Source organism: Streptomyces sp. NPDC000229 (assembly GCF_040300825.1).
Lineage (GTDB): Bacteria > Actinomycetota > Actinomycetes > Streptomycetales > Streptomycetaceae > Streptomyces.
Genome location: NZ_JBEPEL010000006.1, coordinates 57,672 through 171,234, shown reverse-complemented (window position 1 = coordinate 171,234; position 113,563 = coordinate 57,672). Strand labels below are relative to the sequence as shown.

Here is a 113,563-nt window from a genome sequence, read left to right as displayed (position 1 = left end):
GGCGAGGTCGTGGTCGTAGAGGCCGACGTTGATGCGGTGGGGCCGGCTGCCGGTGCGGGTGACGGTGAGGGTGCCGGTGGCCCGGTCGTACGCCGGGGTGAGGGTGTCGACGCCGGTGGTGCGCAGCCATGTTTCGGCCCAGCCGTGGACGTCCCGGTCGGTCGCGGAGGCGAGGTTGTCGATGAAGTCGGCGAGGGTGGCGTTGGCGAACTTGTGGCGGGCGAAGTGGGTGTTGATGCCGGCGAGGAAGTCCTTCTCCCCCATCCAGGCGACGAGCTGGCGGAGGGCGGAGGCGCCCTTGGCGTAGGAGATGCCGTCGAAGTTGAGCAGCGCGGAGGCGGTGTCGGGGACGGCGCCGGGGGCGGGGGCGACGGGGTGGGTGGAGGGGCGCTGGTCGGCGTCGTATCCCCAGGACTTGCGGGCGACGCCGAAGTCGACCCAGGTGTCGGGGTAGCGGCTGGTGGCCTCGTTGATGATCTGGTAGCCCATGTACTCGGCGAAGGACTCGTTGAGCCAGATGTCGTCCCACCACTTGAGGGTGACGAGGTCGCCGAACCACATGTGGGCCATCTCGTGGGCGATGACCATGGCGCGGGTCTGGCGTTCGGTGATGGTGACGGCGGAGCGGTAGACGAACTCGTCGCGGAAGGTGACGAGGCCGGGGTTCTCCATGGCGCCCGAGTTGAACTCGGGGACGAAGGCCTGGTCGTAGGAGTCGAAGGGGTAAGGCTCGTCGAACTTCTCGTGGTAGCGGTCGAAGCACTGCCGGGTGACGTCGAGGATCTCGTCGGCGTCGGCGTCGAGGTGGGGGGCGAGGGAGCGGCGGCAGTGGATGCCGAAGGGCAGTCCGGCGTGTTGGGTGCGGATGGAGTGCCAGGGGCCGGCGGCGACGGCGACGAGGTAGGTGGAGATGAGCGGGGTGGGGGCGGCCTGCCAGCGGCCGTCGCCCTGGTGGGTGGTGACGCCGTTGGCGAGGACGGTCCAGCCGTGGGGGGCGGTGACGGCGACCTCGAAGACGGCCTTGAGGTCGGGCTGGTCGAAGGCGGCGAAGACGCGCTGGACGTCCTCCATGAACAGCTGGGTGTAGGCGTAGGTCTCGCCGTCGGTGGGGTCGGTGAAACGGTGCATGCCCTCACCGGTGCGGGAGTACCGCATGGTGGCGTCGACGCGGAGGGTGTGCTCGCCCTCGGTGAGGGTGAGCGGGAGCCGGTTGTCGCTGAGCGTTTCGGGGTCGAGGGGCTGCCCGTCGAGGGTGACGGAGCGCAGCGTGGCCGGCTTGAGCTCGACGAAGGTGTTCCCGGCGGTGCGGGCGGTGAAGTGGACGAGGGTGGTGGAGTCGAAGGTCTCTTCGCCGGTCGTCAGGTCGAGGTCGACCGTGTACCGGTGGACGTCGAGGAGCTGGGCTCGGGTCTGCGCTTCGTCGCGCGTCAGTACGGGCATGGGGCCATGCTGCCCGATGGGGCGGGGCCGGGGCACGGGGGTTCATCTCAGGGCTGATCCGGTGGCGGGGCGTACCCTCCTGGCCATGGAAGGGGATCACCGGGGTGGGCGGGCGGGATCCGGTGCGGCTGCGGAGCGTCGTCGCGGAGCTGTGCGCCGGTGGGACGCGGGAGGACGCCGAGTGCGCCGCGCGGTTCGCGGAGCGGGTGGAGGGCGTGGAGGGGCCCGGTGGTGGGCGGGCGCTGGTGCGGTGGATCGCCTGGCGGCTGATGCAGCGGCCCAGCAGGGTGGCGCTCGAGCCGCTGTTCGCCACGTTGCCGGGGCGGCTGGACCGTGCGGCGGAGTTCCGTGCGCGTCTGTTGCAGGAGATGGCGTTGTGGTTCGGACTGGACGGCGGTCCGTACGCGGCGTACCGGGAGCGGCTGGCGGAGCTGGGGCATCCGCTGGCGTGGCTGCCGCTCGCCTCGCTGAATTTCGAGCGGCGGCTGCGTGGCGGGGGGTGGTCGCCGGGCAGCATGCTCGGCTCGCTGAGCCCGGCGCAGCTGCGGGCCCGGTACCCGGAGGTGCCGCCGACGGCTGCGGAGGCCGCTGCCGGGCGTGGGGCCCGGGAGGTGCGGGAGGCGGCGCGGGGGCGGCGGCGCCGTTCGGGGACGAGGGGGCTTGGGACGTGCGGTTCTACGAGCTGCCGCGGCCGCTGGATCCGGTCGGCTGGAACGCGGCGCTGCTCGCCGAGCTGCCGGCGTCGTGCCTGGCGTGGACGTCCACGCGGGAGATGGCTGCGGTGCACACGACGGCGGACGACGTGTTGTGCGATCTGTTCGTGGCCGCGTTCGCGGGGTGGTGTGTGGGGTGAGCCGGGTATGGGGCGTACGGCAGGCTGCTGGCGTGGCGCGGGTTGTACGCGCTGGTGGGGCTGGGCGGGGAGGTGTCACCGTACGACGCGGTGCGGCTGGCGGCCGAGCACCGCTGGTTGCGGTTCGCGTGGGAGCGCGGCGGCGGGAACGACTGGTTCGTCGGTGACCTGACGGACATCGCGTTCGCGGTGCTCGATCCGGGGCGGAGGCGGATCGCGGTGCTGGCCCACACGGAGGCGGACTGGGCCCAGGCCTCGTCGGATCGCCCGGGCTGGACCGGGTGCGGTCGGGAGGTGGCCCGACCGCGTACACGGGGGGTGGCGGACCCGGGGCGCTCTCCGGTACTGCTCGTCCAGCGCTCCCCACGCCGCAACGTGAGGTCCGCTCATGCGCGATTCATGCGCGGTCCATGCGGCTCCCTGTGAGCATCTGAGCCCTGGCGCCAAGATCGTCCACTAGAAAGGGACATGACATGCGCATTCAGCTTCTGGGCTCGATAGGAATTTCGATGCGATCCAGCACAGCCAGCCCGCTTCGCTCCGAGCGCACCGCACATCTTCTGGCGCTGCTCGCATGGCAGCCCAATGCCTTCGTCCCGGATCGCTATGCGGTCGAACACATCTGGGAGGACAACGAGCCGGAGCGCCCCCGTGCCGCTCTCTACACCTGCGCGAGCCGGCTCCGCCAGTCACTGGCCGACCCCGGAGTTACGGGCGCGAGCTGCGTACTCTCCCGGCAACGTGGCGGTTACGTCCTGAGGATCGACCCCGTCTGCGTCGACCTGCACCTGTTCCGCACGCTGACGCAGTCCGCCCGGGTGGCGCTCCAGGCCGGGCACCACCTGGTGGCGCTGGAGCGGTTCGACCAAGCCCTCGCGCTCGAGAGAGGGGCCCCAATTCCCGAGCTGCGTTCCAGCTGGTCCGACCGTGCTCGTTACTCCGTGGTGCAGGAAATCCTGGCGGCCCGCATCGAGCACGCTCGGCTCGCGCTGGCCCTGGGCCGCCACACGGAAGTGGTACCCGTCTTCTTCCGGCTTGCCGATGAACATCCTCTGGACGAGGCCATCGCTGAGATCCTGATCAGGGCCCTCTACCTCAGCGGCCGCCAGTGGGACGCCATCGCCCGGTTCGGGATCCTTCGCAAGCATCTGGTCGAGCACCTGGGGCAGGAACCCGCGTCCTCCCTGAGCCGATTGCACGAGCTCGTCCTGCGGCGCGATCCCTCCCTGGAAACACAGGTGGCTTGAGTTCCCCTCAGATCCGGCAGCAGACCGTGCCGAGGAGCTGCCGGGTCGAGAAGAGCCCCAGGTGCCGCGAGTCCATGCTCCGGGCCCGGTTGTCGCCGAGAAGGTAGAGCATTCCGGTGGGAACCGTAGCGGCAGCAGCCCCACCCCGCGCGGCCGGAAGTGGTAGGGGGTCACCGGCGATGGCGTCCACCCTCTTGATGAGCCAGCGGTCCGTGCTGGTCTCGGACCACGGCCCCGGCGGTGGTTCGATCACGACGACCTTGCCGCGGCCCGGGCGCTGTGTCCGCCACACCAGCAGTCGGTCTCCGGGCGAGTACGTCGGTGCCATGCTCACCCCGTTGACCGTGACCAGGACCAGCCGGCGGGTGAGCAGGCCGAACGTCGTCGTCGCAGTCACGGTGATCACTGCGATCCACATCAGTGTCGTCGCCATGACTCACCCGCCCGCGAGTTCCGGTTGTGCAGGATCCACGGCATAACCGGACGCCTGGAGGGAGAAGAGTCTCGCGTACTCGCCCTTGTCCGCCATGAGCGTCCGGTGGTCGCCTTCCTCCATGATCCGGCCGTCCGACAGGACGACGATCCTGTCCGCGTCCCGTACGGAGCCGAGCCGGTGGGAGATCAGCAAGCTGGTCCGGTCGGCGCGGTGACGTTTGAGCGAGGAGTGGATCTCGTGCTCCGCCTCCGCGTCCAGGCCGGAGGACGGCTCGTCCAGGATCATGAAGTCGCGGTCGCCTCGTACGAAGCCGCGTGCCAAGGCGATCCGCTGTCCCTGGCCGCCCGACAGCATGACACCGGTTTCGGGATTGTCCGCCTCCGCCGCCGAGAAGAAGAATCTCGTCAGCAGCGTCTCGTAGCCGTGTGGAAGGTCCGACACCGTCCTGTCGACACCGGCCAGCCGCGCCGCCCTCTCGATTCTCTGCTGGTCGTCCATGGCGGAGAGCTCGCCCAGACCGATGTTCTCCCTGACCGTCAGGTCGTACTGCATATAGTCCTGGAAAACAGCGGCCATGCGTTGCCTCAGGGCCGTGGGGTCTACCTCTCGGATATCCACGCCGTCCCAGCGGACGGATCCGCGGGTGGGGTCGTAGAAGCGGCACAGCAGTTTCACGAGCGTGGACTTACCGGACCCGTTCAAGCCGACCACCGCCAGGGATTCCCCCTGCCGGATCTTCAGGTTGACGCCGCGCAGGATCCACGGGTGTGAGTCGGAGTAGCGGAACCAGACGTCCCGCAGCTCGATGGAGTCTCGCAGCCGGGGCAGCGTCCGCGGGTTCTTCGACACCGCCAACTCGGGCCCAGCACCGCTGATCTCCATGTAGTGCCGGTAGAGCGTCAGCGCCTGGTGCATACCCCCGACTTCGGCGGCCAGTTGGGTCAGCGCCATCTGCACCCCGGCCGCAGCAGCCACGAAGATGGAGATGTCGCCCACCGACAACTCGCCTCGTTGCGCTTGCACAATGGCCCATACCAGGCCGATTCCCACGGCGACCGCCGCCGTGCCGACCAGGCAGGTCTGTACCAGCAGTTGCCGTCGGTCCATGCTCCGCTTCGCATGGTCGGCGGCGGACCGCTCGCGTTGCATGCGACTCAGCAGGAAGCCACCCGTTCCGAAAAGCCGCACCTCCTTCGCGGCCTCCGCGCTCGAAAGTAGCTGATGGTAGAAGTGCTCGCGTCGCTCCGTCGGACTGACGGCCCACAGCATGGCCCCTCTGCGCCGGGACAACAGCACTTCCGCGGCGACCACCGGGATGGCGAAGAGGAGTACGCACACGCCCATCACGGGACCGAGGAACATGAGCGAGCCCAGGAAACCGACCACCGTGATGACCGCTCGGCAGGTGCCGACCATGCTGGTGACAGCGCGCTTGGGGCCCTCGGAACCCGACCGCTGGGCGAGCCGCAACCGGTCGAGGAAGGCAGGGTCTTCGAAGGGGCCCATGCCCACGAATCGGTTGATCGATGAGAAGAGCTCCTTCTGCGCCAGCCTGCCGACCCGGCGGTCGAACTCGGTCCGCACGTACTGCTCGGCGTGCGGCAGCGCGGCCTGTAGCACTCCCAGTACGGCCAGGGGGACCGCCAAGGGCAGGACGTGCGACTGAGCCTCGCCGAGCGTCAACCGGTCGAGCAGGCTCTTCATCAACCAGCCGGCTGCCACCGGGAGCGCGCCACTCACCGCGGCGAGGCCGCCGGCCAGGAGGATGAGCACGCGTGAACAGCGCCATGCCAGTGACATGGCCGAAGACGCCTGCCGCGCGAGAGAGCCGAGCTCATGGAATTTCATCGTTGACACGACTCCACCTCCTTGAACAAAAGCAGGACGTTTTCGTCAGACTCCGGCGCCCAATCGCAGGCCGGACTCGGCCAGCCGCGCGGAGCTGTAACCGGAATGAAGGACCCGCCCGTCACCCGAGACGACCAGGTAGGTCGGCCAGACAGCGACCCCCAGATCTTGTGTGAACTGCTCCAAAGCCGCGTCCGCGTGGACGATGTGACTGACCTCGTCCAGCTCACTTCGGTAGAGGGCGACTCCCGAGGCGTCACCCGTGATGACGGAGAAGACCCGGTCGCGGTTCATGCCCAGCGTCTTCAGGTATTTGCGGTAGCCCGGCAGCTGTTCCTTGCAGCCACTGCATCCGACGGACTGGAAGGTGAGGATCCAGGGTTCCCCATCGCCGGAGGGGAAGGACACCGCATCACCGTGGACATCAGTCATGACGCCCATCTCCGGAAGGGTTGTGCCAGCCGGCACCACGTCGGGGCGGCCACGAGAGGAGAAGCGTCCCTCTTCCACCAGAGGGTCAACGAGCTTCTTCACCCGCCGGGCGACCGCCCAGGACAGGGCACAACTCGCCGACGCGAGTATTAGCGCGACGATGGAAATCAAAGTGCTCATCAATTGGCCTTTCCGCTTCACACGGAGCGAAAGAAGGAAACCGCTTGGTCAAGGTTCAGCAGGGAGGCACCGATCAGCAGGCCGGGGAGTGCGAAAATCGCATAGTCCAGCAAGGTCGCGTCGACTGGCTGGTCCGCAACGAACCACAGCCCCACCGCGACAGACATCATGAGCACGTTGCGGACAACGTGCACCAGAGATGTCGGCTCGCCCGCCCCCCCGGCGCACCCGCACGGTGCGCCACGATGCGCCGTGATAAGCCACAGCAAGTACAGCGTGAAGCAGCTCAGGAGAATCAGTGCCGGGACGAGCGCCCATCTTCCGTCCCGGCTCAGTGGAATCAGCGCACCCGAGCCGATTTCGGCCGCGATGACAGCAGCGGCGGTTGGTCCGCTGATTCTCCCGGCACCGGGAACAGTGGCCATGACGTGGCCACGAAAGGAAGGGAAGTCCCGAATTTTCGAGATCGACGACAGAGCGAACACAGTCACCAGAACTATGTGCCCGAACGCCGTCAGGCTGCCCGGGAGAGTGCTCACCACGCATCCTCATTTTCCGTTCGGGGAGGCCGGCGCCCGCAGTGCCGTGACGCCGGCCTTGTCACCGATTCGTCAGCCGTTGCAGTAGTGCACACACTGGGGCGTGTAGCAGCAGCGGACGCACCCAGCACCGTTGGGCACGCCGGGAATGCCCACCGTCCCGCAGTTCATGTAGCAGTCCGGAGCACAGCCCGCGGAAGCCTGAGTCGCGGGAAGTACGTGCTCGGCCAGCCTGCCCAGCAGGCCACGAATAGCCTTCGTCATGGAGAAATCCCTTCAGATATCCGGTGCGTGCCGCACCGCTGTTACCTACCGAAGGATTCTCAGCCTCCTACCTGTCCCGGATCTTTCACGGTCCACTCACCAAGCTGCCTGCGAGGGTCAGTCCCCCTCGACGGCCCCGATGAGCGAGAAGAGGGTGTCCGCCCGCTCGCGCTCCGCCTGTGCGGCTTCCATGTCACCCATCGCCGAGTGACACCGCTCCAGCACCCTCATGGCACGCGCCTGTACCAGCCGCTGGCCCGAAGCAGCCGCGACACGGCATGCCTCCCGTGCGCGGACGGCCGCCGTGCCGTTCCTCCCCAGATCAAGGAGGACGAGCGCCTCCGTACGCAGCACTCGGGGAAGGGTGAGGGGAGCCCCCTCCGCAGCGATCCGCGCAGCTCGCGCGAGGAGGGCCAAGGCCTCCTTCGGCCGACCCCTCAGACGGTCCGCCGTCGCCTGTGCCAGAAGGACCTCCGCCAGGCTGACACTGGTCCCGATCTCCTCCGCGACGACGCGGGCGACGGCGAGGTGCTCCACCGCTTCCTCAACACGGTGAAGCTTCATCCTCGCCGTGGCCAGCCCCACCAGGCACGCCACTTGGCAGTTGCGGTTCTCGACGCGCTCCGCGATTTCCATGGCGTGCTCGAAAGCCGCGACGGCTTCCTCATACCGGGTCGCGTCGAGGTGCACGAGGCCGGCGGTCTCCAGCGTGACCGCCTTCGCATAGCTCGAACCGGTCTGCTCAGAGACCTCCAAAGACTCGTCGAGGGCGGTCATGGCTTCGGCCAGACGGCCCTGCTTCTGTCGGACGAGCCCGAGGTTGACGAGGCCAAGGGCATGGAGATGCAGGTTTCTTCCGCGTGTGAGAGGGAGAGCGCCCGCCAGAGCGTCGTCGGCCTGAGCCAGGTCACCCAGGACGAGGTGGGCGGACGCCATGTTGCTGAGAATGGACCCCTCCCCCCACGAGTACCCGGTCTCCCGGTAGAGGGACAACGCACTGTGGTAGTGCGAGAGCGCCAGCGCGGGGTTGCCCAACTGCTTCACCGCGGTGCCCATGGCATGCAGCGCCCGGGCCTCCCCCTGCGGCCAGACTGCGCGACGGGCAAGGCGGCACGCGCTCTCGTACTGGGAGAGTGCGGCCTTGAGATCGGCAACTCTCCACAGCGCGTAGCCGAGGGACAGGTGCATGGCCGCCTGGCCCATCGGATCGTCGTCCTGCTGTGCGGCGGAGAGGGCCAGCTGGGCCAGACGCATCCAGTCGGACATCGGCCGGCGGTGGTGCAGGAAGTCCTGCATCGCATCGACGAGGTACCAGGCGTAACGGCGAGGCCCGTGCTCTGCCACATGGCCGATCGCCGACGCGATGTCCCCCCATTCGGCATCGAACCATGCGAAGGCGTCCTCCGGCCCGGTGAAGGACAGCGGGGCCGAGCCGGCCAGGGGGGCGCCGAGGGGAAGCTGGAGCACATACAGCCCGGCAGCCCGTGCGGCGTTCACCATGCCGTGCAGGTAGTGGTCGAGGAGTCGCCGGCCGGCAGCGTCCCGTTCCGCTGGGGTGTCCTCCTGTATCAGGCGCTGCTGGGCGTACTCGTGCACCAGGTCATGCCAGGTGTAGCGTCCCGCACCGGCTGTCGCCACCAGGTGCACACGCGCCACTGTCCGCATGGCGTCGTCGACCTCGGCCTCCCCCAGCCCGGCGGCAGCGGCAGCGGCGCTCGCGGAACGCCCCGTGCCGGGGAGCAGGCCCAGGAGGCGGAAGACACGCCTACCGATCGCGGGCAGTGTGTCGTACGACAGGTCCAGCGCTGTACGTACGGCAAGACGCTCGTCGCCGTCCACATGGAGCCGGGCGAGCCGGCCACGCTCGACCAGGTCGTGTACGTAGCGGCTGATGCTTCCCGGGCTGTCGTCGCAGATCCACGACGCGGCGACGCACAGGGCCAGCGGAAGGTGGCCGCACAGATGCGCGAGCTGGGCCGCCGCTTCGGGCTCGGCCGAGACACGCTCGGCGCCCGCGGCGTTGCCGATGAGCTCGATGGAGTCGGTCGCGTCCAGCACGTCGCAGGTAACGCTTCGTGCTCCGTCCAGCGTCACCAGCCCGCTCAAGCGGCTCCGGCTGGTCACCACGGTCAGCGAGCGCGTGGTACCGGGCAGAAGCCGGCGGACCTGGGAGCGGTCGGCCACGTCGTCGAGGACGACCAGCACGGCGCGGTCGGCGAGCAGGGTGCGGTACAGGGCGACTTGGGCGTCGAGGGTGACCGGGATGTCGCCCGGCTCCCGTCCCAGACCCTGGAGGAGCAGCGGCAGGGCCTCCTCCGGTGTCATCGGCTCGCCCGTGTCGAAGCCGCGCATGTCGAGAACCAGCTGGCCATCGGGAAAGTGGTGTGCCACCTGGTGCGCCCAGTGCAGCGCGAGCGTCGTCTTGCCCGCGCCGGCGGGGCCGACGATCAGCATCAGGCGCCCGCCCTCGCGCCGCCATGCTTCGAGGCGCCGCAGATGCGTTCTTCTTCCTACGAAATGGGGTGTCACCGGCGGGAGTTGCCGGGGGGCAGGTGCTTCCTCCGCGAGCGCGTTCAGTTGCTTGGGCTGTCTCTTCCGGCCTTTACCGACCAGCAACTGCCGCTGCAGTTCACCGATCTCGGCGGAGGGTTCCACTCCCAGTTCGCCGACGAGTCGTCGCCGCAGGCGCGCGTACACCTCCAGCGCTTCAGCGGTGCGGCCTTCTTCGTGCAGTGCCCGCATGAGCAGCTCGTGCGGCCGTTCCCGCAACGGGTACTCCTGCGTCAGCCGTGCCAGTTCGGCGATGGCCGGCCCATGGCTGCCCAGTTCCATGTGCGCTTCCACACAGCCTTCCAGGGCAGCGGTTCGTAGCTCGACGAAGCGCCTTCCCTCCGCCAAGGCGGGGAGATCGGGAAAGGGCTCGCCACGCCACAGCGACAGCGCGCGTTCGTGATGGTGGAGAGCCTCGGTCCAGTTGCCACGCGAGGCGGCCTCGGAACCGAGATTCAGCGCATCCTCGAACTCGAACAGATCGAGCTGTGCGCGTTCGGCGCGCATCAGATAGCCGGGACTCCGGGTCAGCACGACATCAGGGCCTGCGGGCCCCAACGCGCGGCGTATCTCCGCGACGAGCGAGCGAACGCGGGCTTCCCCCGCCGCGGGAGGGCGTTCGTGCCACAGCCGCCGTACGAGCCCTTCGATGGGGACGACGCGGTTCGCGTTGAGCAGCAGGACGGTGCAGAGGGCGCGCTGCCGTCCGCTGAGGGGGACGATGTCGCCGTCCCTCTCGATTTCCAAGGGGCCCAGCAGCCGGAAGCGAAGGCGTGAAAGTGTCACCCACCGACCGTAACCCGGTCGCTGAGCTGAGGTGATGGCCGTTCAGGCGCGACGGTCGGTGTCGGGTTCGGTACGCCGTTACGCCAAGGGCTCTGCTCTCCTCTCGCTCACCGGTGGGTCGTTGGGCGCGGCCGGACGGGTGCTCCGGCGGATCCGGAGGGCCGTTCCTCCGTGCCGTCGCCACCACAGGCGCGCCCATAGGATCTGCACACCGCAGAGCACCAGGATCGTCGCCAGCGCATCGAGTCGCACCAGTACGCCCTGTTCGGTCGCCAGCGCGGTCACCGCCCGGGTCAGCAAGGGCCACGTGACGTAGCGGAAGAGCAACGCCCCCATGGCGAGGCATCCCAGTGTTCCCGACACCATCACCGCCGTGAAGGTGCGCAGCGCACGCCGCTCCGCCCGGGACCGTTCTGCGAGCGGGTTCGCTGAGGGCCTTCTCAGCAGGCATGCCCCGAGGTGACGCAGATACGCCGTCGAGTCTCCGTACAAATTGCGGCAGCCGCTCAGGTCCTGCACGACGAAGTAGACATCTGTACGCATGAAGACAAGGCACTGGACGGCCGCCGAGGTGACAAGGGTGAGCACGACGATCGAGAGGAGTGGACTCTCAGCGCCGGCCGCGATCGCCATCAGGCAGATACTCGCTATGGCTCCGTCCAGCACCAGCCCGGACAGATACACCGTGAGCCGGTCGCGTCGGGGCCTGAGCCATATGCCCGATACCTCCGTCTGTGCCACAAGGAACTGCAGCCGGGTGCCCAAGCTGAGCCGACCCGCCACGCCCGCCGCGCGAGCAGTCAGCAGATGCGCCATCTCATGGACGAGGATCAATATCCAGGCCACCACGGAATGCAGGAGGAGCGTGAAGGTGCCGTACGGGCTCCACAACAGGTCTCCCCACGAGGGGACAGCCTCCGGGTGCGCCAGCGCGACGACCGGCCCCATCAGAGCCACGGCCATGACGAGGCAGTGCAATGCCGGGCTCATCATCCATCGAACATGGCGTGGCCGCACGGCGGGAAGCGTCATCCTCACAGGCTGCGCCTCGAAGGAGCGGTCACCAATGGCCGTGACCAGCCCGGCGCGGGCGAGTCCTTCGGCGAATGCCTGAACGTCGAGGTCCTGGCCGGTCCTCTCCCGCAGACACGTGCGGGCTTCTTCCGTCGAGCATCCGGCGGTGAGGAGGCGAAGCGCCTCCATTCCCGCCTGGGGAACGGCCACCACCTGGCCCGTGTCCTGGCGGCCGACGATCCATTCGTCACCGTCCGGCCGGACTTCGAGCGCCGGGAAGGTCACCCGGGCCGCCCTCCCGCGATCCCCGGCATTCCGAGGTTCCGCGATGCCCGCCGTCACGGGTTGCACCGGTCGCAGTCCTGACGGGCAGGGTGCCGTACGTAGACGTGGTGGTCGGGGGCGATCATGTTCACTCCGCGCACGTATCCGAGTGGTGTCCTGTTGATCCCCGTGATCAGCGCTACCACCTCGTAGGCGATCAGCTGCCCTGACAGTCCGGCCAGTGGGGCGATGACGCCGACCCCTCCCATGCGGGGATTCGACCCGGGCTTGAGTTTCCTTTCCTCGCCGGCAGCGACACACTCGAAACAGGGTCCGCCGGGCCCGTACACGCCCACGGCCACCAGCGGGCCGTTGTAGCCGGCGTACGCCCAGGGAATTCCGAGTGCGGCACACACCCGGTTCGTCATTTTCACGATGACATCGTTGCGTGGTTCGTCCGCGCACAGGACGAAGACATCGAAACCGGTCACCAGGGCGGCGAGGTCGGCCTCTGTGTCAACCCTGCGTCGTTCATGAGTGAAAGATCCCGAAGAATTCACCGCGCCCAGCCGCTCGGCGGCGACCTCGGCCTTCGGCTTGCCGATGTCCCCTTCCGCGTAGAGGACCTGACGCGTGAGGTTCGACTCCTCCACCACGTCGGGGTCCACACAGTGCAGAGAGCCGACACCGGAGGCGGCCAGCGCCCAGGCGGCGTGACTTCCGGTTCCGCCCAGCCCCAGCACCAGCACGCGCGCCTGCCGCAGCTTGCGCTGTGCCTCCCAGGGATCGCTACCGGGGCGCAGGTCCACCCGCCTGAAGTAGGCGTGGTTCCGGCTGTAGCGCTCACGATCGGAAGGTCCGAAGTCGGCGGGTGCGGGGGCGGCGGCATCCTCGACGTACCCTGAGCCCAGGAGGCCCGCCACCACGTGGCGCGCTCCCGAAGCGCCGAGCCCCGGGTGCCGGGAGACAAGTCGCTCCTCGATGAGGGCGGACGGGGTGTTCCCGTCCATCAGGACGAGCGCGTCCCACACCCACCCATGCGGATCCGATATCTCGGCAGCGGTTCCGTATATCGCTCCGCCGATGCGGATCGTTCCGTCATCGAATCGCTGCGGCTCGTGCTCCGTTTTCACTCGCGGCAACTTCACGGTCAGAGACCCTCCCCACGACGGTGCCGCGGTGATGGCGGAGGAATACATCCCCCGCCATCACCGGACATCCCTGGAACGGAAAACTAGCCACACATGCACTTGTTCTCGATTGTCTCGATCTTGTCCAGCATTCGGATCTCTATCGTGCCCGGAGCCTCGTCTTCGGTGGCCCTGCTCTCGAGGTTGATTTCGTAGCCCGCCATCTGGTCCATGGTTTTCCTCTCATCGGTGTACGAGGACGGAGCGCGGCACGGCCGGTCGCTCAGCCGCAGTCTGCGGGGCACGTCTTTCACGGGTCTTCCCGTGGCCTGTCACCGCGTCTCGCCCGGGGGTCGTCAAGCGCGGCCGCTCGGCTGTGGCGCGTATGGTCCGGCCGCCGTGCTGCTCGATGCCGAGCCGGTCCTGGAGGGTGTCGCTGACCCGGGACGGTCGTCGGCCACATGCGGCTCGGTGTCGATCAGAGCGTCAGGCGCTGCGGTTCGTCGGTCTTCGGGCCGGCGGCCAGGGCACAGCTGACCGGCAGGCCGGCCGGGGTGCACACCGGGTGCGGCTTCAGACCCGAGGAGAAGCGTGAGTGGAGCGGCAGTGGCCATAGTCTGCCCATCCGGCCAGGTCGGACCGGGCCCGGCGCGGCGTGGGCGATCGGTCGGGGCGGCAGGCCACTCCACCCTGAGGTCTTCAAGCGGTCGTCAATGTGGACGTACAGCGCGGTCAAAGGTGTCCAACTCGGTCGCCACCGCCCGGTGTCGGACACCCTCCCTCCGTCTGAGCGCCCCGTATGGGGAACTGCTCCTCTTAGTCTTCGGTGGGGGTTGCGCCGCCGGCGATCGTCTCGTGGTGGCGGATCACCTCGGCGATGATGAAGTTCAGGAGCTTCTCCGCGAACGCCGGGTCGAGGTTGGCGCTCTCGGCGAGCTGTCGCAGCCGGGCGATCTGGCGGGCCTCGCGGGCCGGATCGGCCGGGGGCAGGTGGTGGCGGGCCTTGAGGTGGCCGACCTGCTGGGTGCACTTGAAGCGCTCGGCCAGCATGTGGACGACCGCCGCGTCGATGTTGTCGATGCTTTCGCGCAGCCGGTTCAGCTCGGCGCGTACGGTGTCGTCGGTGTCGCTGGTGCTCATGGTGAGCGAGCTTAGACGTGTCCCGTGATGATCGTCGGGGGGTGTTCGGCATCCGGGACCCGGGTGCTCCAGCCCCCCGGTACGGTGCGGCCCTGCTGCTCGCGGAAGCGGACCGGGGCGGTGCCCACGCGGCGGGTGAACAGGCGGGAGAAGTAGGCGGGGTCGTCGTAGCCGACGCGGCGCGCGATGGCGGCGACGGGCAGCTCGGTGCCGGCGAGGAGCTCCTTGGCGCGGCCCAGCCGGATACCGAGCAGGTAGTCCTTGGGGCTGCAGCCCGCGCCGCGGCGTACCGCGGTGCGCAGCTCGGCGGGGGTCATGCCGTGCCGGGCGGCGTGTTCGGCGACCGACAGGGGCTGGAAGGCGTCGCGGGCGAGGGCCTCCAGGACGAGGTCGCCGTCGGCGTTGGTGTCGGCGCGGGCGCGGCGCAGGGTGACGAGCAGTTCGTGGACGGCGGCGGAGGTCTCGACTTCGAGGAGCGGGTTGCCGCGCCGGGCGGCTCGTGCGATGCGGCCGATGGCGGAGCGGGCGGGGCCGGCGTCGGCGAGGGGGACGACGGGGCGGTCGGGTTCGATGTAGCCGAGCTCGGTGTACGTGGCGGTGACCGGTCCGGTGAAGTCGACGAAGCCCTCGTCCCAGCCGGTGGCGGGGTCGGGCGCGTAGTGGTGCGGCACGCCGGGGGTGAGCCAGAGCAGGGCGGGTGCGGTGATGGTGGTGCGCCGCCCGTCGGGGTGCCGGTACCAGCCGCCGCCCGCGTTGATCACGACGGCGACGTGGTGGTCGAGGGTGCGGGGGCCGACGGTGGGCAGGGTGCCGTGCTGGAGTCCGACGCCCAGGCAGACGAGGCCGAGCCGCTGGTGCAGGGGGCTGGGCGTGAAGAAGCGCATCCAGGTGTGGTACATCCCTCGGCCTCCCCGGTGAATCGTTTCCGCGCTCGTGCGTCCAAACAGCGCTGATCTTTGTCCATGGACCCGCCGACCGCCAGAGGGCGACAGTTGGTCGCAGTACGTGACCAGGAGATGGGTGGGTTCGTGGGCGAGTTCACGGTGGGTGATCAGGATTTTCTGCTGGACGGCAGGCCGGTGCGGCTGCTGTCGGGGGCGTTGCACTACTTCCGGGTGCACGAGGAGCAGTGGGACCACCGGCTGGCGATGCTGCGCGCGATGGGCCTGAACTGTGTGGAGACGTACGTCCCGTGGAATCTGCACGAGCCGGAGGCGGGCCGATACCGGGACGTGGCGGCGCTGGGGCGGTTCCTGGACGCGGTGCACGCGGCCGGGTTGTGGGCGATCGTGCGGCCGGGTCCGTACATCTGTGCCGAGTGGGAGAACGGGGGGCTGCCGCACTGGCTGACGGGGCGGGTGGGGCGTCGGGTGCGGACGGAGGACGCCGCGTACCTGGTGCATGTGAACCGGTGGTTCCGCACGCTGTTGCCGCAGGTGGTGGAGCGGCAGGTGGACCGCGGCGGTCCGGTGATCATGGTGCAGGCGGAGAACGAGTACGGGAGTTACGGCTCGGACGCGGGCTATCTGCGGCACATCGCGGACCTGCTGGCGGCGTGCGGGGTGAGCGTGCCGCTGTTCACGTCGGACGGGCCCGAGGACCACATGCTGACGGGCGGGTCGATTCCGGGTGTGCTGGCCACGGTGAACTTCGGGTCGGGGGCGCGGGCGGCGTTCGAGGTGTTGCGGCGGCACCAGCCCCGGGGGCCGCTGATGTGCATGGAGTTCTGGTGCGGCTGGTTCGATCACTGGGGCGACGCGCATGCGGTGCGGGACGCCGGGGACGCGGCGGCGGCGCTGGCGGAGGTCCTGGAGTGCGGGGCGTCGGTGAACGTCTACATGGCGCACGGGGGGACGAACTTCGGTGGGTGGGCGGGTGCGAACCGGGCCGGTGCGCTGCATGACGGTCCGCTGGAGGCAACGGTGACGTCGTACGACTACGACGCCCCGATCGACGAGGCGGGCCTGCCGACGGCGAAGTTCTGGGCGTTCCGGGCGGTGCTGGAGAGGTACGCGGAGGGCCCGCTGCCGCCGGTTCCCGCGCCGCCCGCGCGGCTGGCCGCGCCCGTGGCCGTCCCGCTCGTGGAGTGGGCGCCCCTGGACGGTGTACTGGAGGCGCTGGGGGACGAGGAGTGGGACGGGCCGGTGCCGCCGTCCTTCGAGGAGCTGGGGGTGGACCGGGGCGTGGTCCGCTACCGGCTGGAGGTTCCGGGGCCGCGGCAGCCGTATCCGCTGTCGGTGACGGGGCTCAGGGACCGGGCGGTGGTGTACGTGGACGGGGTCCGGGTGGGGGTGCTCGACTCCGAGGACGCGGTGCTGGCGGCGCCGGTCGCGGGCCCCGCGGTCGTGGAGCTGTGGGTCGAGTCCCTGGGCCGGGTGAACTACGGGCCGCGGCTCGCGGAGGGCAAGGGCGTCACGGGCGGGGTGCTGCACGAGCGGCAGTACGTGCACGGGGTGCGGGCGCGGGGGCTGCGGGTGGACGCGTTCGCGGCGGACGGGGTGGCGAAGGTGCCGTTCACGCCGGTGGCGCGGGAGGGTGCGCCGGGGCTGTACCGGGGGGTGGGGGTGGTGGCCGGTGCGGGGGACGCGGCGCTGGAACTGCCGGGCTGGACGCGGGGGTTCGTGTGGGTGAACGGGTTCTGCCTGGGGCGGTACTGGGGGGTGGGGCCGCAGCAGTCACTGTTCGTCCCGGGGCCGGTGCTGCGGGAGGGGGTGAACGAGGCGTGGGTGCTGGAGCTGGAGGGCGCCGGGAGGTCCGTACGCCTGGCACAGCGGGAAGGGGCAGGCCCCGCCGGGCCTGCCCCACCGTGGTGCTAGAGGGTCGCCGCCGCGGACTTGATGGCGGAGGCGAAGGTGGACACCTCGGTGTAGACGCCGGGGTAGTCGGGCCGTGCGCAGCCCTGGCCCCAGCTGACGATGCCGACCTGGATCCACGCGCCGGCGTTGTCACGGCGGAACATCGGGCCGCCGGAGTCGCCCTGGCAGGTGTCGACGCCGCCCTGGGCGTAGCCGGCGCAGATCTCCTCGGCGGGGACGAGGTCGGAGCCGTACGACTGCTGGCAGCTGGCGTCGGAGACGAACGGCACGGTGGCCTTGCGCATGTAGCGCTGCTGGCCGCCGCCTTCACGGGTGGCTCCCCAGCCGGCGACGGTGAAGGTGCCGCTGTTGTACGCGGTGTTCGTCGCGATGTTCAGGGTGGGCAGGTTGATCGGCTGGGCGAGCTTGATCAGGGCCCAGTCCTTGCCCTTGCCGTTGTAGCCGGGAGCCTGGAGGACCTTGGTGGAGCGGACCTTGATGGCGCTGGAGCTCTGCAGGTCCACGACACCGGCGGTGGCGGTGATGCTGGTGTTGTTGCCGGAGCCGCTGACGCAGTGGGCGGCGGTCAGCACGATCTGCTGGGTGAGCAGGGAGCCGCCGCAGCCCATGGAGAGCCGGACCATCCACGGGAACTCGCCCTGCGCGGCCTGGGTGCCCCCGACGACCGGCTGGGGGGCCGCGGAGGCGGTGGTGGGCTGGAGGCTGACCGCGGCGAGGGCCACGGCGCCGGCCGCCGCACATCTCTTGAGGGTACGAAGGAGATTCAATTGTCTGCCTTTCGTGGGGGGTTGGGCCGTGCGCACACGACGGGGCCCATGCCGTGAGGCAGCTCTATGACATGGTCCCGTCAAGGCATGTCCCGGATTATCCGGAGGTGATCAGCGGGACCACAAGGCCACGTTTTCGGCCATTTCCCCGGAGCCACCGAGGCCCTCGCCCGGCTGCCCCGGCAGCCCCCGTCCGGCCGCCGCGGAGGCCCTCGCCCGGTCGCCCCGGCCGCATCCACCGGTGCCCCGGCGGCCCTCTGCGCCCGTGCTCGGGCCCTTACAGTGGAGGAAGGTCGACGTCGCACATGGGGGTAGGGACGTGGCGAACGGCAGTGAGGTCGTGCACGGCTACCCGCACCTCGACACCGTGCGGGCGGCGATCACGGCCCTGTACCGGCGGCTGACCCAGGAAGGGCTGTACGCGTACGCCAGCAGCGTCGCCCCCGCCGACGTGGCCTTCGCCGAGGACGACGACCTCCACCTGGGCGCACAGCGGGTGGCCCACGCGCTGGTGCAGCAGCTGCGGCTGCCGGACGCGCGGATGATCGTCGGTTTCCGGGAGATGACACACGCGGCGAGCGTCGAACTGGCGGCGGGCCCGGAGTACTTCATCGAGCTGAACGACCGGTTCCGTACGCACCGCCGGGACATCGGGGCGGCCCTCGCCCATGAGATCACCCATGTGCTGCTGCACCGGCTCGGCCTGGCCTTTCCCGGTACGCGGGACAACGAGATCCTGACGGACACCGTGACGACGTACCTCGGGGCCGGCTGGCTGCTGCTGGACGCGTACCGCGAGGACGGCGTGTCGAGCCAGAAGCTCGGGTATCTGACGCCGGAGGAGTTCGGGTACGTGCTGGCCAAGCGGGCGCTGGTGTTCGGGGAGGACCCCTCCCCGTGGTTCACCAGCCCCCAGGCGTACGTCGCGTACACCGACGGCCGGGCCCATGCGCTGCGCGACGGACAACAGCCCCCGCTGACCGCGGCGGGCTGGGCGGGCCGCCACCGCTACGCGAAGGACCGCCGCTACGCACGGGACCACCCCGGGGCCGCCACCGGGCTGCCGTACGCCTTCGAGAGCGACGGGCAGGACGCCGGGCTGCGCGTCTCGTTCCCGTGCCCCACCTGCCAGCAGCGCATCCGGGTCCCGGTACGGGGACGGGTGCGGGCCCGCTGCGGGCTGTGCCGGACGGTCCTGGAATGCGACACATAAGGCGCCCGGGACGATATCGACTTGGCGTGCGGGGCGCGGGCGGGTGAAGGTCGGACCATGACCAGCAAGGTGGAGGACCTTTTCGAAGCCGTCCACGGCGGGGACGAGGACGCGGTGGTACGGCTGTTGCGGGCGGGCGTCCCGGCCGAGGCGGCCGACGGGCTGGGCGCGACCGCCCTGTATCTGGCCTCGGTGAGCGATCACGTGGGGATCGTCCGGCTGCTGCTCGCCGCCGGCGCCGATCCCGGGCGGGGCAGCGGGGAGCGCGGCGGTGACCTGCCGTTGTGCGGCGCCGCGTGCGGTGGGCACACCGGCGTGGTGCGGGCGCTGCTCGCCGCCGGGGCGCGGCCGGACCAGCGCGAGGAGTTCGGGTTCACCGCGCTGGCGTGGGCGGTGCGGCAGGGGTTCGCCGACACCGTGGAGGCCCTGCTGGAGTACGGGGCCGACCCCGGCCTGCCCGGCCCGGCGCCCGGCGAGGAGGTGCCGCTGGTCGCCGCCGCCCGGCGCGGCTCGCCCTCGGTGGTGCGGGCGCTGCTGGCGCGTGGCGCGCCGGGCCTGGAGGACGCGCTGGGCGAGGCCCTGCGATGGGCCGGGGCGGATGTGGCGGAGGCGCTGCGGCGGGACCTGGCGGAGGCGTACGGGCCGGACGGGTACGAGGTCGTGACCCGGCGCGTGCCGGAGGACGGCGGGGTGACCGTCGTCGTGGAGCTGCTGCGCGACGGGGTGCCCGGCCCGGGCGCCGAACAGCAGACCGGCCACGCGGCGATCGCGACCCTCCTGGAGGCCGCGCTGGGCATCCGTACCGGCCACGAGGAGCTGGCCGGGCGGGCCCTGCGCTGCGGCGACCCCCGGCAGGACGACTGGACCGAGGCGGTGCGGGCGCTGTGCCTGCGCGCCGACGAGGAGACGTTCGGGGCGGCGGTCGCCTGGGCGGCGAGCGACGACCCGCTGCGGCGGGCCTTCGCGGCGGACGTCCTCGGCGGGCTCGGCTCCGACGGGGCGCGGGCGGTGCCGGTGTTGCGGGAGATGGCGCGGGAGGCGCGGGACGCGGAGCTGGTGACGGCCGTCGTGGGCGCGCTCGGGCGGCGCGGTGACCCGGCCGCGCTGCCGGAGGTCCTCCGGCACGCCGCGCACCCCGACGCCGGCGTGCGGCGCGGGGTCGCGGTCGCGCTCACCGGGCTGGTGCCCGCCGGCCACCGCGAGGGCGTGGAGGTGCTGATCGGACTGAGCCGCGACGCGGATCCCGGGGTGCGCGACTGGGCGACCCTGGCGCTCGCCGAGGTGCCGGACGACTCCCCCGCCCTCCGCGAGGCCCTGGCCGCCCGGTTGGACGACGCCGACGCCGACACGGCCGCCGAGGCCGCCCGCGGCCTGGCGAGGCGTCAGGACGACCGTGCCCTGGAGGCATTGGCGCGGATCCTGGGCAGCGAGGCGCCGGGGAGTTCGGCGCGCGACATCGCCGAGGGCGCCCTGGCACACGTACGGGACGAGCGCAACAGGCGGCGCCTGGAGCACACCCTGCCGCGCCGCCGCTGACCGCCCGGCCGCCCCGGGCGGGAGGTCAGCGCAGCCGGAGCGCGCCCGGCGCCCGTTCCTCCATGATCTCCACGAGCTCGTCGAAGAGCTCCGGCCCGAGGGCGCGGCGGGAGACGTCGTGGTCGCGCCACTCGATGGCGAAGTCGCCGCCCTCCGGCGTACCGAAACCGCCGCTCAGGCAGTCCGCGAACGCGTCGCGGTTGTGGCCGAAGTAGCCGCCGGGGCCGTTGACGGCTTCGCCGACGACCCGCCAGAAACCGGCCAGGGTGGTGACCCGGCGGCCCTCGATGACGTACACGCTCAGCAGTCGTGGTCGACGAGGTCGAAGGACTCGTAGTGGTCGGCGGTGTAGTAGTCCTCCCGGGCGGTGTCGCCGGTGACGATGCGGCGGGCGCCGCGGGTCTCGGAGCCGGGGGTGACGACCGTGTACTCGTGGTAGTACCCGGTGGTCCGGCTCGGCAGGATGCCTTCGCGGTTCTGGAAGACGGTGCCGTCCTGGGGGAAGGGATAGGGGCCGCCGGCCTCGATGAGGTCGAGGGTGTCGTGGGCCTGGGCGGGCAGCCGGGAGTAACAGATGTCCCCGACCGCCGTGATGGCGGTGGGTGCGGTCGGGGCCGCCGCGGCCGGTCCGGTGAAGAGCGTGGACAGCAGCGTGGCGGCAGCGCCGAGCAGGGTGAGGCGTGGGGGGATTCGCATACGCCGATGATGACGCGTGTAGATGTGAGCACGTCAACGCCAAGTGGCGCGAATTTCCCGGATGTTGACGTGCCCGACACTTACGGGGTGAGACGGTGAACGTCTCCCTCGTACGCCGTCTCCGTCACGCCCCCGTACACCGCACCGCCGCGGCCCGCTCCGTCGCCGCCTCGCGGATGAGGGCGGGCCCCACATGGGTGACCGGCAGGCGCCGTGCACCCGCGTCGCGGGCCGGCCGCCCGGTGTCCTCGGGTGCGGACACGTCACGCCGACCCGGAACGCTGTGTGCGCTGCCGCACGAGCAGGCCGCCCAGTGCGGTGCGCCGGTGCCGTACGGACTTCCCCTCGCGGACCGTGGTGATCAGGCCCGCGCCGCGCAGCGCGGCCGTGTGGGCGGACGCGGTGGCGTCGCTGACGCCTAGCCGCCGGGCGAGCCCGCCGGTGGTGTGCTGCTCCGCGAGGAGGAGCAGGATGTCGAGGCGGGTGCGGCCGAGGACCGCGGCCAGGGCGTCGTGCGTGCCGTCGGTGCCGGAGGGCAGGGGCGGCAGGCCCGGGCCGGCCGGGTAGGTCAGGCCGAGCGGGCCGCCGGGCGGATCCGCCAGGAGGGGGCGGCCGGTCCAGTGGAAGGTCGGCAGCAGGAGGAGGCCGCGGCCGTCCAGCTCGACGTCCCGCCCCCCCGGCGCCTCCCATTCCCACACCGCGTCATGCATCCGGCTGCCGGGAACGAGCTCGGTGAGTGCGGCGCCGAGGCCCCGCTCGGCCACGGTCAGCGCGTGGCGGGTGAACTCCGCCCGGTGCAGGTCCTGCACCGCGTTCCACACCGGGCGCAGCACGGTCTCGAACGCCGCGTGCTGGGCGCGGCACAGGAGCCACCAGGCACCGGCCTCGCCCCGGTGCAGGTCGCGGATCCATGGCGGGGCCGGCGCGGTGTGGTGGGCGTACACGCGCTCCAGCTCGGAGCGGACCAGGTCCGGGCGGGTCGTCCGGACGGTGTCCAGTGCGTCCTTCAGGCCGTCGTCGAACACGTCGAGGAAACGGGGCGCCACGGCCGCGGGGACCAGCTCCCCCAGCGGCCCGGCCGCCGCCGGCAGGGCGTGGAGCAGCCGCCGTCTCCAGCGGCCGAAGAGCAGGGCGCCGTCGGGGCGGGGCGCGGGGTGGAACATCGTCAGGAAGGCCGCGTTGAGCTCCTGGAGCGGGGCGGGCCGGGCGGAGAACCGCACACGGGAGAAGTCGGCGGCGGTGAAGTGGATCCGGATCACTACGCTCCCCGGCGGCGACGCGCCATCGTTTCGGGCAGAGCCTCAACGATCGCCCGGGTTCCCCGCCCGGCGCCAGCATGCGGGCACAGCTCACAGCGGACCACGCGCAAGGGGAGAGTCATGTTCGATGCCGGAATGGACCGGCGGACCGTCGCCAGGTCGGCCGCCGTGATGGCGGCCTCACTGCTGCTCGGGGGTACGGCACGGGCGACGGCGAGAGGCGATGTCACCATGAGGCTGCCCGCGCCGACCGGGCCGTACCGGATCGGTGTCACCACGCTGTACCTGGTCGACCGTGACCGGCGTGACCCGTGGGACCCCACGATTCCCGTACGGGAGCTGATGGTCACCGTCCTCTATCCGGCCCGTACGGTCCGGGGATGTCCGCGCGCACCACAGATGACCGAGCGCGCCGCGGAGTCGTTCGCCGGGCTCGTCCCCTTCCGTGTGCACCCGGAGTTGCCCAAGGCGGGCGTGGACTGGGCGGCCACCATGACGCACGCGCATGTGGGTGCGCCCGCGCAGCCCGTGCGGCGGCCGGTCGTGCTCTACAGCCCGGGCGGCGGCGACGCCCGCACCGTGGGCACCGGGGTCGCCGAGGAACTGGCGAGCCGGGGCCATGTGGTGGTGACCGTCGATCACCCGGGGGACGCCAGCGAGGTCGAGTTCCCCGTGACGACGGCGTACCGGGACAAGCCCCTCCTCTCGACCGTCTTCCGGGGCACCCCCCGGACGGACCCGGAGTTCTTCCGCGCCGTGATCGGCACTCGGGTCGCGGACATCCGGTTCGTCCTCGGCCAGTTGGCGGTCCTGGCGGCCGGGGGCAATCCCGATGCCGCGCGGCGCCCGCTGCCGGAGCACCTCGACCGGGCGCTGGACCTGCGCCGGGTGGGCGTCTACGGCCACTCGGCGGGCGGCACCACCGCGGCCCAGGCGCTGTACGAGGACCGCCGTATCGCCGCCGCGGTCGACCTGGAGGGCTACCTCGACCACCCGCCCGAGGTGCCCGGCCGGGCGGGCGAGCTGTTCCCGGTCGCCCGGTACGGGGTGGACCGGCCGCTGCTCCTGGTGCACACCGACGGCTTCTCCGACCGGCGGGGCCTGGAGTCCTCCTGGTCGGCCCTGCTCGCCCGCCCGGGCGGGCGGGTGCGGCGCCGGCGGCTCGACGACACCGGCCACGCCGTCTTCACCGACTACGCCGCCATGGCGCCCCAGTTGCAGGCAGCCGGACTGATGACCGCCGAGGAACGGGTCGGGCTGGTGGGTGCGCTGGACCCGGCCGAGTCGGTACCCGCCGTACGGGGCCTGGTGTGCGCGTTCTTCGCCCGGCACCTGCCCGTACGGGCCGACGGGGCCGACCCGGCCGACGGGCGGCGCTAGGGCGGGTCCGGGGCCGTCCCGTGCACCGGGAGAGGGGCCGTCGCCGAAGCAAGCAGCGCGCGGGCGGCCTCCCCCGCTTCGGCCGGGTTCCGGCGGGCGGGCTTCTCGGCGGTGGGGCCGGGGCGCCAGCCCTCCATGACGGTGATCCGGCCCGCCTCCGCCTCGAAGACCCGGCCGGTGACGCCCTCGCAGGCCGGGGAGCCGAGCCAGACGACGAGCGGGGAGACGTTCTCGGGGGCCATGGCGTCGAAGCCGTCGTCACGGGGGGCCGCCATGGTGGCGGCGAAGGTGCGCTCGGTCATCCGGGTACGGGCGGCCGGGGCGAGGGCGTTGACCTGGACGCCGTAGCGGGCGAGTTCGGCGGCCGCCACTAGGGTGAGGGCGAGGATGCCCGCCTTGGCAGCGGCGTAGTTGGCCTGGCCGACGCTGCCCAGCAGCCCCGCTCCGGAGCTGGTGTTGACGACCCGGGCCCTGGGCGGGCGGCCCGCCTTGGTCTCGGCGCGCCAGTGGCCGGCGGCGTATCTGAGGGGCAGGAAGTGGCCCTTGAGGTGGACGCGTACGACGGCGTCCCAGTCGTCCTCGTCCAGGTTGACGAGCATCCGGTCGCGCAGGAAGCCCGCGTTGTTGACGAGGGTGTCCAGCCGGCCGAAGGCGTCGAGGGCGGTGGCGACGAGGGAGGCGGCGCCCTCGGAGGTGGCGATGTCGCCGGCGTGCGCGACGGCTTCGCCGCCCGCGCCACGGATCTCCTCGGCCACCCGCTCGGCGGGGCTGTCGGCGGCGGGGGTGCCGTCGAGGCCGACGCCCAGGTCGTTGACGACGACGCGGGCGCCCTCGGCGGCGAAGGCGAGGGCGTGGGCGCGGCCGAGGCCCCGGCCGGCGCCGGTGACGGCGACGACGCGGCCCGCGCAGATTCCGGTGCCTTCTGCGGCCATGTCAAACCTCCTTGTTGGCGGTTGCGGCGTCCAGGAAGGCGGGGCGTTCGCCGCCGCCGTGGACGAGGAGCGACGCGCCGGTGATGTACGCGGCGCGGTCGGAGGCGAGGAAGACCGCAGCGTCGCCGAGGTCGGACGGCTCGGCGAGCCGCCCCAGCGGGACGGTGCGCGCGACCGCCGCGACGCCCGCGTCGTCGCCGTAGTGGCGGTGGGCCGACTCGGTGCGGACCATGCCGGGGACCAGTGTGTTCACCCGTACCTCCGGCGCCCACTCCACGGCCATCGACCGGGCGAGGTTGTCCAGGCCCGCCTTGGCCGCGCCGTACGCCGCCGTGCCGGGCGAGGGCCGCGTACCGCTCACGCTGCCGACCATGACGACCGAGCCGCGGGCGGCACGCAGGTGCTCGTACGCGGCGAGGGAAGCCGTCAGCGGGGCGAGCAGGTTGAGCTCCAGCACGCGCGCGTGCCGCTCGGCGGTCCCTTCCGCCAGGGGGCGGTACGGTGTGCCGCCCGCGTTGCTGACCAGGACGTCGAGGCGGCCGTGCGCGGCCACCACGTCCGTGAAGAGGCTCCGGACGGCGGCCGGTTCACGCAGGTCGACGGCGTGGTACCCGGCGCGCCGGCCGGCCGCTTCGACGGGTTCCGGCGGCGGGCGGCGGGCGCAGACCACGACGTGCGCGCCCGCCGCGAGGAACGCCCGGGCGATGCCCGCGCCGACGCCTCGGGTGCCACCGGTGACGACCGCGACTCTCCCGTCCAGCTCCATCCGCTGCTACCTTCCCGGGGGACAAGCACCTAACAAATGTTTGGTGGAAAGGTAGCTGATCCGCTCATGGGTGTCTCCACCACGAGCCCCGGCAAGGGCATCGCACTCGTCACCGTCGACTTCCCGCCCGTCAACGCCCTGCCCGTCCGCGGCTGGTACGAGCTCGCCGACGCCGTGCGCGCCGCCGGGCGCGATCCGGACGTCCGCTGCGTGGTGCTGGCGGCGGCCGGGCGGGGCTTCAACGCGGGAGTCGACATCAAGGAGTTGCAGCGCGACGCCCCCGACCGCCGAGCGCTGATCGGGGTGAACCGGGGCTGCGCGGAGGCGTTCTCGGCGGTGTACGAGTGCGAGGTGCCGGTCGTCGCGGCGGTGCACGGCTTCTGCCTCGGCGGCGGCATCGGGCTCGTCGGCAGCGCGGACGCGATCGTCGCCTGTGACGACGCGGCCTTCGGGTTGCCGGAGCTCGACCGGGGCGCGCTCGGCGCCGCCACCCACCTGGCCCGGCTGGTCCCCCAGCACCTGATGCGGGCGCTGTACTACACCTCGCGCACGGCCACCGCCGCCGAGCTGCACGCCCATGGGTCGGTGTGGCGGGTCGTGCCGTGCGACGGGCTGGCGGACGCCGCCCTGGAACTGGCGCGGGAGATCGCCCGCAAGGACGGCGGCCTGCTGCGGCTCGCCAAGGCCGCCATCAACGGCATCGACCCCGTCGACGTACGCCGCAGCTACCGCTTCGAGCAGGGCTTCACCTTCGAGGCGAGCCTGAGCGGGACCGCCGACCGCGTGCGCGGCACCTTCGGGAAGGAGGCGAGGCCGTGACCGACAAGACCATGACGCCCGACGAGGCCGTCGCGCGGCTGCGCAGCGGCATGACGATCGGGATCGGCGGCTGGGGCTCGCGACGCAAGCCCATGGCCCTGGTGAGAGCACTGCTCCGGTCCGGGATCACCGATCTCACGGTGATCTCGTACGGCGGCCCCGACGTCGGCCTCCTCGCCGCCGCCGGCCGCATCCGCCGGCTCGTCGCCGCGTTCGCCACCCTCGACTCGATCCCGCTGGAGCCGCACTTCCGGGCGGCCCGCGAACGCGGCGCCCTCGAACTGACGGAGCTCGACGAGGCGATGTTCATGTGGGGCCTGCACGCCGCCGCCCACCGGCTTCCCTTCCTGCCCGTCCGCGCGGGTCTCGGCTCCGACGTCATGAGGGTCAACCCCGCCCTCCGTACGGTGAGGTCCCCCTACGAGGACGGCGAGGAGTTCGCCGCCGTCCCCGCGCTGCGCATGGACGCCGCGCTCGTCCACGTCAACCGCGCCGACCGCCTGGGCAACGGCCAGTACCTGGGACCCGACCCCTACTTCGACGACCTGTTCTGCCAGGCCGCCGACACGGCGTACCTCTCGTGCGAGCGGCTCGTGGAGACGTCCGAGCTCACCAAGGGCGCCGCACCGCAGACGCTGCTCGTCCAGCGCCAGTACGTCACCGGCGTCGTCGAGACCCCCAACGGCGCCCACTTCACCTCCTGCGCCCCCGACCACGCGCGCGACGAGGCGTTCCAGAAGCTGTACGCGACGACCCCCTGGCCCGAGTTCGCCGACCGCTTCCTGTCGGGCGGCGACGAGCGCGCGTACCAGGCGGCCGTCCGGACATGGCGGGAGGAGGAGAAGTGACCGCGACCCGCGCGGAGTACTGCGTGATCGCGTGCGCCGAGGCCTGGCGGGGCGACGGTGAGGTCCTCGCCAGTCCCATGGGCCTGATCCCCTCCCTCGGCGCGCGCCTCGCCCGGCTCACCTTCTCCCCCGACCTGCTGCTCACCGACGGTGAGGCGATGCTCGTCCGCCCCGACGGCACGGTCGAGGGCTGGCTGCCCTACCGCCGCCACCTCGCCCTGGTCACCGGCGGCAGACGGCACGTGATGATGGGCGCGAGCCAGCTCGACCGGTACGGCAACCAGAACATCTCCTGCGTCGGCGACTGGGCCCGGCCCACCCGCCAGCTCCTGGGGGTGCGCGGCGCACCCGTCAACACCTTGAACAACCCGACCAGTTACTGGATCCCGCGTCACTCCCCCCGCGTCCTCGTCGAGCGCGTCGACATGGTGTGCGGGGTCGGCCACGACCGGGTCCCGCCCGGCGCCGCCCGTTACCACCGCGTCCCGCGCGTCGTCAGCGACCTCGGCGTCTTCGACTTCGCCACCCCCGACCGCTCCATGCGCCTGGCGTCCCTGCACCCGGGCGTCACCGTCGAGCAGGTCGTGGCGGCCACGGGTTTCGCGCTCACCGCCCCCGACGACGTCCCCTACACCCGCGAACCCACCGCCGACGAGCTCACGCTCATCCGCGAGGTCCTCGACCCGCACGGCACCCGCGACCGCGAGGTCAGCGCCTGATGGAAACGGCCCTCACCCGGCTCACCGGCGTCCGGTACCCCCTCGTCCAGACCGGCATGGGCTGGGTCGCCGGGCCGCGCCTGGTCACCGCCACCGCCCGCGCGGGCGCCCTCGGGATCCTCGCCTCCGCGACGATGACGACCGACGAGCTGCGGGCGGCGGTCCGGAAGGTGAAGTCCCGTACGGAGGCGCCGTTCGGCGTCAATCTGCGGGCGGACGCGGCCGATGCCCGCGAGCGGGTGCGGATCATCGTCGAGGAGGGGGTACGGGTCGCCTCGTTCGCCCTCGCGCCCTCGCGGGAGCTGATCGCCGAGCTGAAGGACGCGGGCGTGGTGGTCGTCCCGTCCGTCGGCGCCCGCCGCCACGCGGAGAAGGTCGCGGCGTGGGGCGCGGACGCGGTGGTCGTGCAGGGCGCGGAGGGCGGCGGGCACACCGGCGAGGTGGCGACTTCCGTCCTGCTGCCGCAGGTCGTGGACGCGGTGGACATCCCGGTCGTCGCGGCGGGCGGGTTCCACGACGGGCGCGGGCTGGTGGCGGCTCTCGCGTACGGCGCGGCGGGCATCGCCATGGGCACCCGGTTCCTGCTCACCTCCGACTCGCCCGTCCCCGATCCGGTGAAGGCCGCCTATCTGGCGGCGACGGTCAAGGACGTCGCGGTGACGAGAGCCGTCGACGGTCTGCCGCACCGCATGCTCCGTACCGACCTGGTGGCCTCCCTCGAACGGGCGGGCCGTGTCCGGGCGTTGGCGGAGGCGGTCCGGCGGGCGGCACGGTTCCGGAAGCTGTCGGGACTGTCGTGGGCGCGGCTGGTCCGGGACGGACGCGCCATGAAGCACGGCAGGGACCTGTCCTGGAGCCAGGTCCTGCTCGCCGCCAACACACCGGTGCTCCTGCGCGCGTCCATGGTCGAGGGCCGCACCGATCTGGGCGTGATGGCCTCGGGGCAGGTGGCCGGGGTGATCGAGGACCTCCCGAGCTGCGAGGCCCTCGTCCTGCGCGTCATGTCCGAGGCACAGCACGTGCTCCGTTCCCTGCCCCCACCCGAAGGAGTCGGGCCATGACCATCTGGACGCCTCGCCGACGGCTTGGTCGAGGTGCCGGAGGTGTACGGGGTCCGTCCCGGTGGGTGACCGCCGGGCCGGGCCCGGACCACCGCACACCGGCGGCGCTCCGGGCCCAGCCCGCGGGCTGAGGCAGGGACCGAGCCGCTAGGCGGCGGTGCGGCGTCCGCCGCGGCCGGCGGGGCGGCCCGTGCCGCCGCCCTGACCGCTGCCCGTGGCGGGGCGGCCGCGGCGGCGGGAGGCTCCGGCCTGGGTGCTCGCGGCTCCGGCCGTGGCGGCGGTGCCGGAGCCGGCGCCCTGGCCGCTGCGGCGGGGACGGCGGCGCCGGCCGGGCTTGCCCGAGGTCTGCGAGGCGGGCTGGGCCTGCTGCGGGACCTCGATGGTGACCGGTGTGCCGGACGGCTCGCGGGCGCCGGTGAGCCGGGCCAGCTCCTCGTCGGACGACTTCACGCGGGCGGTGTGCGGCGTGATGCCCGCGTGGGACATCAGGCGGCTCATCTCACGCTTCTGCTCGGGCAGGACGAGCGTGACGACGCTGCCGGACTCGCCGGCGCGGGCGGTGCGGCCGCCGCGGTGCAGGTAGTCCTTGTGGTCGGTGGGCGGGTCGACGTTGACGACGAGGTCGAGGTCGTCGACGTGGATGCCGCGGGCCGCCACATTGGTCGCCACGAGCGCGGTGACCTGGCCGTTCTTGAACTGGTCCAGGGTCCGGTTGCGCTGCGGCTGCGAGCGGCCGCCGTGCAGGCCCGCGGCGCGTACGCCGCTGGCGAGGAGCCGCTTGACCAGCCGGTCCACCGAGCGCTTGGTGTCCAGGAACATGATCACCCGGCCGTCGCGGGCCGCGATGCGGGCGGTGACGGCCTTCTTGTCGGTCTCGTCGGCGACGTACAGGAGGTGGTGCTCCATCGTGGAGACCGCGCCCGCCGACGGGTCGACCGAGTGCACGACGGGGTCGGTGAGGAACATCCGCACCAGCCGGTCGATGTTCTTGTCGAGCGTGGCGGAGAACAGCATGCGCTGGCCGTCGGTCTCGACCTGCTTCAGCAGCGCGGTGACCTGCGGGAGAAAGCCCATGTCGGCCATCTGGTCGGCCTCGTCCAGGACGGTGACCGACACCTGGTCGAGCCGGCAGTCGCCGCGTTCGATCAGGTCCTTGAGGCGCCCGGGGGTGGCGACCAGGATCTCGGCGCCGCGGCGCAGCGCGCCCGCCTGCCGGCTGATCGACATGCCGCCGACGACGGTGGCGATCCGCAGCTGCACGGAGGTCGCGTACGGGGTGAGGGCGTCGGTCACCTGCTGCGCGAGCTCGCGCGTGGGGACCAGGACCATCCCGAGGGGGGCCTTCGGCTCGGCGCGCCGGCCGGCCGTGCGGGCGAGCAGGGCGAGACCGAAGGCGAGGGTCTTGCCGGAGCCGGTGCGGCCGCGGCCGAGTATGTCGCGGCCTGCGAGGGAGTTCGGCAGGGTCGCGGCCTGGATCGGGAACGGCTCGGTGACGCCCTGGGCGGTGAGCGTCTTGAGGAGGGCGGCCGGCATGTCGAGGTCGTCGAAGGCCGCGACCGGGGGCAGCGCGGGGGTGGCGGTCTCCGGCAGGGTGAATTCGCGCGGGGGCGCGAGGGGGGCGCGGTTGCCCGTGCTGCGGGCGGGCGCCTTGCCGTTTCCGGCCGTCCTGCCGCTTCCGGAGCCGTTTCCGGAGCGCGCGGCATTCACGTTGCCGGCCTTCGCGGGGCGCTTACGGGCGGGGCGTTCGGGTCGAGTCGTCGTCATACATTGCCTTCCTTGGGCCTGAGCACAGCGCAAGCCGGGACCCGCACCAGCGAGTGCATGGTGCGGGTCCCGGCTGCGAGATACCGGTGATGCGTAACCGGTGATCAGGCGGGGAGGATGTTCTCCGCCTGCGGGCCCTTCTGGCCCTGCGTGACGTCGAAGGTCACCTTCTGGCCTTCCTGGAGCTCACGGAAGCCCGAGGTGGCGATGTTGGAGTAGTGGGCGAAGACGTCGGCGCCGCCGCCGTCCTGCTCGATGAAGCCGAAGCCCTTTTCCGAGTTGAACCACTTCACGGTACCGGTGGCCATAATTATCTCCTGATGGTGTCGGGGCCCCATCCGGAGAAAGCCGGTAAAACAATAATGCGCCTGAGGAACATTCCCGTCAGGCGCACATAAAGTTCATGGGTACCAAAACTGCAACGTGAACAACCGTAGCACACCATCCCGGCGGCCCGATCGCAACAGGGCACGCCCTGGTCCGCTACAGCCTTTCGATGATCGTCACGTTCGCCTGGCCGCCGCCCTCGCACATGGTCTGGAGCCCGAACCGGCCGCCGGTGCGCTCCAGTTCGTGCAGGAGCGTGGTCATCAGGCGGACGCCCGTGGCGCCGAGAGGGTGGCCGAGCGCGATGGCGCCGCCGTTGACGTTCACACGGTCGGGGTCGGCGCCGGTCTCGGCCAGCCAGGCGAGGACGACGGGGGCGAAGGCCTCGTTGATCTCGACGAGGTCGAGGTCGTCGATGGTCATGGCCGTCTTCTTCAGGGCGTGCGCGGTGGCCGGTATGGGGGCCGTCAGCATGCGGATGGGGTCCTCGCCGCGTACCGACAGGTGGTGGATACGGGCCCGGGGCGTCAGGCCGTGCGCGGCGACGGCCCGCTCGCTCGCCAGCAGCATGGCCGCCGCGCCGTCGGAGACCTGGGAGGAGCAGGCGGCGGTGATGGTGCCGCCCTCCAGGACGGGCTTCAGCCCGGCCATCTTCTCCCGGCTCGTGTCCCGACGCGGGCCCTCGTCCGCCTCGACCGTGCCGTACGCCACCGTCTCGCGGGCGAAACGCCCTTCGTCGAGGGCGCGGACCGCCCGCCGATGCGACGTGAGGGCGTACTCCTCCTGGTCGGCCCGGGTGATGCCCCACTGCCGGGCGATCGTCTCGGCACCCGCGAACTGGTTGACCGGGGCGTCGCCGTACCGGGCCCGCCAGCCCTCCGAGCCGGCGAAGGGGCCCTGGTCGAGGCCCAGTGGCACGGCGGCCTGCCGGGAGGCGTAGGCGATCGGGACCATGGTCATGTTCTGCGTGCCGCCCGCCACGACCAGGTCCTGGGTGCCGGACATGACCGCCTGGGCGGCGAAGTGCACGGCCTGCTGGGAGGAGCCGCACTGCCGGTCGACGGTGACGCCCGGCACCTCCTCCGGCAGCCCGGCCGCCAGCCATGCCGTGCGGGCGATGTCGCCGGCCTGCGGGCCGACGGTGTCCAGGCAGCCGAACACGACGTCGTCGACGGCGGCCGGGTCGACGCCCGCGCGGTCGACCAGCGCCTTCAGGACGTGGGCGCCCAGGTCGGCGGGGTGGGCGGTGCCGAGCCCGCCTCCGCGCCGGCCGACGGGGGTGCGTACCGCTTCGACGATGTAGGCCTCGGCCATCACATCTCCTTCAGGTTCGTACGGCGATCCCGTCCAGCACCATCGACAGGTACTGGCGGGCGATCTCCTCCGGGCTGTGCAGGCCGCCGGGCCGGTACCAGGACGCCGCCACCCACACGGTGTCGCGCACGAACCGGTAGGTGAGGCGGACGTCCAGGTCGGCGCGGAAGGCCTTGGCGGCGACGCCGCGCTCCAGCGTCCCGAGCCACGCCTTCTCGAACTTCACCTGGGAGTCGGAGAGGTACTGGAAGCGCGGCTGGGTGGCGAGCTGGCGCCATTCCTTCTGGTAGATCGCGACGGCGGCGCGGTGGCGGTCGATCTCGCGGAACGATTCGGTGACGAGCGCCTCGATGGTCTCGCGCGGCCCGAGCCCGGCGGCGAGGACGGTGTCGTACCCGGTCCACAGTTCGTCGAGGAAGTCGGAGAGGATCTCGTCGACCATCGATTCCTTGGAATCGAAGTGGTAGTAGAGGCTGCCGGCGAGCATGCCGGCCTCGTCGGCGATCTTCCGTACGGTGGTGGCGTTGTACCCGTGCGCGGCGAACACCTCGGCCGCGGTGGCGAGGAGTTCGGCGCGCCGCTCGGGGGCGGGGGTGGTCACCTGGGGCTTCTTCTGGTTCGGCTTCGGCACGGGGACATTGTGGGCCTAGGCGTGCTGGCTGCTGACGGAGACGGTCTCGCCGGTCATGTAGGAGGCGTAGCCGCTGGCGAGGAAGACGATGACGTTGGCGACCTCCCAGGGCTCGGCGTACCGCCCGAAGGCCTCGCGCGCGGTCAGTTCCTCCAGCAGTTCGGCGGAGGTGACCTTCACCAGGTGCGGGTGCATCGCGAGGCTCGGCGCGACGGCGTTGACGCGGACGCCGTACGGGGCGGCTTCGAGCGCCGCGCAGCGGGTGAGGGCCATCACGCCCGCCTTGGCGGCGGCGTAGTGGGCCTGCCCGGCCTGGGCGCGCCAGCCGACGACGGAGGCGTTGTTGACGACGACGCCGCCGCCCCGCTGGTCGCGCAGCAGCCCGAGCGCCGCCCTGGTGCAGCGGAAGGTGCCGGTGAGGGTCACGTCGAGGACGCGGCTCCACTGCTCGTCGGTCATGTCGGCGAGGTGCGCGGTGCCGCCGAGACCGGCGTTGTTGACGACCACGTCGAGGCCGCCGTGGAGCCGTACCGCTTCCCTGAACAGGGCCTGGACCTGGCTCTCCTCGGTGACGTCGCAGGGCAGGGCGGCGACGGCCGGGGTCCCGAACTCTTCCGCGAGCGCCCGCTCGGTCTCCTTCAGGCGGCGGGTGTGGGCGTCGCTGATGAGCACCCGTGCGCCTTCCTCCAGGAAGCGGCGTGCGGTGGCGCCGCCGATCCCGGCTCCCGCGGCGGCGGTGATCACGGCGGTACGTCCGGCCAGCAGGCCGTGAGCAGGGACGTACTCGACGCTCTTCATGGCCGTACGCTAACCTGCCAAACGCTTGTTAGGGAAGGGAGCGCCATGGACGAGTCCCTCGAAGCCTTCCGGGCCGGGGCCCGCGCCTGGCTGGCCGCCCACGTACCGCCCGAGCCGCTGCCGTCCCTGGAGACGGCGGAGGGCTTCGAGGCGCACCGCGCCTGGGAGGCGGAGCTGCACGCGGGCGGCTGGTCGGTGGTCGACTGGCCCGAGCGGTACGGCGGGCGGGGCGTGGACCTGTTCCACTGGCTGGCGTTCGAGGAGGAGTACTGGGCGGCGGGCGCGCCCGGCCGGGTCTCGCAGAACGGCATCAGCCTCCTCGCCCCGACCCTCTTCGACCATGGCACCGAGGAGCAGCGGACCCGGGTCCTGCCGCCCATGGCGAGTGGGGGGACCGTGTGGGCGCAGGCCTGGTCCGAGCCGGAGGCCGGTTCCGACCTGGCCTCCCTGCGTTCCCGGGCGGAGCGCACGGACGGCGGCTGGCTGCTGTACGGGCTGAAGACGTGGTCGTCACGGGCCGCGTTCGCCGACCGCGCGTTCGGGATCTTCCGTACGGATCCGGCGGCGGCCCGGCCGCACCAGGGCCTGACGTACCTGATGTTCGGGCTGCGCGGGCCGGGGGTGACCGTGCGGCCGATTCCGCGGCTGGACGGCAGACCGGCGTTCGCCGAGTTGTTCCTGGACGGGGTGTTCGTGCCGGACGAGGACGTGATCGGCGCCCCCGGCGACGGCTGGCGGATCGCGATGGCGGCGACCGGCAACGAGCGGGGCCTGATGCTGCGCTCCCCCGGCCGCTTCCTGGCGGCCGCCGACCGGCTGGTGCGGCTGTGGCGGGAGCGTGGGCGGGACCCTGCCGTACGCGACCGGGTGGCGGACGCGGTGATCGGGGCGCGGGCGTACCAGCTGTTCACGGAGCTCGCCGCGTCCGCCGGCCCCGGGACGGGCGCCGCGTCCAGCCTGAACAAGGTGTTCTGGTCCGAGTACGACATCGCCGTGCACGAGACGGCGCTCGAACTGCTCGGGCCGGAGGGCGAGTTCGACGGGGCGTGGTCGGAGGGGTACACCTTCGCGCTGGCCGGGCCGATCTACGCGGGGACGAACGAGATCCAGCGGGACATCATCGCCGAGCGGCTGCTCGGACTGCCGAAGGGCCGCCGCTGATGCGCCTGTGCCTGACGGACGAGCAGCGGGACTTCGCCCGGTCGCTGGACGCGATGCTGACCGCGTCGGACACCCCGTCGGTGGTGCGGGCGTGGGCGGCCGGGGAACACCAAGGGTGCCTCCTCGTTCGGGCTGCGGCCGCGGGGCTGCGGGCCGGCTGCTGCTGGTGGGCGCGGTCATGGCGATCAGGAGGCTGCCCGAGGGGGTCGCCCTGGGTCGTGTCAGCGGGCTGTCACCGGTTCGGTGGGCCGTCCGGCCGACGCGTACTCGGCGCGCTCGCGGGCCGTCGGGGAGAGCGCGACGAACGCGGAGGTGAGGAAGAGGTACGACCCGAGGCCGACGGCGAGCGGGAAGATGAACTGCATCGCCGTGGCCCCGGACAGCTCGCCCGCCGAGGGCACGACATCGACCCGGACGGCCAGCATGCCGGTGTAGTGCATGCTGCTGACGGCGGCTCCCATGACCAGGGAGGCGACCGTGACCGCGAGGGGCGAGGTGATGTTGAGGGCCGCCCACAGGGCGGCGGTGGCGGCCACGACCGCGATGAGGACGGACAGCACGACGAGGGGCGGGTCGTAGCGGATCGTGCCGTTCAGGCGCAGGGCGGCCATGCCGAGGTAGTGCATGCTGGCGACGCCGAGGCCGGTGGTGAGCCCGCCGAGCAGCAGGCCCCGGACGCGGTCGCGGGCGTATCCGACGGCGAAGACACCGCCGCCCACGACGAGCATCGCGACGACCAGGCTGAAGACGGTCAGCGGCACGTCGTAGCGGATGTCGGTACCGGTCACCGCGAAGCCGAGCATGGCGACGAAGTGCATGGTCCAGATGCCGGTGCCGATGGCGGACGCGGCGGTGAGCAGCCAGTTGCGGCGGGAGGGTCCGGTCGCTTCGAGCGCGCGTACGGTGCAGCGCAGACCGAGGGCGGCGCCGATGCAGGCCATCGCGTACGACAGCACGGGGGTCAGCCAGCCGAAGGCGGCGTGGTCCAGGTGTCCCATGGCCCAGGGACGCTAGACCGGTCGGGGGCGCACGTGCGGTGCGCATTTCGAAAGCAGACGGAATATGACAGAGAGAGGTGCTTGAACGATCGTGTCAGGCTCGAACGAGTGCACCGTACGGCAGGTGGCGGTGTGAGGGATCATGTCCGTATGGCCGACGACCACGCACAGGTGCAGGAGTTCTTCACGGCCCGCGCGGCGGACTGGGACGCGCGGTTCCCCGATGACGGTCCGGCGTACGCCGCCGCCGTCGCGGAGATCGGGCTGAGCCCCGGCGATGCGGTGCTCGACGCGGGCTGCGGCACCGGCCGGGCCCTACCGCCCCTGCGCGAGGCCGTGGGCCCTGAGGGCACGGTGATCGGCCTGGATCTCACGCCCGCCATGCTGGCAGCCGCGGCACGGGCCGGACGGGACGGCAGCGGGGCCTTGATGCTCGCCGACGTGGGGCGGCTGCCGTTGCGTGACGGCGTGCTCGACGCGGTGTTCGGGGCGGGGCTCGTCTCGCACCTGCCCCGGCCGGCCGAGGATCTGCGGGAGCTGGCCCGGGTCGTACGACCGGGTGGGCGGCTGGCTCTCTTCCACCCGGTCGGCCGCGCGGCGCTGGCCGCCCGCCAGGGGCGGCAGATCACCGGTGACGATCTGCGCGCCGAGCGGAACCTGCGCCCGCTGCTGGCCGATTCGGGCTGGCACTTGGCCACGTACGTGGACGAGGACGATCGTTTCCTTGCCCTCGCGGTACGTCAGGACTGACGGCCCGAGCGCAGGTGTGCGGCCCGATCCGGCTCCTCGGCGGCGACCGCCCGTACGAACGCGGCCGTGTTGTCGAACATGACGTTGTGCCCGGCGCCCGGGAGGTCACGACGCGCACGCCCGCCGCCACCAGCTCGTCCCGGCCCGGCAGTGCACCGCTGTGCCCCCCTGGAGGTAGACCCGGTCCACGCGCGTGTCGATGAGAACCCGCGATACCGCTGCTGCCGACGGTCGGTGGAGGGTTCGGGTCGAGGTTGCCCTCGGTGATCACCAGCCGGCTCACCAGCTCGGGGCGGCGGTGGGTCAGCACGATGGCCACCGCGCCGCCCGTGCAAAGAGCGACCAGCGGCCGGCCAGGTCCGGGTGGGCGGCCGCATGGGCGTGGTAGACGCTGCTCAGGGCCCCGAGCCCGTGCACGTACACCCGCGCCGGCCCCTCCCCTGCCGCCTCCGTCCAGCGGATCATGCTGCCCTTGCCGTCGAATCGGGCCTGTCGCACCCTCGCCCTCCCCTTCTGCGGTCGGCCGTCCGACTCTACGTTGGAGGTTCAGAGTCGGAAGACCGGCGGTGAACACCGCCACGCAGCGGGAAGGTGGGCCCGGTGTCCAACAGACTCCGCACGTTCTTCAACTTCTTCAGGTCGTCCTTCGGGTCCGCCGGGGGCCCCGCGTCGGGGAGGGAGAGCGCGGGCGGGTCAGGACGGCCCAGCACTCGTCAGCACAACATCTTCGAGGCCGCCGCGGCCTATGTGGCCGCGTGTGCGGACGACGACCAGGACAGGATCGACGAGGCGGCGGGCTGGGTGTCGCCCGAAGCCCTCTCGTTCGGGGTGAGCGAACTGGCGTGCCGGGCGGTCATCGCCCTCGCCCGCGAGCGCGACGAGTCCCCGCAGACCGTGGCCCGGAGCCTGCTGGGCCTGCCGGCCGCCTGAACATTCATAAGCGTCGTCCTCGGGCCGTTATCGGGTCGTCACAGCGCCGTCATCGTCCGGGACGACGGGACCCTCGACGTCAGGGTTACTCGCTGGTTAAGGTGCGCCGACGAACTTCGGGAGGGAGACGGCCATGGCCGGGACGGAACCGGTGGACGTCGGCGACGTGGAGGACGACGCACTGTACGTGCTGACCGCCGTGCTGCTGACGCCCGCGCAGTTCCCGAGCCTGCTCGGCGACGACTATCCCGAGGCGTGCGCGGCGCTCGGGCTGGAACCGTACGCGGAGGGGTACGGGCTGGTGCTCGGCCAGGACGGCGAAGGGGCCAGGTGGACCGTCGTCGTGGACGACGTTTCGCTGGTCGCGGTGGCGATCGCCTCATGGGACTGCGGCATGGAGTACGACCTGTCTCCCGACGAACGCAGTGTCGTCGTGGCCCTGCCGGGCTGGCCCCTCTCCCTCGCGGTCGCCGCACCGCACGTGCCCCCGCCGCACGACCCGGAGACCGCACCCGGGGAGCGCCGGCCGCTGACGCCGCCGGACCCCAGGCAGTGGGGGCCGGCGCAACGCCGGATGGGCGCGGACGAGGTCGCCCTCCAGTGGGCGGCCTGGCGGGAGCAACTCGGTGAGGACGACTTCGCCAGGCCCGCGGACGCCGGTCCCGCCCGTGCGGAGCGGCAGTCGGCGGACGAACGGACAGCGGCCGGACACGCGCCCGCTGGGCGGTCGCCGGACGAGCAGCCGTCCGGGGCATCCGGGGAGCAGGCGGACGACGGGCACGGCCCCCTGCGGCGTGTTCTGGCCGAGCTCCGGGCGTACCTGGAGGAGCCGCCCCCGCCGGGTCGGGTCCGGTCGGCATTCGCTCCGGGCGGGGCACGGACCCTGCGGGCGGACGGGCCCGGCTGGTCGGTGGTGGCCAGGACGGACGACATCGCCTTCGTCCTCCTGGACGAGATCCCCCGCGAGGTACTGCCGATCGGCCGCGGGCCGAACCTGCCCGCTCTGCTGGCCGCCCTCGACTCCATGGCGGTCCGTCCGGCCTGACGAGGCGGCCGGCGATACGTCAGCCGCTGGGTTCCTCGGGGGCGCCGTCCTCCGCCGCGTTCTCCGGCGCATCCTCCGCGGGCGTCCGCTCCCGGTCGTCGGCGTCCTCCGTCTCGGACAGGTCCGCGTCCCAGTGGTCCGGTCCGCTGCCCGCCTGTTCGTCGGGCAGGTCCCTCGGCACGCCGGGGCCGCCTTCGCCCGCGCCCTCGAGCCGCTTGTCGTCCATGGTGTCTCCCTCCGGCCTTCCCGGCCTTCCGGCCGAGCGGGTACCCAGGGAAGCGCTGCTCAGACCCGCTCGAGCGGGCGGTGCGGACCGTCCGGGAGTTCGATCGTGACCGTATCGCCCGGTCGTACCGGTCCCCCGGTCCTCACGATGCCCATGACCCCGGCCTTGCGGACGACGGCGCCCGTCTCGTCGCGCCCGACGACCTGCTTGAGGAGGCCGTCCTGGAAGGCGTCGATCTGCGCGCAGGGATTGCGCAGGCCGGTGACTTCGACGACCGCTTCCGTGCCTATGTGCAGCAGCGCGCCGGTGGGCAGTCCCAGCAGGTCGACACCCCGTGTGGTGATGTTCTCGCCAAGGTCGCCGGGCCGGACGGTGAAGCCCTTCTCGGCCACTTCCTCGAACAGTTCCTCGTGGATGAGGTGCACCTGCCGGAGGTTGGGTTGCGTCGGGTCCTGCGCCACGCGGGAGCGGTGTTTGACCGTGACGCCCGCGTGCACGTCCCCCTCCACTCCGAGCCCGGCCAGCAGGGTGATATCCGGCCGGTTCGGCTTGGTGAACGAATATTCCCCGTTGCTGCTGACCGCTGTGACCGTTCCGCCCATGGTGCGAGGCCCCCCCTCACTGTCGTGGCGGCGCCAGTGCCGGTCCGCCCTGCCAGTGCCAGTCTGTCGTGGCAGTGCCAGTCGATCTGCCGCGCCGACCAGCAATGATCCCTGCGTCCCGGCCGTCCGGAACGCCGGGCACCCCGCGGCCGGTCAGCGGTCTGTCAGCGGCCGAGCTCCTTGCGGCTGACCCGGCGCAGCCGGCGCCGCTGGCCCGGGTCCAGTGCCAGGTACGCGACGGCGGGGACGCCGATCAGCACCAGCAGGGACATCCAGAATCCGATCAGCGGCCAGAGGAGAAGGCCCACGGCCACTCCCCCGATGACGATCTTCGTCCTTGTCGACATGTTCGACGCCTCCTTCACGGCCGGCGAAACGGCCGCTTCCTGATCTGTGAACGCGTGATCGAGCGTGCCGGTTCCGGGATCCGCCGCTCAGGCCGTGCGGAGCGGGCTGCCGACCTGGTGCAGATGGCCCAGCGCCTGGCGGTAGGAGTCGACCAGCCCCGTCTCCGTGTACCGGATACCCAGCGAGCGGCAGTGGGCACGCACCGCGGGCTGCGCGAGCCGCAGGTGGGGGCGCGGCATGCTGGGGAAGAGGTGGTGCTCGACCTGGTAGTTCAGGCCGCCCAGGAGCCAGTCGGTGAGCACGGCACCGCGGATGTTGCGGGAAGTGAGCACCTGGCGGCGCAGGTGGCCCCAGGGCTCGCCGTCCGGGTCGGGCACTTCCATGCCCTTGTGGTTGGGCGCGAAGGCCATACCCAGGTGGAGACCGAGCAGCATCTGGTGGATCAGCGCGAAGACGACGGCCTGGCCCACCGGCATGGTGGTCAGCAGCAGGGTCGCATAACCGGCGACATGGGCGAACAGCAGACCGCCCTCGAGCGCGCGCTCGCGCGGCGTCTGGAGCGGTCCGTCCTTGGAGAACAGCGCCTGGAAGCCGTACACCTTGAGGGCGAGGCCTTCGAGAGTGGTGAGCGGAAAGAACAGCCACGCCTGGTGGCGGGCCAGCCAGCCGCGGAACCCGGTGCGTCCCACCGCCTGGTGCTGGTTGAAGACGAGGACGTCCGGAGCGACGTCCGGATCCTTCTCCTCGTGGTTCGGGTTGGCATGGTGCCGGTTGTGCTTGTCGTTCCACCACTCCTGGCTCATCCCGAGCAGCAGATTGGCGTGCAGCAACTGGATGAGCCGGTTCCTGCCCCTGTCGGCGCTGATCTGCGAGTGACCGGCGTCGTGCCCGAAGAAGGCCGCCCGGGCGGAGAACACCGCCAGGGGGACGGCCAGCAGCAGAGACCACCAGGAATGCCCGAACAGCACCAGGCCGACGGCGACCGCCGTCAGGGCGAGCAGGTTCACTGCGATACCGGACGCATACCAGCCGGCACGCCGCTCCAGAAGCCCCTGGTCCTTGATCGTACGGAGCAGGGGGGCGAACTCGCTTCGGGAGCCGTGTCCCTTCCGCTCCGCCGTGCCACCGAGGACTGCGGGGGGGCCGGCAGGGGCGGGGAGGGTCAAGGCAGAGGTGGCCTGGGGCATGGCTTCTCCGAGTCTGATGAGGTCTCGTGCGCAGACGTGCGCCGACCTGATGAACGTACGGATGAGCAGTAGCCCAGAGCCATGGCACCACCACCCCGAAGCGGGGTGGGGCTTCCCAGGGTACTGGGGTGGTGCTGGCTGCACCCTGGGCGCGAAGTGGGCTATGTCACGGCACATTCGCTCTCGCCAGGTGGGGATGCTCAGGTACCCTCGGCGCTTCGACTCCCCGCTAGTCAAATTTGAGGAATGCGTCAGCGCTGTGCACAAGCTTCCCGAAGCAACGCCCTACGTGACTCCGGCCCTGCCCGAACTCGCCCGCTGCTCCACCGTCTTCCTGCCCGCCGATCCGCCTCGCACGGGACGCGTCGCGTTCTGGCTCCCCGGCGAGGCCGGACCACCGTTCCAGGACGGTCGCGATGACGACTCCCCCGGCTCCGTCGAGGAGTTGTCCGTCGTCGCCCCGGACGCGCGTCCGACCGCCGTGCCCGCGCTGGTGATGCCGGTGGGGAACGCATTGCCCTTACTCACCCGGGCCGGGCGGGCCGTGGACGCCTCCCCCGCGACCTCGTTCTGGGGCGCCGCCGCCCTGCTGGCACTCCAACTCGCGGCCCGGGGGCTCCTGTTGCCGGGCCTCAGCGGTACCGATCACGACGCGTGGCGGGCCGGACCACTCACCGCCGAGGACCTGGAGCGGGTGCGTACGCTCGCCGCCTCCATGCCGCCGAGCGCCCACGCGGTCGCGGTGGGGAGGGCGGCGGACGGCATGGTGCTGCTGGCCGAACCGGAGCGGCTGTTGCGGTCCTTCCTGGACGCGGTGGCCGACGCACTGCCGCGCACACCCGCGGCGCCGCTCGCGGCGGGCGGCCCGGCGTTCGCCGCGTACGAGCCGCAGCACGTACCGGAGCAGCGGACCTGGGCGGCCGACGTCGCCGCAGGCCACGACGCGGGCGTACGACTGTCGTTGCGCATCGAGGCACAGGGGCTGGACACGGCTCGGGGCCCCGCCTTCCGCGCCGTGCTCCAGATGCGCAGCGTCAGCGACCCGGCCCTCGTCGCCGACGCCGCCGACGTGTGGTCGGGCTCGGCCGGTGACGGGTTCGGGTCCCGTGCCCGGATGGACGCGCTCCTCGCCCTGCGCCGCGCCGCCCGCGCGTGGCCGCCGCTGGCCCCGCTGCTGTCCGCCTCCGTACCGGACGCCATCGACCTGGCCGACGAGATCACCGAGCTGCTGGGCGAGGCGGCGCGAGCACTGGCCGCCACCGGCGTACAGGTGCACTGGCCCCGTCAGTTGGCACGCTCGCTGACCACGCGCGCCGTCATCGGGCCACCGGACGAGAACCGTCACGGCGAGAACCACCGCCTCGACGACGCACGCCGAGAAGACCGGCACGAAGAAAACCCGTACGGAGAAGGCACGTACGGAGAAGAGCGGTCCGGGGAAGACCTGAACGGGCGCAGCCGCCGTGGCAAGGGGCAGTCCGGCCTGCCGTCGTTCCTGTCGGCCGACGCGCTCCTCGCCTTCAACTGGCGTTTCGCGGTGGGTGACCAGGAGCTGACCCGCGCCGAGCTGGACCGGCTCGCCGAGGCCGGGCGGCCCGTGGTGCGGTTGCGCGACCAGTGGGTGCTGATCGACCCGGAGGACGCCCGGCGCGCCCGGGATCACCAGGACCGCAAGGTCACCCCGATCGACGCGCTCGGCGCCGTACTGACCGGCACCACCGAGGTCGACGGCCGCCAGGTCGACGTACAGCCGTCCGGGTGGCTCCAGGCGTTGCGTGACCGGCTCGCCGACCCGGAGGGCGGGCAGCCGGGGACCGGCCGTCACGAGATCGGGCAGCCCGCCGCCCTCGCGGCGACCCTGCGCGACTATCAACTGCGCGGCCTGAACTGGCTGCATCGCATGACCTCGCTCGGTCTCGGGGCCTGTCTCGCCGACGACATGGGCCTGGGCAAGACGATCACGCTCATCTCCCTGCACCTGCACCGGCAGGCCGACCCGTCCGCGGCCGGCCCCACCCTGGTCGTCTGCCCGACCTCCTTGATGGGCAACTGGCAGCGGGAGGTGGAGAGGTTCGCCCCGGGCACGCCCGTGCGCCGCTTCCACGGCTCCGGGCGGAACCTCGAGGGGCTGGCCGAAGGGGAGTTCGTCCTGACCACGTACGGCACGATGCGGCTCGACGCGGCCCGGCTCGCGCGGGTGGGCTGGGGCATGGTGGTCGCCGACGAGGCGCAGCACGTCAAGAACCCGTACTCGGCGACCGCCAGGCAACTGCGCACGATCGGTGGCAAGGCGCGGGTCGCACTGACCGGCACACCGGTGGAGAACAACCTGTCCGAGCTGTGGGCCATCCTCGACTGGACGACACCCGGGCTACTGGGCCGCCTGGGGACCTTCCGCAGCCGGTACGCGCGGGCAGTGGAGGGAGGCGCCGATCCGGCAGCCGCACAGCGTCTGGCGGCGCTGGTACGGCCGTTCCTGCTGCGCCGCCGCAAGTCCGACCCCGGGATCGCCCCGGAGCTGCCGCCGAAGACGGAGACCGACCGTTCGGTGTCGCTCACCGTCGAACAGGCGGGCCTGTACGAGGCGGTCGTACGCGAGACCCTGGCGGCGATCGCCGAGGCGGACGGGATGGAACGCCGTGGCCTCGTCGTCAAACTGCTGACGGCGCTCAAGCAGATCTGCAACCACCCGGCGCAGTACCTGAAGGAGGAGCAGCCGAGGATCGCCGACCGCTCCGGAAAGCTGGAGCTGCTCGACGAGTTGCTCGACACCATCCTCGCCGAGGAGGCGAGCGTGCTGGTGTTCACGCAGTACGTGCAGATGGCACGGCTGCTGGAGCGGCATCTCGCGGCGCGGGGGGTGCGCACCCAGTTCCTGCACGGCGGAACTCCGGTCGCCCAGCGGGAGGCGATGGTGAACCGCTTCCAGGCCGGCGAAGTACCCGTCTTCCTGCTGTCGTTGAAGGCCGCGGGCACGGGCCTCAACCTCACCCGGGCGGGTCACGTCGTGCACTACGACCGCTGGTGGAACCCGGCCGTCGAGGCGCAGGCGACGGACCGCGCGTACCGCATCGGCCAGACCCAGCCCGTACAGGTGCACCGGCTGATCGCGGAGGGAACGATCGAGGACCGGATCGCGGGCATGCTGGCGCGCAAGAAGGAGCTGGCCGACTCCGTACTCGGCTCCGGTGAGGACGGCGCCCTGACGGAACTGACCGAACTGACCGACGCCGAACTGGCGGAGCTGGTGGAGCTGCGCGGGGTGCAAGAGGTGCAAGAGGTGCGAGGGAGCACGCGATGAATCGTGATGAGGAGGACATGGAGCGGACGTTCGCGGCGCTGCCTCCCGCCCACGGCCGGGGTTTCGCCCAGACCTGGTGGGGCCGGGCGTGGCTGAAGGCGCTGGAGGACACGGCGCTCGACGGCCAGCAGTTGAAGAAGGGGCGCAAGCAGGCACGGGACGGCGCGGTGGGCGCGGTCTCGGTGCGCCCCGGGCGGATCACGGCCGTCGTGAAGGACCGTGACGGTACCGCACAGCGCAGTGACGTGCTGTTGCAGGAGCTGACGGAGGAGGAGTGGGACCGGTTCCTGGACATGGCGGTGGACCGGGCGGGGCACATCGCCGCCCTGCTGGACCGGGACATGCCGCCGCACCTGGTGGAGGACGCGGCGGCGGCGGGAGTGGAGCTGCTGCCGGGGGTCGGTGACCTGGAGCCCGCGTGCGCGTGTGACGCATGGGACCACTGTCCCCACACGGCGGCACTCTGCTACCAGGTGGCGCGGCTGCTGGACCAGGATCCCTTCGTGTTGCTCCTGATGCGGGGCCGTGGGGAGCGGCGGCTGCTGGACGAGTTGCAGGTACGCAGTGCGGCGCGAGCAGGCCGGGCCGGCCGGGACGAGGAGGAAGGAGCGGCCGGGGACGGGCCCGAGGGGGTCCGGGCGGACGAGGCGTTCGCCGCACGGGACATCCTCCCGCCGTTGCCGGCACCGCCGCCGTTGCCGGAGGCGCCCGGGGAGCCGCCTTCGCTGGACACCGAGGTCCGCCCCGGGCAGGGCGTCGACCCGGCGGCGCTGGAACGGCTGGCGGCGGACGCGGCGGCACGTGCGTACCGGATGCTGGAGGACGCCCTGGCGGACGGTCACGGGGACCGGCCGGTGGAGGCGCCGTTGACGGCCGGTCAGGACGCGGTACGGCTGGCCGCCTCCGCGGAGTGGGCGCCGGCCGCCCTGGACCGGCTCGCCGCCGGAACCGGCCGTCGGCGCGCCGACCTGGACGTGGCCACGCGCGCGTGGCGGCTCGGCGGCGCGGAGGCGCTGGCCGTACTGGAGGAGGAATGGACGCCCGGACCGGAGTTGTCGGCGCGCGCCGAGGCACGGCTCGACACCGCCTGGGAGGACGACGAGCGTCCGCCGCTGCGGGCGGACCGCCCGGGCCGCTGGACGGTGGCCGGGGCCGACGTACAGCTCCGGTTGGACCGTGACGGCCGCTGGTGGCCGTACCGCAAGGAGTCCGGCCGCTGGACCCCCGCGGGCCCGCCCGACCCCGACCCGGCCGCCGCCCTGGCCGGTGCCCTGGCGGACGACGCCTGACGCCGGGGCGCGCCACCGCGCCCTGCCCGGCACGGGGCCCGGGGCGGGTACCGGCCCCGCCGCCGGGAGGCCACGGCGGTGCCGCCCCCCGGCCGCCGAGCCGCAGTGGTGCTGCCCGGCGGCGGGGGCCATGGGGTGCAGCCTCCGCCGCAGGGCCAAGCGATGCTGCCCGGCGGCGGGGGCCATGGGGTGCAGCCCGTCCCCCGGAACCCTGCCGTGCAGCCCACACCCCGGGGCCGTCCCGTACGGCCCGGTCCGCCCCTGAGCTGCACGGCGCAGCGTTACGCGAGTTGCCGCTCCGCCGCGTCCACCGTCTGGGCGAGCAGCACGGCGATGGTCATGGGGCCGACACCGCCCGGCACCGGGGTGATCAGGCTCGCGCGGGCGGCGGCGGTCTCGAAGTCGACGTCGCCGACGTTGCCGGGGTTGTAGCCCGCGTCGATGACGACGGCGCCGGGCTTGATGTCCTCGCCCTTGATGAAGCGCGGCCGCCCGACGGCGGCGACCAGGATGTCGGCCTCCCGTACGGCCGCCGAGAGGTCGGCGGTGTACGAGTGGCAGTACGTCACCGTCGCGTTCCGCGCGAGCAGCAGCATCCCGGCGGGCTTGCCGAGGATGGCGCTGCGTCCCACGACGACGGCCCGCTTGCCGGCCGGGTCGACGTCGTACGCGTCGAGCAGCCGCATGATGCCGCCGGGTGTACAGGAGACGAACCCCGGCAGGCCGAAGCTCATCGTCGCGAAGGAGCTGAAGGTCACGCCGTCGACGTCCTTCTCGGGGGCGATCGCCTCGAAGGCGGCTCGCTCGTCGATCCCGGGGCCGACCGGGTGCTGGAGCAGGATGCCGTGCACCTCGGGGTCGCTCGACAGGCTGTCGAGGGCGGCGACCAGTTCGGCGGTGGTGGTCGTGGCGGGCAGCTCGATGTGGCGGGAGCGGATACCGGCCTGCTCGCAGCGGGCTCGCTTCATCCTCACGTACGTCACGGAGGCCGGGTCCTCCCCGACCAGGACGGTGGCGAGGCAGGGCTGTGTGCCGGTGCGGCGGGCGAGGTCGGCGGCGCGGGCCGCGGTCTTCTCGACCAGGCGGCGGGCGAAGCCGCTGCCATCCATGAGGCGGGCGGTGTCAGGGGTGGTGGACATGGCGGTCTCCCGAGCGGTCGTCAGTGGATCGCCCAGGCGCGCGGCAGTGACGTCGGTCCGCCGGGCCGCTCCCCGGTGGTACCCCACCCAAGCGCCAGTCACGGCCCGCCGCCCACTCTACGGGACGGTTCCGGCCGCTTCCCAGGGGTCTGTTCCGGCGACCCGCTTGTGGGGGCCGGTCTGCGCGGCGACGATGACACGGGCGCGACTGCTCCGATCGGGGAGGGCGATGTGAACGACCCCTGGGTGGCCTTGGAGCGGGGCGCGGATCCCATGGAGCGGGCGAGGGCGCTGCGCCGCGCGCACGAGGCGTTCACCGCGGGCGCCTCGCCGGGGGAGCCCGTGCGCTCGGTGGTGGCCGATTCGTGGCGGCGCTCGGCACGGGCCCGGGTGTGCCCGGACGGAGCCGCCCACGTGGAGCTCGAAGAGGACGAACTGGCGGCGTACCGGCACGGACATCCGCTGGCGGCCGCGATGCCGGTGATCCGGGAGCTGATGGGCGCGTACGCGCAGGACGGGGAGCACTTGGTCGCCGTCTGCGACGCGTACGGGCGGTTGCTGTGGGTCGAGGGACACCCGGGAACGCTGCGCCGTGCGGCCCGGATGAACTTCGTGGCGGGCGCGCGGTGGGCCGAGTCGGCGGCCGGGACGAACGCCCCCGGTACGGCGATCGCCGTCGACCGGCCGGTCCAGGTCTTCGCCGCGGAGCACTTCCTGCGGCCGGTGCAGGGTTGGACGTGCGCGGCCGCACCGGTGCATGATCCGCGTTCCGGGCGGCTGCTGGGCGCGGTGGACATCACGGGCGGGGACCGGCTGGCGCATCCGCACAGCCTGGCGTTCGTGCAGGCGGTGGCGCGGGCGGCGGAGTCGCACCTGGCGCTGCTGGATCCGCTGGCGGCGGCGGGTGACCGATTGCGGCTGTCCGCGCTCGGCCGGGACGAGGCGGTGCTGGTGGGGGGCGGTCGGCGGACGGTCCTGAGCCGTCGGCACAGCGAGATCCTGGTGGTGCTCACCCACCGTCCGCAGGGTATGGGCGGTGCGGAGCTGCTGACGGCTCTGTACGAGGACGAGTCGGTCGCCCCCGTCACTCTGCGTGCCGAACTGTCCCGCCTGCGCGCGGTGTTGCCGCCCGGCGTGTTGCGCTCGCGTCCGTACCGGCTGGTGCCTCCGGTCGACGCGGACTTCGAGGCCGTGGGGCGCAGGCTCGCCTCAGGGGCGGTTGCCGCGGCGCTGGGCGGGTACGCCGGGCCGCTGCTGCCCGGCTCGTGCGCACCGGCGGTGACGCGGCTGCGCGGGCGGCTGGCCGAGGAGCTGCGCGCGGCGCTGATCGCGCGGGGTGACCCGGCGCTGCTCGCCGACTGGGCGCACAGCCCGTGGGGCGAGGACGACCTGGAGGTGTGGCGGGCGTTGGCAGCCGCCTTGCCACCGGGTCGGGCCGCCCCTGTACAGGCGCGTCTGCGGGCCTTGGACGAAGAACTGTCCGCGGTGGTCGCAACGGGTTCGCAACGTCCGCGTCCCTAGCCTCACCGCGAGCGCCGGACGACGGCGCGGTCCCAGGGAGGCCACGCAGATGACCCGTTACGCAGCGCCCGGCAGCGAGGGTGCGATCGTCTCGTACGAGTCCCGCTACGACCACTGGATCGGCGGGGCGTACGCACCGCCCGCGCGCGGCCAGTACTTCGAGAACCCGAGCCCGGTCAACGGCCGCCCCTTCACCGAGATCGCCCGCGGAACGGCCGAGGACGTCGAACGGGCCCTGGACGCGGCGCATGCGGCGGCACCGGCCTGGGGCAGGACCGCACCGGCCGAACGGGCGGGCGTCCTGCTGCGGATCGCCGACCGGATGGAGGCGAACCTGGAGCGGCTGGCCGTCGCGGAGAGCTGGGAGAACGGCAAGCCGGTCCGCGAGACGCTCGCCGCCGACCTTCCGCTGGCCGTCGACCACTTCCGCTACTTCGCAGGTGCGCTGCGCGCCCAGGAAGGTTCGCTGAGCGAACTCGACGAGGACACCGTCGCGTACCACTTCCACGAGCCGCTCGGCGTCGTGGCGCAGATCATCCCCTGGAACTTCCCGCTGCTGATGGCGGTCTGGAAGCTGGCACCGGCACTCGCCGCGGGCAACGCGGTCGTCCTCAAGCCGGCCGAGCAGACCCCTGCGTCCGTCCACGTCCTGATGGGTCTGATCGCCGACCTCCTCCCGCCGGGGGTGGTGAACATCGTCAACGGCTTCGGTGTGGAGGCCGGTAAGCCGCTCGCCTCCAGCCCCCGCGTCGCCAAGATCGCTTTCACGGGTGAAACGACCACGGGGCGGCTGATCATGCAGTACGCCTCCGGGAACATCAAACCGGTCACCCTGGAACTGGGCGGCAAGTCGCCGAACATCTTCTTCGACGACGTATGGGCGGCGGACGACGACTTCCGCGACAAGGCCCTGGAGGGCTTCACCATGTTCGCCCTCAACCAGGGCGAGGTGTGCACGTGCCCGTCACGTGCACTGATCCAGCGCGGCCACTACAGCGAGTTCCTGGAGGCCGCCATCGCCCGTACCGAGGACATCGTCCCGGGCCACCCGCTCGACACGGCAACGATGATCGGCGCCCAGGCCTCCGACGACCAGCTCCAGAAGATCCTCTCGTACCTCGACATCGGCCAACAGGAGGGCGCCAAGATCCTGACGGGTGGTCAGCGCATTGAGTACGACGGGGAGCTGGCGGGCGGATACTACGTCCAGCCGACCATCTTCGAGGGCGACAACCGTATGCGGATCTTCCAGGAGGAGATCTTCGGCCCGGTCGTCGCCGTCACCTCGTTCACCGACTTCGACGACGCCATCACCACGGCGAACGACACCCTCTACGGCCTCGGCGCCGGCGTCTGGACCCGCGACATCACCACCGCGTACCGCGCCGGCCGTGCCATCCGGGCGGGCCGGGTCTGGACGAACTGCTACCACGCCTACCCGGCGCACGCGGCCTTCGGCGGCTACAAGCAGTCGGGCATCGGCCGTGAGGGACACAAAATGATGCTGGACCACTACCAGCAGACGAAGAATATTCTCTGCAGTTACTCCGCCAAAAAGCTCGGGCTCTTCTAGAATCGACGAGTTGGGTGCCTGGAGGGGAAATTGCTCCAGACACCCTTCCGGCCGTCCGGCATCGACGCCGGACAGGCCTGGAGGACTCCCGCATCACCCCGACTATGCCTCTGCGGCCCGTCGGTCGAGGCGGATTTCCGCGCCGGCGCGGGGCGGGGAGCTCATCAGGGACGGTTGACGCCCCGCAGGCGGTCGTTGCCGACTGATGCGACCTTCCCCACGGCCACCACCTTTTCCGTTCGGTGCACGCGTCGTCCCTTCTGCACCGTCTTGCCGTTTCACCGGCGCGGGCGCCGATCTACGGCACCTTTCACCCGCTGATGCGCGGCCGGGACGGAGGCTCCGCCCCCCAGCAGGGCAAACAGAGGCAGCAGACATATGGCCCCCTTACCCGGAAATGTGCCTGAACACCCGGCCTGCCACCACTGAGGGGCGATGAAGAAGGCGGAGATGCCGCCGCGCCGCCCAGGCGTTCGTCCGCACATTCACTTCCCGGGAAATCGGAAACCAGGATCAGGTGATGCGAATGGCATCCCGGTGCGGCCTTCGAATTCCCGCGTAACCTGGCATATGCCATGGCGTTATGTAGTTGGCTCTCGCCGCGGCGACAGGGAACAGAACGCGGTCTGACCAGTTGTCACATTTTCTCGCGTTGGAGAGGACCTCAAGGTGAATTTGACACTTTGGCTTCTGCTGGCCTGTGGATCGGCTTGTACGGCGCTTTCTGTCTTCTTGCCGCCCCCGACCGCCAGGATGCGGACGATCGACATCATCGAACTGCGCCGCCGGCGGCGTCTCCTCGAGATCCTCGCGGCGAACGCAAGCGCCCCCTCGGACCACTCCGCTTCGCCACCTTCGTCGGTGGACGATCCGGCAGCGCCTTGAAGGTCAGGCACCGACCCCGGGGGTCGGGGCCGCCGGGACGGCCACCGGGTCGGTACGTCGCCCGTGATCCTGATCTTGCCGAGGCACCGCTCGCCCAAGCACCGCTTGCCGGTTCCCGAACCGCGCTGCATGCCGCGGCCCCTGCGCCGTGAGGAGATAGCGCCTGTTCGGCGTGGCGCCGTCCCCGTTGCCCGCGGTGCGGAAGGACGTGGCCCTGGTGGTCGGTACCACGGTCGGCACGCAGGACGCCAGGTACGTGGCGTACCGGTCCGTTCCGGGGGCATGCCGGGGGCTCGTCCTTCTTGATGCGACACCCTTCGGCGGGGCGTCCGGGCCGCGCGTGCAGTGGCCGGTCGTCGTGCGGTGGACGCCGGCGCACGAGTGCCCCCTCGGGCTCACTTTTCGGCTTCGTGACGAGCCCTCGTGCTCCTTGCCCCGCGTCGATCCGGCGGCAGGTGCAGGGGCCGCCCCGCTGTGCCCAGGGTTAGCCGCCCCTACCCTCCGAGCGTGGCGCAGCTCACATACTGAGCAGTTGGTAATCTCCTGTGCCTGGTGGGAACGTGACGCCGTGGGCTCCGTACGGAGCGCCCAGGGACATGCAGGGAGTGAGGAGCGACTGTGCGTGCGATACACGTCACCGAATTCGGCGGGCCGGAAGTGCTGCGACTGGTGGAGGCGCCCGACCCCCTGCCCGAGCCCGGCCGCCTGCTGATCGACGTCTCGGCGGCCGGCATCAATTACGCCGATACGCACGCGGTCGAGGATTCGTACCTGTCCCGGTCCGCCCTGCCCATGATCCCGGGCGGTGAGGTGGTCGGCCGCACGGAGGACGGGCGGCGGGTCGTCGCCCTCGCGGACAACTACGGCGGCTATGCCGAAAAGGCCTCCGTACGCGAGGACTTGGCCATCGACGTCCCCGAGTCGGTGAGCGACGGCCAGGCCCTGGCCCTGATCGTGCAGGGCCTCACCGCCTGGCACCTGCTGCGCACCGCGGGGCGCGTGGCCCCGGGTGAGTCGCTCGTCGTGCACGCCGCCGCGGGCGGCACCGGATCGCTCGCCGTGCAGCTCGCGAAGTCATTCGGGGCCGGACGCGTCATCGCGACCGCCTCCACCCCGGAGAAGCGGGAACTCGCCCTCTCCCTCGGCGCGGATGTGGCCGTCGACGCCGGTGCGGAGGGCCTCAAGGACAGGCTGACGGAGGCCAATGGGGGGAGGAAGGTCGACGTCGTCCTCGAGATGACCGGCGGCCCGGTGTTCGAGGAGTCCCTCGCCGCCCTCGCACCGTTCGGCCGGCTCGTGACGTACGGCATGGCGAGCCGGCAGGCCCCGGAACCCGTCCACGCCGCGCAGCTGATGGGTCGGTCCCGGGCGGTCGTCGGCTTCTGGCTGATGCATGCGATCGGGCGACCCGGCATGTACCGGGAGCCGATGTCCGAGCTGCTGGCGATGGTCGGTGACGGACGTCTGAAGCCGCAGGTCGGCGGCGTCTATCCGCTGGCCGAGGCGGCACGCGCGCACGAGGACCTCCGCGCCCGCAGGACCGTGGGCAAGCTGGTGCTCGACACGTCCCGCTGACACCGGGCCTTCGGGGCCCGGTACGTCACGCCGGAAGTCCCTACGAGCTCACTTCAGGACTCCGCCCCCTCGACGGGTGCGGGCCACCGCCCGCGGCTGCCGTCACGGCCTGGGTACCCGGCCGGGGTCGGCGCAGGAGCTGAGGCGGCAGCGGCGGGGCAGGCGCTTCATGCTCACCGTGTTCTTCCCCCCGGCTCGCTCTTCGATGGCGGTAGCGACCGCCGACGGAGCCCGCCGTCCGGGCCGGCCCGTGGGGGTCGGCCCGGACGGCGGGAAGTGATCAGACGAGGTCGAACCGGTCGAGGTTCATGACCTTGTCCCAGGCGGCGACGAAGTCCTTGACGAACTTCTCCTTCGCGTCGTCGGAGGCGTAGACCTCCGCCAGGGCCCGCAGCTCGGAGTTGGAGCCGAAGACCAGGTCGGCGCGGCTGCCGGTCCACTTGAGCTCGCCCGTGGTGGCGTCGCGGCCCTCGAAGGCGTTCGCGTCCCCGGAGGCCGCCTTCCACGTCGTGCCGAGGTCGAGCAGGTTGACGAAGAAGTCGTTCGTCAGCTTCCCGGGGCTGTTGGTGAAGACGCCGAGCGAGGACTGCTGGTGGTTCGCGCCCAGGACGCGGAGGCCACCGACGAGGACCGTCAGCTCGGGGGCGCTCAGGGTGAGCAGGTTCGCCCGGTCGAGCAGCAGGTACTCGGCCGGGAGCCGGTTGCCCTTCCCGAGGTAGTTGCGGAACCCGTCGGCGGTCGGCTCCAGCGCGGCGAACGACTCGACGTCCGTCTGCTCCTGGGAGGCGTCCACACGGCCCGGCGTGAACGGGACCCGGATGTCGAAGCCCGCGTCCTTGGCGGCCTGCTCGACGGCCGCGCTTCCGGCCAGCACGATCAGGTCGGCCAGCGAGACCTGCTTGCCGCCGGACTGGGCGGCGTTGAAGGACTGCTGGATGCTCTCCAGGGTGCGCAGGACCGTCGCGAGCTGGTCGGGGTCGTTGACCTCCCACCCGTTCTGCGGCTGGAGGCGGATGCGCGCGCCGTTGGCGCCGCCGCGCTTGTCGCTGCCGCGGAAGGACGAGGCCGAGGCCCAGGCGACGGACACGAGCTGGGACACCGACAGGGCCGAGGCGAGGACCTGCTCCTTGAGGGTGGCGACATCCGCGTCGTCGATCAGCTCGTACGTCCGCTCCGGCAGCGGGTCCTGCCACAGCAGGGTCTCGGACGGGACCTCCGGGCCGAGGTAGCGCACGACGGGGCCCATGTCGCGGTGGGTCAGCTTGAACCAGGCCCGGGCGAAGGCGTCCGCGAAGGCGTTCGGGTCCTGGTGGAAGCGCCGCGAAATCTGCTCGTACACCGGGTCGAACCGGAGCGAGAGGTCGGTCGTCAGCATGGTCGGGGCGTGGCTCTTCGACGGGTCGTGGGCGTCGGGTACGGTGCCCGCTCCGGCGCCGTCCTTGGGCCGCCACTGGTGGGCCCCGGCCGGACTCTTGAACAGTTCCCATTCGTAGCCGAAGAGAATGTCGAAGAAGCTGTTGTCCCAGGTCACCGGAGTGTTCGTCCAGGTGCCCTCGAGACCGCTGGTGATCGTGTCGGAGCCCTTGCCGGTGCCGAAGGTGTTCCTCCAGCCGAGGCCCTGCTCCTCCAGCGTGGCCGCCTCGGGGTCGGGGCCGACGTGGTCCGCCGGGCCCGCGCCGTGGGTCTTGCCGAAGGTGTGTCCGCCCGCGATGAGAGCGACCGTCTCCTCGTCGTTCATCGCCATCCGGCGGAACGTCTCACGGATGTCGCGGGCCGCGGCGATCGGGTCCGGATTTCCGTTCGGGCCCTCCGGGTTCACGTAGATGAGGCCCATCTGGACGGCGCCCAGGGGATTTTCCAGCTCGCGTTCGCCGGTGTAGCGCTTGTCGTCGAGCCAGGTGGTCTCCGGACCCCAGTACACGTCCTCCTCCGCCTCCCAGACGTCCTCGCGACCGCCGCCGAAGCCGAAGGTCGTGAATCCCATCGTCTCCAGCGCGACGTTGCCGGCGAGGATCATGAGGTCGGCCCAGGAGAGGCTCTGGCCGTACTTCTTCTTGACCGGCCACAGCAGGCGGCGGGCCTTGTCGAGGTTGGCGTTGTCCGGCCAGCTGTTCAGCGGCGCGAAGCGCTGCTGACCGGCTCCGGCGCCGCCTCGGCCGTCGCTGATCCGGTAGGTGCCGGCGCTGTGCCAGGCCATGCGGATGATGAAGGGGCCGTAGTGGCCGAAGTCGGCCGGCCACCAGTCCTGAGAGGTCGTCAGCACCTCCGCGATGTCCCGCTTCACAGCCGGGAGGTCGAGGGATTTGAACGCCTCGGCGTAGTCGAAGTCCTCACCGAGGGGATTGGCCACGGCGGGATTCTTGGCAAGGATCTTCAAGTTGAGCCGCTCGGGCCACCATTGGCGGTTGCCGCCGCCTTGCGTCGGGTGCAGGGCACGCTCGTGCGCGACCGGGCAGCCGCCTCCGCTCTCCGGCTTCGGGTCAGTGACGATTGCGTCATGGTTCTCAGGCATGGGAATCCCTCCGGATCAGGCGGATCGCTGTGCTCAGGAACTACGGGCGGCGGGCCGGTCAGGGCAACGGTCCGGGTCCCGGTGGAGGACCTTCGTCGGGTGCGCTTCCCTGCTGTTGTCCTGTCCCTTGGTTGTCGCCGGAGCCGATCCTACGATGGACAAAGTCCAAGTCAATGCGATGCCGAGAAACCGAACGGATCCATTCGGCCAAGGGTCGCGGTTAGGGTGGTGGGCATGAGCGATCTGCTGGAACGGCTTCGGGGACGTGGCTGGCGGATGACGGCCCAGCGCCGAGTGGTCGCCGAGGTGCTCGGCGGCGAGCATGTGCACCTCACCGCGGACGAGGTGCTCGCGCGCGCCACGGCCCGGCTGCCCGAGGTCTCCCGCGCGACCGTGTACAACACCCTCGGTGAACTCGTCGCGCTCGGCGAGGTCGCCGAGGTGTCCACCGACGGCCGGGCCAAGCGCTACGACCCGAACGCCCATCATCCGCACCACCACTTGGTGTGCTCGGACTGCGGCGCCATCCGGGACGTCCACCCCGTCGGCGACCCCCTTGCCGACCTGCCCGCCTCCGAACGGTTCGGCTTCACCGTCTCCGGCGTCGAGATGACCTACCGGGGCCTGTGCCCCGACTGCGCCCGCCCATGAGCACGACGCCGTGCGCCAACCGGGGCGTGCGCCTGGCCGCGCGGCGGTCCGGCCCCGCCCGTCCGAGGCGGGCCGATCCTGCCCGCGCGGTGGTCCGCGATCAGTCGGGAACCGGCACCGTCGTGTAACGCAGGACGCCGACGAACGGCCTGAACGGCACTCACGGCGAACCGCGCCACAGGGGCGGCACCGGCGCATTTCGCGTAGGGCGCGCTCCGCTACTTCTCGCCATTTCCCGTGGGACATCTCCCCCGGTACGAGCGGGAGTCGTCCGCCACGGAAGCCGACCGAGGGCCGACGGAGCCGCTTGCCCCTCCGGCCACGGGCCATCCAGCTCCGTCGCCGCCCGGCCCGAAACCTTCCCTCTTCCGCCGGCGAACCGACACCCGCCCCTAGGGTGCTCGCCGGAAAGACCGACATCGGCCACGGCCGAGGGACAACACCCGCTGACCGGCTGTCCTGCACGCCCGTCCATCCCCGCCGACCAGCCGCCTTCGACACCTCACAAAGACAGCGAAGCCACGCAGCCACAAGCCACAAGCCACAAGCCACAAGCCGCAAAGGAGACCAGCACGATGCACAGCACCATCTGGGACACCATCGAGAGTCTCGCCCGCCGCTTCACCGACCACGACGAGCAACGCGGCCTGGCCCCTCAAGAGCAATGGACGCTACAGGTGTTGAAGATCGCCGAGGAGACCGGCGAGGCATCCCAGGCCGTCATCGGCGCGCGCGGCACGAACCCCCGGAAAGGTGACAGCCACGACTGGAATGACGTCCACGCCGAAGTCGCGGACGTGGTCATCACCGGTCTGGTCGCCCTGTGCCGGATGCGGCCCGATGATGCCGAGCAGTACCTTGAGCGACAACTGTCCGGCAAGGCCCTGAAGTTCCTCCCGGCCGCATCCACCGGCCCCGTTCCCGCTCCGGACACGGCATGAGAGGCACGTGGCTTCCGCTGCGGCGGGAACCGGATCCGGGAGGCCGCCGGCAGGTACGTCCGGCCGCCGGCGACCGCGCCGCACAGCGCCCGGCACCGCCGGTCGGCGGCCGCTGCGTGCGGGGCGGCGCCGGGCCAGGCGCGCGACGTGGGCGTACTCAGCCGGCGAACCGGGCCATCCACTCCTCGACGTCGTCCGCCGAGCGTGGCAGGCCCGCCGACAGGTTCTCGTGACCGTCTTCGGTGACGACCAGGTCGTCCTCGATCCGGACACCGATGCCGCGCCACTCCTCGGGCACGGTGAGGTCGTCCGGCTGGAAGTACAGGCCGGGCTCGACGGTGAGCACCATGCCCGGCTCCAGCACGCCGTCGACGTACTCCGCCGTCCGGGCCTGTGCGCAGTCGTGGACGTCCAGACCGAGCATGTGGCCGGTGCCCGCCATGGTGAAACGACGCTGGAGGCCGAGCTCGTACACGCGCTCGGCCGGGCCTTCGACGAAACCCCACTCGACCAGCCGGGCAGCCAGGTGGCGCTGGGACGCCTCGTGGAAGTCCCGGTACGCGGCTCCTGGCTTCACGGCCGCCATGCCGGCTTCCTGGGCCTCGTACACCGCGTCGTAGACCTGGCGCTGCAGGGGCGTGAAGGTGCCGCTGATCGGGAGCGTGCGCGTGACGTCGGCGGTGTAGAGGGTGCGCGTCTCCACACCGGCGTCGAGCAGGAGCAGGTCCCCGGGCCGCACCGGACCGTCGTTGTCCGTCCAGTGCATGATCGTGGCGTGCTCGCCCGCGGCGCAGATCGAGCCGTAGCCGACGGAGTTGCCTTCGAGGCGTGCGCGGCGGAAGAACGTGCCCTCGATCCACCGCTCCGACGACGCGACCGCCCGGGAGAGCTCGCCGATCACATCGGTGAATCCGCGCACCGTGGAGTCCACGGCTTTGCGGAGTTCGGCGATCTCCCAGCCGTCCTTGACGAGGCGGAGCTCGCTGAGCGCCTCCTCCAGTTCGGCGTCGCGCTCCTCGTCGCTGGTGACCGCGGTCTCCAGGGCCAGGTCGAGACCGCGGACGATCCGGGTGGGCGCACCGGAGCCGGCGGCCAGGTCACGGGCCGCCGTGCGAACGTCCCGGCAGGGCAGTCCGAGCACGGTCTGCGACTCGGCGAGGGAGCGGCGCCTGCCCATCCACAGCTCCGCCGTGGCACCGGTCCAGAACTCGTCGTTGTCCCTGCCGTCCCGCGGCAGTTGGTAGCAGTAGGCGTCGTGACCGCCGTCCGCCCGGGGTTCGAGGACGAGAGCGCCGTCCCGGGCCTGGTCCCCCGTCATGTGCACATAGCCCGAGTAGGGCCGGAACGGGTAGGGGTCGTCGTTCGAACGGACCTTGAGGTTCCCCGAGGGAATCACCAGGCGTTCGCCGGGGAAACGCGCGGAGAGCGCGGCGCGGCGGCGGGCGGCGTACGGAGCCTGCTCGTCGGGCCGCAGGTCGTGCCGCTCGGTGTCCGCCCATCCCGTCCGCATGAGGGCGGACAGTTCCTCGGAGATCCCTGAGTAGAGACCGTTCTTACGGCCTTTCGCCACGGCGTGCACCTGCTTTCTCGGTGGGTTCCTGGGGGACGAGGGGCAGAACGAGCCGTACGGACAGGCTTGCTCCCGGTGCGGCTCGGGCGCCCTCGCAGCTGCCGGTCGTCGGCGGCTCGGGCACGCTATCCCGCACCGCGCGCCTACGGGGCCGGAGTGTGCCACTGGCACAGATCGGCCACAGCCCCGGGCGGAGCCGTCGATAATGCGGCGTATGACGCAGGCGAAACTGGGTGAGGCCCTTCGGCTCCTGGGCATCGGTCAGACAGCCGCCCAGGTCTACCTGGCGCTGCTCGAGTCGGCCCCTGCTCCACTGAGTGCGATCGCAGCCGCGACCGGCCTGGGCGATGCGGAACTGGCCACGGCGTACGGGGCACTGGTCGACGCCGGTCTGACCAGTGCCGCCGAGGAGGGCGGGGACGTGGTGGCTCCGGTTCCGCCGGCCGCCGGCCTGGAGATCCTCGCCCGGCGCCGGGCAACGGAGATCGAGGAATCGCGCATCGCTGTCGGGGGCGCGTTCGAGTCGTTCCGGCGGCAGCGGCTCGCCGCGTACAACGACAACCTCGTCGAGGTCGTCACCGGCGACGCCATCGGCCCCAGGATCCGTCATGCCTGGGCGAGTGCTCGTGAACAGATCCGGCAGTTCGAGTCACCGCCGTACTTCCCCTTGCCCGGCGCCACGGAAGACGCGCTGGCCACGCTCGCCCGCGGTGTGACGCAGCGCGTCGTGTACTCGCGGGAGTCGCTGGAGCACCCGGGTCATCTGAAGGACACCATCGAGCCGTGCGTCAAGGCCGGCGAGCAAGCCAGGGTGCTGCCGTCGGTGCCGGTCAAGCTCGTGATCATCGACGAGGCGTACGCGCTCGTGTCGTTGTCGATCAAAGAGGCCGACGTGCACAACACCATGCTCGTCGTGCAGCCGTGCGGCCTGCTCTCCGCACTCATAGCCTTGTTCGAACAGTCCTGGCACAACGCCCTGCCCTTCCACGGCCGCACCACCCGCCCAGGCGGACTGTCCCCGGCCGACCGCCGCCTGCTTTGGCTCCTCGCGGGCGGCGCGGGCGACGACGTCATCGCCCGCGAGATGGGATTCAGCCGCCGTACGCTCTACCGCCGCCTGCAGATCCTGATGGCCCAGCTGGGCGCCGCGAACCGCTTCCAGATGGCTTTGCACGCCCAGCGCAACGGATGGCTGTGACCGGCAGCACGGCTCGCCCGCTGCTCGCCGCGCACGACGCCTCGGCATGCAGCGCACCCACCGACGCGGTCCCGCGTCATGCCGCGCACCGGCGTGCACAGGGGTGGCACGTTCTCACAGGAGCCGTACCCCGGCTTCGGGGAGCTCGGCCCACCAATGGTGGTAGCGGCTGTGGACGGCGGCGTCACGGCCGGCCAGCAGGGCCGTCAACGACAGCGCTTCTGCGGCGAGTCCGTCCCAAACGGCGGGCGGCAGGGGGTGCCCGGCCGCAGCCGTTCCTGGACCACCCGGACCCGTACGCCTGCGCGTTCCGCGCTCTCCTCAGCGTCATCCGTGATCGCATGCGACGGGAACGGAAACTCGTGCCGACGGCCGAGGTCGAACCCCGCTCGGCCGCCCCATGGGACGGCGGAGTGGAGCGGCGCGCGGCGGAGATCGACGTGTCGCGGCTCCTGACGCTGCTGACGCCACAGCAGGCAGGCTCGATGATCCTGGTGGACCTCGACGGTTACACCCTCGACCAGGCGGCCCGCATCATGGGCGTACACCGAGGCACGGTCGCGCGTACGCGGGCGCGGGCCCTGGACCGTCTGCGCCGCCGGATACGGGCCGGCCTCCATGCACCCCCGGGTACCGGTTCTTCCCCGGCCGACGGCCGGCGCCTTCCCGGGCGTAGTGGCCACGCGGAAAAGGCATGATGGGTCGTTGTTGATGTTCACGGCGCGGCGTGTGCTCCGTGAGAGGGTGTGCCCTCAGGGGCCGAGCAGGAGCGATGGCCGTATGAGGAGGCAGGATGAGGCGCTCTCCGGCCGGGGAGCCGGCGGCCAATGAGGGGAGTAAGGGAAAGGTGTGCATGCCGGACCCCAGGGATCTCAGCACGGCCACCGAGCGTTGAACCCTCGGACGGAGTGTTCGGCACGAGAACCGCACGGCCCACGCGACGAGGAGGACGACCCCATGAACGCCGCCGCAGACGGACGGCAGCATCTGGACGCGGCCAGCGTCAACGCGAAGCAGACGCTCCTCCAGCTCCTCGGCCGGGCGGGGGTCTTCGCCGGAGACGCGGAGGAACTGATCGGGCTCATCGAGGCCGGCTCCCTCTCCCTCGCGCATCAGGAGATCAGCCGGATCGGGCTGAGCGCACCAGGAGGGAAGGGCGAGCTCTACGAGTCCGGCTGGCTCGACGGCACCCAGGCCGTTGCCGACGAACTCGGCGACCTCACCGAACGGGCGCTACGGCACGCCGTCGCCTCGGACCCGTCCTCCCCGGACGCCCGCCCTCCCGTCAGGAGGATGCAGGTGGAACGGGCGAAGGTGGCGGTCACGCCCCTCTACCTCTCGTTCACCGACGTCTCCGACCTCGATCCCGAGGTCTCCGAGCAGGTGCTCACCGCCGTGCTGGGCACCATGAACTCCCGGCAACGGGCGGGATACGCGGGGCAGCTGGCGGAGTTCGCCTCGGCCCACCGCGTACACCTTGAGCGGCTGTACGCGGAGTACGGCCCCGGCAGCCCGATCGCGATCCACGGCCGCTACTCCCTCCTCCACTCCCCCACCAGCATCGCCGTGCTCGAACGGCTCGCCACGGCGCCGTCGGCGTTGTGGGAGGAGTGGGACGCCGCCGAACTGCCGCCCGCGTGGCTGGAGGGACTCACCACAGCCTGGGGTTCCCCGGACTGACCGATGACCCGGCGGCCCGGCCAGATGCGCTCCGCCCGCTGGACGCCCGGAGCCGGCGACGGGCAAGCGGATCGGAACCCGCCCCCGCGGGCGGGCTCCGGGACGGATCGCCCCGGCCGCACCGCGCTGTGCCGACCGGGGTCAGAAGACCAGATGGTGCCGCGCCACGAGCGCCATGGTCGCCTCCAGGTCCACGGAGCAGCCGTACAGCCCCGCCTTCTGTTCCATGACCTCGGGGCTCGGTCCGTCCTTCAGCCGGTCGAACCACCGGAACAGCTCTTCCAGCCCACCCGGGGAAATGATCTCCAGTAGGCGAGCCGGTGTGTCCCCGGCGTTCCAGAACGTGTGCCACTCGTCGCGCGGCTTGAAAACGAGATCGCCGGCCCGGGCGACGACTTCCTCGGCACCGAATCGCGCGCCGACGGATCCCGCGAGGATGAAGCTGAATTCGTCCTCCCGCGTGTGCTTGTGCACCGGAGCGGCCAGAACCTTCGGGGGCAGACGATGCTCGACGAGCGCGAAGCGCCCGCCCCGGTCGCGGCTGTCGATCAGGAAGCGGTCCCCGCAGGCCCGCTCGTCCTCGTAGAGCTCGCCCTCCTCGGGCCCCAGGATCCTACGCTCGACCACTGCGCGCACCGCCCTTCAGAAGGAGTCGGCAGCCCTCCTCCTTCGACGATACGCGCCTGTTCCCGGTCCGGCGCCGTGGCTCCGCGGACGGCCGGCGCCCCCTTGGTGTGCCCGGCCTCCGCGCTCCGGCGCCCCTCCGCCTCCGGCACCCCGCTGTACGAGCTCCTGCACGGATGATCTCGACGCGGTGCTGCCGGCCTCGCTCGCCGAGCCGCACGCGACCGTCAAGTCGCCTGCACGAGCGCCCGATCGGGCTGCGGAACGCGCACCCGTGTCGGGAGGCACTGGGGCGCGTTGACACTCATGGTCCATGGGTGAGGGAGTCGGCGCGCTTCCGCGGCAACAGGCTCCTCAGTGTTCCGTGCTCACACCACCCCGTGTGCCGTACCGATCGATCGAGTCGAGGACCTGACGTGACCTTGTCGACGCACCGACGCCTGGCCGCGAGCGCCACCCTCATCGCCGCGCTCGCGGGTGGGCTCGCCCCCACGAACGCGTTCGCCGCGCCCTCCTCCCCCGACACGGCACACACCACCACTCCCGCCCCCGACATGGAGGGTGTGGCCGGGGCCCTGAAGGCCGCCATGGGTCAGGGCGCGCCGGGGGCGATGGCCCGCTTCACCGGACCCGACGGGGTGGAGGCGCGGACCGCGGGGGTCCGCGACCGCGTCTCGGGCGCGCCCATGGACACCGGCGCGCGCTTCCGTATCGGCAGCGTCACCAAGACGTTCTCCAGCGTGGTGCTGCTCCAGTTGGTGGACGAAGGCAGACTCGAACTCGACGCTCCGGTGAACCGGTACCTGCCCGGGGTGCTGCCGGACGACCGGATCACGGTGCGGCACCTGCCGACCCACCGCAGTGGCCTCGCGGACTACACCGAGGCGATGTTCGCCCGGACCGTGCCCGGCTTCGAGTCCGTGCGGAACCGGGTCTTCAGCCGCCAGGAGCTGCTGGACCTCTCGCTGAGAGAACCACGTGCGGCACCCGGCGTGGCGTACAAGTACTCGAACGCCAACTTCGTGTTGGTCGGCATGCTCGTCGAGCGGGTCACCGGCAAGCCGGTCGCCCACGCGTACGAACACCGCGTCATCAGGCCGCTGCGGCTGCGCAACACGTCGTACGTGCACCCCGACACCCGCGTCGAGGGCCTGCACGTGCGCGGCTACCTGCACCCCGACGAGGCCGGCGCGGCGCTCGTCGACTCCACGGAGCAGACGGTGTCCTGGGCGCAGGCGGCCGGGGCGGTCATCTCCGACCCGGCGGACCTGAATACCTTCATGACCGCGCTGATGAGGGGCCGGCTGCTGTCCCCGCGGATGCTGGACGCCATGATCACGGTCACCCCGACGGACACCACGAACACCCGGTTCTACGGGCTCGGCCTGCGCCGTTACGACTTGTCCTGCGGGGCCCGGGTCTACGGGCACACCGGGACCGTGCAGGGTTACTACACCTACGCCTTCGCGACCCGGGACGGCCGACGGAGCCTTTCCGCGATGGCCAACACCTCCAACCGGGGCGCGGCCAACACGGCGCTCGGCGGAACCCTGGAGGCCGCGTTCTGCGGAAAGAAGCCCGCGGCGGCGCGCGGTGCGCGGAGTGTGCCGGTGCTGCCGGCCGAAACGGACCTGCCCGAGCGCCGCTGAGTCCCGCCAGGACATGAGGCCCCGGCCCTGAGGGGCCGTACGCGCACAGGGCCCCGGCGCTCTGCGCGGCGGGCAGCGTTCAGAAGGCGTAGCGGATGGTCAGCCACGGGGCGTGGGCCGCCACCAGGCGGCGTACGGTCTCCACCGCCGCGGCCTTGGTGGCGTTGCGGTAGCGCACGTTCCAGCTGCCGTTCTCCGAACGCTTCGCCTGTTGGAGGTCAGGGCGCCAGATGGCCTCCTCGGCGCGCGGATGCCAGTCCATGTTGACGTCGTGCAGGTCCCTGTTGTGCGTCAGCATGATCACTTCCGCGGCCGCCTGCTCCTTCACCTCGTGCGGCAGCACGTCGTCCATCTGCTGGAGCAGTTCCCCCCAGGCCTGCTCCCAGCCGGGCCTGATGACGACGGGAGACAGGTTGAAATGCACCTCGTACCCCGCCTCCAGGAAGTCACCGGCGGCGGCGATCCGCTGCCCGACCGGACTGGTGCGGATGTCCAGGAGGCGGGAATCGTCCTGCGGCATGACGGAGAACCGGATCCGTGTCCTGCCCCGGGGGTCGAGCCGCAGCAGGTCGGGGTTGACGAACTTGGTCGCGAACGATGCCTTGGCGGTCGGCCAGCGAGCGAAGGCATGGACCAGATCAGCGGTGTTTTCGCTGATCAGGGCGTCGACCGAGCAGTCATTGTTCTCCCCGACGTCATAGACCCACGCGTCCGGGTCACACTGGTTCGGCTCACGCTTCGGGCCCTGCTCGGTGATGTGGCGCCGCAGTCGCGCGACGATACGGTCGATGTTGGTGAAGACGGTGATCGGATTGGCATAGCCCTTGCGCCGTGGAACGTAGCAGTACGCGCAGGCCATGGCGCATCCGTTCGCCGCTCCGGGGGCGATCCAGTCGGCGGACCGGCCGTTGGGTCTCACGGTGAGCGTCTTCTTCTCGCCGAGTACCAGAACCGTACTCTTGATCCGGACCCAGCGCTCGGCGTTGCCCTTGTTGCCGTGCAGGTGCGGGATGCGCCAGTGGGAGTCGACGGGGATGACCTCGGCTTCCGGGAACGCCGCGAGGATCTGCCTGCCGCGCGGAGACGCCGCGGCTCCCGGCTCCGCGTGGATCTCCCGCACCGCCAGCATGCGGCGCGCCTCCGGCGAGTCCCGGAACCACTGCTGTCCCGTGGGCGGGGGCGGGGGCCCTGTTCGTAGCTCCTCGAGGCCGAACAGTCCGTCGGGGGGTTCGTCCGTGGGGCCGAACGGCTGGGGGGTGGGCATGCCTGCTCCGGTGTCTGTCGCTTCGCCTCCACCTTACGAGAGTGGTCGGACCTGACCGACCGACCGGGTCCGGCAGGTAGGTGATCCGTACCCCGCGGGACCGTGCGGCCTCGACGATCCGGGGCAGCGCCTCGGCATCGAGGACAGGCCCCGCGGCCGCCGGGAACGCCGATGTGCATCGGAGGGGCCGCGCCGGGACGCAGGGCGTCCAGCGCGGGCCCGCGACCCGGCCTCGTCCCACCGCTGCACGGCGACGCACTGAAGCCCGCAGCTGAGTCATTCGGGCGGCATCCGGCCCGGGCCGACGCGCCGACATTCGTCGGGAGGGGACCGGTGACACCATCGCCTCCAGGGACGGGCCCCGGCGCGTGGATGCGGCGCGCGGCCCACTCCAGCGCGCCCGGCTCCGTGGCCGTGCTGATCGAGAAGTGTCACGGCAGGAGCACGTGCATGAAGCCGACAAGGACGTCCGACCGTTCGCAGTCCCGGCGCACGGACCGCCCGTCCCCGTGGCTGCGCGTCCTGCCGGGCATCTCCCCCGAGCGGCGGGGTTTCGTACTGGCCTGGTGGGGGTTCGCGCTCACCTTCGGCGGAATGCGCCTGCTCACCTGGCTCGTCCACATCGACGTGGCCGGGTTGGGCGACGTCCGGGCGGGCGGGATCCACCTCCACCATTACGTGTGGGGCATCCTGCTGCTCGTGGCGGTGGGCGCGGCCGGCCTGGCCCGACGCTCCGCGCGAGCGCGCGCCTGGATGGGGCTCGGCTACGGGGTCGGAGTGGCCCTGGTCGTGGACGAGGCGGCGCTGCTGATCAGCCTCGAAGACGTGTACTGGGACACCGAGGGCGGGGTCAGCATCGCCCTCGCCATCGCGGTGATCACCATCGCGGGAAGCGTCCTCGCCGTGACCCGGGCACGGCGGCACACTGCCACCGGAGACGGCGGCCACGAGGGCTGACCAGCGGTCCGGCCCGCCGGTCGGCGACGAGACGGGGCCGTGTGGCTGCTCCGCCGCACCTGCCCGAAAGCCCCAGGTCAGAGGCGCGGGAATCACTCGTTCGGCCCACGGCCGTGCGCCGGGCGGCCCCTTGGCCCGTAGCGTCGAAGGGCGGCCGACGTGTCGGCCGGAAGGGAGGCGGGATGATGATGAAGAGCCGTTCCGCAGCTGCCGGGGCACTGATCGCCATCGCATCGATCGTGCCACTGTCCGGCATCGCTCACGCGCAGGATCTGGACTGTCGCGACTTCGTCTACCAGGAGGACGCGCAGGCGGTCTTCAACAGCGATCCACGCGATCCCCATCGCCTCGATGAGGACCAGGGTCCCGATGACGGCATCGCCTGCGAGGTGCTGCCCCGACGTGGTGCCGCCGTCGCTCCCCGGTCGGTGAGCCCCACCCCTCCGGTTGCCACTCCTACCCCCACCCGTGGCGTTCGCGGTGGACTGGGCGGCTCCTCCGCCGCCGGGTCCGCCGACTGGCAGACCGGTGTCGGTCTCACGTTCACCGTGGGCGCCGCGCTCGCCGGCGGCTACGTGCTGCTGCGGCGCCGCCACGGTTGACGGCGGGAGCGGCGTCAGCCGGCTCGGCAACCGGCCGGCCGGGGCAGTGGGGAATGCCGCTGCCCCGGCCGGCCGGAAGACGGTGGCGCGGTCCGGACCATGCCGTGGGACGACCACGCGGGCGTCGCCCATGGCTGATGTCAGCCGCTCCCCGCTTCCTCGGCCTCCCAGCGCAGCAGGTCCCCCGGCTGGCACTCCAGCACCTCGCAGAGCGCGGCCAGCGTCGTGAAGCGCACCGCCTTGGCACGGCCGTTCTTGAGCACCGCCAGGTTGGCCGGGGTGATCCCGACACGTTCCGCGAGTTCGCCCACGGACATCTTTCTCTTGGCCAGCATGACGTCGATGTCAACGGCGATCGGCATCAGATCACCTCGTCCAGCTCGGCCTGCATCCGCGCCGCCTCGACGTCACGCGCAACGGCCTGGCCGAGCAGCATGCGCAGCACGAGCACGATGAGCGCGACTCCCAGCACTGCCAGGGAGGCCCCGCACACGAGGAGCACGACGCCCGGTGCGACGGCCTCGCCGGGGGCCAGGACGACCGCGAGCGCGAACACCACCAGGGACGCGGCCACGAACGCGCCGATCACGACGTCGACGTACCGAAAGGCGGCATGGGAGAACACCGTTCCCCGCCGCACCATCGTCACCAGCCGCCACACGGAGACCATGACGACCTGGACCGTGAGGACGCCCAGGACTGTGATCAGGAGAATCGGCGTGCGCAGGTACGCATAGTCCGGGTTGAGCCCCTTCAGGTCGACGGCCAGCAGCGGCACCATCACCGCCTGCACGAACACCGAACCAGCGAGCAGCACCACGAGCACGGCTCGCAGCGCGAGCACGGTCCACTTTCCCATCGCCTCTCCCTCGATCGAGCAACGATGGGAATCTATCGAGATTCGATAGGCGTGGGCAAGGGTGAGGCCGGGGACACAGGGGCCGACCAGCTCGGGCGCATGACGAGCCTCGATCACCACCCCGACTTCCCCCGCCCCCTCCCGGGCACCCTCAGGGAGCCGCCGGCGAGGATTGTGTCCCCTTGGGCACCAGCTCCAGCAGCTCGTCCACCGTCCACTGGTCGTACGCGTGCTCGCCGTACTTCGCGGCCAGGACGGCGCCGTCGGGGGCGAGGAGGAAGTCCGCGGGGAGGCCCAGGCGGCCGTGCGGTTGCCGCCGGGACGGCAGGCCTTCGCGTCCGCGTACCAGCATCGTCGTGCTGCGCACGATCGCCCGCAGCACAGGGAGCCATACCCGGGGGTTCAGCAGGGCACGTCGTCCCGACTCGGCACCGAACTCGATGTACAGCCGCTTGGCGGGGTCGGCGATGACCGCGAACGGGAGGTCGGCCGCGTACTCCAGCAGTTCCTCGGACGGCGAGTGGAAGACCACGACCTCACGGACGCCGGCCGCCTCGATTTCGCCGTACCGGCGCACCACCGACCGCAGATGCAGATTGCAGACCGGGCAGCCGGCGAAGCGCCGGAACTGAAGGTGGATCAGCCGACCGGAATCCGGGACGTCGACCGGCGGACCGCAGACGGGAGTGAGGGAGCGGGGGCTGATGACAGAGCCGGGGGCCAACCGCTTTCCGGACGTGCGCATTTCGAACCCCTCCGTAGGTGTACAGCATACGCTTACAAGCGTACGTGTAGGGCGTACGCTGTCAACCGTCATGCCACGTCCCCGTTCACTCACCCAGGACCGACTGGCCTCGGCCGCACTCGCCGTCATCGACCGCGAAGGACTCCCGGGCCTGTCGATGCGCGCGGTCGCACAGGAGCTCGGCCTGAGCACGATGGCCCTCTACCGGTACGTCGACGACCGCGAGGAACTGGAAAGGCTGGTCGTCGAGTTGGTGCTCGGCGCCGTCGACAGCGAAGCGCCGGCCCCGGACGCGCCGTGGCGCGAGCGGATCCAGGTCATGGTGAGCCGCCTGCGCGACACCGTGAGCGCCCATCCGTCGGTCGTACCGCTGACCCTCACTCACCGGCACCGCTCCCGTGCCGGGCTGCGCTGGTCGGAAACCGTGCTCGCCATCCTCACCGAGGCCGGCTTCGAAGGCCCGCAGCGGGTCATCGCGCTCCGCAGCCTGCTCGGCTACGTCATCGGGGCGATCCAGATGGAACACCTCGGGCCCCTGTCCGGCGCGGGAACGGTCGCCATCTCCGCCCTGCCTCCGGACGAGTTTCCGTACATGGCCGAGACCGCGCGGCACGCCCGGACCGTCAGCGCCGACGAGGAGTTCCTCGGCGGCCTCGCCGTGCTGCTGCGCGGGCTCCGCGCATGAGCCGCGGCGAGGAGCGGTCCACCGCGCGTTGAAGCACCGGGCCGGCCGAGCGCTCCCGGGCGGCCGTCCGGACGGTCTCCTCCCGGGTGTGTGATGCCACTCCCGACGGTGACACCGCGGCGCGACACAAAAAAGGGAAAGGAGAGTACCGACTCCTTTCCACTCTCAACGTATAGCGCACCGTGGGGCTTGCGGCAAGACCCCTGCCGTACCGGAGAATCGCCGGCCTGAGCCAGGATCTGCGGACAGGGGAGTCGCGAAGTGCGTGTGTTGTTGGTGACTTATGGGTCACGCGGGGACGTCGAACCGGTGGTGGCACTCGCGGTGCGGTTGCGGGAACTCGGCGCGGAGGTACGCGTGTGCGCGCCGCCGGACGAGGAGTTCGCGGGGATGCTCACCCGTGTCGGCGTGCCGCTCGTGCCGTTGGGCCCGTCGGTGCGCGCGTTGGTGACCGGTGTGACGCCGCCGTCGCCCTCGGACGCGTTCCGGATCGCGGCCGAGTTGGTCGCCGCGCGGTTCGACACGCTCAGCGCGGCGGCCGAGGGGTGCGACGCTCTGGTGGCGACCGGCCTGATGCCGGCCGGCGCACGGTCGGTCGCCGAGAAGCTGGGCGTCCACTACGTGTACGCGTGTTTCCATACGCTCGAACTGCCGTCGCCGCACTGCCCTCCGCCGCCGCGGCCGGGCCCGCCGTTCCCGCAGGGGGTGACCGACAACCGGGTGTTGTGGGAGTTGGACGCCCAGCGGGTGAACGCGTTGTACGGCGAGGTGCACAACAGCCACCGGGCGTCGATCGGCCTGCCGCCGTTGGACAACGTCCGTGACCACGTCTTCACCGACCAGCCGTGGCTGGCGGCTGATCCGACCCTGTGCCCGGAGCAGGAGCTGACGGCTCTGGACGTCGTGCAGACGGGGGCGTGGATCCTGCCGGACGAACGCCCGCTCCCGGAAGAACTGCAGGCGTTCCTGGATGCCGGGGCACCGCCCGTGTACGTGGGGTTCGGCAGCATGCCCATGCGCGCCTCCCGGGACGCCGCCCCGCTGGCCATCGAGGCGGTCCGTGCACAGGGGCGCCGTGTACTCGTCTCCCGCGGCTGGGCCGATCTGGGCCTCATCGACGACAAGGACGACTGCTTCGCCGTCGGCGAGGTCAACCATCAGGCGCTGTTCCGCCGGGTGGCCGCGGTCGTGCACCACGGCGGGGCGGGCACGACGACGACGGCCGCCCGGGCCGGCGCGCCCCAGGTGGTCGTCCCCCAGTTCGTGGACCAGCCGTACTGGGCCCGCCGGGTGGCCGAGCTGGGAATCGGTGCGGCGCACGAAGGTCCGGATCCGGCCTTCGATTCCCTCTCGGCCGCGCTCAGGACGGCCCTGGCCCCCGAGACCCGCGCGCGAGCGAGGGCCGTGGCCGGCACGATCCGCACCGACGGAGCGACGGTTGCCGCGAAGCTGCTGCTCGACACGGTCGGCCGGAAGGGGCCGTCCATGTCCGTGTGAACCGCCGGCCGTCGTGGTCGCATGCGGGTGCAGGTGAATGCTCGAGGGGGCCGGCTCGTGACCGCTCCCGGAAGTCGCCCCACCGGCACCACGGGGTCAGAGGCCGAAGACCTCGGGAGCGTCGGCCAGTTCCCTGAAGTACTCGCGCGGATCCGGTACGAGCCTGCGCTGCTTCAGGTCCATCAAGCCGCCGACACCCGACAGTTCGGCGGCCACCGTGCCGTCCGTCTTGCGGATCGTCTGCTCGATCCGGAAGGTCTTGCCCTCGCCCCAGACGAAGGCACACGTCACCTCCACCTCGTCGCCCGCCCGCAACTCCCGCTGGTAGCGCACCGTCACCTCCAGCGCCACGGGCCCCACGTTCCGTTCCAGGAGGTCCGCCTGGCGAATGCCGGCCTTCTGCAACAGGGACCAGCGTGCGTGTTCCGCGTACTGGAGGTAGACGGCCTGGTTGAGGTGGCCCTGGGTATCGGTCTCGTACCCGCGCACCACGACGGCTACGGCAAACGGCTCTGCCACGCTGTTCCTCCCGACGGCACTGATGGAGCGGCTGCCCACCATGGCAACCGCCCAACGGTACCCGGTGTTCCATCGAAGGAACCGACCACGAGACGGCCACATGGGAGATGGCGGTGGCAGGTGTTGCCGACGTTGCGACACAGCACCCGCCACCGCCAGTAAGAGCCCACCGGTGATGAGGCGTTCAGCCGGGAAGGTTGTGGCGGGGCGGTGCGGCCGCGTTGCGGTGGCGGGGTGCGGTTTGGCGCGGGGGCCGGGTCAGGGTGATCTGCCGCACGAGCTGTTGGAAGCAGGCCAACGCGGCCACCGCGGGCAGGGCGGCTGCCGTGGCGTCACGCACGGTTCTCGGTGCCTGGGCGACACAGAGCAGTATGGCGATCGTCGAGAACAACAGGACCGCGGTCCATGAGTGGGTGGCGCGTCGCCGGTGGAACGCCGCTCTGAGAATGGACAGGGACGCGACGAGCCAGGGACCGTAGACCAACAGGGGCCACCACCGGATCACGGCGTCGGAGGTACGCGGCTGGGTGGCGTTGCGCAGCAGGGGGTCGTAGGTGACCATGCCGCCGTAGACGCTGACCATGGAGACGATGACGGCGGTGAGAGCCGCGATGAGGATGCTGCCGGTTCGCAGGAGGCTGACGACGTGCTTCCGGGGTGATACCCGGCGGTGGGTCGCCATCGGGTGACGCACCGGCGGGAGCTCCGCGGTGATCTGCTGCAGTCCGTCCAGTGGGCGGTCGTCGCCGGGTGCCTCCGGCACCTCGGCAGAGGTGGCGGGGGACGGGACGGCCCACTGCCGGGACGGGTCGGACTCCAGCAGGAGGTTGGCCAGTTCCTCGTCCCATGAGGGATCCAGGGCGTCGTCGAATGCGGGATGCGACTGCCGGCCGGCCGGGTGATGCTCGTAGTCGTTGTTCGGTCGCACGGTTGCGGAATGCGGTTGATCATGGGCAGAAGGCGGACCGTATCGGCTGGGCGTCTCATACATCACGGCCGTCCCGTGTTTTCCCCACGGTGGGCGGCGGAGGGTTCAGCGGCGTGGAACTCGGCCTGAATCCTGCTCATTGTCATCAGGAAGTCCTCCAGGGCCGAGGAGGAATAGTGCAGATCGATGCACTCCGATCCGTTACGCAGCGTGGCCCCCCTGTCGGCGGTCGATGCGGCAAAGCCCGGCGTGAATGTCCACTCGCCTGCCCGGGCGGCCCCGGTGCGGTTGTACCGACTGTCTCCGGCCACGTTCCTGGGGAACGAGATACTCACCTGCGCTGTGGTCATATTCCCCCTAACGCCACGGATCTTGATCCAGGTGCGCGTCATCTGAGTGATAACGCTGGGGCATACGGGTGCCTCCGTAGGCGGCTTATCGCTCCGATGGCGTGTTTAAGACAATGGAGTAACCCATACCCGCTTCGCTCGTCGGTCAAGGATCATGAACGCGTAGATCATTTCCGGCGCACCGTGCGCGGAATGCGAGATTCTGAAATCAGAAACAAAATGCGAAAGTGATATTTCCTGGAATCCGCCCGGCCCTCGGTCACCGTGGCGGCGGCGAGTGAGACGTCGGCGTGGTCATGGCGCGGTGACGCAGCAGTGCGAGGGCGACGGACAAGGCCGCGAAGGCGGCGCCACGCACGACGGCGTCGTCGTCCCGCGCCAGGTGCGCCAGGGTGTCGAGGGCATCGTCCGCCGGGGGCTCCGTCACGGCTGTGGGGCCCTTCGCCGTCGCGACGTGCACCTCTCGGCCGGTGCCGATGGCGACGCCACCGGGCCCGCGGCCGTGTCGACCGACAGCAAGATCTGCCGCATCCGGCGGCGCCGTACCCGCCCGGAATTCCGTGGCCGTTGGCCCTGGTGGTGGCAAGGTCTCCGACCATGAACGAGCACGGAGTCCTCACCCTGTCGCCGCAACGCACCACGACCGGTGAGCTGTTGTCGGCCGCCGCGACGCGGCGGGGCATGCGGGTGGAGGTCCTCCCGTCCCACGGCGGCACGGGCACCCTGGGACCGTTGCCCGCCGGGAACGTCCACTACTACGGAGGTCCGCGGTTCGCGGCCGGGGTGGTGGACGACCTCGGGGTCGCTCTGCTGGAGCCGGCCGACGGCTGGCTGGCGGCGCTGCCGCACGCGTACACCCTCCGCCGTGTCGCCGAGGCCACGTTGGGCGAGGCGCGTCGGCTGACCCGGCCCGCGTTCGTCAAGCCGCCGAGCGACAAGAGCTTCCCCCCGGCCGTTCACGCGGACGGCGGCCGGCTCCCGTGCGACGGCCCCGGGCTGTCAGCGGACACTCCGGTCCTGATCAGCGACGTGGTCACGTGGGAGGCGGAGTTCCGGCTGTTCGTCCTGGACGGGGAGGTGCGCACGGGTTCGCAGTACGCGACGTTCGGCCGGCTCGACGCGGTACCGCTCGACGGCCACCGTCACCGGGGTGCCGTACTGGACTTCGCGGCGGGCCTCCTCGGCACGTGCGGCGACACACTGCCCAGCGCGGTGGTCGTGGAGGTGGGGCTGGTGACGGCCTGTGAGCCGGGAGGCGCGGACGGCTGGGCGGTGGTCGAGGCGAACATGGCGTGGTTCAGCAACTGTTACGCCGCCGACCCCGACCGTGCCCTGGACGTCGTCCTGCGCTCCGCGGGTCCCCGCGCCCGGCTGGCCGGCCGGGACCGCCCGTTCTGCCGCGCCCGGGACGAAAACCCGGCGCGGCTCGGCGCCGGGCGGTGTCCCTGACCAGGACCAGGCCGTCGGCGGCGGTGAACCGCCGCGTTCCGTCAGGTGCCTGCTGGTACGTCGGGCGGCGGGCTGGTGCCGCCGTACATCTCGTCGGCATGCGGCGGACGCCAGAACCCCCCTCTTCAGGCGTCCATGCGCCCATGTCCCTCTCTTCACAGAGCCGTTGCGGCCACGGACTCGGCACCGATCTGGGCCGAACTCCTCGCACGCCCACGGCAGCGACGCGCGACATGGCGGAGCGCCTGATTCCCACGCCGCGCAGCGGGCGGCGGCGGGGCGGACGGTTGTCGCCGCGCCCTCCGCCGCCCGGCCGGATCAGACCGCGGGGGCCGGGTAGGTCGGGTACTCCACCCCGGAGACGTGCTGGACGACGCGGATGACCTGGCAGGAGTAGCCGAACTCGTTGTCGTACCAGAGGTAGAGGATCGCGTTGTCGCCGTCGACCTTGGTGGCGCCGGCGTCCACGATCGAGGCGTGGCGCGAGCCGACGAAGTCCATGGAGACCGCGTCGGGGGCGGTGGTGAAGTCGATCTGGCGCTTGAGCGGCGAGTGCAGCGAGACGTCGCGGAGGTACTCGAGGACCTCTTCGCGGGTGGTCTCGCGGCCCAGGCGCAGGCTCAGGATGGCGATCGAGACGTCCGGAACGGGGACGCGGATCGAGCTGCCGGTGATCGGCGCCTTGAGGTCGGGCAGCGCCTTGGCGACGGCGGAGGCGGCACCGGTCTCGGTGATCACCATGTTGAGCGGCGCCGAGCGGCCGCGGCGGTCGGCCTTGTGGTAGTTGTCCAGCAGGTTCTGGTCGTTCGTGAACGAGTGGACGGTCTCCACGTGACCGCGCAGGACGCCGTACTCGTCGTCCATCGCCTTCAGCGGCGGGACGATCGCGTTGGTGGTGCAGGAGGCGCAGGACAGGACCCGCTCGTCCGGCTTGATGGTGTCGTGGTTGACACCGTGGACGATGTTGGGCACGTCGCCCTTGCCCGGGGCGGTCAGGACGACCTTGTCGACGCCGGGGCGCAGGTGCTTGGACAGGCCCGCGCGGTCGCGCCACTTGCCGGTGTTGTCGATGAGGATGGCGTCCTTGATGCCGTACGCGGTGTAGTCGACCTCGGACGGGTCGTTCGCGTAGATCACCTTGATCGCGTTGCCGTTGGCGACGATCGTGCTGGTCGCCTCGTCGACGGTGATGGTGCCCTGGAACTGGCCGTGGATCGAGTCGCGACGCAGCAGCGAGGCGCGCTTGATCAGGTCCTGCTCACCGCCGCCGCGTACGACGATGGCGCGCAGTCGCAGGCCGTTGCCGGAACCGGCCTTCTCGATGAGGAGGCGGGCGACGAGGCGGCCGATGCGGCCGAAGCCGTACAGGACGACGTCGCGCGGCTCGCGGCGCTCGATCTTGTTGGCGCCCGTCGCGCCGGCCACGGCCTCGGCGGTGAACTCCTCGACCGTCAGTCCGCGGTCGTCGGCCTTGTACGTCGCGGCGAGCATGCCGATGTCGATCTGGGACGGGCCGAGATCGAGGGTGGTGAGAGCCTGCAGGAACGGCATCGTCTCGGTGACCGAGAGTTCCTCACCGGCTATCTGCCGGGCGAATCGATGGATCTTGAGGATGCTGACCACCGACTTGTTCACCAAGGAGCGGCTGTGAAGCAGGACGGTGACGTCGTGCTCCCGGTGCAGCTTCCCGATGATCGGGATCATCGACTCCGCGATCTCCTCGCGGTTCTTCCAGTTGGTGAACGAGTCGTCGTTGACAGTCACAGGTTTATCTTTCGAGCTAGGCGGCGCTCATATGCTAACCCCCCGCCACTTTGATCATTCAATCGGTACCGCGTTGGGCAGCCGCGGGGGCAAAAGGAGGCCGAGTCGACACGCTTTGTCCCCTTATGGCCCCGCAGATTCGGCGAGCGATCGGGCCTCCCGAGGGCTCGGGCGCCCGTCGAGGCGCAGAGCCGAACAGCCCGCAGGCAGGGCCCGCCTCGCCGTGCTCCATGCCGCGCGTCGCGCCGGTGGAGGACCAACACATCCATGCGAACAGCACTGTTCACGGTCCTCAGGCGGCGCGTCGCACGGCGTGGAGGAGGTGGCATACGCTCCCCGCATGCCCACGCCGCATCAGAAGGCCGGCCGCTCGCCCGGGCGGCAGAACGCGCCCCGCCGCCGCGCCGACGCCGAGCGCAGCATCGCCACCATCGTGGCCGCCGCTCTCGACTGCTTCCTCCGCGATCCGCAGGTCAGCATGTCCGCGGTGGCCGGTGCCGCCGGCGTCAGCCGGGTCACCCTGTACGCGCACTTCCCGTCCCGCGAAGCACTGCTCGACGCGGTCCTCGTGCACTCGGTCGAGCAGGCGGACGCCGTCCTCCAGGGCCGGCAGCTCGACGAGGGCCCGGCGGACGAGGCGTTCTCACGCCTCGTGCGGTCCAGCTGGCGCATCCTGGAACGGCACGCGTCCCTGCTGTCCGCCTCCGAGGGCCTCATCACTCCGGCGCGACGCCGCAAGCACCACGAGAAGGTCCTCGGGCGGGTGGAGCGGATCCTGGCGCGTGGCCAGGAAGAGGGAGTGTTCCGCTCCGACCTGCCCATGAACTGGCTGGTCACGACCTTCTACAGCCTGCTGCACGCGGCAGCGGCCGAGACCGGCGCCCGTCACCTCAAGGCCGCGGACGTCCCCGACCTCCTCGACCGGACGCTCTCCTCCATCCTGCGGCGGCTCCCGGAAGCCTGACGCCAGGAAGGGGGACGGCGAAGTTCCGGTACGCGGCGGCCACGGGCTCGTGGTCGACCCCGGGCAGGGGTCACGTCCTCTTCACGAGGTTCTGCACCGCACGGGATCCCCCGCCCGCCTCCGTCCCGCTCCCGGGGCCGGGCTCAGGAGCCCGACCGGGGGAACCGGGGCGGAGGCGGTGGTCGAGGGGGTGCGGGCTTCGGTTACGGCGCCATCTCGTACGTGCCGGACAGCGCCTCGACCCGCTCCCACACGCGGGCCGAGCGGGCCTCGTCGACGACCGGGCGGCGGACCGCGCCCAGCGACCAGAGCTGCTGCTGCTCGGTGGCGGAGTCCTTGCCGTGCAGTTCGACGGCGTGGGCGGAGAAGTCGCGTACGAGGACGGCGAACAGCTCGTCCAGGACGTCCTCGTCGAGGCCGGTCAGACGCGCCTGCTCCAGGATCAGCTGGCCGTGGACGACGAGGGCGAACAGCTGGCCGACGGCGAGGAGGAGGTCGAGGTCGCGGCTCTGCTCCTCGTCGGGCGCGGCGGTGGTGACGAACTCGCAAAGGGCGTCGGCCTGCTCCCGGAACCGGGCGACGTTGGCCAGGTGGGCGTACGCGTCGAAGGCGGGGCGCCAGTCGTGGAAGCGTACGGAGCCCAGGCCCCGGGCCGGTCCCTGCTGGAAGAGGAACGTGTCGTCGGCCGCGTCGAGGCGCGTGGGGACGGGCTCGTACTCGGCGGGGTTCAGCAGGTGGTTGCGCATGAACTTGAGGATCAGCGCGAGGTTGACGTGGACCGTGCCCTCCAGCTTGGGCAGACCGCGGATCTCGATCGCCGCCTGGGCGAAGTAGTTGTCCTTCTCGAAGCCCTTGGCCGCGATGACGTCCCACATCAGGTCGATGACCTTCTCGCCCTCCGTGGTCACCTTCATCTTGGTCATCGGGTTGAAGAGGAGGTAGCGGCGGTCGTCGGGGCCGGCGGAGCGGAAGTAGTCGACGGCGCGGTCGCTGAACAGCTTCATCCCGACGAGACGGACGTAGGCGTCGGTCAGCTCCCGGCGCACGTGCGGGAAGGCGGTGACGGGGCGGCCGTAGAGGATGCGGCCCCGCGCGTGGGTGACGGCCTCGTACATCGCGTGCTCGCAGATGCCGATGGAGGCGGTGCACAGGTTGAACTTGCCGACGTTGACGGTGTTCAGGGCGGCGTCGAAGGCGGCGCGGCCGGTGTGCAGCACGTCCTCCGGAGCTACCGGGTAGTCCTCCAGGCGGAACTCGCTGACGTACTTGGAGGAGTCGACGACGTTCTTGACGAGGTGGTACGCCGGGTGGCGGCTGTCGGCGGCGAAGAAGACGTACCCGTCCGGGCCCTCGACGTCGGTGCGGCGGCCGAAGACGGAGACGAGTCCGGCGGCGTTGCCGTTGCCGATGTAGTACTTGGAGCCGGTCGCGCGGAAGCCGCCCTGGCCGTCGGGCTCCAGCAGCATGTCGGTGGAGTAGATGTCGGCGCCGTGGGCCTTCTCGGACAGGCCGAAGGCGAACACCTCGCCCTGGGCGAGGAGTTCGGCGGCGCGGGCGCGGGCGGTGGCGTTGTCGCTCTGCCAGACCGGGCCGAGGCCGAGGACGGTGACCTGCCAGGCGTACCAGTAGTCGAGCCCGTAGAAGCCGAAGATCTCGTTGAGGGCGGCGATGCGTGCGGTGTCCCACCGCTTGTCGCCCTGATCGCCGGGCTGTCCCTCGGCGGCGGACGCGGGGGTGAGGAAGGTGGCGAAGAGCCCTTCCTTGGCGGAGAAGGCGAGGAAGTCCGCGAGCCAGGCGCGGGAGCGGTAGTCCTCGATCAGCTTGCGCTTGCCGCGCTCCTCGAACCAGTCGACGGTGGCGCGCAGCAGCCTGCGGGTCTCCGGGTCGAAGTGCGCCGGGTCGTAGGTGCGCGGGTTGAACAGCAGCGGGTCGGCCATGGGTGTCCGCCTTCCGGGAGGTGGGTGGTGAGGGTGATGAGGGGTGGCCGGCGGTTCAGCGAGCGGGAACGAGCCGGCGGAGGGTGGCGAGTACGTCCTCGAGCCATGCGAGCTGCATCCGCTCGTACGCGATGCCGCCGCGCAGCACGACGTGCTGGAGCTCCCGCCCCGCGTCGGGCGGCCCGGAGGCGCGCGGGGCCTTTGGGCCCGTGAAGTCGCGGCGCTCCCCCGCGAGATAGCGCGCGAGCCGGTCGGTGTGCGCCTCGTGGTACCGCTCCACCTCGCGGATCAGCGCGGCGGGGTCGTCGAAGGCCGCGCCACGGATCTTCACGGCGAGGTCGTGCCGGACGCTCTCGGGTTCGATCGGTTCGTGCAGCCACGCGGAGAGTGCGGTCCGCCCGAGGGCGGCGACGGAGTACTCCCTCTTGTCCGGGCGGCCCTGCTGCGGCACCTCCCGGACGTCGATCCAGCAGTCGCTCTCCATGCGCTTGAGCACGCGGTAGATCTGCTGGTGGGTGGCGGTCCAGAAGTAGCCGATGGACCGCTCGAACCGCCGGGCCAGCTCATAGCCGGAGCCCGGCTGCTCCAGCAGGGACACGAGGATCGCGTGTTCGAGCGCCATGCTCCGATCCTCTTATGCAACTCGTTGCATAGACAAGCGCGGCTGCCCCGGTGAGACGCGGCTCACCCGGCGGCGGCCGCGTCCCGGGCCGCCGCCCGCCGCCGGTGCCCGCCCTTGAACGACTTCGGCCGGCGAACCGTACCTTCCACGGCGGCCCCGCTCATGGGCCGGGTCCGCCGTACCACCGGGTTTCGTACGGAAGGACCTCCGGGTGTCGATCGAGTTGTCTCGTCAGCTGCCGCGTACCGACGCAGCAATCCCGTGGCAGGGCCACCGGCCGGCCGGAGCGGTGGCGCGGGTCCTGGTGTCCCGGGTGGGTACGGGACTCGCCGCCGTGCTGGTGACGGCGGCGCTGCTGCTGCCGGACCGGCTGGAGCGCCTCACGCCCGGCGCGTTCGCGCGCATACCGGTGGAGGCGATAGGCGGCGCGGCGCTGCTGCTGGTGCTGCGGCCGAGGGCCAGGCGGATCGTCGCGGCGCTCGCCGGGGTGGCCCTGGGACTGGTGACACTGCTGAACCTCCTCGACATGGGCTTCCACTCCGTGCTCGCCAGGCCCTTCGACCCCGTGCTCGACTGGATCCTGTTCGATGACGCCGAGGCGTTCCTCCGCGACTCCATCGGCCCGGCCGGAGCGACCGGTGCCGTGATCGGGGCCGGGGTCCTCGTCGTCGTCCTGCTCGCCCTGATGGCACTGGCGGTCGTCCGGCTGAGCCACGTCGTGGCCCGGCACAGTGCCGTGGCGACTCCCGCCGCACTGGTCACCGGGACCGTCTGGGTGGTCTGCGCGGCGCTCGGCGTGCAGGTCTCGGGGGCGGCGGTCGCCTCCCGCACGACGGCCGACGCCGTGCACGGCCGGGTGGAGCAGGTGCGTGCCGGTATGGCGGACAGGGAGGCGTTCGCCAAGGAGGCCGCGGTCGACGCCTTCCGCGACATGCCGGGCGACCGGCTGCTGACCGGGCTGCGCGGCAAGGACGTGCTGTTCGTCTTCATCGAGAGCTACGGCCGCAGCGCGGTCCAGGACCCGGAGATGGCGTCGCAGGTCGGCGCGGTACTCGCGGACGGGTCGCGCCGGCTGGGCGCCGCCGGGTTCTCCTCCCGGAGCGCCTTCCTCACCTCCCCCACGACGGGCGGCGGCAGCTGGCTGGCCCACTCCACCTTCGCCTCGGGGCTGTGGATCGACAACCAGCAGCGCTACCGCGACCTCACCTCCGGCGACCGCCTGACGCTCACCAGCGCCTTCCGGCGGGCGGGCGGCTGGCGGACGGTCGGCATCATGCCGGGCGTCACCAGGGCCTGGCCCGAGGGGCGGTTCTACGGCCTGGACCACGTGTACGACTCCAGGAACCTCGGTTACAAGGGCCCGAAGTTCAGCTGGACGCCCGTTCCCGACCAGTTCAGCCTGGCCGCCTTCGAGCGCCTGGAGCACGGCAGGGCGGGCCACGGCCCCCTGATGGCGGAGATCATCCTCACCTCCAGCCACAACCCCTGGGCGCCCGTGCCGACCATGCTCGGCTGGAACCAGCTCGGTGACGGATCGGTCTACGAGTCCGTCAAGAGGGCGGGCAAGGATCCCAAGGAAGTGTGGAAGGACCCCGCCCAGGTGCGCACCGAGTACCGGCGGGCGATCGAGTACTCGCTGAACAGCCTCTTCTCGTACGTGGAGACGTACGGCGACGACGACACCGTGGTCGTCTTCCTCGGCGACCACCAGCCCGTCCCGACCGTCACGCGGAACCGGCTCGGCCGGGACGTACCGGTGACGATCGTCGCCCGCGACCCCGCGGTGATGGAGCGGATATCGGGCTGGGGCTGGCAGAACGGGGTGAAGCCCGGCCCCGACGCCCCGGTCTGGCGGATGGACGCCTTCCGCGACCGTTTCCTCACCGCCTACGGCCCGCGGTGAGGAGGCCGCGGAACGGCATCGGCATCAGACGCTCTCGCGCGCGACTTCGCGGGCCACCGCGGCGCCGCCGCGCGGGACCCGGACGCGCCAGAGCCGGCGGATGTCACGGGCGAACGACCAGAGAAGCAGCGCCAGGGCCGTCACGACCGCCGCGTACGCCGCCGACTGCGGGAGTACCCCGGCGGCGGCCACGAGGAGGACGACGCCCTGCACCGCGGCCACCGTCTTGCGGGCCGTGCTCGGCGGCAGCGGCCCGTTCAGCCACGGCAGGACGCGGGCGGCGGCGACGAAGACGTACCGCATGGCGCCGATCGCCAGCACCCACGCACCCATGGACAGGGCCACGGCGATGCTCAGCACCAGGATGAGGAAGGCGTCGACCTCCATGTCGAACCGCGCCCCGAACGCCGACGCCGTCCCGGTGCGGCGGGCCACCTGGCCGTCGACCGCGTCCAGCACCAGCGCCAGCGAGGTGAGCGCGACCAGGACCACGACCGGTGGCCGGCTCACGAAGAGCTCCGCGACCAGCGCCGTGACGCCCCCGACGAGCGTGAGCCGGGCCAGGGTCACGGCATTGGCCGGGCCGAAGGGCCTGTGCCCGGGCCACGTCCGGTACAGGGCCCAGGTGAGCACCGCCCAGGTGGCGGCCGTGAAGACCAGACCCGCCAGCCGCCCCACGGGCCCCAGCCCCACCGCCGTTCCCAGCAAGTGCAGCAGACCGAACTGTGCGACCGCCCCCAGGACCGGTTCATGACGCAACGGACATGCTTCGGATATGTCGCTCACGGACACGGGTCATCCTCCGGACCTGTGACAAAGTCAATGGCCGCCACCTACCCTGCGCGGCCTCATCACCCTCACAACGTGCACGAACAGCCCAGCGTTCAACAGGAGAACCGCAATGAAGCGCACCGCGCGCGCCTTCTGGCTCCACTCCCCCGGACACGGCGAGATACGCGAGACGGCCCTGCCGGAACCGACCGCCGACGACGTCGTCGTACGCACCCTGTTCTCCGGCGTGAGCCGCGGCACGGAGGGCCTCGTCTTCCGCGGCGGCGTACCGGAGAGCCAGCACACGGCGATGCGGGCGCCGTTCCAGGAAGGCGACTTCCCCGGACCGGTCAAATACGGGTACCTCAATGTCGGTCTGGTGGAGGAGGGGCCGGGGGACCTGGTCGGCAGGACCGTCTTCTGCCTGTACCCGCACCAGACCCGGTACGTCGTTCCGGCCCGCGCCGTGACCCCCGTGCCGGACTCGGTGCCCGCCGCGCGGGCGGTGCTGGCCGGGACGGTGGAGACGGCGGTGAACGCCCTGTGGGACGCGGCGCCGCTGGTCGGCGACCGGATCGCGGTCGTCGGGGCAGGGATGATCGGCTGCTCGGTCGCCGCGCTGCTCGCCCGCTTCCCCGGGGTACGCGTCCAGTTGGTCGACGCCGATCCGGCCCGCGCCGCCGTCGCCGCCCTTCTCGGCGTGGACTTCGCGCTCCCCGAGGACGCCCTGGCCGGCTGCGACCTCGCCGTCCACGCGAGCGCCACGGAAGCGGGGCTCGTCCGCTCCCTGGAACTCCTCGCTCCGGAAGGGACGGTGCTGGAACTGAGCTGGTACGGGGACCGGCGCGTCAGCCTGCCGCTGGGCGAGGCGTTCCACTCCGGCCGGCTGGTCGTACGCGGCAGCCAGGTGGGCCGGGTGTCCGAGGCGCGGCGCTCCCGCCGGACCTTCGCCGACCGGCTGGCGCTCTCGCTCGACCTGCTCTCCGACCCGGTGTTCGACGCGCTGGTCACCGGTGAGTGCGCCTTCGGGGAACTGCCGTCGGTGCTGCGCGGGATCGCGGCCGGCGACGTGCCCGGACTGTGCCACCGCGTGCGGTACGACGCGGCGGACGACGGCCCGATGCCCGGCTGAACAAACGGCGTTTGCGGACCGTAGTACAACAGGGGCCGTAGATCGGCCGCATCAACGGACCGGGAGGTCACAGCCGTTGTTCAGTGTCACAGTCCGCGAGCACCTCATGATCGCCCACAGCTTCCGCGGGGAGGTGTTCGGGCCCGCGCAGCGTCTGCACGGGGCGACGTTCCTCGTGGACGCCACCTTCCGCCGTGCCGAGCTCGACGCCGACAACATCGTCGTCGACATCGGTCTCGCCACGAAGGAACTGGGCGCTGTCGTGGCCGAGTTCAACTACCGCAACCTCGACGAGGTGGCCGAGTTCAAGGGCGTCAACACGTCGACCGAGTTCCTGGCGAAGGTGGTGGCCGACCGCCTGGCCGACCGGGTGCACGCCGGGGCACTGGGCGAGGGCGCGCGGGGACTGACCGGCATCACGGTCACCCTGCACGAGTCGCACATCGCGTGGGCGACTTACGAGCGGGCTCTGTGAGCGACCACGCGGCCGGCCAGGCCGCTTCGCCGGAGCGCTCGGTGCGGGTGGTGATGCCCGGTGGCGTCGACGACCCGGCTGCGCCGAGCGGTGGCAATGTCTACGACCGCAGGGTGTGCCGGGACCTGCCCGCCGTCGGCTGGCAGGTCCACGAGCACCCGGTCGAAGGCTCCTGGCCACGGCCCTCCGCGGCCGAGCGCGCCGGTCTGGGCCGGCTGCTCGAGGAGTCGGCGGACGGCAGCCTGGTCCTCCTCGACGGGCTCGTCGCCTGCGCCGTACCCGAGGTGGTCGTCCCCGAGGCCGGCCGGCTGCGTCTGGCGGTGCTGGTGCACCTGCCGCTCGGTGACGAGACGGGGCTCGTCCCGGAGACGGCCGCGGTGCTGGACGCCGCCGAGCGCCGGACGCTGCGCGCGGTGTCGGCGGTCGTCGCCACCAGCGGGTGGGCGGCGGGCAGGCTCGTGGACCACCACGGGCTCGACCCCGGCCGGGTCCATGTCGCCGCGCCGGGGGCCGACATCGGGCCGCTGGCGCCGGGCAGCGCGACCGCCTCCGGCACCTCGCGGGACGTCTCCCGGGGCACCGGCGGCGACCCGCGGCTGCTGTGCGTGGCTTCGGTGACCCCGCGCAAGGGGCAGTACGAGCTGGTGGAGGCGCTGGCGACGGTCACCGACCTGCCGTGGAGCTGCGTCTTCGTGGGCGGGCTGGGCCAGGCCCCCGAGTACGTCGACCGGCTGCGGAAGCTGATCGAGCAGTGCGGTCTCGACGACCGCGTGCACCTCGCGGGTCCCCGCGGCGGACCGGAGCTCAACGCCAGTTACGCCGGCGCCGACCTGCTGGTGCTCGCCTCGCACGCCGAGACGTACGGCATGGCCGTGACGGAGGCGCTGGCGCGCGGGGTTCCCGTACTGGCGACAGCCGTCGGCGGGCTGCCGGAGGCGGTGGGGCGCGCGCCGGACGGCAGCGTGCCGGGTGCCCTCGTGCCGCCGGGCGATCCGGCGGCGCTCGCCGGGGCCCTGCGGCGGTGGCTGAGCGAGCCCGGCGAACGCCATCGCGCGAAGGTCGCCGCACGACGGCGGCGTACCGCGCTGGCCGGCTGGGAGACGACCACCCGGAGCCTGGCCAGGGCACTGGAGCAGCTCCGGCAGGAACCGCGGGAGGCCGTGTGAGTGTGACCGAGAGACCTCGTTACGCCCCGGAGTGGCTGGCGCTGCGGGAGGCCGCTGACGCGGCTGCCCGGGCGCGTGAACTCCTGGACCCGCTGCGGCAGTACCTGGAGGAGGGCCGGTCACGGCAGGCGGCCGTGCCGGTGATCCGGGACCTGGGCTGTGGGACGGGTTCCATGGGGCGGTGGCTCGCCCCGCAGCTGGGCGGTCCGCAGCACTGGGTGCTGCACGACCACGACGCCGGTCTGCTGCACCTGGCCGCCGAGCGGCTGCCGCGCACGGGTGGTGACGGCGGCCGGGTCACGGTCGCGACCAGGCAGGGGGACATCGGGCGGCTCACCGCGGCCGAGCTGTCCGGCACCGCTCTGGTGACGGCGTCGGCGCTGTTGGACGTGCTCACGCGTGAGGAGGTGGACCGGCTGGCCGCGGCCTGCGCGGGGGCCGGGTGCCCGGCGCTGCTGGCGCTGTCCGTGGTGGGGCGGGTCGAACTGGCCCCGTCCGATCCGCTGGACGGTGCGATCGGCGGTGCGTTCAACGACCACCAGCGCCGCCTCGACCAGGGCCGCCGGCTCCTGGGGCCCGACGCTGTCGGGGCGGCCCGGGAGATCTTCGCACGCCATGGCATGAGGGTGCTGGTGCGCTCCAGCCCGTGGCGCCTGGGGCCCGCCGAGTCCGCGCTGACGGCCGAGTGGCTGCGGGGCTGGGTCGGTGCGGCCCGCGAGCAGCGGCCGGATCTCGCGCCGCGTGCCACCGCGTACCTGAGGCGGCGGCTGGAGGCCTGCGAGGCGGGTGCGTTGCGGGTGGTGGTGCACCACAGCGACGTCCTGGCCCTGCCGGCGCACGCGGGTGGCGCGGGTGGCGCCGCGTGATCGCTCGCGCGGTGCGGGGCCGCCTCGGCATGGTGGCGGGGGCGGCCGTCCTCGGGGCGGTGGTGTGGTGTCACGGTGGCGGCGCTGTCCTGGACGGGCTGCGGGGCGTCCACGGCTCCACCCTCGTGGCCGCCCTGGGCCTGGGTGTGTTCACCACGGTGCTGAGCGCGTGGCGTTGGTGCCTGGTGGCGCGTGCTCTGGGCGTCCGGCTGCCGCTGGACCGTGCCGTCGCCGCCTACTACCGGTCCCTGTTCCTGAACGCGGCGCTGCCCGGCGGGGTCGTCGGCGACGTGCACCGCGCGGTGCGGCACGGGCGGAGCTCCGGTGATGTCGGCCTGGGCGTACGGGCGGTGGTCCTGGAACGGGTGGCGGGGCAGGTGGTCCTGGCCGGGGTCGGTGTGGTGCTGCTGTTCACGCACCGCTCGCCGGTCGCGGCCGAGGTGGACGAGGCCGCCACGGGGCTGCTTGCGGGCTCCGCCGTGGTCGTGTGCGCGCTGGCCGCGGCGGCCGTGAGACTCCGCCGCCGCAAGCCCACCGGGCCGGTCGGGGCCGTGCCCGCCGGGGCGCGCCTCGGGCCGTTGGCCCCGGCGGGCACGGCCGGAGCAGTGGCCGGCGTGCTGGTGTCGTCCGTGGCGGTGCTCGCGGGATATCTCGCCACGTTCCTCCTCGCCGCCCGCGCCGCCGGTTCGACGGCGCCGGCGGGCGAGTTGCTGCCGCTGATGGTGCTGGCGCTGCTGGCGATGGCCCTGCCGCTGAACGTCGGCGGGTGGGGGCCTCGGGAGGGTGTCACCGCCTGGTCCTTCGGTGCGGCGGGGCTCGGTGCGGCCCAGGGACTGACGGTGTCCGTGGTGTACGGGCTACTGTGCCTCGTCGCGAGCCTGCCCGGTGCCGGTGTGCTCCTGGTCCAGTGGTTCGCCGGGATGCGGCGGCGTGCGCAGGTCGAGTTCGAAGAGGGTGTCCTCGCCGAGGACGGTGCGCCGCGTCGGTGGGCGGAGCGCGTCGCGCATCAGGTCCGGGCCGGGGAAGGCGAGTCCGGGGACGCCGTCGCCGAGCAGGACCGGCGCCACGGTGACGTACAGCCGGTGCAGGGCGCCCTCCTGGAGGAAGCGCGACACGGTGACGCCGCCGCCCTCGACCAGTACGCGGCCCAGGCCGCGGCGTGCGAGCTCCCGCACCAGGTTGCGCGGGGCGAACGCCGCGCGGTCGGGCAGGGTCAGTACGTCGACGCCGTCCGGCCGGCGGGCGGGCGCCCCGTGCTCGTCGGCGGCGGCCACGACCCACAGGGTGGGCGCCTGACTGTCGGTGAACACCTGGTGCCGCAGTGGTACGCGGCCGTGCGGATCGAGGACGACGCGCACCGGGTGGTCCCCGGGACAGGCGCGCACGGTGAGCCGGGGGTCGTCCGCGACAGCGGTGCCGGCCCCGACGACCACCGCGTCGGCGAGGGCACGCAGCCGGTGCAGATGCTCGCGGTCCTCCTCTCCGGTGACGTAGTCGGCGTCGCCGGTACGGCTGGCGATGAACCCGTCCAGGCTCTGGCCCAGTTGCGCGAAGGTGACGTGCGGGCCGGCCAGGCACAGCGGCAGGTAGCGGTCGGCCAGGTCGTCCGCCTCGGGGGAGCCGTCCCGCCACCGCATCCGGCCGTCCGTACCGCGTACCAGACCGGCGGCTTCGGCGTCCGCCAGTGACCGGATGCGGCGCAGCCGCTCCCAGGCTCCGACCGCGTCGACGGAGTGGACGCGGGTCACCGTACGCCCTGCCGGGTGGCGGGAGCCAGAAGTGAGAGGTACTCACCGAAGGAATCGACCAGAGCGGCCAGCAATTCCCTCCCCTTCTCGGCGGACGCCCTGGAGGGGCGTCCGATCACGCCGGATTGCGTATAGGCGCGCATACCGAGGGAGAGCAAATGCTTCCGGTCGTCGGCGACCCAGTCCGAGGTCGCATAACCGGGCCGGACCAGTTCCGGGTGGTCATGCAGCAGAATGGATGTCTCCACCTCCCCCGCATGCATATCGCTGTGCGGCGGTGTCAGCACTCCGGCCCTTTCCCTGGCCGCGTCCCAATCGGCAGGGCCGGGAAACAGAGCCATTCGCGTGCCGGTACCGGCGGACTCCTGCACCACATTGCGCAGCACATAGTTTCCGCCGTGCCCATTGATCAGGACAAGGTTTTCGATGCCGGACCGGCGGAGCGACTCGGCGATGTCCCGTACGACGGCATAAAGGGTCACGGCGGAAATACTGACGGTGCCCGGCCAGTCGGCGTGCTCCTGCGAGCAGGAGATCGTCACTGGTGGGAGCAGGTGCACGGGGTGCACGGCGGCGATCTCACGCGCGATCGCGCAGGCTATGACGGTGTCGGTCATCAAGGGCAGAAACGGGCCATGCTGCTCGAAACTCCCTATGGGAAGGACCGCGACATCGGCGCGACCGTCCCCCACATCCCCTGTTGTCGTCTCCAGCGGCAGCATACCCAATGCCGGCATCCGCGGTTGCGGCATGTTCATCGTCCCCGCCCCTTTTCAGTCGTCAGTTTCCCGCCCACTGCGGGAGGTTACCCGATACGATCGGGCCATGATAGATACCGATGACGTGCTCCGTGACACCACTCGCCGAACGGGCGTCGAGCATGTGGTGAATGTGCAGTTGTCCACCGAGTTCGGCGATTTCCGTGCCGCCGGCTATCTGGACCACGACCGGGGCCAGGAACAAATAGCGTTGGTCCACGGTGATATCGAGGGCGACGACGTCCTCACCCGCCTCCATTCCGAATGCCTCACCGGGGATGCCTTCCGGTCCCGGCACTGCGAGTGCGGAGAGCAGCTCTCGGCAGCGCTGCACGCCATCGCGACCGAGGGCCGGGGCGTTCTCGTCTACCTCCTGGGCCACGAGGGCCGCGGCATCGGTCTGCTGGCGAAGCTGCGCGCGATGCAACTCCAGTCGGAGGGCCTGGACACGGTCGAGGCGAATCTCGCGCTGGGCTTCCCGGACGACGCCCGCGACTACGGGGCTGCGGCGGGGATCCTGCGCGACCTCGGGGTGCGCTCCGTACGGCTGCTGTCCAACAACCCGCGCAAGCATGACGCCTTGCGGCGACACGGCATCACCATCAGCGACCAGGTGCCACTGCTGATACCGCCGCGCGAAGAGAACCTCTTCTACCAGTGGACCAAGCGGGAGCGCCTCGGCCACCACCTCCCCCACCTGGGCCTGGAGCGCACGGCCGACCCCTGCTGAACGGTGGAATGAGACAAGCTCGCTCGCGCTGCGTATTGCCTGACGACGAATGCAACACCGCGGTCCCGGTCACCCCGGATCGCACGGAAGGCATGTACCCCGCCGAGGAGCACCGCCGTGCACGTTGATGACGCTGACGACAGCGAACCCCTGCGACCTCCGGGTGCGGAACCCGGCTCCGCTCGGTCGATCATGGAGTCGTTCCAGCGGGTGCTGGCCGACCTGGACGCCGCACGCGCCGAACTCCGCGGCACCGGCCCGCTCACCGGCCACCCACCGCACGTAACGGTGGAGCCGTTGTGGGCGCGCGACACAACGCACCCGGACGTCGCCCCGCCGCCCGAGCCGCCGCGTACCACCCCGTGGCGGGACCCCGCCCCGTGGCAGGACACTCCCACCGGACGACATACCGCCACGGGCCCGGCCACCGCCACGGGTCCCGGCCCGGACAGGGGTCCCAGCCCGGGCGCGGGGCCGAGCACCGGCACGGGTGGGAGCACCGAATACGCAGGCCCGGGCGCAACGACGCCGTGGCCGGATGAAGAAGCTCCTCAGGCGCCACCGCCCACCGCCTCCTCGTGGCGGGATCCCCGGAGCGGCAGGCGGCCACGCCTCGTCGTCAGGCGGGGACGCCTGGCGGGAGTGTGCGGGGTCGGCGCGGTCGGCGGTCTGCTCGTGATGTCCTCGATGCTGGCCAACGGCAACCTCGCGCCCGGCGGTTCCGCCCCCTCCCGACAGCCGGTCCGGCCGCCGTACCAGGACGTCGACGGCTCACAGGACGACGCCGGCCTGGAAGGGCGCGAGGCTCCGAGGCGGACGTACCGGATCCCGCAACTCCACCCGGGCGGCGGGCCGACAGGGCACTACGACATCGAGGTCCAGGCCGTCGCTGCCCGGTTCCAGGATCCGCCGGCCCGGCCCCGATGACGCCCACGCCGAACACAACGGCCGCTGCGCACGTACTGGTCCAGCAAGCAAGCCGGAACGGACGCGAGACTGATGAAGGACGGACGAGATGACCGTAACCTCAACCACCGGAAGCGGACGCACGTGGCGGGGCAGGAGCGTCGCCCTGCTCGCCTGCGGTGCGCTGGCCGCCGGGGGGCTGGCGGCCGCCGGCGCGGGTGTGCTCCAGCCGGAGACGGCGAATGCCTCCAGCCACCGGGAGGCCCCCCTGATATCCGGGCAGCCACAGTTCGACACCACTGATGTGTACGCCTTCGTCAGCCCCGACCATCCCGACACGACGACCCTGGTGGCCAACTGGCTGCCGTTCCAGGAGCCGGCGGGCGGCCCCAACTTCTACACGTTCGCCACCGACGCCCGCTACGACATCCATATCGACAGCGACGGGGACGCCCAGGACGACCTGGTGTACCGGTTCACCTTCGCCGACCACCGCAAGAACGAGAACACCTTCCTCTACAACACCGGTGCCGTGGAGAGCCTGGACGACCCGGACCTCAACTTCACGCAGACGTACGACATCGAGCTGCTGCGCCTCGAGCACGGGAAGGTCGCCTCGCACCACGAGTTGGCGAAGGACCTGCCGGTCGCACCGTCGAACGTCGGCAAGGCGTCGATGCCCGACTACCAGAAGCTGCGCGACCAGGCGGTGCGGAAGGTCCCCGGCGGGCTCAAGGCGTTCGCCGGCCAGGCCGACGACCCGTTCTTCCTCGACCTGCGGGTCTTCGACCTCCTGTACGGCGGTGATCTGTCGGAGGTCGGGAACGACACGCTCAAGGGCTACAACGTCAACACCATCGCCCTCCAGGTGCCGAGTTCGTACCTCCGGGAGTCCGAGAAGCAGCCGGTCGTCGGTGTCTACGCGACGACCGAGCGCCAGAACGCCGAGGGCGACTGGACGCGTGTGTCACGGCTCGGCATGCCGCTGGTCAACGAGGTCGTCAACCCGGTGAAGGACAAGGACAAGTTCAACGCCTCCTCGCCCGAGAACGACGGGGACTTCCTGAAGAACGTCACCGAACCCGAGCTGCCGAAGCTCATCGAGGGCATCTACAAGATCAAGGCCCCGGCGGAGCCGCGCAACGACCTCGTCTCGGTGTTCCTGACCGGGGTCAAGGACCTCAACGAGCAGCCGGGCGGCAAGCCCTCGGAGATGCTGCGCCTCAACACCTCCATCAAGCCGGTGGCCGAGCCCAAGCGGCTGGGGGTGCTGGACGGCGACAACGCGGGCTTCCCCAACGGGCGGCGGCTGACGGACGACGTGCTGGACATCGCGCTCCAGGTCGTCGAGGGCGAACTCGTCGGCGCGAAGAACGACTTGGGTGACGCCGTCGATGCCAACGACAAGGAGTTCGGCCGCACCTTCCCGTACGTCGCGCTGCCCACGGCCGGTTCCGACACCAAGGCGGCGGAGGCGGCCACCAAGGCGGACGCCACGGGGCTGACGGGTGGGGTCTCCTCGCTCACCTCGTCGTGGGACGACAACACGGTGATGCTCGTCTCGGCCGCGTCGGGTGCCGTGTGCGTCCTGCTCGTCGGCGTCGGCAGGGCGATGTGGTCACGCTCCCGCCGTCAGGCCGAACGCGGCTCCTGGCTCGGCTGACACCGACGGCCCCCCCATGACGGCCCGGCAGCGTTCCTTCCCCCCACGGCGCTGCCGGGCCACCCCATCCAGAAGACCCAGGAAGGCACAACGGATGCTCGCAAGGAAGCCGCAGTTCGCCCGATGGGACGGGCGGCCGGGGCGGTGGCGGATCGCGGTGGTCGTGGCGGTGGCCCTCGGGCTCACCGCCGGCTCGGTGGCGTCCGGCGCCGACGGCGGCACCGCCCCACGGCAGACGGCGCCCGCGCTCGCGGCGGTCGTGCCCGTGGAGCGTCTGGCGGCCGGCGACCTGGCACAGGGCATCGCGACCCTGCAGCAGCACCTCAAGGACCAGCCCCGCGACGCCACCGGGTGGGCGACGCTGGGCGCGGCGTACGTCGAACAGGCCCGGACCAGCGGCGATCCGGCCCGCTACCCCCAGGCGGAGAAGGCGTTCGGGCGTTCGCTGGAGCTGCGCCCCGCCGACGGGAACGACGCGGCTCTCGCCGGGCAGGCCGCGCTGGCGGCGGCACGCCACGACTTCGACGCGGCGCTCAGCCGGGCGGACCGGGCCCTGCGGGTGAACCCGTACAGCGAGCGTGCCCTGTCCACCCGGGTCGACGCCCTCGTCGAACTCGGCCGCTACGACGAGGCCCTGAGCGCGGTGCGGCTCGCCGACCGCCGACGCCCCGGCATCCCGGTCTTCACGCGGTACGCGTACGTCCTGGAGCTGCGCGGTGACGTCCGCGGCGCGCGCCGGGTGCTGCTGCGGGCCCAGGACTCCGCGTTCACCACCGCCGATGTGGCGTACGTCGCCACCACACTGGGCCAACTGGAATGGAACCAAGGCAGGTTCAGCCAGTCCCTGGCACATTTCGCGACCGCGCTGCGTGCGGAGCCCGGTCATGTGCCGGCCCTGGAGGGGCGAGGACGTGCGTACGCCGCTGCGGGCGACATGAAACGCGCGGTGAGTGATCTCGAAGAGGTGGTACGGCGCCATCCGTCGCCGGGCCGGCTCGCCACACTCGGTGAGTTGTACGAGGCGCTCGGCCGGCGCGACCGGGCGAGGGAGCAGTACGCACTCGTCCGGACGTGGACCCGGCTGGCCCGGGCGAACGGCGTCGCCACCGACCTGGAGTCCGCCCTGATCGAAGCCGACCACGGTGACGCGGCCGGGGCGTTGACGGCGGCGCGTGCCGAATGGACCCGGCGCCACAGCGTCCACACCGCGGACGCCCTCGCCTGGGCGCTGCACAAGAACGGCAGGCACGCGGAGGCGCTGACGTACGCGAAGAAGGCCGCGGCCTTCTCCCCCGGCTGTCGCAACGCCTCGTTCCTCTTCCACCGCGGCATGATCGAGCACGCCCTCGGCGACGATGCCGCCGCTCGCCGCGATCTGCGGGCCGCGCTCGATCTGAACCCCGGCTTCTCGGCCACCGGTGCCCGTGAGGCGAAGGCCGCCCTGTCCGGACGGCTGGGGGCGTCATGAGCCGCCGCACGGCCGCGGGGGCTCTCGCCGCGCTGGTGACGGGAGCGGCCCTCGCGCTGCTCCCCGCGCAGGCGGCGCACGCGCACCCCTTGGGCAATTTCACCGTCAGCCAGTACGACGGTCTCGTCGTCTCTCCGGGGAAACTGACGGTGGACCATGTGGAGGATCTGGCGGAGATCCCGGCCTCCCAGGAACGCGGGCGTATCGACGCGGACGGGGACGACCGGCTGGCGCCGGGTGAGCTGTCGGCGTGGGCCCGGGCGCGGTGTGACACGGCGGCGAAGGACGCCCGGCTCGTGGTCGGCGGCGGGAGCGCGGGTGGGATGACGGCGGGGAGCGCGAAGGCCGAAGTGCGGCCGGGTCAGGCGGGGTTGGAGACCCTGCGTGTGACGTGCGCGCTGACGGTGCCGCTGCCGAGTGAGGAGGGCGTACGCCTCGGCTACCGACCGGCGGCCGTGGCGGCCGGGCCGGGGTGGCGGGAGATCACCGCGCGGGGCGACCGGATGACGCTCTCCGAGGCGGACGTGCCCGGCGACTCGGTGTCCCGGCGGCTCACCTCCTACCCCGACGATCTGCTCTCCTCACCGCCCGACTCCCGGACGGCCGCCTTCGTCGTGCGTTCCGGCGGGCCGGCACTGGCCGGGCCGGAGAGGGCCACGGAGGGCTCCCCGGCGTCGGGCGTACTGCCGAGGGGCGCGGACCGCTGGGCGGAGGCGCTGACCGGCCTGGTGGCCCGGCACGAACTCACCGCGGGCTTCGCGGTGCTGGCGCTCGGCGCGTCCCTGCTGCTGGGCTCCCTGCACGCGCTGGCCCCGGGCCACGGCAAGACCATGATGGCCGCCGCCGCGGCGGCGGGAGGGCGCAGTTCCCTTCGCGACATGCTGACGCTCGGGGCCTCGGTGACCCTCACCCACACCCTGGGCGTCTTCGCCCTGGGGGCCCTGATCACCGCGGGGTCGGCGGCGGCACCCTCGGTGGTGTCCTGGCTGGGCATCGCGAGCGGCACCCTGGTGGCGGTGGCGGGCGGGCTGCTGCTCCGCAGGGCATGGCGCCGACGCCATCACGCCCACGGGCACGGACACGACCACGGGCACAGCCACGGCCACGGGCACGGGCACTCGCCCGGCCACGACCACGACCACGACCACGACCACGGACATGCGCACCACCATCACGGACATGCCCACTCCCACCTGCCTCCCGCTCCCGGCCTGCGCGGTGTGGTGCTCATGGGCCTGGCCGGGGGGCTGGTGCCGAGTCCGTCCGCCGTCGTCGTGCTGATCGGGGCGGCCGCCCTCGGTCAGGCGTGGTTCGGGTTCCTGCTGGTCCTGGCGTACGGAGCCGGAGTGGCGCTCACCCTCGCGGCGGCCGGGTTCGCCGTGGTGCGGTTGCGGGAGACGACGAGGCGGAGGCTGGTGCGGCGGCCGCGGGGCCGGGTCGTGTCGCTGGCGCACCGGATGGCGCCGCTCGGCACGGCCGCGGTCGTCCTGGCGCTGGGGTGCGGACTGGTGCTCAGGGGGGCGGCTACGGCGCTGGCGTGATGACGGGCAGCGCCTGTTCGGTCCAGATGGTCTTGCCCTCGCGGGTGTAGCGGGTCCCCCACCGCTCGGTCAGCTGGGCCACCAGGAAGAGCCCGCGGCCGCCCTCGTCGGTGCTGCGGGCGCGGCGGAGGTGTGGCGAGGTGTTGCTGGTGTCCGACACCTCGCAGATGAGGTGGCGGTCCCGGATGAGCCGCAGGGTGATCGGCCCGCCGCCGTACCGGAAGGCATTGGTGACCAGCTCGCTGACGACCAGTTCGGTGGTGAAGAGCATGTCCTCCAGCCCCCACTCGGCCAGCCGGGACGCCGCCAGGGTCCGGGCGCGGGCGGCGGCGGTCGCCTCCACGGGCAGTTCCCAGGTGGCCACCTTCTCCTCCGCCAGGACGCGGGTACGGGCGACGAGCAGGGCGACGTCGTCGGTGGGGTGGTCGTACAGCAGCGCGTCGCGCACCGCCCCGCAGGTCTCCTCGAGCGTGCCGGCCGGGCCGGTCAGCGCCACGCACAGATCGGCCACGCGCTCGTCGACGTCCCGCTCGTCGGCGCCCCGGTCGCCGGCCTGGACGAGGCCGTCGGTGTAGAGGGCGAGGAGGCTGCCTTCGGCGAGGTGCAGTTCGACGGACTCGTACGGCAGGCCGCCCAGCCCCAGGGGCGGACCGGCGGGGAGGTCGAGGAGGCCCGCCCGTCCGTCGGGGGCGAGGACCACGGGTGGCGGGTGACCGGCGCGGGCGAAGGCGCAGTGGCGGGACACCGGGTCGTACACCGCGTACAGGCAGGTGGCGCCGACGACCTGGCGGGAGAGGTCGTCGCTCGGCTCCTGTTCGGCGGCCAGGCGGTCCACCAGGTCGTCGAGGTGGGAGAGCACCTCGTCGGGGGTGAGGTCGAGGTTGGCGAGGGTGTGGACGGCGGTACGCAGTCGGCCCATGGTGGCCGCGGCGTGGATGCCGTGGCCCACCACGTCGCCGACGACCAGGGCGACGCGGAGGCCGGAGAGCGGGATGACGTCGAACCAGTCGCCGCCCACGCCGGCCGTGGCGTCGGCCGGCAGGTAGAGGTGGGCGACGTCGACCGCCGGGTGCCGGGGCACCACGTGCGGGAGGAGGCTGTGCTGAAGGGTGAGCGCCGCTTCGTGCTGCTGGGTGTAGCGGCGTGCGTTGTCGATGCAGACGGCGGCGCGGGAGGCGAACTCCTCGGCGAGGGTGACGTCGTCCTCCTCGAACGGTTCGAGTCGCCGGGACCGCCACAGGCTGAGCAGGCCGAGTACGAGGCCCCGGGCGACCAGCGGCACGACCAGCAGCGAGTGGACGCCCGGGCCGAGGGCGTGCCGGGCCGGCTCCGGTTCCATGGACAACCACGCGGCAGGGTCCTGCTGCCCGGTGTCGAGGATCGGTTTGCGCTCGGCGAGGCAGCGGGCCTGGACCGTGCCCGGTGGGACGTCCATCGTGCGACCCACCGGGTGCATCAGCTCGGCCGCGTCGGGCGGGACGGTGCGGACCGCCGCCCGGCGCAGGGGTCCGGCCATGTCCTGGAGGGGCTCCTCGCCTCGGGTCACCGGTTCCAGCAGGTCCACGGACACCCGGTCGGCGAGGCCGGGGACGGCCACCTCGGCGAGTTCCCGCGCCGTCTCGGTGACGTCCAGCGTGGTGCCGATACGGGCGCTGGCCTCGTTGAGCAGGGCGAGCCGACGGCGGGCGCGGAAGCGGTCCGTCACGTCCTCGACGGTCTGCGTCACCCCGAGGATCCGCCCGGAGGGGTCCTGGAGCCGGAACGCCGACACCGAGACGACCAGCTCGCGTTCGGGGTCCCGCCGCAGTACGCAGGGCTGCTCGGTGAAGATCGAGGACCGGCCGGTGTCCAGCACCTCCCGCAGTTGGCGCTCCCCCGTGTCGGTGTCGCGCTGGATCAGGAAGTCGCTGAGGCGCAGTCCGCGGTGCCGCTCGACCGGCATGCCGCTGAACTTCGCGATCGCCCGGTTCACCCGGAGGATGGTCAGGTCGGGGGCGTGGACGGACAGGCCGATCGGTGAGCGGCTGAACAGTCCGTCCAGGACCGACCGGTCCGTCTCCCACTGGATCACTTCCTCCGCGGGGGCGCCGACGAGGAACCACTCGCGGTGGGCGCCGTCCCTGACGATGGAGCGCGCCCGGCACCCGATCTCGACCCGCCGGCCGTCGCGGTGCCGGACGGGGACGACCCCGAACCAGCCCTGGCCGTCCACGCAGGCGGCGACGGCGTCCAGGACGACGTCCTCGTCCCGGGGGTCGACCAGGAAGGCGGCCGCCTGCCGCCCCAGTGCCTCCCCGGCCGCGTACCCGAGCAGCGCCTCGGCCCGTTCGCTCCAGCCGACGACCGTGCCGCGGTCGTCCAGCACCGCCGAGGCCGAGCGCCGCACGGCGAACGGGTCTTCGGGCCCCTCACTGAACGTCGTGACCGGTGTGTCCATCACTACCACTCTTGCACCTTACGTTGCGGAATGTGCAGGTGATGGTGGTCGGCACGGTTCATCGGCCAATCCGTGGGGCGCAGCGCCCTGGCCAGGAGCACCGCCACGTCGTCCTGCGACGCCGAGGGCAGCAGCCGGCCGAGGATGCGGTCGCAGATCTCGTCCAGCGGGCGGTCGAGGTGGAACAGCGACCGGGCGAGCTGCTCCATGCCCTGGTCGAGGTCCCGGTCGCGAGCCTCGATGAGGCCGTCGGTGTAGAGCACGAGCAGACTGCCGGGGCCCAGCGGCACGCGCTCGGTCCGGAAGTCCCGTACACCCGTGCCCAGGGGCGTACCGGGGGGACCGTCGAGGAAGGAGATGGTCCCCCGGTCGTCGGCCACGGCCGGGGGCGGATGGCCCGCGCGGGCGATCACACAGTCCCCGGTGGCCGGGTCGTGGATGGCGTAGACGCAGGTCGCCATCTCGTTCTCGCCGAGGTCGGCCACGGCGGCGTCCAGGGAGACCAGCATCCGGGCCGGTGGGACGTCGTGGCGTGCCAGTGTGCGTACCGCGGTGCGCAGTTGCCCCATGACGGCCGCCGCGTGGATCCCGTGCCCCATGACGTCCCCGATGACAAGCCCGGTTCTGCCGCGCGGCAGGGCGATGGCGTCGAACCAGTCCCCGCCGACCTGGTGGTCGCTGGTGGGGAGGTAGCGTCCGGTGAGTTCCAGGCCGGTGACGTCCGGCAGGGCGTTGTCGGTCAGGCTGCGCTGGAGGGTGAGGGCGGCCTCTCGCTGCCCGGTGTACATGAGCGCGTTGTCGATGTTGAGCGCCGCTCGGGCGACCAGTTCGTCGATCAGTACGCAGTCCTGTTCGTCGAACGGTTCACGGCTGCGCGTACGCGTCACGACCACGGCGCCGAGCACCTTGCCGCGGGCGACCAGGGGGACCAGGCGCGCGGAGCCGAGGCGGGTGCTGAGGTAGGTGCGCAGTCGCCCGGCGCGCGGATCGCTGACCAGCGCGGGGATGTCGGTCTGGTAGAGGTTGAGGGGGCGCCCGTCGGCGATGACCCGCTCGTACACCGAGCCGAGCGGGAGCTGGTAGGTCAGGCCGACGGCCAGCTCCTCGGCGGGCGCGGAGGGGTCGGTGAACGCGATCGCCACACGGCGCACCACACCCCGCGTCGACGCGGTGGCCTCGTCGGGGTCGAGGACCTTTTCGCGCAGGTGCACGTCGGCGGAGTCGGCCAGCCGGGGCACGAGCAGCTGCACCACCTCTTCGGCGGTCTGCCGCAGGTCCAGGGTGGTGCCGATCCGGGTGCCGGCCTCGGCGAGCAGGGCGAAACGCCGGCGCGCCCGCTCGGCCTCCACCTGCGCCTGCTGCCCGTCGGTGATGTCGATCAGGGAAGCGACCAGACCGAGGCGCCGGCCGGCGTTGTCGAGCAGCGGCGCGTAGGAGCAGGACCAGGTCCGTTCCTGTCCGGGGTCGGCCGGGGTGCGGCCGGTGCGGCGGACGTCGACCACCGCCTCGCCGTGCTCCAGGACCTGTCGCATCACCGTCTCCAGGGCCGCGGCGTTGATCCCGGGGGCGACTTCGGCGAGGCGTTTGCCGAGGTGGTCGTGGGCGGGGACGCCGTTCATCCGGGCGAGCGCCTCATTGACCCGGAGGAAACGCAGGTCGGGGCCGAGCAGGGCGAGGCCGATGGGTGACTGGCTGAACAGCCCTTCCAGGGCGGCGAGCGAATCGCGCATGTGCAGGACGGCGGAGGTCTGCACGGCGATGGCCAGGACGCCCGTACGGCCCTGCCGGTCGGCGGCCGGGCAGATCCACATCTCCATCTGCACGAAGTGCCCGTCGCGGTGCCTGACCGGGAGAGTGGCGACCACGGCCTCGCCCGAGAGGACCCGCCGGGCGAGCTGCTCGGCCAGCTCCCAGTTGGTCTCGGGGACCAGCGCCTGCTTGGCGTGCCTGCCGAGGATCTCCTCCGGTGTGTGGCCCAGCACGTCCTGGGCGGCGAGCGACCACTCGACGAGGCGGCCGTCCGCGTCGGCCCTCCACAGCGCGATCGGGAGCAGGTCGCGGAGCACTCCGGCGTATCCCACCGCGGTCAGGGGCTGATCCGGTGCACCACTGGTCGACTCGTGCGTGTCCAACGCGATGACCTCACCGCCGGGGCGGAACGCCGGCTCATGGACTCAAACACTGAGAAATCATCTTATCCGAGGCATTAATGGCCGCGCGCCGCGGCGGGGTGCCGTACCAGGTGAAGCGCGGTGGCGGCGACGAGGAGGGTCACACAGGCGGTGAACGTCAGCCCGGCGCGCTCCAGGCCCAGCCACATCGTCAGGGCGCCCACGCCGACGACCGGCAGGGAGATCCCCGTGTAGGCGACGACGAAGAACGAGGAGACGGTGGCCGCCCGGTGCGCGGGAGGCGCCGCGTCACCGACGGCGGTCAGCGCGGCACGGAAGGCGAGGCCCTGGCCCAGCCCGCCGCAGACCGCGCCGGCCACCAGCAGCGGCAACGCCTCGGCCCAGAGGGACGCGCCGACGAGGAGGAGCCCGGCCACCAGCACCAGGCAGCCGAGCGGCAGAGCGGTCCGCACGGCCAGCCGGCCCGTCAGCGACTGGCCCACGGTCGAGGCGAGGAAGACCGAGAAGACCACGAGCCCCGAGACGGCCAGGTTGCCGATCCCGAGGGTGTGGGAGACGAAGCTCGGCGCCACGGCGGTGAACAGCCCGAGGAGCGAGAACCCGGCGAAGGCGGCGAGGGACGAGGGCGCGAAGACGCCACGCACCTGTGCGGGTACGTACAGTCCCTGAGGTCTCGGCCGGGCCTTCGGCCGCGGGTACGGGACGGTCTCCGGCAGCAGCAGGACGACGACGCAGGCGACGGCCACCAGCGCGAGGTGGGCCAGGAACGGCAGGGACAACGGCAGCGGGGCGTACTCGGCGAGCAGCCCCGACAGCAGGGGGCCGCAGCCCAGGCCGCCCATGTTCGCCGCTGTCGCGACGAAGCCCGCGCGGGACTTGTCCTCCGGCGCCGCCAGCTCCAGCACGGTGACCGTGCCCGCCCCGCTCAGCAGCCCGGCCGAGAAACCCGACAGCACCCGGCCGGCGAAAAGGGCGGGCAGGCCGCCTTCGAGGAGGAAGCACACCGCGCTCGCCGCGGCGAAGCCCAGGGCGCACAGCAGCACCGGGCGCCGCCCCGCCCGGTCGGAGTGGTTTCCCACCAGCAGGAGGGTGAGGATGACACCCACGGCGTAGCTGGCGAAGACGACCGTCACCATCAGCTCGAAGAACCCCAGCTCCTGGCGGTACAGCCCGTAGAGCGGGGTGGGGAGCGTCGTACCCGCCATGCCGATGGCGAACACCGTCCCCGCCGCCAGGTAGCCCCGGCGGCTCTCGCGGCGGGGGCGGCTGCGCCGGGGGTCGGGGGGTGTGCGGGTCATAGCGAGCACACTATGGAAAAGGCCGATCATTCTCGCAGGCCATCACACACGAAACGCCACGATGGGCTCGGAGGACGGCCAGTGGGAGAGCACACGGTCAAGGAAGGCACCTTCCGCCATCGCGGGGCCGAACTGTTCTACGAGGACGTCGGCCGGGGCCCTCTCGCGGTGTACGCGCACGGCGGTTTCACCGGCCGGGCCGCGGAGGACCGGATGGGCCTGTTCGACTGGGCGCCGGTCGTGGACGCGGGGCGGCGACTGGTCCGGTACGACGTCCGCGGCCACGGCCGGTCCACGGGCGACCCGGTGGACGGCGACTACACCTATCCCTCCCTCGCGGACGACCTGCTGGCCCTGCTGGACCACCTGGACGCCGGCGGGCCGGTCGACGCCATGGGCGCGTCCATGGGGTGCGGGACGGTGCTGCATGCCGCCGTCCGGGCACCGGAACACTTCTCCCGGCTGGTCCTCCTCCTCCCGCCCACCGCCTGGACGACGCGGGAGGCGTACGCGCGGCACAACCGGGAATCCGCGGACACGATCGAGCGGGAAGGGGCGGACGCCTGGCGCGCCGCCCGGACGCGCCGGCCCCGCCCCGCGGTCGTGGCCGATGTCCCCGACGTCCCGCCGACACCCGACGGGCGGGTGCTGCCGTCCGTCCTGCGGGGCCTGGCGCGGTCCGATCTGCCTCCCCCGGAGGCGCTCACCCGGCTGCGGCTGCCGAGCCTGGTCCTGGCCTGGGCGGACGACCCCGGCCACCCGCTGTCCACCGCGGAAACGGCGGCTCGGCTGTTGCACGCGGACCTTCATGTGTCCCGGAGCCGTGCGGACGTCCGGACCTGGGGAGAACGCATCGCGGAGTACCTTTCCGGTTCCCGGCCCTGACCGAGCGCCACCCCGGGAAGACCCGGCGGCCGTACCCTGCTCGCGGCACGACACCCCGTACGGCTCGCGCGCGATCCCCCGCAGAGGCGAGTGGATCCGGTCGGGCCGTGAAGTCCACCGCCCCGCCCCGCCTGCGCCGCCCTCCCTGGGCCATGGCTGGTCAGTCCGCCTGGTGGCCGGGTCCCTGGTCCCGGCGGGGCCTCGTCGCCGGACGGCGCGGGGCCGCGAACCCGATGGGCCCAACACCGCGTGCCGCGGATGGCGCACGACCTTACGGTCGTAGTCACTCAGCCGACGGAGCAGAAGGAACCTGATGCATTGTCACCGGATCAGCGGCAGCGGGAACATCATCGGCAGGCTCGTCACGACGGCGCTGTGCGCATCGGCCCTCCTGATGCTCGGCGCTCCCGCCTCCGAGGCCGCCGCGCCCCGTCCTGGCGGACGTGTGGACTGGGACGCCATCGCCAAGTGCGAGTCCAACGGCGACTGGGACGCCAATACGGGCAACGGGCATTACGGCGGGCTGCAGTTCAAGCAGTCCAGCTGGGTGGCCGCGGGCGGCCTGAAGTACGCGCCGCGCGCCGACCTGGCCACCAAGGCCGAGCAGATCGCCACGGCCCGGAGGCTCGCCGCGATGCAGGGCATGGGCGCCTGGGCATGCGCCCGGCGCTGAGCAGCACCGGAGCGCACACCTCGGCGTATCCGCTCAGAACGCGCCGTAGTTGACCTGCCACGTCGGCAGGCCCATGCGGCGCCAGACGGCGACCACGCGGTCGCGGTCGTCCAGGGAGACCCGTACCGCGAAGCGGTGGCGGACGTGCCGGTCGAAGAGCTCGGCCTTCACGACGTCGTCGCGCCGCTGGTCACCCGCGGCCCGCATCCACAGCTCGTCGTACGGCACTCGGTGGCGCCGCAGCCACTCCTCCGTCTTCTCGCGGTGCTCCTCGCCCCGCCCGGAGAGCAGCACGATGACGTCGTCGTCGGCGCGCCGGAAGGAGTCGAGGGCCTGCCGCACCGAGACGTTGAGCAGGTCCTCGTCGCACCGGGTGAAGTCGTACGGACCGCGGTCCCCCCTCAGCGCCAGGGTGCCGTCGATGTCGCACATGACCGCGGACGGCAGCGCCGGGTCGGCGGCGTACGGCTCCACCGGCGGCTGGTCGTTCAGCCAGGCGTCGGTGAGCTGCCACCCTCCCTTCCTGGCCTTGAGGTGCTTGTCGGCCAGGATCCGGATGATGTCCTCTCCGACGGAGCGTTCCCGCTCGCCGTCACGCCGTATGCACTCCTCCACCGGGACCCCGGTGAAGTCGTGCACGACGAAGGTGGCCAGGCCGTGCACGGCGGCCTTGAGCCGCTTGGGGATGTGCGGCGTCAGATGGGTGTTGTCCACGACGACGTCGAAGCCGTCGTCGACGGCCGCCCGGACCGCCGCGTCCTGGATCGCAAGGACCGTCTGCTCGTGCGCGTACGAGTTCCGCTCTCCTTCGGGGGACGGGATGTCGAGCATCGTGCGCAGGTCGTCGAGGTTGACCCGGCGCATCCGGCCGCAGGACTCCGCCTGCAGTCTGCGTGCCTCGGTCGTCTTCCCCGATGCGGGCAGGCCCGTCATGACATGTACTACGGGCACCGGTCAGTTCTCCTCGTCGTTCTTGAAGGGGTCGGACGCCGCCGGCCGTACGGAACGGTAGGTGGCGAGTTCCGTCGGACGTCCGTCCAGGCGCAGGAACATGGCGGGGCGGACGGCCGCGTCGGACAGGGCCTTCACCGCGCGGGCGAAGGCGGCGCGGTCGCCGCCGAGCGGGGCGAGGGTCCCGTACGCGTCGTCGATGGCACGCTCCCGGTCCGCCACGTCCTTCTCGATCCGGGCGATCACCTCGCGCACCCAGGCGTCGAACTCGTCCGGCACCTGCTCCAGCAGGGCGTCGAGCGGACGGCCACCGGACGCGGTGATGTCGGCCTCCGAGCAGCCCAGCACCTGGCCCACCTGCTTGGCGGGCAGATGGGAAAAGCGCTGGACACCATGGCTGCGCCAGATGTCCCGCTCGGTGACGCCCGTCAGCACCTTGTGGAGGCGTACGTACTCCGACAGTTTGGCCTTCGCCCGTATCCCCGACGCGAAGCGCAGGACGAAACCCTCCGCGTCCGTCCCGGTGGCGGTCCGGCCGCCGGGCAGGGTGTTCGACTCGGTCAGCGCCACCAGCTCGGCGAGCGGCATGGGCGGGCGGACCGTGACCACGGAACCGATGGGCTCCCAGGCGGGGGCGGCGTCGGCCAGGGGTATCTCCGTGCCGTCCTTGGCGAAGGCGGCGAGCAGCACCAGGTCCCGGCGGTCGCCGTAGTCCACGACGATGCGGTTCTCGGGGTAGAGGATCTCCGCCAGGTAGGTCACCCCCGGGGTGAGGGCCGAGGTGTCCTTCCCGTCGAGCCGGCGCTGCGCCCAGGTGGCCTGCGTGCTGATGAACGACCCCTTGGACGCGACCCGCCACCGGCCCGCGTAGTGGAAGACCACGGCGAGGCTGCCGTCGACCTTGTCGTACACCTCGAACGGCTCGTCGGGCAGCGCGGGGGCGTACGGCTGACCGGCCTCGTGCTCGCCGACGTTGAAGAACTTCGGCAGGGGCAGCGCGACGACCTCGCCGGTGGTGTCGTCGGCGACGAGTCCGCGGCAGCGGACGGTGACGCGGTTCCAGTTCCGCTCGTACTGGCACGCCCGTGTGTACGTGTAGATGGACAGCGGCAGTTCGGGGTGTGCCTTGCGGGTGACGTGCCCGGCGTCGAGCGCCGTCGCCAGTTCCTGCGGCGGCAGCAGCTGATGGAGAGTCAGGTATGCCTGGCTCATGTGTTCCTCCCGTTCGAGATGCCGCATTCTCGCCTCCGGGAGGCCGTGGAAGACAGCGAATATGCGGTACATCGGCGCGGATGCACCATGGGCATGACAGCGCGTGCCCCATCGGACGGGCACGCGGGACGTCAGGGGCCGTGGGGCTACGACCGGCGGCGGGGTTTGCCGCGCTTGCCGGCCTTGGCCGCGCCGGAGCCGCTCCGGGGGCTCTTGCCGGCCGGTTTGCCGGCCGTGGGCTTCCGCCGGGCGGCGGCTGCGCCCTTGTCGGGCCGCTTGTCCTTCGGCTGGGCCGGGGTCTGCGGGCCCCGAGTGCTGTTGACGGTCCGCCCGCGGACGATCCCGATGAAGTGCTCCACCAGGTCGGTCGTCTCCTCCTCCGGCCAGGACAGCGCGACGCGCGACTGGGGGGCGTCCGTCAGCGGCCGGTACGTGAGGTCCTTGCGGTGGTGCAGCCGGGCGAGCGACTGGGGGACGACGAGCAGCCCGATCCCCGCCGCGACCAGCTCGATGGCGTCCGCCGTCGTGGCGGGGCGCTCCAGCGCGGGCAGTCCCGGCGGGCGCTCCCACCCGAGGGTGTCGTCGAGGGGGTGCAGGACGACCTCGTCGGCGAGGTCCTCGGCGGACACCTCGTCGACGGCGGCCACGAGGTGGTCCTTGGGGATCACGACCACCGTGGTCTCGGTGTAGAGGGGGATCGCGCTGAGGTCCGTCCGGTCGATCGGCAACCGCACCAGACCCGCGTCGGCGTCGCCGGCCCGCAGCATGCCGGCCGCTTCGGCGGCGGGCACCTGCACAAGGGTCAGCGGGACGCCGGGCAGCCGCTCGTTCCAGATCCGCACCCACTTGGTCGGCGTCACACCCGGGACGTAGGCGAGCCGGAACGAAGGGGATACATCCGAGCCTGTCACCCCGCCAGGTTACCGGTCGTGGTCGGAGGTCGTGCACACGCTCGATACCCTTGACACATGAAGTCGCACCAGACCACCCAGACCATGAAGCCCGCCACGGCGGCGAAGAAGCTGGGTGTGTACCTCGAGGCCACCCCCGCCGAGTTCCAGGAGGGTGTCGTCTCCCGCGCAGAACTCGACGCGCTCCAGGCCGATCCGCCCGAGTGGCTGCGTGAACTGCGCCGCAGCGGCCCGCACCCCCGCCCGGTGGTCGCGGCCAAGCTGGGCGTCTCCATCTCCGGTCTCGCGCGGGGCGGCATCACCGAGCCGCTGACCACCGAGCAGATCGAGGAGCTGAAGGCCGAGAGCCCCGAGTGGCTGGTGCGGGAGCGCGCGATCCAGGCCGAGGTCCGGAAGGAAGCGGTCCGGATCAAGGAGAAGAAGGCGGAGGGCGCCGAGCAGCCGCGCACGCCGCGCGCCTGACGCCGCCGCCCCGGGAGGCCCGCGGACCGACGGCTCCGACAGGCGGGGTCCGGCCGCCGGGCCTAGGTTGGAGTCGTGGAGGTGTCCCGTCCCGGCGGCGAGGTGGGCCATTATGCGTGCCTACGATCTGGCTGAGCCCTATCCGTACGTCACGACCGACGACGACGCCCTGGAGGCCGCCCGGCTGCTGGCGGAGAACTCCCTGCCGGCCCTGCTGGTGTTGGACGCGGACGGGCTGCCGCACGCCATCGTGCCCGGCTCGCAGCTCCTGCGGCAGCTGGTACCCGCCTACGCGGTCGACGACCCGCTCCTCGCCTCCTCCGCCGGGGACCGGATCGATACGGAGATCGCCGAGCGGCTGGCGGGGCTCACGGTCGCCGAGTGGGTGCCGCGGCGGCTGTTCCCGCCCCCGTACGTCGGGCCGGACGCCACCCCGATGGAGGTCGCGGCGCTGATGACCCGTACGCACAGCCCGCTGGTCGCGGTGGTGGAACGCGACGGAGGCGGCCGGGTGCAGCTCCTGGGCACCGTGACCGCCGCCCGCCTCATCAGGTATTTCCTCGTCCGGCTCGGGCAGAAGGGGCCCGCCGGCGGGCCGTAGGGCGCCTCGCCGGGACCGGCTTGGGGGCCCGGGGCCCCAGCGGGGGGCCTGCTCTCACCCGACGGGTACCAGCGCCGGTGGTCACGTCGTCGTGTCCGCCGGAGCCGGGGCACACGCCCCGCCGCCTGCCGCGGGCGGCCACCCCCGCGGCACCGCCGCCCGTCGATCCGGCCGCCCGGTCGGTCAGGTGATCGCGGCGCCCTGCCACACCAGCACGGCCACATCGACGCCCGCCACGGCGATCGCCGCGATGAACGGCAGCTGGGCCCGGCGGCGGCCGGCGACGGTGGCGCCCACGGCCAGGGCCACCGCCACGGCCACGGCGGCCGGGCCCACGACGCCGTCCCCGGCGGGCCCGCCGAAGACCAGGACCGCGGAGGCCGCCACCAGCGGAACCGGCAGCAACAGCCGTACCCGTGCCGGTCCGAGGCGTTGCGGCCAGCCGCGTACCCCGACGGCGAGATCCGACGGGATGTCCGGAAGGACATTGCCCAGGTGCGCCCCCACGCCGAGCAGCGCCCCGGAGACGACGACCCACCAGTCCGGCCGGGGACTGCCCGGCAGGCTCAGCGCGACGAACGCGGGCAGGGCGGCGAAGCCGACCGCGTACGGCAGCCAGGACAGCGTCGTCGCCTTCACTCCCAGGTTGTAGGCCCACGCCGCGCCGACACCGGCGAGGTGGACCCCGCCCGCGAGCGGACCGCAGGCGAGCGACAGCGGCACGGCGAGCCCCAGCGCCACGCCGGCCGCGCTCCAGACGGTCGTCGCGCGGACGGCTCCGGCCACCACCGGTTTGCCGTACCGCCCGGTGGCCCGGTCACGGGCGGCGTCGACGGCGTCGTTGCACCAGCCGACCGACAGCTGGCCCGCCAGCACCGCTGCGGCGACCAGCAGGCAGCCGCGCCCGTCGTGCCCGGCCGCCGCCGCCAGTACCGTCACCAGCACGGTGACGGCCGCGGTCGGGCCGGGGTGACAGGCCATCAGTAGGCCGCCGGCGGCACCGGTGCGTGCCGAGGCGGTCCGGTCGGTGACGTCCACGGCCCGAGCGTAGGTGCCCACGGCGCCGGGCGGGCGAACATGCGGTACGGCGACACGGCGTGAGGGCACACATGGGGGACCGATGTCCCCGACCAGGAGCGCTGATGACCCGGATCGCCGCCGTTCACGGAGCCCTGCCTCCGCACCGGCACAGCCAGCGGGACCTCGCCGACATGGCGGCCCGGCACTGCCTGCCGGCCGGGGCCGACCGGCGCGCACTCGACCGGCTGCACGACGCCACCGGGGTGCGCTCGCGCCATACGGTGCTCCCGCTGGACCGGTACGGCGAGCTGGACGGCTTCGGCGCGGCCAACGACGCGTTCATCACCGGTGCCGTGGAGCTGGGCGCGGAGGCGGTCGCCGGGGCGCTGCGCGAGGCGGGTCTGTCGCCGCGGGACGTGGACCTGCTGATATTCACCTCGGTGACCGGCATCGCGGCGCCGTCCGTGGACGCCCTGCTCGTCGGGCGGCTCGGGCTGCGGCCGGACGTCAGACGGCTGCCGCTCTTCGGCCTGGGCTGTGTGGCCGGTGCGGCGGGGATCTCCCGGCTGCACGACTATCTGCTGGGCCGGCCGGACGACGTCGCCGTGCTGCTCTCGGTCGAGTTGTGCTCACTGACCCTTCAGCGGGCCGACCCCTCGCCGTCCCAGCTGATCGCGACCGCGCTGTTCGGCGACGGTGCCGCGGCCGTCGTGGGTCTGGGGTCCCGACGGCACACGGCGGCGGCCGGAGGCGACGGACCGACCGTGGTGGCCGGCCGCAGCCGGCTCTACCCGGACACCGAGCGGCTGCTGGGCTGGGACATCACCGGTTCGGGCTTCCGCGTCGTCCTCGATCCGGCCGTGCCGGACGTGGTGCGCAAGAACCTCGCCGACGACGTCGACGCCTTCCTGGCCGACCACGGGCTGGGCCGCGGCGATGTGACCGCGTGGGTGAGCCACGCCGGCGGACCGAAGGTCCTCGACGCGGTGGCGGAGGCGCTCGATCTGCCGGACGGTGCCCTCGCTGTGAGCCGGCGGTCGCTCGCGGCGGTCGGCAACCTGTCGTCGGCGTCCGTGCTGCACGTCCTTCGCGACACCCTGGCGGCGGCGCCGCCGCCCGGCACCCCGGGGCTGCTGCTCGCCATGGGGCCGGGTTTCTGCACCGAACTGGTCCTGCTGCGCTGGTGAGGAACGGGAGAGACAGATGGTCTGGTACACCCTGCTGGTGGTGGCCGTCGGCGTGGAACGCGTGGCCGAGCTCGTGGTCGCCCGTCGCAACGCGCGGTGGAGTCTGGCCCGTGGAGCGGTCGAGTCCGGGCGCGGGCACTACCCCGTGATGGTGGTGCTCCACACCGGGCTGCTGGCCGGCTGCCTGGCCGAAGTATGGGCGCTGGAGCGGCCGTTCCACCCGGGGCTCGGCTGGACCATGGCGGCCGTGGTCGTCGCGGCGCAGGGGCTGCGCTGGTGGTGCGTACGGACCCTGGGGCCGCGCTGGAACACCCGGGTCCTGGTGGTTCCCGGGCTGCCCCTGGTGGCCGGTGGACCGTACCGGTGGCTGCGGCACCCGAACTATGTGGCGGTGGTGGCCGAGGGCCTCGCGCTGCCGCTGGTCCATGGCGCGTGGCTGACGGCCGCGCTCTTCACGGCGCTCAACGCGGTGCTGCTCGGTGTGCGCATCCGTTGCGAGGAAGCGGCGCTCGGTTACGGGGCCGCGGGCGCCGGTGGCGCGCCGGTGCCGGCCGGCTCCCGGGGCGGGCCGCGGTGATCGACGTGCTCGTGGCGGGGGGCGGGCCCGCGGGCCTGGCCACGGCGATCCACGCCGCGCTGCACGGCATGGAAGCCGTCGTGATCGAGCCGCGTCCGGGGCCGGTGGACAAGGCGTGCGGCGAAGGGGTGATGCCGAGCGGTGTGCGGTCCCTGGCCGCCCTCGGTGTCACCCCGGCCGGTCATGAGCTGCGCGGCATCCGGTACGTGGACGCCGCGCACCGTGCCGAGGCCGGGTTCCGTGACGGCACCGGGCTGGGCGTGCGGCGGACCGTGCTGAGCGACGCGCTGGCCCGGCGGGCCGCCGACCTGGGGGTGCGGGTCCTGCCCGGCAGGGTCGGCGGCGTCCGGCAGGGTGCGGACGCGGTGAGCGCGGCGGGGCTGCGGGCGCGGTGGCTCGTCGCGGCGGACGGCCTGCACTCCCCCGTCCGCCGGGACCTCGGCCTGGAGCTGCCGGACCGGCGGACCCGCCGGTTCGGCCTGCGGCGGCACTACCGCATGGCGCCGTGGTCGGACTTCGTCGAGGTGCACTGGTCGGCCGGCGGCACCGGTGAGGCGTATGTGACCCCGGTCGCGGACGACCTGGTGGGGGTGGCCCTGCTGAGCACGGCGAAACGCTCCTACGACCTGCACCTGGGCCACTTCCCGGAGCTGGCGGCCCGCCTGGGGTCCGGCGCGGCGATGACGGCCGTACGGGGTGCCGGGCCGCTGCGGCAGCGGGTCCGGGGCAGGGTGGCCGGGCGGGTGCTGCTCGTCGGGGACGCCGCCGGATACGTGGACGCGCTCACCGGCGAGGGCATCTCCCTGGCGCTGGCGTCGGCGGAGGCGGCGGTGCGGTGCCTGCGGGCGGGGCTGCCGGAGGCGTACGAGCGGGAGTGGCGGCGGCTGTCGCGCAGGCACCGGCTGCTGACCGAGGCGCTGGTGCGGGTCGGCTGCCGGCGGGACACGGCGCGGCTGGTCGTTCCGGCGGCCGCCCGGATGCCATCGGTGTTCGCCGCGGCGGTCCGCGCCCTCCAGTGACCTGCCGGGCTCTCCCGGTGCACCGGGTCCGGGCGGATACTTGCCGCATGGACACCCTTCGGGAGCGTGTGGGCCGGGGCCTGTTCGCCCGTGTCGCAGGTCCCTCCGGGCCGGTCAACCGCGCCCGGATACACGGCACGCCAGGGCCCCGTTGGTTCGGGGCGGACCGGCCGATCCGCCAGGTCCACGGCGACGCGTCGATGTTCATCGGCGGGCTGAGGGCGCTGCTGATGCAGTCGCTGCACCCGCTGGCGATGGCCGCGGTGGCCGCCCACTCCGGCTACCGGGGCGACCCGTGGGGGCGGCTCCAGCGGACCAGCACGTTCCTCGCGGTGACGACGTACGGCACCGCGGACGACGCGCAGCGGGCGGTGGACCAGGTGCGGGCCGTGCACGAGGGGGTACGCGGGACGACCGCCGCCGGGGAGGCGTACCACGCCGCCGATCCGCACCTCCTGGGCTGGGTGCACGTCGCCGAGGTCGACAGCTTCCTGACCGCCCACCAGCGCTACGGCGCGCATCCGCTGGACGCGGCGGGCTGCGACGCCTACATCGCCGACACCGCGCGCGTGGCGGCCGCGCTCGGGGTCGTCGACCCGCCGCGCGACCGGGCCGGGCTGGCCGAGCGGCTGGCCGCGTACCGCCCGGAGCTGCGCGCCACCCGGGAGGCGCGGGAGGCCGCCCGGTTCATCCTGCTCCACCCGCCCCTGCCGTGGGTCGCCCGGCCCCCGTACGCCGTCCTCGCCGCGAACGCGGTGTCCACGCTTCCGCTGTGGGCGCGGCGGCCGCTGGGCCTGCCTCGTCTGCCGGGTGTGGAGGAAACCGTCGTTCGGGCGTCCGGGCACGCGCTGACCAGGACGATCCGGTGGGCCATGCTGCCTCCGCCACGGACGGCCGGCTAGCCGGTGTTCTTGACGCGGTAGGCCAGCGACGGCTTGGCGTGCGTGTCGGCGACCGCGATCAGCAGGCCGCCCAGCATGGAGACGTTCTTGAAGAAGTGGATCCGCTGCCGGGCCCGCTCCTCCGGGTCCTCCACCGTCCAGTACGCGTGCGCGGCGAGCGTCGTCGGGACCAGGGTGGTGGCCAGAGCGAGCGCGGCGAGGCGCGGGAAGCGGCCCGCGGCGAACAGCACTCCCGCACCGACCTGGACGGCGCTGTTGACCCGTACCAGCTTCTCGGGGTCGTCGGGCAGCGCCGGGATCCGTGCGGCGACGGGCCGGATCACCGGTTCGGCCACCGGAGCAGCGGCCTTGGGGTCGCGCCAGGTGTGCAGACCTCCGGTGACGAAGGTGGAGGCCAGCAGCGGACGAGCCAACTTTCGCAAAATTGCCATGCGGTGCGGGTGCCCGGCGCCGCACTGGGCATGCCCGACGGGAACGCCCTTGCGGATGCCTGCGGAGGGGCAGTCGCAGGAACCGCGGTCGACGGGCGATCATCGCTCTCGTAACTGATCGCACCAACAGGTTGTCCCGACGGACATGGAGGAGTGGACGGATGCCCAACGAGCGCGCGGGGCGGCCGGCGCGGCCGGAAGACCTCATCGATGTGGCCCGGCTGGTGACCGCGTACTACGCCCTGCACCCCGATCCGGCGGAGCCGGCCCAGCGCGTGGCCTTCGGTACGTCCGGGCACCGCGGGTCGTCCCTCGCCGGAGCCTTCAACGAGGACCACATCGCCGCGACGAGTCAGGCGATCTGCGAGTACCGGGCCGGACAGGGCATCGACGGGCCGCTGTTCCTGGGAGCGGACACCCACGCCCTGTCGGAGCCGGCCCGGGTGACCGCGGTGGAGGTGTTCGCGGCCAACGGCGTGACCGTCCTCGTCGACACCGCCGACGGCTACACGCCCACCCCGGCGGTGTCGCACGCCATCCTCACCCACAATCGAGGCCGTGCCTCCGGCCTGGCCGACGGCGTGGTGGTCACCCCGTCGCACAATCCGCCGGCCGACGGCGGTTTCAAGTACAACCCGCCGAACGGGGGGCCCGCCGGATCGGAGGCGACCGGGTGGATCCAGGAGCGGGCCAACGAGATCATGACGGGTGGCCTGAAGGACGTACGGCGGCTGCCCTACGCCCGGGCGCTGGCGGCCCCGACGACGGGGCGGTACGACTTCCTCGGCGCCTACGTACGGGACCTGCCCTCCGTGCTCGACCTGGACGCCGTGCGGGCGGCGGGCGTTCGGATCGGGGCGGATCCGCTGGGCGGCGCGTCCGTCGCGTACTGGGGCCGGATCGCCGAGGAACACCGGCTGGACCTGACGGTGGTCAACCCTGTCACGGATCCCACGTGGCGGTTCATGACCCTGGACTGGGACGGAAAGATCCGGATGGACTGTTCTTCCCCGTACGCGATGGCGTCGCTGATCGAGGGGCGCGACCGGTTCCAGATCGCCACGGGCAACGACGCGGACGCCGACCGGCACGGCATCGTCACCCCGGACGGCGGACTGATGAACCCCAATCACTACCTCGCCGCCGCCATCGCCTATCTGTACCGCCACCGTGAGCAGTGGCCGGCCGATGCCGGGGTCGGCAAGACGCTGGTGTCGTCCGGCATGATCGACCGGGTGGCCGCCGATCTCGGGCGTCGGCTGGTCGAAGTTCCCGTCGGTTTCAAGTGGTTCGTGGACGGACTGGCCGGCGGGACGCTCGGCTTCGGCGGTGAGGAGTCCGCCGGCGCCTCCTTCCTGCGCCGGGACGGCTCGGTGTGGACCACCGACAAGGACGGCATCGTCCTGGCGTTGCTCGCGTCCGAGATCCTGGCCGTGACGGGGCGGACGCCCAGCGAGCACTACGCGTCGCTCACCTCGCGGTTCGGTGAACCGGCGTACGCCCGGATCGACGCGCCCGCGACCCGGGAGGAGAAGGCCGTCCTCAGCCGCCTCTCCCCCTCCCAGGTGACCGCCGACACCCTCGCCGGGGAGCCGATCACGTCCGTGCTCACGGAGGCTCCCGGCAACGGGGCGGCCATCGGCGGCATCAAGGTGACCACCGAGAACGCCTGGTTCGCCGCCCGTCCTTCGGGCACCGAGGACGTCTACAAGGTGTACGCCGAGTCGTTCCTCGGCCCCGATCACCTGACGCGTGTGCAGGAGGAGGCGCGGTCGGTCGTGTCGGCCGCGTTGAGCGTCTGAGGCCTTCCTCCCCACGTGCCCGTTTTCGGCCGGTGGTGCACCGACGGTTCGTCAGCACCACCGGCCGAAGCGTCCCCAAACACTCATAAGTGGCCTGATCTGTCCGATCGGTCCGCTTCAGCGCACCCCCAACACGGGTGTACTCCGTACCGGTTGGACTGTGGACGGGGCCCCTTTATCGCAACGCAACCGGAGCAAATACCACGTTCCAGATTCGGAAGCAACCTCTCCGTTACTCGACTTGGCTGGTTATGATCGGCACCCGCACGCGTCACCGAAGCCGGACCGGCCGTCCCCCATGCCCTCCCCCAGGGCTGTGCCGGTCCCGGTTGCCGGTCTGTCCCCGCTCCCCGCTCCCGAGGGCTGATGTCTTCCATAGAACCCGAAGGTCCACGCGTTCCGCCGACCCATCGTCGGCGGCGCTCCGTGCGCCTCCGTACGCTGCTCATCCTGCTGGCGCTGGTTCCCACCATGGCGATGGGCACCCAGGTCGCCGTGACCGCGGAACGGCTGCTGGCGCAGTCCGGGCACCTTCGCGCCGATGTGGCGGCGGGTGAGCGGATCGGTCCTCCGCTGCACACGCTCATGGTCGAGATGCAGGCCGAACGGACGATGACCGCCGCGCGGTGGGCGGGCACCGCCGTCTCCGAGGAAGCGGTACGCACCCGGCGCGCCGCCACGGACGCGGCCGCGGACGCCTTCCGCCGGGCGTCGGCCGCGGCGGGTCCGGGTACCGAGGAGTCGGAACGCCGCCTCCTGGAGGTCATGAAGGGCCTCGACGACCTGGACGCCTACCGCGAGCGCGCGGAGGCCCGGATCGGCAGCGCCGACAGCGTGATCGTCTTCTACAGCGATCTGATCAGCCAGATGATCCGCTACTTCCAGGACGGGTTCAGCCACACGGACGACGCGGGCCTCACCCAGGAGAGCCGTGTCGTCATCACCATGTTCTCCGCGGCGGAGATGGTGGCCCAGGAGGACACGTTCCTGGCGCTGGCCGGGCCGTCCCGGGAGCTGACCACGCGTCGGTTCGCCGACTTCGTGAACGCGGTGGGGGCTCACCGCCATCTGTACGACCGGTGGATCGTGCCGTTCCTTCCCACGGAGGAGGCCGACCGCTTCACCGCGATCGCCGGGTCGGAGGCGTGGCAGACCAAGACCCGTATCGAGAACCAGATCCTGTCCGACCACAAGGACACCGACGCCGGCGTGAAACTGCCGCGTGGCATCACCGCCTGGACGGCCGCGCACCAGAAGTGGTCGGCCCAGCTGGACGCGCTCAACACGGACCGTACGCGGGCGCTGCTCGAACACGGCGACGCCAAGGCGTCGGAGCTCGAGTCCGAGGTCACGTGGCTGATCGCGGGCAGCGGCGGCGCGCTGTTGTTCGTCACGGTCGTCGTCGTGCTCACCACCCGCTCGGTGCTGCGCCGCCTGCGGGTGCTGCACGCCCGTACGGTGACCATCGCCGAGGAGACGCTGCCGGACGTCGTGGCCCGGCTCCAGCAGGGGCAGCCCGTCGACGCCGAGGCGCTGCCCGCGGTCCGCGGCGAGCAGGACGAGGTGGGCCGGGTCAGCGACGCGTTCGCCCGGGTCGTGGCCGTGTCCGTCGACGGGCACCGGCAGCTGGCGGCGGAACGTCACGGCTTCGGCATGTTCGCGGCCGGTAT

Annotated in this window: 103 protein-coding genes, 4 pseudogenes and 1 riboswitch (2 of these 108 only partly in view); of the genes and pseudogenes, 53 read left to right on the top strand and 54 right to left on the bottom strand. The window is 72.0% G+C overall.

Annotated features, from left to right (window positions below; genetic code table 11):
• Positions 1-1,440, bottom strand: partial view of an aminopeptidase N gene (gene pepN / locus ABT360_RS06170; protein ID WP_351811410.1) — the 5' portion only. 1,044 nt of this gene lie to the left of the window's left edge; the window shows 1,440 of its 2,484 coding nt (coding positions 1-1,440); its start codon is at positions 1,438-1,440; its stop codon lies beyond the left edge, outside the window.
• A gap of 667 nt (positions 1,441-2,107) precedes the next feature.
• Here pepN and ABT360_RS06165 point away from each other — a divergent pair.
• The 3 genes and pseudogenes from ABT360_RS06165 (at position 2,108) to ABT360_RS06155 (ending at position 3,540) form a co-directional block, all read left to right on the top strand.
• A complete protein-coding gene (locus ABT360_RS06165; RefSeq protein WP_351811406.1) occupies positions 2,108-2,293 on the top strand; it encodes a hypothetical protein in 186 nt (61 codons plus the stop codon).
• A gap of 18 nt (positions 2,294-2,311) precedes the next feature.
• Positions 2,312-2,719 (top strand): annotated as a pseudogene (locus tag ABT360_RS06160) (DUF6183 family protein); the annotation flags it as partial.
• A gap of 47 nt (positions 2,720-2,766) precedes the next feature.
• The gene (locus ABT360_RS06155; protein ID WP_351811401.1) at positions 2,767-3,540 is read left to right on the top strand and encodes an AfsR/SARP family transcriptional regulator; all 774 of its coding nucleotides are present in this window, start codon (positions 2,767-2,769) and stop codon (positions 3,538-3,540) included.
• 7 nt (positions 3,541-3,547) lie between these two features.
• Here ABT360_RS06155 and ABT360_RS06150 read toward each other — a convergent pair whose 3' ends face one another.
• The 10 genes from ABT360_RS06150 to ABT360_RS06100 all read right to left on the bottom strand — a co-directional run bounded on the left by ABT360_RS06150 (position 3,548) and on the right by ABT360_RS06100 (position 15,022).
• Entirely contained in the window at positions 3,548-3,973 is a 426-nt protein-coding gene (locus ABT360_RS06150) for a S26 family signal peptidase (protein ID WP_351811398.1), read from the bottom strand.
• A gap of 3 nt (positions 3,974-3,976) precedes the next feature.
• Positions 3,977-5,824, bottom strand: coding sequence for an ABC transporter ATP-binding protein (locus ABT360_RS06145; RefSeq protein ID WP_351811471.1), 1,848 nt, complete (start codon positions 5,822-5,824; stop codon positions 3,977-3,979).
• 45 nt (positions 5,825-5,869) lie between these two features.
• Entirely contained in the window at positions 5,870-6,436 is a 567-nt protein-coding gene (locus ABT360_RS06140; protein WP_351811395.1) for a TlpA family protein disulfide reductase, read from the bottom strand.
• A 17-nt stretch (positions 6,437-6,453) separates the two neighbouring features.
• A complete protein-coding gene (locus ABT360_RS06135; RefSeq protein WP_351811393.1) occupies positions 6,454-6,975 on the bottom strand; it encodes a MauE/DoxX family redox-associated membrane protein in 522 nt (173 codons plus the stop codon).
• Between the two features lie 381 nt (positions 6,976-7,356).
• Entirely contained in the window at positions 7,357-10,575 is a 3,219-nt protein-coding gene (locus tag ABT360_RS06130; protein ID WP_444852185.1) for an AfsR/SARP family transcriptional regulator, read from the bottom strand.
• A 78-nt stretch (positions 10,576-10,653) separates the two neighbouring features.
• Entirely contained in the window at positions 10,654-11,874 is a 1,221-nt protein-coding gene (locus ABT360_RS06120) for a hypothetical protein (protein WP_351811390.1), read from the bottom strand.
• Between the two features lie 53 nt (positions 11,875-11,927).
• The gene (locus ABT360_RS06115; RefSeq protein ID WP_351811388.1) at positions 11,928-12,986 is read right to left on the bottom strand and encodes a HesA/MoeB/ThiF family protein; all 1,059 of its coding nucleotides are present in this window, start codon (positions 12,984-12,986) and stop codon (positions 11,928-11,930) included.
• A 101-nt stretch (positions 12,987-13,087) separates the two neighbouring features.
• Entirely contained in the window at positions 13,088-13,297 is a 210-nt protein-coding gene (locus ABT360_RS06110) for a hypothetical protein (RefSeq protein ID WP_351811385.1), read from the bottom strand.
• Positions 13,298-13,799: 502 nt separating this feature from the next.
• On the bottom strand, positions 13,800-14,123 hold the full coding sequence (locus tag ABT360_RS06105; protein ID WP_351811382.1) for a chorismate mutase: 324 nt from the start codon (positions 14,121-14,123) through the stop codon (positions 13,800-13,802).
• 11 nt (positions 14,124-14,134) lie between these two features.
• Entirely contained in the window at positions 14,135-15,022 is an 888-nt protein-coding gene (locus ABT360_RS06100; RefSeq protein WP_351811379.1) for a helix-turn-helix domain-containing protein, read from the bottom strand.
• 129 nt (positions 15,023-15,151) lie between these two features.
• Between ABT360_RS06100 and ABT360_RS06095 the strand changes: the two genes are divergently transcribed.
• Positions 15,152-16,939 (top strand): glycoside hydrolase family 35 protein, encoded by a 1,788-nt coding sequence (locus ABT360_RS06095; protein ID WP_351811465.1) that lies wholly within the window; start codon positions 15,152-15,154, stop codon positions 16,937-16,939.
• Here the strand turns inward: ABT360_RS06095 and ABT360_RS06090 are convergent.
• Positions 16,936-17,706 carry a S1 family peptidase gene (locus ABT360_RS06090; protein WP_351811376.1) on the bottom strand — a complete coding sequence of 257 codons (771 nt, stop codon included), beginning with the start codon at positions 17,704-17,706 and terminating at the stop codon, positions 16,936-16,938. The genes ABT360_RS06095 and ABT360_RS06090 overlap by 4 nt on opposite strands.
• A 319-nt stretch (positions 17,707-18,025) precedes the next feature.
• Between ABT360_RS06090 and ABT360_RS06085 the strand changes: the two genes are divergently transcribed.
• Together ABT360_RS06085 and ABT360_RS06080 are read left to right on the top strand one after the other, a co-directional pair.
• Positions 18,026-18,919 (top strand): hypothetical protein, encoded by an 894-nt coding sequence (locus ABT360_RS06085; RefSeq protein ID WP_351811373.1) that lies wholly within the window; start codon positions 18,026-18,028, stop codon positions 18,917-18,919.
• Positions 18,920-18,976: 57 nt separating this feature from the next.
• Complete coding sequence (locus tag ABT360_RS06080; protein WP_351811369.1) at positions 18,977-20,455, top strand: HEAT repeat domain-containing protein; 1,479 nt, start codon at positions 18,977-18,979, stop codon at positions 20,453-20,455.
• A 25-nt stretch (positions 20,456-20,480) separates the two neighbouring features.
• Here ABT360_RS06080 and ABT360_RS06075 read toward each other — a convergent pair whose 3' ends face one another.
• The 3 genes from ABT360_RS06075 to ABT360_RS06065 form a co-directional block, all read right to left on the bottom strand.
• Positions 20,481-20,762, bottom strand: a complete 282-nt coding sequence (locus tag ABT360_RS06075) for a barstar family protein (protein WP_351811462.1) — start codon at positions 20,760-20,762, stop codon at positions 20,481-20,483.
• Positions 20,756-21,151 (bottom strand): ribonuclease domain-containing protein, encoded by a 396-nt coding sequence (locus tag ABT360_RS06070; RefSeq protein WP_351811366.1) that lies wholly within the window; start codon positions 21,149-21,151, stop codon positions 20,756-20,758. Before ABT360_RS06070 ends, ABT360_RS06075 begins: the two co-directional genes overlap by 7 nt.
• A 263-nt stretch (positions 21,152-21,414) precedes the next feature.
• Positions 21,415-22,410, bottom strand: a complete 996-nt coding sequence (locus tag ABT360_RS06065; protein ID WP_351811364.1) for an ArsR/SmtB family transcription factor — start codon at positions 22,408-22,410, stop codon at positions 21,415-21,417.
• 120 nt (positions 22,411-22,530) lie between these two features.
• On the opposite strand from ABT360_RS06065, the gene ABT360_RS06060 reads away from it, so the two are divergent.
• Positions 22,531-23,790 (top strand): alpha/beta hydrolase, encoded by a 1,260-nt coding sequence (locus tag ABT360_RS06060; RefSeq protein ID WP_351811361.1) that lies wholly within the window; start codon positions 22,531-22,533, stop codon positions 23,788-23,790.
• Here the strand turns inward: ABT360_RS06060 and ABT360_RS06055 are convergent.
• Both ABT360_RS06055 and ABT360_RS06050 read right to left on the bottom strand, forming a co-directional pair.
• Entirely contained in the window at positions 23,787-24,722 is a 936-nt protein-coding gene (locus ABT360_RS06055; RefSeq protein WP_351811359.1) for an SDR family oxidoreductase, read from the bottom strand. The two genes, ABT360_RS06060 and ABT360_RS06055, sit on opposite strands and share 4 nt — an antisense overlap.
• Before the next feature lies 1 nt (position 24,723).
• Entirely contained in the window at positions 24,724-25,488 is a 765-nt protein-coding gene (locus ABT360_RS06050; protein ID WP_351811356.1) for an SDR family oxidoreductase, read from the bottom strand.
• Between the two features lie 66 nt (positions 25,489-25,554).
• On the opposite strand from ABT360_RS06050, the gene ABT360_RS06045 reads away from it, so the two are divergent.
• From ABT360_RS06045 to ABT360_RS06030, 4 genes are read left to right on the top strand one after another with little or no spacing between them, the layout of a single operon-like run.
• The gene (locus ABT360_RS06045; protein ID WP_351811353.1) at positions 25,555-26,307 is read left to right on the top strand and encodes an enoyl-CoA hydratase family protein; all 753 of its coding nucleotides are present in this window, start codon (positions 25,555-25,557) and stop codon (positions 26,305-26,307) included.
• Positions 26,304-27,155 (top strand): CoA transferase subunit A, encoded by an 852-nt coding sequence (locus ABT360_RS06040; protein ID WP_351811350.1) that lies wholly within the window; start codon positions 26,304-26,306, stop codon positions 27,153-27,155. Before ABT360_RS06045 ends, ABT360_RS06040 begins: the two co-directional genes overlap by 4 nt.
• Complete coding sequence (locus ABT360_RS06035; protein ID WP_444852184.1) at positions 27,134-27,874, top strand: CoA-transferase subunit beta; 741 nt, start codon at positions 27,134-27,136, stop codon at positions 27,872-27,874. Before ABT360_RS06040 ends, ABT360_RS06035 begins: the two co-directional genes overlap by 22 nt.
• Positions 27,874-28,935, top strand: a complete 1,062-nt coding sequence (locus ABT360_RS06030) for an NAD(P)H-dependent flavin oxidoreductase (protein WP_351811343.1) — start codon at positions 27,874-27,876, stop codon at positions 28,933-28,935. Before ABT360_RS06035 ends, ABT360_RS06030 begins: the two co-directional genes overlap by 1 nt.
• Before the next feature lie 147 nt (positions 28,936-29,082).
• On the opposite strand, the gene ABT360_RS06025 is transcribed toward ABT360_RS06030, so the two are convergent.
• The 5 genes from ABT360_RS06025 to ABT360_RS06005 all read right to left on the bottom strand — a co-directional run bounded on the left by ABT360_RS06025 (position 29,083) and on the right by ABT360_RS06005 (position 33,769).
• Positions 29,083-30,699, bottom strand: a complete 1,617-nt coding sequence (locus ABT360_RS06025; RefSeq protein WP_351811340.1) for a DEAD/DEAH box helicase — start codon at positions 30,697-30,699, stop codon at positions 29,083-29,085.
• 104 nt (positions 30,700-30,803) lie between these two features.
• Entirely contained in the window at positions 30,804-31,007 is a 204-nt protein-coding gene (locus ABT360_RS06020; RefSeq protein WP_005318814.1) for a cold-shock protein, read from the bottom strand.
• 175 nt (positions 31,008-31,182) lie between these two features.
• Entirely contained in the window at positions 31,183-32,340 is a 1,158-nt protein-coding gene (locus ABT360_RS06015) for an acetyl-CoA C-acetyltransferase (protein ID WP_351811336.1), read from the bottom strand.
• 10 nt (positions 32,341-32,350) lie between these two features.
• Positions 32,351-32,971, bottom strand: coding sequence for a TetR/AcrR family transcriptional regulator (locus tag ABT360_RS06010; protein ID WP_351811333.1), 621 nt, complete (start codon positions 32,969-32,971; stop codon positions 32,351-32,353).
• A 15-nt stretch (positions 32,972-32,986) separates the two neighbouring features.
• Positions 32,987-33,769 carry an SDR family oxidoreductase gene (locus tag ABT360_RS06005; RefSeq protein WP_351811330.1) on the bottom strand — a complete coding sequence of 261 codons (783 nt, stop codon included), beginning with the start codon at positions 33,767-33,769 and terminating at the stop codon, positions 32,987-32,989.
• Positions 33,770-33,814: 45 nt separating this feature from the next.
• Here ABT360_RS06005 and ABT360_RS06000 point away from each other — a divergent pair, with 45 nt between their 5' ends.
• Entirely contained in the window at positions 33,815-34,930 is a 1,116-nt protein-coding gene (locus tag ABT360_RS06000; protein WP_351811327.1) for an acyl-CoA dehydrogenase family protein, read from the top strand.
• Between the two features lie 221 nt (positions 34,931-35,151).
• Here the strand turns inward: ABT360_RS06000 and ABT360_RS05995 are convergent, their stop codons facing one another.
• Positions 35,152-35,928 carry an MHYT domain-containing protein gene (locus ABT360_RS05995; RefSeq protein WP_351811324.1) on the bottom strand — a complete coding sequence of 259 codons (777 nt, stop codon included), beginning with the start codon at positions 35,926-35,928 and terminating at the stop codon, positions 35,152-35,154.
• 150 nt (positions 35,929-36,078) lie between these two features.
• On the opposite strand from ABT360_RS05995, the gene ABT360_RS05990 reads away from it, so the two are divergent.
• Positions 36,079-36,678: a class I SAM-dependent methyltransferase gene (locus ABT360_RS05990; protein WP_351811321.1), complete on the top strand. Its 600-nt coding sequence runs from the start codon at positions 36,079-36,081 to the stop codon at positions 36,676-36,678.
• Here ABT360_RS05990 and ABT360_RS05985 read toward each other — a convergent pair.
• Positions 36,669-37,176, bottom strand: a pseudogene (locus ABT360_RS05985) (alpha/beta fold hydrolase). The gene ABT360_RS05990 and the pseudogene ABT360_RS05985 sit on opposite strands and share 10 nt — an antisense overlap.
• 102 nt (positions 37,177-37,278) lie before the next feature.
• Between ABT360_RS05985 and ABT360_RS05980 the strand changes: the two are divergent.
• Positions 37,279-37,608 (top strand): hypothetical protein, encoded by a 330-nt coding sequence (locus ABT360_RS05980; protein WP_351811318.1) that lies wholly within the window; start codon positions 37,279-37,281, stop codon positions 37,606-37,608.
• A gap of 133 nt (positions 37,609-37,741) precedes the next feature.
• Complete coding sequence (locus tag ABT360_RS05975; RefSeq protein WP_351811315.1) at positions 37,742-38,653, top strand: hypothetical protein; 912 nt, start codon at positions 37,742-37,744, stop codon at positions 38,651-38,653.
• Positions 38,654-38,672: 19 nt separating this feature from the next.
• Here ABT360_RS05975 and ABT360_RS05970 read toward each other — a convergent pair whose 3' ends face one another.
• The 4 genes from ABT360_RS05970 to ABT360_RS05955 form a co-directional block, all read right to left on the bottom strand.
• Positions 38,673-38,879 carry a hypothetical protein gene (locus ABT360_RS05970; RefSeq protein ID WP_351811312.1) on the bottom strand — a complete coding sequence of 69 codons (207 nt, stop codon included), beginning with the start codon at positions 38,877-38,879 and terminating at the stop codon, positions 38,673-38,675.
• A gap of 59 nt (positions 38,880-38,938) precedes the next feature.
• Positions 38,939-39,481, bottom strand: a complete 543-nt coding sequence (locus ABT360_RS05965) for an MOSC domain-containing protein (RefSeq protein WP_351811309.1) — start codon at positions 39,479-39,481, stop codon at positions 38,939-38,941.
• 164 nt (positions 39,482-39,645) lie between these two features.
• Positions 39,646-39,828 carry a hypothetical protein gene (locus ABT360_RS05960; protein ID WP_126885285.1) on the bottom strand — a complete coding sequence of 61 codons (183 nt, stop codon included), beginning with the start codon at positions 39,826-39,828 and terminating at the stop codon, positions 39,646-39,648.
• An 87-nt stretch (positions 39,829-39,915) separates the two neighbouring features.
• Entirely contained in the window at positions 39,916-41,016 is a 1,101-nt protein-coding gene (locus ABT360_RS05955) for a fatty acid desaturase family protein (RefSeq protein ID WP_351811306.1), read from the bottom strand.
• 259 nt (positions 41,017-41,275) lie between these two features.
• Here ABT360_RS05955 and ABT360_RS05950 point away from each other — a divergent pair, with 259 nt between their 5' ends.
• Both ABT360_RS05950 and ABT360_RS05945 read left to right on the top strand, forming a co-directional pair.
• Positions 41,276-44,317, top strand: coding sequence for a DEAD/DEAH box helicase (locus ABT360_RS05950; RefSeq protein ID WP_351811303.1), 3,042 nt, complete (start codon positions 41,276-41,278; stop codon positions 44,315-44,317).
• Positions 44,314-45,606, top strand: a complete 1,293-nt coding sequence (locus tag ABT360_RS05945) for an SWF or SNF family helicase (protein WP_351811300.1) — start codon at positions 44,314-44,316, stop codon at positions 45,604-45,606. Before ABT360_RS05950 ends, ABT360_RS05945 begins: the two co-directional genes overlap by 4 nt.
• Positions 45,607-45,887: 281 nt before the next feature.
• On the opposite strand, the gene ABT360_RS05940 is transcribed toward ABT360_RS05945, so the two are convergent.
• A complete protein-coding gene (locus tag ABT360_RS05940) occupies positions 45,888-46,745 on the bottom strand; it encodes a bifunctional 5,10-methylenetetrahydrofolate dehydrogenase/5,10-methenyltetrahydrofolate cyclohydrolase (protein ID WP_351811297.1) in 858 nt (285 codons plus the stop codon).
• A gap of 23 nt (positions 46,746-46,768) precedes the next feature.
• A riboswitch (ZMP/ZTP riboswitch) is annotated at positions 46,769-46,857 on the bottom strand.
• Between the two features lie 119 nt (positions 46,858-46,976).
• On the opposite strand from ABT360_RS05940, the gene ABT360_RS05935 reads away from it, so the two are divergent.
• The 3 genes from ABT360_RS05935 (at position 46,977) to ABT360_RS05925 (ending at position 52,299) form a co-directional block, all read left to right on the top strand.
• Complete coding sequence (locus ABT360_RS05935; protein ID WP_351811294.1) at positions 46,977-48,266, top strand: GAF domain-containing protein; 1,290 nt, start codon at positions 46,977-46,979, stop codon at positions 48,264-48,266.
• 49 nt (positions 48,267-48,315) lie between these two features.
• Positions 48,316-49,839, top strand: coding sequence for an acetaldehyde dehydrogenase ExaC (exaC, locus tag ABT360_RS05930; protein WP_351811291.1), 1,524 nt, complete (start codon positions 48,316-48,318; stop codon positions 49,837-49,839).
• 1,503 nt (positions 49,840-51,342) lie between these two features.
• Positions 51,343-52,299, top strand: a complete 957-nt coding sequence (locus ABT360_RS05925) for a quinone oxidoreductase family protein (protein ID WP_351811288.1) — start codon at positions 51,343-51,345, stop codon at positions 52,297-52,299.
• Positions 52,300-52,579: 280 nt separating this feature from the next.
• On the opposite strand, the gene katG is transcribed toward ABT360_RS05925, so the two are convergent.
• Positions 52,580-54,811: a catalase/peroxidase HPI gene (gene katG, locus ABT360_RS05920; protein WP_351811285.1), complete on the bottom strand. Its 2,232-nt coding sequence runs from the start codon at positions 54,809-54,811 to the stop codon at positions 52,580-52,582.
• Positions 54,812-55,045: 234 nt separating this feature from the next.
• Here katG and ABT360_RS05915 point away from each other — a divergent pair, with 234 nt between their 5' ends.
• Positions 55,046-55,462 carry a Fur family transcriptional regulator gene (locus tag ABT360_RS05915; protein ID WP_351811283.1) on the top strand — a complete coding sequence of 139 codons (417 nt, stop codon included), beginning with the start codon at positions 55,046-55,048 and terminating at the stop codon, positions 55,460-55,462.
• Between the two features lie 575 nt (positions 55,463-56,037).
• Complete coding sequence (locus tag ABT360_RS05910) at positions 56,038-56,403, top strand: MazG-like family protein (protein ID WP_351811280.1); 366 nt, start codon at positions 56,038-56,040, stop codon at positions 56,401-56,403.
• A gap of 157 nt (positions 56,404-56,560) precedes the next feature.
• Here ABT360_RS05910 and ABT360_RS05905 read toward each other — a convergent pair whose 3' ends face one another.
• Positions 56,561-57,973: an aminopeptidase P family protein gene (locus ABT360_RS05905; protein ID WP_351811277.1), complete on the bottom strand. Its 1,413-nt coding sequence runs from the start codon at positions 57,971-57,973 to the stop codon at positions 56,561-56,563.
• A 214-nt stretch (positions 57,974-58,187) separates the two neighbouring features.
• Here ABT360_RS05905 and ABT360_RS05900 point away from each other — a divergent pair, with 214 nt between their 5' ends.
• The 3 genes from ABT360_RS05900 to ABT360_RS05885 all read left to right on the top strand — a co-directional run bounded on the left by ABT360_RS05900 (position 58,188) and on the right by ABT360_RS05885 (position 60,851).
• Positions 58,188-59,171 carry a LuxR family transcriptional regulator gene (locus ABT360_RS05900; protein WP_351811275.1) on the top strand — a complete coding sequence of 328 codons (984 nt, stop codon included), beginning with the start codon at positions 58,188-58,190 and terminating at the stop codon, positions 59,169-59,171.
• A 341-nt stretch (positions 59,172-59,512) separates the two neighbouring features.
• Positions 59,513-59,869, top strand: coding sequence for a sigma factor-like helix-turn-helix DNA-binding protein (locus ABT360_RS05890; RefSeq protein WP_351811273.1), 357 nt, complete (start codon positions 59,513-59,515; stop codon positions 59,867-59,869).
• Between the two features lie 259 nt (positions 59,870-60,128).
• Positions 60,129-60,851, top strand: coding sequence for a hypothetical protein (locus ABT360_RS05885; protein WP_351811271.1), 723 nt, complete (start codon positions 60,129-60,131; stop codon positions 60,849-60,851).
• Positions 60,852-60,992: 141 nt separating this feature from the next.
• Here the strand turns inward: ABT360_RS05885 and ABT360_RS05880 are convergent, their stop codons facing one another.
• The gene (locus ABT360_RS05880; protein ID WP_351811269.1) at positions 60,993-61,478 is read right to left on the bottom strand and encodes a cupin domain-containing protein; all 486 of its coding nucleotides are present in this window, start codon (positions 61,476-61,478) and stop codon (positions 60,993-60,995) included.
• A gap of 413 nt (positions 61,479-61,891) precedes the next feature.
• Here ABT360_RS05880 and ABT360_RS05875 point away from each other — a divergent pair, with 413 nt between their 5' ends.
• A complete protein-coding gene (locus ABT360_RS05875) occupies positions 61,892-63,124 on the top strand; it encodes a serine hydrolase domain-containing protein (protein ID WP_351811266.1) in 1,233 nt (410 codons plus the stop codon).
• A gap of 79 nt (positions 63,125-63,203) precedes the next feature.
• Here the strand turns inward: ABT360_RS05875 and ABT360_RS05870 are convergent, their stop codons facing one another.
• Positions 63,204-64,388 (bottom strand): spore photoproduct lyase family protein, encoded by a 1,185-nt coding sequence (locus tag ABT360_RS05870; RefSeq protein ID WP_351811264.1) that lies wholly within the window; start codon positions 64,386-64,388, stop codon positions 63,204-63,206.
• Positions 64,389-64,838: 450 nt separating this feature from the next.
• Between ABT360_RS05870 and ABT360_RS05865 the strand changes: the two genes are divergently transcribed.
• Entirely contained in the window at positions 64,839-65,345 is a 507-nt protein-coding gene (locus ABT360_RS05865) for a hypothetical protein (protein ID WP_351811261.1), read from the top strand.
• Between the two features lie 188 nt (positions 65,346-65,533).
• Positions 65,534-65,947 carry an excalibur calcium-binding protein gene (locus ABT360_RS05860; RefSeq protein ID WP_351811459.1) on the top strand — a complete coding sequence of 138 codons (414 nt, stop codon included), beginning with the start codon at positions 65,534-65,536 and terminating at the stop codon, positions 65,945-65,947.
• A gap of 140 nt (positions 65,948-66,087) precedes the next feature.
• On the opposite strand, the gene ABT360_RS05855 is transcribed toward ABT360_RS05860, so the two are convergent.
• The 3 genes from ABT360_RS05855 to ABT360_RS05845 form a co-directional block, all read right to left on the bottom strand.
• A complete protein-coding gene (locus ABT360_RS05855; RefSeq protein WP_351811258.1) occupies positions 66,088-66,309 on the bottom strand; it encodes a helix-turn-helix domain-containing protein in 222 nt (73 codons plus the stop codon).
• Positions 66,309-66,806 (bottom strand): DUF2975 domain-containing protein, encoded by a 498-nt coding sequence (locus tag ABT360_RS05850; protein WP_351811456.1) that lies wholly within the window; start codon positions 66,804-66,806, stop codon positions 66,309-66,311. Before ABT360_RS05850 ends, ABT360_RS05855 begins: the two co-directional genes overlap by 1 nt.
• 151 nt (positions 66,807-66,957) lie before the next feature.
• Positions 66,958-67,551, bottom strand: coding sequence for an AhpC/TSA family protein (locus tag ABT360_RS05845; RefSeq protein WP_351811256.1), 594 nt, complete (start codon positions 67,549-67,551; stop codon positions 66,958-66,960).
• A gap of 70 nt (positions 67,552-67,621) precedes the next feature.
• Here ABT360_RS05845 and ABT360_RS05840 point away from each other — a divergent pair, with 70 nt between their 5' ends.
• Together ABT360_RS05840 and ABT360_RS05835 are read left to right on the top strand one after the other, a co-directional pair.
• A complete protein-coding gene (locus tag ABT360_RS05840) occupies positions 67,622-68,236 on the top strand; it encodes a TetR/AcrR family transcriptional regulator (RefSeq protein ID WP_351811253.1) in 615 nt (204 codons plus the stop codon).
• A gap of 261 nt (positions 68,237-68,497) precedes the next feature.
• Positions 68,498-69,733, top strand: coding sequence for a glycosyltransferase (locus ABT360_RS05835; protein ID WP_351811250.1), 1,236 nt, complete (start codon positions 68,498-68,500; stop codon positions 69,731-69,733).
• Between the two features lie 96 nt (positions 69,734-69,829).
• Here ABT360_RS05835 and ABT360_RS05830 read toward each other — a convergent pair whose 3' ends face one another.
• The 4 genes from ABT360_RS05830 to ABT360_RS05815 form a co-directional block, all read right to left on the bottom strand.
• The gene (locus tag ABT360_RS05830) at positions 69,830-70,252 is read right to left on the bottom strand and encodes an acyl-CoA thioesterase (RefSeq protein ID WP_351811247.1); all 423 of its coding nucleotides are present in this window, start codon (positions 70,250-70,252) and stop codon (positions 69,830-69,832) included.
• 184 nt (positions 70,253-70,436) lie between these two features.
• The gene (locus ABT360_RS05825; RefSeq protein ID WP_444852183.1) at positions 70,437-71,180 is read right to left on the bottom strand and encodes a DUF2637 domain-containing protein; all 744 of its coding nucleotides are present in this window, start codon (positions 71,178-71,180) and stop codon (positions 70,437-70,439) included.
• Positions 71,181-71,242: 62 nt separating this feature from the next.
• A complete protein-coding gene (locus ABT360_RS05820) occupies positions 71,243-71,572 on the bottom strand; it encodes a hypothetical protein (RefSeq protein WP_351811244.1) in 330 nt (109 codons plus the stop codon).
• Between the two features lie 217 nt (positions 71,573-71,789).
• Positions 71,790-71,957: a hypothetical protein gene (locus tag ABT360_RS05815; protein WP_351811241.1), complete on the bottom strand. Its 168-nt coding sequence runs from the start codon at positions 71,955-71,957 to the stop codon at positions 71,790-71,792.
• Between the two features lie 170 nt (positions 71,958-72,127).
• On the opposite strand from ABT360_RS05815, the gene ABT360_RS05810 reads away from it, so the two are divergent.
• Entirely contained in the window at positions 72,128-72,979 is an 852-nt protein-coding gene (locus ABT360_RS05810) for an ATP-grasp domain-containing protein (RefSeq protein ID WP_351811238.1), read from the top strand.
• Positions 72,980-73,297: 318 nt separating this feature from the next.
• Here the strand turns inward: ABT360_RS05810 and ABT360_RS05805 are convergent, their stop codons facing one another.
• On the bottom strand, positions 73,298-74,743 hold the full coding sequence (locus ABT360_RS05805) for a glyceraldehyde-3-phosphate dehydrogenase (protein WP_351811235.1): 1,446 nt from the start codon (positions 74,741-74,743) through the stop codon (positions 73,298-73,300).
• Positions 74,744-75,083: 340 nt separating this feature from the next.
• Here ABT360_RS05805 and ABT360_RS05800 point away from each other — a divergent pair, with 340 nt between their 5' ends.
• Entirely contained in the window at positions 75,084-75,707 is a 624-nt protein-coding gene (locus tag ABT360_RS05800; RefSeq protein ID WP_351811232.1) for a TetR/AcrR family transcriptional regulator, read from the top strand.
• A gap of 203 nt (positions 75,708-75,910) precedes the next feature.
• Here the strand turns inward: ABT360_RS05800 and ABT360_RS05795 are convergent, their stop codons facing one another.
• A complete protein-coding gene (locus tag ABT360_RS05795) occupies positions 75,911-77,644 on the bottom strand; it encodes an acyl-CoA dehydrogenase family protein (protein WP_351811229.1) in 1,734 nt (577 codons plus the stop codon).
• Positions 77,645-77,699: 55 nt separating this feature from the next.
• On the bottom strand, positions 77,700-78,266 hold the full coding sequence (locus tag ABT360_RS05790) for a PadR family transcriptional regulator (RefSeq protein ID WP_351811226.1): 567 nt from the start codon (positions 78,264-78,266) through the stop codon (positions 77,700-77,702).
• Between the two features lie 211 nt (positions 78,267-78,477).
• On the opposite strand from ABT360_RS05790, the gene ABT360_RS05785 reads away from it, so the two are divergent.
• Positions 78,478-80,169, top strand: coding sequence for a sulfatase (locus tag ABT360_RS05785; protein WP_444852182.1), 1,692 nt, complete (start codon positions 78,478-78,480; stop codon positions 80,167-80,169).
• Between the two features lie 24 nt (positions 80,170-80,193).
• Here ABT360_RS05785 and ABT360_RS05780 read toward each other — a convergent pair whose 3' ends face one another.
• Positions 80,194-80,961, bottom strand: a complete 768-nt coding sequence (locus ABT360_RS05780; RefSeq protein WP_444852181.1) for a CDP-alcohol phosphatidyltransferase family protein — start codon at positions 80,959-80,961, stop codon at positions 80,194-80,196.
• A 109-nt stretch (positions 80,962-81,070) separates the two neighbouring features.
• On the opposite strand from ABT360_RS05780, the gene ABT360_RS05775 reads away from it, so the two are divergent.
• The 5 genes and pseudogenes from ABT360_RS05775 to ABT360_RS05755 form a co-directional block, all read left to right on the top strand.
• A complete protein-coding gene (locus ABT360_RS05775; protein WP_351811223.1) occupies positions 81,071-82,072 on the top strand; it encodes a zinc-dependent alcohol dehydrogenase in 1,002 nt (333 codons plus the stop codon).
• Between the two features lie 76 nt (positions 82,073-82,148).
• Positions 82,149-82,547, top strand: a complete 399-nt coding sequence (locus ABT360_RS05770; RefSeq protein ID WP_351811220.1) for a 6-pyruvoyl trahydropterin synthase family protein — start codon at positions 82,149-82,151, stop codon at positions 82,545-82,547.
• Positions 82,548-82,600: 53 nt separating this feature from the next.
• A complete protein-coding gene (locus ABT360_RS05765; RefSeq protein WP_351811441.1) occupies positions 82,601-83,713 on the top strand; it encodes a glycosyltransferase family 4 protein in 1,113 nt (370 codons plus the stop codon).
• Complete coding sequence (locus ABT360_RS05760) at positions 83,710-84,579, top strand: class I SAM-dependent methyltransferase (protein ID WP_351811217.1); 870 nt, start codon at positions 83,710-83,712, stop codon at positions 84,577-84,579. Before ABT360_RS05765 ends, ABT360_RS05760 begins: the two co-directional genes overlap by 4 nt.
• Positions 84,580-84,608: 29 nt before the next feature.
• A pseudogene (locus tag ABT360_RS05755) lies at positions 84,609-85,400 on the top strand (lysylphosphatidylglycerol synthase transmembrane domain-containing protein); the annotation flags it as partial.
• A 36-nt stretch (positions 85,401-85,436) separates the two neighbouring features.
• On the opposite strand, the gene ABT360_RS05750 reads toward ABT360_RS05755, so the two are convergent.
• Entirely contained in the window at positions 85,437-86,216 is a 780-nt protein-coding gene (locus ABT360_RS05750) for a RibD family protein (protein ID WP_351811438.1), read from the bottom strand.
• Between the two features lie 107 nt (positions 86,217-86,323).
• Positions 86,324-87,049 carry a creatininase family protein gene (locus tag ABT360_RS05745; RefSeq protein WP_351811434.1) on the bottom strand — a complete coding sequence of 242 codons (726 nt, stop codon included), beginning with the start codon at positions 87,047-87,049 and terminating at the stop codon, positions 86,324-86,326.
• A gap of 103 nt (positions 87,050-87,152) precedes the next feature.
• Between ABT360_RS05745 and ribA the strand changes: the two genes are divergently transcribed.
• From ribA to ABT360_RS05720, 5 genes are all read left to right on the top strand, one after another.
• The gene (ribA, locus tag ABT360_RS05740; protein WP_351811214.1) at positions 87,153-87,815 is read left to right on the top strand and encodes a GTP cyclohydrolase II; all 663 of its coding nucleotides are present in this window, start codon (positions 87,153-87,155) and stop codon (positions 87,813-87,815) included.
• Between the two features lie 678 nt (positions 87,816-88,493).
• On the top strand, positions 88,494-88,742 hold the full coding sequence (locus ABT360_RS05735) for a hypothetical protein (RefSeq protein ID WP_351811211.1): 249 nt from the start codon (positions 88,494-88,496) through the stop codon (positions 88,740-88,742).
• Positions 88,743-88,830: 88 nt separating this feature from the next.
• Positions 88,831-90,384, top strand: coding sequence for a DUF4331 domain-containing protein (locus ABT360_RS05730; RefSeq protein ID WP_351811208.1), 1,554 nt, complete (start codon positions 88,831-88,833; stop codon positions 90,382-90,384).
• Positions 90,385-90,478: 94 nt separating this feature from the next.
• The gene (locus ABT360_RS05725) at positions 90,479-91,852 is read left to right on the top strand and encodes a tetratricopeptide repeat protein (RefSeq protein WP_351811205.1); all 1,374 of its coding nucleotides are present in this window, start codon (positions 90,479-90,481) and stop codon (positions 91,850-91,852) included.
• Positions 91,849-93,393: an urease accessory protein UreH domain-containing protein gene (locus tag ABT360_RS05720; RefSeq protein ID WP_351811203.1), complete on the top strand. Its 1,545-nt coding sequence runs from the start codon at positions 91,849-91,851 to the stop codon at positions 93,391-93,393. Before ABT360_RS05725 ends, ABT360_RS05720 begins: the two co-directional genes overlap by 4 nt.
• Here the strand turns inward: ABT360_RS05720 and ABT360_RS05715 are convergent.
• The 3 genes from ABT360_RS05715 to ABT360_RS05705 form a co-directional block, all read right to left on the bottom strand.
• Positions 93,377-95,830, bottom strand: coding sequence for a SpoIIE family protein phosphatase (locus tag ABT360_RS05715; RefSeq protein WP_351811200.1), 2,454 nt, complete (start codon positions 95,828-95,830; stop codon positions 93,377-93,379). The genes ABT360_RS05720 and ABT360_RS05715 overlap by 17 nt on opposite strands.
• Before the next feature lie 2 nt (positions 95,831-95,832).
• Positions 95,833-97,962 carry a SpoIIE family protein phosphatase gene (locus tag ABT360_RS05710; protein ID WP_351811197.1) on the bottom strand — a complete coding sequence of 710 codons (2,130 nt, stop codon included), beginning with the start codon at positions 97,960-97,962 and terminating at the stop codon, positions 95,833-95,835.
• A 74-nt stretch (positions 97,963-98,036) separates the two neighbouring features.
• Positions 98,037-99,260 (bottom strand): MFS transporter, encoded by a 1,224-nt coding sequence (locus ABT360_RS05705; RefSeq protein WP_351811195.1) that lies wholly within the window; start codon positions 99,258-99,260, stop codon positions 98,037-98,039.
• An 81-nt stretch (positions 99,261-99,341) separates the two neighbouring features.
• Here ABT360_RS05705 and ABT360_RS05700 point away from each other — a divergent pair, with 81 nt between their 5' ends.
• Positions 99,342-100,145: an alpha/beta fold hydrolase gene (locus tag ABT360_RS05700; RefSeq protein WP_351811192.1), complete on the top strand. Its 804-nt coding sequence runs from the start codon at positions 99,342-99,344 to the stop codon at positions 100,143-100,145.
• Between the two features lie 394 nt (positions 100,146-100,539).
• Positions 100,540-100,818, top strand: a complete 279-nt coding sequence (locus ABT360_RS05695; RefSeq protein ID WP_351811432.1) for a transglycosylase family protein — start codon at positions 100,540-100,542, stop codon at positions 100,816-100,818.
• 33 nt (positions 100,819-100,851) lie between these two features.
• On the opposite strand, the gene ABT360_RS05690 is transcribed toward ABT360_RS05695, so the two are convergent.
• The 3 genes from ABT360_RS05690 to ABT360_RS05680 all read right to left on the bottom strand — a co-directional run bounded on the left by ABT360_RS05690 (position 100,852) and on the right by ABT360_RS05680 (position 103,892).
• Entirely contained in the window at positions 100,852-101,769 is a 918-nt protein-coding gene (locus ABT360_RS05690; RefSeq protein WP_351811189.1) for a phosphatase domain-containing protein, read from the bottom strand.
• Between the two features lie 3 nt (positions 101,770-101,772).
• A complete protein-coding gene (locus ABT360_RS05685; RefSeq protein ID WP_351811186.1) occupies positions 101,773-102,981 on the bottom strand; it encodes an RNA ligase in 1,209 nt (402 codons plus the stop codon).
• A 146-nt stretch (positions 102,982-103,127) separates the two neighbouring features.
• Entirely contained in the window at positions 103,128-103,892 is a 765-nt protein-coding gene (locus ABT360_RS05680) for a LysR family substrate-binding domain-containing protein (protein ID WP_351811183.1), read from the bottom strand.
• Positions 103,893-103,949: 57 nt separating this feature from the next.
• On the opposite strand from ABT360_RS05680, the gene ABT360_RS05675 reads away from it, so the two are divergent.
• Both ABT360_RS05675 and ABT360_RS05670 read left to right on the top strand, forming a co-directional pair.
• Entirely contained in the window at positions 103,950-104,354 is a 405-nt protein-coding gene (locus tag ABT360_RS05675; protein ID WP_351811180.1) for a DUF5997 family protein, read from the top strand.
• Between the two features lie 112 nt (positions 104,355-104,466).
• Positions 104,467-104,955 (top strand): CBS domain-containing protein, encoded by a 489-nt coding sequence (locus ABT360_RS05670; protein WP_351811177.1) that lies wholly within the window; start codon positions 104,467-104,469, stop codon positions 104,953-104,955.
• A 183-nt stretch (positions 104,956-105,138) separates the two neighbouring features.
• On the opposite strand, the gene ABT360_RS05665 is transcribed toward ABT360_RS05670, so the two are convergent.
• A complete protein-coding gene (locus ABT360_RS05665) occupies positions 105,139-105,993 on the bottom strand; it encodes a UbiA family prenyltransferase (RefSeq protein WP_351811174.1) in 855 nt (284 codons plus the stop codon).
• Between the two features lie 104 nt (positions 105,994-106,097).
• On the opposite strand from ABT360_RS05665, the gene ABT360_RS05660 reads away from it, so the two are divergent.
• The 4 genes from ABT360_RS05660 to ABT360_RS05645 are packed head-to-tail and all read left to right on the top strand — an operon-like array spanning position 106,098 to position 109,660.
• Entirely contained in the window at positions 106,098-107,162 is a 1,065-nt protein-coding gene (locus ABT360_RS05660; RefSeq protein WP_351811171.1) for a type III polyketide synthase, read from the top strand.
• 16 nt (positions 107,163-107,178) lie between these two features.
• Positions 107,179-107,739, top strand: coding sequence for an isoprenylcysteine carboxyl methyltransferase family protein (locus ABT360_RS05655; RefSeq protein ID WP_351811168.1), 561 nt, complete (start codon positions 107,179-107,181; stop codon positions 107,737-107,739).
• Positions 107,736-108,758: an NAD(P)/FAD-dependent oxidoreductase gene (locus tag ABT360_RS05650; RefSeq protein WP_351811165.1), complete on the top strand. Its 1,023-nt coding sequence runs from the start codon at positions 107,736-107,738 to the stop codon at positions 108,756-108,758. Before ABT360_RS05655 ends, ABT360_RS05650 begins: the two co-directional genes overlap by 4 nt.
• A gap of 47 nt (positions 108,759-108,805) precedes the next feature.
• Entirely contained in the window at positions 108,806-109,660 is an 855-nt protein-coding gene (locus tag ABT360_RS05645; protein WP_351811162.1) for an oxygenase MpaB family protein, read from the top strand.
• 14 nt (positions 109,661-109,674) lie between these two features.
• Here the strand turns inward: ABT360_RS05645 and ABT360_RS05640 are convergent.
• A pseudogene (locus ABT360_RS05640) lies at positions 109,675-110,091 on the bottom strand (DoxX family protein); the annotation flags it as partial.
• Between the two features lie 161 nt (positions 110,092-110,252).
• Between ABT360_RS05640 and pgm the strand changes: the two are divergent.
• Positions 110,253-111,893, top strand: coding sequence for a phosphoglucomutase (alpha-D-glucose-1,6-bisphosphate-dependent) (pgm, locus tag ABT360_RS05635; RefSeq protein WP_351811159.1), 1,641 nt, complete (start codon positions 110,253-110,255; stop codon positions 111,891-111,893).
• A 426-nt stretch (positions 111,894-112,319) separates the two neighbouring features.
• On the top strand, positions 112,320-113,563 hold the 5' portion of the coding sequence (locus tag ABT360_RS05630; protein WP_351811155.1) for a sensor histidine kinase. The gene runs 1,090 nt beyond the window's last position; 1,244 of the gene's 2,334 nt are visible here — the first part of the coding sequence; the start codon lies at positions 112,320-112,322; the stop codon falls past the right edge of the window.

Excerpts from the sequence above, each read along its gene's own strand:
- ABT360_RS06155 (WP_351811401.1), top strand. The coding sequence starts at position 2,767 with ATGCGCATTCAGCTTCTGGGCTCGATAGGAATTTCGATGCGATCCAGC.
- ABT360_RS06150 (WP_351811398.1), bottom strand. The coding sequence starts at position 3,973 with ATGGCGACGACACTGATGTGGATCGCAGTGATCACCGTGACTGCGACG.
- ABT360_RS06145 (WP_351811471.1), bottom strand. The coding sequence starts at position 5,824 with ATGAAATTCCATGAGCTCGGCTCTCTCGCGCGGCAGGCGTCTTCGGCC.
- ABT360_RS06140 (WP_351811395.1), bottom strand. The coding sequence starts at position 6,436 with ATGAGCACTTTGATTTCCATCGTCGCGCTAATACTCGCGTCGGCGAGT.
- ABT360_RS06105 (WP_351811382.1), bottom strand. The coding sequence starts at position 14,123 with ATGAGCACCAGCGACACCGACGACACCGTACGCGCCGAGCTGAACCGG.
- ABT360_RS06100 (WP_351811379.1), bottom strand. The coding sequence starts at position 15,022 with ATGTACCACACCTGGATGCGCTTCTTCACGCCCAGCCCCCTGCACCAG.
- ABT360_RS06080 (WP_351811369.1), top strand. The coding sequence starts at position 18,977 with ATGACCAGCAAGGTGGAGGACCTTTTCGAAGCCGTCCACGGCGGGGAC.
- ABT360_RS06070 (WP_351811366.1), bottom strand. The coding sequence starts at position 21,151 with ATGCGAATCCCCCCACGCCTCACCCTGCTCGGCGCTGCCGCCACGCTG.
- ABT360_RS06060 (WP_351811361.1), top strand. The coding sequence starts at position 22,531 with ATGTTCGATGCCGGAATGGACCGGCGGACCGTCGCCAGGTCGGCCGCC.
- ABT360_RS06055 (WP_351811359.1), bottom strand. The coding sequence starts at position 24,722 with ATGGCCGCAGAAGGCACCGGAATCTGCGCGGGCCGCGTCGTCGCCGTC.
- ABT360_RS06050 (WP_351811356.1), bottom strand. The coding sequence starts at position 25,488 with ATGGAGCTGGACGGGAGAGTCGCGGTCGTCACCGGTGGCACCCGAGGC.
- ABT360_RS06045 (WP_351811353.1), top strand. The coding sequence starts at position 25,555 with ATGGGTGTCTCCACCACGAGCCCCGGCAAGGGCATCGCACTCGTCACC.
- ABT360_RS06035 (WP_444852184.1), top strand. The coding sequence starts at position 27,134 with ATGGCGGGAGGAGGAGAAGTGACCGCGACCCGCGCGGAGTACTGCGTG.
- ABT360_RS06030 (WP_351811343.1), top strand. The coding sequence starts at position 27,874 with ATGGAAACGGCCCTCACCCGGCTCACCGGCGTCCGGTACCCCCTCGTC.
- ABT360_RS06025 (WP_351811340.1), bottom strand. The coding sequence starts at position 30,699 with ATGACGACGACTCGACCCGAACGCCCCGCCCGTAAGCGCCCCGCGAAG.
- ABT360_RS06020 (WP_005318814.1), bottom strand. The coding sequence starts at position 31,007 with ATGGCCACCGGTACCGTGAAGTGGTTCAACTCGGAAAAGGGCTTCGGC.
- ABT360_RS06015 (WP_351811336.1), bottom strand. The coding sequence starts at position 32,340 with ATGGCCGAGGCCTACATCGTCGAAGCGGTACGCACCCCCGTCGGCCGG.
- ABT360_RS06005 (WP_351811330.1), bottom strand. The coding sequence starts at position 33,769 with ATGAAGAGCGTCGAGTACGTCCCTGCTCACGGCCTGCTGGCCGGACGT.
- ABT360_RS06000 (WP_351811327.1), top strand. The coding sequence starts at position 33,815 with ATGGACGAGTCCCTCGAAGCCTTCCGGGCCGGGGCCCGCGCCTGGCTG.
- ABT360_RS05995 (WP_351811324.1), bottom strand. The coding sequence starts at position 35,928 with ATGGGACACCTGGACCACGCCGCCTTCGGCTGGCTGACCCCCGTGCTG.
- ABT360_RS05990 (WP_351811321.1), top strand. The coding sequence starts at position 36,079 with ATGGCCGACGACCACGCACAGGTGCAGGAGTTCTTCACGGCCCGCGCG.
- ABT360_RS05975 (WP_351811315.1), top strand. The coding sequence starts at position 37,742 with ATGGCCGGGACGGAACCGGTGGACGTCGGCGACGTGGAGGACGACGCA.
- ABT360_RS05970 (WP_351811312.1), bottom strand. The coding sequence starts at position 38,879 with ATGGACGACAAGCGGCTCGAGGGCGCGGGCGAAGGCGGCCCCGGCGTG.
- ABT360_RS05965 (WP_351811309.1), bottom strand. The coding sequence starts at position 39,481 with ATGGGCGGAACGGTCACAGCGGTCAGCAGCAACGGGGAATATTCGTTC.
- ABT360_RS05960 (WP_126885285.1), bottom strand. The coding sequence starts at position 39,828 with ATGTCGACAAGGACGAAGATCGTCATCGGGGGAGTGGCCGTGGGCCTT.
- ABT360_RS05955 (WP_351811306.1), bottom strand. The coding sequence starts at position 41,016 with ATGCCCCAGGCCACCTCTGCCTTGACCCTCCCCGCCCCTGCCGGCCCC.
- ABT360_RS05945 (WP_351811300.1), top strand. The coding sequence starts at position 44,314 with ATGAATCGTGATGAGGAGGACATGGAGCGGACGTTCGCGGCGCTGCCT.
- ABT360_RS05940 (WP_351811297.1), bottom strand. The coding sequence starts at position 46,745 with ATGTCCACCACCCCTGACACCGCCCGCCTCATGGATGGCAGCGGCTTC.
- exaC (WP_351811291.1), top strand. The coding sequence starts at position 48,316 with ATGACCCGTTACGCAGCGCCCGGCAGCGAGGGTGCGATCGTCTCGTAC.
- katG (WP_351811285.1), bottom strand. The coding sequence starts at position 54,811 with ATGCCTGAGAACCATGACGCAATCGTCACTGACCCGAAGCCGGAGAGC.
- ABT360_RS05915 (WP_351811283.1), top strand. The coding sequence starts at position 55,046 with ATGAGCGATCTGCTGGAACGGCTTCGGGGACGTGGCTGGCGGATGACG.
- ABT360_RS05910 (WP_351811280.1), top strand. The coding sequence starts at position 56,038 with ATGCACAGCACCATCTGGGACACCATCGAGAGTCTCGCCCGCCGCTTC.
- ABT360_RS05900 (WP_351811275.1), top strand. The coding sequence starts at position 58,188 with ATGACGCAGGCGAAACTGGGTGAGGCCCTTCGGCTCCTGGGCATCGGT.
- ABT360_RS05890 (WP_351811273.1), top strand. The coding sequence starts at position 59,513 with ATGCGACGGGAACGGAAACTCGTGCCGACGGCCGAGGTCGAACCCCGC.
- ABT360_RS05885 (WP_351811271.1), top strand. The coding sequence starts at position 60,129 with ATGAACGCCGCCGCAGACGGACGGCAGCATCTGGACGCGGCCAGCGTC.
- ABT360_RS05870 (WP_351811264.1), bottom strand. The coding sequence starts at position 64,388 with ATGCCCACCCCCCAGCCGTTCGGCCCCACGGACGAACCCCCCGACGGA.
- ABT360_RS05865 (WP_351811261.1), top strand. The coding sequence starts at position 64,839 with ATGAAGCCGACAAGGACGTCCGACCGTTCGCAGTCCCGGCGCACGGAC.
- ABT360_RS05860 (WP_351811459.1), top strand. The coding sequence starts at position 65,534 with ATGAAGAGCCGTTCCGCAGCTGCCGGGGCACTGATCGCCATCGCATCG.
- ABT360_RS05855 (WP_351811258.1), bottom strand. The coding sequence starts at position 66,309 with ATGCCGATCGCCGTTGACATCGACGTCATGCTGGCCAAGAGAAAGATG.
- ABT360_RS05850 (WP_351811456.1), bottom strand. The coding sequence starts at position 66,806 with ATGGGAAAGTGGACCGTGCTCGCGCTGCGAGCCGTGCTCGTGGTGCTG.
- ABT360_RS05845 (WP_351811256.1), bottom strand. The coding sequence starts at position 67,551 with ATGCGCACGTCCGGAAAGCGGTTGGCCCCCGGCTCTGTCATCAGCCCC.
- ABT360_RS05840 (WP_351811253.1), top strand. The coding sequence starts at position 67,622 with ATGCCACGTCCCCGTTCACTCACCCAGGACCGACTGGCCTCGGCCGCA.
- ABT360_RS05820 (WP_351811244.1), bottom strand. The coding sequence starts at position 71,572 with ATGACGCGCACCTGGATCAAGATCCGTGGCGTTAGGGGGAATATGACC.
- ABT360_RS05810 (WP_351811238.1), top strand. The coding sequence starts at position 72,128 with ATGAACGAGCACGGAGTCCTCACCCTGTCGCCGCAACGCACCACGACC.
- ABT360_RS05800 (WP_351811232.1), top strand. The coding sequence starts at position 75,084 with ATGCCCACGCCGCATCAGAAGGCCGGCCGCTCGCCCGGGCGGCAGAAC.
- ABT360_RS05795 (WP_351811229.1), bottom strand. The coding sequence starts at position 77,644 with ATGGCCGACCCGCTGCTGTTCAACCCGCGCACCTACGACCCGGCGCAC.
- ABT360_RS05790 (WP_351811226.1), bottom strand. The coding sequence starts at position 78,266 with ATGGCGCTCGAACACGCGATCCTCGTGTCCCTGCTGGAGCAGCCGGGC.
- ABT360_RS05775 (WP_351811223.1), top strand. The coding sequence starts at position 81,071 with ATGAAGCGCACCGCGCGCGCCTTCTGGCTCCACTCCCCCGGACACGGC.
- ABT360_RS05765 (WP_351811441.1), top strand. The coding sequence starts at position 82,601 with ATGCCCGGTGGCGTCGACGACCCGGCTGCGCCGAGCGGTGGCAATGTC.
- ABT360_RS05750 (WP_351811438.1), bottom strand. The coding sequence starts at position 86,216 with ATGCGGTGGCGGGACGGCTCCCCCGAGGCGGACGACCTGGCCGACCGC.
- ABT360_RS05745 (WP_351811434.1), bottom strand. The coding sequence starts at position 87,049 with ATGCTGCCGCTGGAGACGACAACAGGGGATGTGGGGGACGGTCGCGCC.
- ribA (WP_351811214.1), top strand. The coding sequence starts at position 87,153 with ATGATAGATACCGATGACGTGCTCCGTGACACCACTCGCCGAACGGGC.
- ABT360_RS05735 (WP_351811211.1), top strand. The coding sequence starts at position 88,494 with ATGTCCTCGATGCTGGCCAACGGCAACCTCGCGCCCGGCGGTTCCGCC.
- ABT360_RS05730 (WP_351811208.1), top strand. The coding sequence starts at position 88,831 with ATGACCGTAACCTCAACCACCGGAAGCGGACGCACGTGGCGGGGCAGG.
- ABT360_RS05725 (WP_351811205.1), top strand. The coding sequence starts at position 90,479 with ATGCTCGCAAGGAAGCCGCAGTTCGCCCGATGGGACGGGCGGCCGGGG.
- ABT360_RS05720 (WP_351811203.1), top strand. The coding sequence starts at position 91,849 with ATGAGCCGCCGCACGGCCGCGGGGGCTCTCGCCGCGCTGGTGACGGGA.
- ABT360_RS05715 (WP_351811200.1), bottom strand. The coding sequence starts at position 95,830 with ATGGACACACCGGTCACGACGTTCAGTGAGGGGCCCGAAGACCCGTTC.
- ABT360_RS05705 (WP_351811195.1), bottom strand. The coding sequence starts at position 99,260 with ATGACCCGCACACCCCCCGACCCCCGGCGCAGCCGCCCCCGCCGCGAG.
- ABT360_RS05695 (WP_351811432.1), top strand. The coding sequence starts at position 100,540 with ATGCTCGGCGCTCCCGCCTCCGAGGCCGCCGCGCCCCGTCCTGGCGGA.
- ABT360_RS05685 (WP_351811186.1), bottom strand. The coding sequence starts at position 102,981 with ATGAGCCAGGCATACCTGACTCTCCATCAGCTGCTGCCGCCGCAGGAA.
- ABT360_RS05675 (WP_351811180.1), top strand. The coding sequence starts at position 103,950 with ATGAAGTCGCACCAGACCACCCAGACCATGAAGCCCGCCACGGCGGCG.
- ABT360_RS05670 (WP_351811177.1), top strand. The coding sequence starts at position 104,467 with ATGCGTGCCTACGATCTGGCTGAGCCCTATCCGTACGTCACGACCGAC.
- ABT360_RS05660 (WP_351811171.1), top strand. The coding sequence starts at position 106,098 with ATGACCCGGATCGCCGCCGTTCACGGAGCCCTGCCTCCGCACCGGCAC.
- ABT360_RS05655 (WP_351811168.1), top strand. The coding sequence starts at position 107,179 with ATGGTCTGGTACACCCTGCTGGTGGTGGCCGTCGGCGTGGAACGCGTG.
- ABT360_RS05645 (WP_351811162.1), top strand. The coding sequence starts at position 108,806 with ATGGACACCCTTCGGGAGCGTGTGGGCCGGGGCCTGTTCGCCCGTGTC.
- pgm (WP_351811159.1), top strand. The coding sequence starts at position 110,253 with ATGCCCAACGAGCGCGCGGGGCGGCCGGCGCGGCCGGAAGACCTCATC.